Annotated in this window: 106 protein-coding genes, 1 tRNA gene and 2 pseudogenes (2 of these 109 only partly in view); 50 read left to right on the top strand and 59 right to left on the bottom strand. The window is 65.9% G+C overall.

Features of this window, described 5'->3' with window-relative positions:
• From ACG3SL_RS05785 to ACG3SL_RS05755, 7 genes are all read right to left on the bottom strand, one after another.
• Window positions 1–17, bottom strand: partial view of a c-type cytochrome gene (locus ACG3SL_RS05785; protein WP_448664188.1) — the beginning only. Its footprint begins 409 nt before the window's first position; 17 of the gene's 426 nt are visible here — the first part of the coding sequence; its start codon is at window positions 15–17; its stop codon lies off the left edge, out of view.
• Window positions 14–1,342, bottom strand: a complete 1,329-nt coding sequence (locus ACG3SL_RS05780; protein ID WP_448664187.1) for an MFS transporter — start codon at window positions 1,340–1,342, stop codon at window positions 14–16. The genes ACG3SL_RS05785 and ACG3SL_RS05780 overlap by 4 nt, the downstream gene beginning before the upstream one ends.
• Window positions 1,342–2,751 carry an amidohydrolase family protein gene (locus ACG3SL_RS05775; RefSeq protein WP_448664186.1) on the bottom strand — a complete coding sequence of 470 codons (1,410 nt, stop codon included), beginning with the start codon at window positions 2,749–2,751 and terminating at the stop codon, window positions 1,342–1,344. The genes ACG3SL_RS05780 and ACG3SL_RS05775 overlap by 1 nt, the downstream gene beginning before the upstream one ends.
• A 46-nt stretch (window positions 2,752–2,797) precedes the next feature.
• Window positions 2,798–3,916: a hypothetical protein gene (locus tag ACG3SL_RS05770; RefSeq protein WP_448664185.1), complete on the bottom strand. Its 1,119-nt coding sequence runs from the start codon at window positions 3,914–3,916 to the stop codon at window positions 2,798–2,800.
• 66 nt (window positions 3,917–3,982) lie between these two features.
• A complete protein-coding gene (locus tag ACG3SL_RS05765; protein WP_448664184.1) occupies window positions 3,983–7,105 on the bottom strand; it encodes a TonB-dependent receptor domain-containing protein in 3,123 nt (1,040 codons plus the stop codon).
• Window positions 7,106–7,366: 261 nt separating this feature from the next.
• Window positions 7,367–8,347 (bottom strand): cupin domain-containing protein, encoded by a 981-nt coding sequence (locus tag ACG3SL_RS05760; protein WP_448664183.1) that lies wholly within the window; start codon window positions 8,345–8,347, stop codon window positions 7,367–7,369.
• A gap of 67 nt (window positions 8,348–8,414) precedes the next feature.
• Window positions 8,415–9,143, bottom strand: coding sequence for a GntR family transcriptional regulator (locus tag ACG3SL_RS05755; RefSeq protein WP_448665076.1), 729 nt, complete (start codon window positions 9,141–9,143; stop codon window positions 8,415–8,417).
• A 325-nt stretch (window positions 9,144–9,468) separates the two neighbouring features.
• Here ACG3SL_RS05755 and ACG3SL_RS05750 point away from each other — a divergent pair, with 325 nt between their 5' ends.
• Both ACG3SL_RS05750 and ACG3SL_RS05745 read left to right on the top strand, forming a co-directional pair.
• Window positions 9,469–11,151, top strand: a complete 1,683-nt coding sequence (locus ACG3SL_RS05750; RefSeq protein WP_448664182.1) for a carboxylesterase/lipase family protein — start codon at window positions 9,469–9,471, stop codon at window positions 11,149–11,151.
• 111 nt (window positions 11,152–11,262) lie between these two features.
• Window positions 11,263–11,577, top strand: coding sequence for a hypothetical protein (locus ACG3SL_RS05745; protein ID WP_448664181.1), 315 nt, complete (start codon window positions 11,263–11,265; stop codon window positions 11,575–11,577).
• Window positions 11,578–11,617: 40 nt separating this feature from the next.
• On the opposite strand, the gene ACG3SL_RS05740 is transcribed toward ACG3SL_RS05745, so the two are convergent.
• Window positions 11,618–11,956: a VOC family protein gene (locus ACG3SL_RS05740; RefSeq protein ID WP_448664180.1), complete on the bottom strand. Its 339-nt coding sequence runs from the start codon at window positions 11,954–11,956 to the stop codon at window positions 11,618–11,620.
• A 54-nt stretch (window positions 11,957–12,010) separates the two neighbouring features.
• Between ACG3SL_RS05740 and ACG3SL_RS05735 the strand changes: the two genes are divergently transcribed.
• The gene (locus ACG3SL_RS05735; protein ID WP_448664179.1) at window positions 12,011–13,081 is read left to right on the top strand and encodes a PA0069 family radical SAM protein; all 1,071 of its coding nucleotides are present in this window, start codon (window positions 12,011–12,013) and stop codon (window positions 13,079–13,081) included.
• 68 nt (window positions 13,082–13,149) lie between these two features.
• Here ACG3SL_RS05735 and ACG3SL_RS05730 read toward each other — a convergent pair whose 3' ends face one another.
• From ACG3SL_RS05730 to rutB, 5 genes are read right to left on the bottom strand one after another with little or no spacing between them, the layout of a single operon-like run.
• The gene (locus tag ACG3SL_RS05730; protein WP_448664178.1) at window positions 13,150–14,385 is read right to left on the bottom strand and encodes an SGNH/GDSL hydrolase family protein; all 1,236 of its coding nucleotides are present in this window, start codon (window positions 14,383–14,385) and stop codon (window positions 13,150–13,152) included.
• Between the two features lie 56 nt (window positions 14,386–14,441).
• Window positions 14,442–15,503, bottom strand: a complete 1,062-nt coding sequence (gene rutA, locus ACG3SL_RS05725; protein WP_448664177.1) for a pyrimidine utilization protein A — start codon at window positions 15,501–15,503, stop codon at window positions 14,442–14,444.
• A gap of 15 nt (window positions 15,504–15,518) precedes the next feature.
• On the bottom strand, window positions 15,519–16,295 hold the full coding sequence (gene rutD / locus ACG3SL_RS05720) for a pyrimidine utilization protein D (protein ID WP_448664176.1): 777 nt from the start codon (window positions 16,293–16,295) through the stop codon (window positions 15,519–15,521).
• On the bottom strand, window positions 16,295–16,678 hold the full coding sequence (gene rutC, locus ACG3SL_RS05715) for a pyrimidine utilization protein C (RefSeq protein WP_448664175.1): 384 nt from the start codon (window positions 16,676–16,678) through the stop codon (window positions 16,295–16,297). Before rutC ends, rutD begins: the two co-directional genes overlap by 1 nt.
• Before the next feature lie 2 nt (window positions 16,679–16,680).
• On the bottom strand, window positions 16,681–17,409 hold the full coding sequence (gene rutB / locus ACG3SL_RS05710) for a pyrimidine utilization protein B (protein ID WP_448664174.1): 729 nt from the start codon (window positions 17,407–17,409) through the stop codon (window positions 16,681–16,683).
• A 117-nt stretch (window positions 17,410–17,526) separates the two neighbouring features.
• On the opposite strand from rutB, the gene ACG3SL_RS05705 reads away from it, so the two are divergent.
• Both ACG3SL_RS05705 and ACG3SL_RS05700 read left to right on the top strand, forming a co-directional pair.
• Window positions 17,527–18,723 carry a diguanylate cyclase gene (locus ACG3SL_RS05705; protein ID WP_448664173.1) on the top strand — a complete coding sequence of 399 codons (1,197 nt, stop codon included), beginning with the start codon at window positions 17,527–17,529 and terminating at the stop codon, window positions 18,721–18,723.
• 61 nt (window positions 18,724–18,784) lie between these two features.
• The gene (locus ACG3SL_RS05700) at window positions 18,785–21,403 is read left to right on the top strand and encodes a M1 family metallopeptidase (RefSeq protein ID WP_448664172.1); all 2,619 of its coding nucleotides are present in this window, start codon (window positions 18,785–18,787) and stop codon (window positions 21,401–21,403) included.
• 21 nt (window positions 21,404–21,424) lie between these two features.
• Here the strand turns inward: ACG3SL_RS05700 and ACG3SL_RS05695 are convergent, their stop codons facing one another.
• Both ACG3SL_RS05695 and dnaE read right to left on the bottom strand, forming a co-directional pair.
• Entirely contained in the window at window positions 21,425–23,029 is a 1,605-nt protein-coding gene (locus ACG3SL_RS05695; RefSeq protein WP_448664171.1) for a long-chain fatty acid--CoA ligase, read from the bottom strand.
• Window positions 23,030–23,136: 107 nt separating this feature from the next.
• Entirely contained in the window at window positions 23,137–26,616 is a 3,480-nt protein-coding gene (gene dnaE, locus ACG3SL_RS05690) for a DNA polymerase III subunit alpha (RefSeq protein ID WP_448664170.1), read from the bottom strand.
• A gap of 244 nt (window positions 26,617–26,860) precedes the next feature.
• Between dnaE and ACG3SL_RS05685 the strand changes: the two genes are divergently transcribed.
• On the top strand, window positions 26,861–27,349 hold the full coding sequence (locus ACG3SL_RS05685; protein ID WP_448664169.1) for a hypothetical protein: 489 nt from the start codon (window positions 26,861–26,863) through the stop codon (window positions 27,347–27,349).
• A 1-nt stretch (window position 27,350) separates the two neighbouring features.
• A complete protein-coding gene (locus ACG3SL_RS05680) occupies window positions 27,351–27,776 on the top strand; it encodes a hypothetical protein (protein ID WP_448664168.1) in 426 nt (141 codons plus the stop codon).
• Window positions 27,777–27,971: 195 nt separating this feature from the next.
• Here the strand turns inward: ACG3SL_RS05680 and ACG3SL_RS05675 are convergent, their stop codons facing one another.
• The 4 genes from ACG3SL_RS05675 to ACG3SL_RS05660 all read right to left on the bottom strand — a co-directional run bounded on the left by ACG3SL_RS05675 (window position 27,972) and on the right by ACG3SL_RS05660 (window position 33,335).
• The gene (locus ACG3SL_RS05675; RefSeq protein ID WP_448664167.1) at window positions 27,972–28,451 is read right to left on the bottom strand and encodes a glutathione peroxidase; all 480 of its coding nucleotides are present in this window, start codon (window positions 28,449–28,451) and stop codon (window positions 27,972–27,974) included.
• Window positions 28,448–29,131, bottom strand: a complete 684-nt coding sequence (locus tag ACG3SL_RS05670) for an ABC transporter ATP-binding protein (protein ID WP_448664166.1) — start codon at window positions 29,129–29,131, stop codon at window positions 28,448–28,450. Before ACG3SL_RS05670 ends, ACG3SL_RS05675 begins: the two co-directional genes overlap by 4 nt.
• The gene (locus ACG3SL_RS05665) at window positions 29,124–30,374 is read right to left on the bottom strand and encodes a lipoprotein-releasing ABC transporter permease subunit (protein ID WP_448664165.1); all 1,251 of its coding nucleotides are present in this window, start codon (window positions 30,372–30,374) and stop codon (window positions 29,124–29,126) included. Before ACG3SL_RS05665 ends, ACG3SL_RS05670 begins: the two co-directional genes overlap by 8 nt.
• A 510-nt stretch (window positions 30,375–30,884) precedes the next feature.
• Entirely contained in the window at window positions 30,885–33,335 is a 2,451-nt protein-coding gene (locus ACG3SL_RS05660; RefSeq protein ID WP_448664164.1) for a TonB-dependent receptor, read from the bottom strand.
• A 249-nt stretch (window positions 33,336–33,584) separates the two neighbouring features.
• On the opposite strand from ACG3SL_RS05660, the gene ACG3SL_RS05655 reads away from it, so the two are divergent.
• Window positions 33,585–34,052, top strand: a complete 468-nt coding sequence (locus tag ACG3SL_RS05655; RefSeq protein ID WP_448664163.1) for an Hsp20 family protein — start codon at window positions 33,585–33,587, stop codon at window positions 34,050–34,052.
• An 86-nt stretch (window positions 34,053–34,138) separates the two neighbouring features.
• On the opposite strand, the gene ACG3SL_RS05650 is transcribed toward ACG3SL_RS05655, so the two are convergent.
• Complete coding sequence (locus tag ACG3SL_RS05650) at window positions 34,139–35,770, bottom strand: CTP synthase (RefSeq protein WP_448664162.1); 1,632 nt, start codon at window positions 35,768–35,770, stop codon at window positions 34,139–34,141.
• Window positions 35,771–35,861: 91 nt separating this feature from the next.
• On the bottom strand, window positions 35,862–36,242 hold the full coding sequence (gene secG / locus ACG3SL_RS05645) for a preprotein translocase subunit SecG (protein WP_448665075.1): 381 nt from the start codon (window positions 36,240–36,242) through the stop codon (window positions 35,862–35,864).
• Window positions 36,243–36,450: 208 nt separating this feature from the next.
• Between secG and ACG3SL_RS05640 the strand changes: the two genes are divergently transcribed.
• The 8 genes from ACG3SL_RS05640 (at window position 36,451) to eda (ending at window position 44,069) form a co-directional block, all read left to right on the top strand.
• Window positions 36,451–36,804, top strand: a complete 354-nt coding sequence (locus ACG3SL_RS05640) for a MarR family transcriptional regulator (protein ID WP_448665074.1) — start codon at window positions 36,451–36,453, stop codon at window positions 36,802–36,804.
• A complete protein-coding gene (locus ACG3SL_RS05635; protein WP_448664161.1) occupies window positions 36,734–37,114 on the top strand; it encodes an SH3 domain-containing protein in 381 nt (126 codons plus the stop codon). Before ACG3SL_RS05640 ends, ACG3SL_RS05635 begins: the two co-directional genes overlap by 71 nt.
• The gene (gene argC / locus ACG3SL_RS05630) at window positions 37,111–38,052 is read left to right on the top strand and encodes an N-acetyl-gamma-glutamyl-phosphate reductase (protein WP_448664160.1); all 942 of its coding nucleotides are present in this window, start codon (window positions 37,111–37,113) and stop codon (window positions 38,050–38,052) included. Before ACG3SL_RS05635 ends, argC begins: the two co-directional genes overlap by 4 nt.
• A 92-nt stretch (window positions 38,053–38,144) precedes the next feature.
• Window positions 38,145–39,605 (top strand): glucose-6-phosphate dehydrogenase, encoded by a 1,461-nt coding sequence (zwf, locus tag ACG3SL_RS05625; RefSeq protein WP_448664159.1) that lies wholly within the window; start codon window positions 38,145–38,147, stop codon window positions 39,603–39,605.
• 230 nt (window positions 39,606–39,835) lie between these two features.
• Window positions 39,836–40,543, top strand: coding sequence for a 6-phosphogluconolactonase (pgl, locus tag ACG3SL_RS05620; protein ID WP_448664158.1), 708 nt, complete (start codon window positions 39,836–39,838; stop codon window positions 40,541–40,543).
• Window positions 40,543–42,363 (top strand): phosphogluconate dehydratase, encoded by a 1,821-nt coding sequence (gene edd / locus ACG3SL_RS05615; protein WP_448664157.1) that lies wholly within the window; start codon window positions 40,543–40,545, stop codon window positions 42,361–42,363. The genes pgl and edd overlap by 1 nt, the downstream gene beginning before the upstream one ends.
• Window positions 42,364–42,488: 125 nt before the next feature.
• Entirely contained in the window at window positions 42,489–43,463 is a 975-nt protein-coding gene (gene glk / locus ACG3SL_RS05610) for a glucokinase (protein WP_448664156.1), read from the top strand.
• Window positions 43,464–44,069, top strand: a complete 606-nt coding sequence (eda, locus tag ACG3SL_RS05605; RefSeq protein ID WP_448664155.1) for a bifunctional 4-hydroxy-2-oxoglutarate aldolase/2-dehydro-3-deoxy-phosphogluconate aldolase — start codon at window positions 43,464–43,466, stop codon at window positions 44,067–44,069.
• Between the two features lie 150 nt (window positions 44,070–44,219).
• Here the strand turns inward: eda and ACG3SL_RS05600 are convergent, their stop codons facing one another.
• From ACG3SL_RS05600 to fabD, 8 genes are all read right to left on the bottom strand, one after another.
• The gene (locus ACG3SL_RS05600; protein WP_448665073.1) at window positions 44,220–44,507 is read right to left on the bottom strand and encodes a GIY-YIG nuclease family protein; all 288 of its coding nucleotides are present in this window, start codon (window positions 44,505–44,507) and stop codon (window positions 44,220–44,222) included.
• Between the two features lie 143 nt (window positions 44,508–44,650).
• The gene (mltG, locus tag ACG3SL_RS05595; protein ID WP_448664154.1) at window positions 44,651–45,580 is read right to left on the bottom strand and encodes an endolytic transglycosylase MltG; all 930 of its coding nucleotides are present in this window, start codon (window positions 45,578–45,580) and stop codon (window positions 44,651–44,653) included.
• An 82-nt stretch (window positions 45,581–45,662) separates the two neighbouring features.
• A complete protein-coding gene (gene fabF, locus ACG3SL_RS05590) occupies window positions 45,663–46,922 on the bottom strand; it encodes a beta-ketoacyl-ACP synthase II (RefSeq protein ID WP_448664153.1) in 1,260 nt (419 codons plus the stop codon).
• A 135-nt stretch (window positions 46,923–47,057) separates the two neighbouring features.
• On the bottom strand, window positions 47,058–47,294 hold the full coding sequence (locus ACG3SL_RS05585) for an acyl carrier protein (RefSeq protein ID WP_448664152.1): 237 nt from the start codon (window positions 47,292–47,294) through the stop codon (window positions 47,058–47,060).
• A gap of 99 nt (window positions 47,295–47,393) precedes the next feature.
• Entirely contained in the window at window positions 47,394–47,927 is a 534-nt protein-coding gene (locus ACG3SL_RS05580; RefSeq protein ID WP_448664151.1) for a hypothetical protein, read from the bottom strand.
• A 29-nt stretch (window positions 47,928–47,956) separates the two neighbouring features.
• Complete coding sequence (gene fabG, locus ACG3SL_RS05575; protein WP_448664150.1) at window positions 47,957–48,694, bottom strand: 3-oxoacyl-[acyl-carrier-protein] reductase; 738 nt, start codon at window positions 48,692–48,694, stop codon at window positions 47,957–47,959.
• Between the two features lie 25 nt (window positions 48,695–48,719).
• The gene (locus ACG3SL_RS05570) at window positions 48,720–49,136 is read right to left on the bottom strand and encodes a GxxExxY protein (protein WP_448664149.1); all 417 of its coding nucleotides are present in this window, start codon (window positions 49,134–49,136) and stop codon (window positions 48,720–48,722) included.
• Window positions 49,137–49,200: 64 nt separating this feature from the next.
• On the bottom strand, window positions 49,201–50,136 hold the full coding sequence (gene fabD, locus ACG3SL_RS05565) for an ACP S-malonyltransferase (RefSeq protein ID WP_448664148.1): 936 nt from the start codon (window positions 50,134–50,136) through the stop codon (window positions 49,201–49,203).
• A gap of 189 nt (window positions 50,137–50,325) precedes the next feature.
• Here fabD and ACG3SL_RS05560 point away from each other — a divergent pair, with 189 nt between their 5' ends.
• The 5 genes from ACG3SL_RS05560 to ACG3SL_RS05540 all read left to right on the top strand — a co-directional run bounded on the left by ACG3SL_RS05560 (window position 50,326) and on the right by ACG3SL_RS05540 (window position 53,027).
• Window positions 50,326–50,694 (top strand): RcnB family protein, encoded by a 369-nt coding sequence (locus tag ACG3SL_RS05560; protein ID WP_448664147.1) that lies wholly within the window; start codon window positions 50,326–50,328, stop codon window positions 50,692–50,694.
• A 172-nt stretch (window positions 50,695–50,866) separates the two neighbouring features.
• Complete coding sequence (gene rpsF / locus ACG3SL_RS05555) at window positions 50,867–51,244, top strand: 30S ribosomal protein S6 (protein WP_448664146.1); 378 nt, start codon at window positions 50,867–50,869, stop codon at window positions 51,242–51,244.
• 14 nt (window positions 51,245–51,258) lie between these two features.
• A complete protein-coding gene (rpsR, locus tag ACG3SL_RS05550) occupies window positions 51,259–51,483 on the top strand; it encodes a 30S ribosomal protein S18 (RefSeq protein ID WP_010543816.1) in 225 nt (74 codons plus the stop codon).
• Between the two features lie 14 nt (window positions 51,484–51,497).
• Entirely contained in the window at window positions 51,498–52,097 is a 600-nt protein-coding gene (gene rplI, locus ACG3SL_RS05545; RefSeq protein WP_448664145.1) for a 50S ribosomal protein L9, read from the top strand.
• Window positions 52,098–52,382: 285 nt separating this feature from the next.
• Complete coding sequence (locus tag ACG3SL_RS05540) at window positions 52,383–53,027, top strand: CAP domain-containing protein (protein ID WP_448664144.1); 645 nt, start codon at window positions 52,383–52,385, stop codon at window positions 53,025–53,027.
• Here the strand turns inward: ACG3SL_RS05540 and rnk are convergent.
• The gene (gene rnk / locus ACG3SL_RS05535; protein ID WP_448664143.1) at window positions 53,024–53,425 is read right to left on the bottom strand and encodes a nucleoside diphosphate kinase regulator; all 402 of its coding nucleotides are present in this window, start codon (window positions 53,423–53,425) and stop codon (window positions 53,024–53,026) included. The two genes, ACG3SL_RS05540 and rnk, sit on opposite strands and share 4 nt — an antisense overlap.
• A 353-nt stretch (window positions 53,426–53,778) precedes the next feature.
• A complete protein-coding gene (gene mutL, locus ACG3SL_RS05530; RefSeq protein WP_448664142.1) occupies window positions 53,779–55,560 on the bottom strand; it encodes a DNA mismatch repair endonuclease MutL in 1,782 nt (593 codons plus the stop codon).
• Window positions 55,561–55,709: 149 nt separating this feature from the next.
• Here mutL and ACG3SL_RS05525 point away from each other — a divergent pair, with 149 nt between their 5' ends.
• From ACG3SL_RS05525 to ACG3SL_RS05495, 7 genes are all read left to right on the top strand, one after another.
• Entirely contained in the window at window positions 55,710–56,750 is a 1,041-nt protein-coding gene (locus tag ACG3SL_RS05525) for a rod shape-determining protein (protein WP_448664141.1), read from the top strand.
• 19 nt (window positions 56,751–56,769) lie between these two features.
• Complete coding sequence (gene mreC / locus ACG3SL_RS05520; protein WP_448664140.1) at window positions 56,770–57,663, top strand: rod shape-determining protein MreC; 894 nt, start codon at window positions 56,770–56,772, stop codon at window positions 57,661–57,663.
• A gap of 1 nt (window position 57,664) precedes the next feature.
• Window positions 57,665–58,174 carry a rod shape-determining protein MreD gene (mreD, locus tag ACG3SL_RS05515; RefSeq protein WP_448664139.1) on the top strand — a complete coding sequence of 170 codons (510 nt, stop codon included), beginning with the start codon at window positions 57,665–57,667 and terminating at the stop codon, window positions 58,172–58,174.
• Window position 58,175: 1 nt separating this feature from the next.
• Window positions 58,176–60,215, top strand: coding sequence for a penicillin-binding protein 2 (gene mrdA / locus ACG3SL_RS05510; protein ID WP_448664138.1), 2,040 nt, complete (start codon window positions 58,176–58,178; stop codon window positions 60,213–60,215).
• Entirely contained in the window at window positions 60,215–61,333 is a 1,119-nt protein-coding gene (gene rodA, locus ACG3SL_RS05505; protein ID WP_448664137.1) for a rod shape-determining protein RodA, read from the top strand. Before mrdA ends, rodA begins: the two co-directional genes overlap by 1 nt.
• A gap of 104 nt (window positions 61,334–61,437) precedes the next feature.
• A tRNA-Lys gene (locus ACG3SL_RS05500) sits at window positions 61,438–61,513 on the top strand.
• 259 nt (window positions 61,514–61,772) lie between these two features.
• Window positions 61,773–62,858, top strand: coding sequence for a hypothetical protein (locus ACG3SL_RS05495; RefSeq protein WP_448664136.1), 1,086 nt, complete (start codon window positions 61,773–61,775; stop codon window positions 62,856–62,858).
• 520 nt (window positions 62,859–63,378) lie between these two features.
• Here the strand turns inward: ACG3SL_RS05495 and ACG3SL_RS05490 are convergent.
• The 10 genes from ACG3SL_RS05490 to ACG3SL_RS05445 form a co-directional block, all read right to left on the bottom strand.
• On the bottom strand, window positions 63,379–64,269 hold the full coding sequence (locus ACG3SL_RS05490; RefSeq protein WP_448664135.1) for a hypothetical protein: 891 nt from the start codon (window positions 64,267–64,269) through the stop codon (window positions 63,379–63,381).
• Entirely contained in the window at window positions 64,266–65,030 is a 765-nt protein-coding gene (locus ACG3SL_RS05485) for a hypothetical protein (RefSeq protein WP_448664134.1), read from the bottom strand. Before ACG3SL_RS05485 ends, ACG3SL_RS05490 begins: the two co-directional genes overlap by 4 nt.
• 476 nt (window positions 65,031–65,506) lie before the next feature.
• Entirely contained in the window at window positions 65,507–65,974 is a 468-nt protein-coding gene (locus ACG3SL_RS05480) for a TIR domain-containing protein (RefSeq protein ID WP_448664133.1), read from the bottom strand.
• Window positions 65,974–66,567 (bottom strand): 7-cyano-7-deazaguanine synthase, encoded by a 594-nt coding sequence (locus ACG3SL_RS05475; protein WP_448664132.1) that lies wholly within the window; start codon window positions 66,565–66,567, stop codon window positions 65,974–65,976. Before ACG3SL_RS05475 ends, ACG3SL_RS05480 begins: the two co-directional genes overlap by 1 nt.
• Window positions 66,564–67,274 carry an 8-oxoguanine DNA glycosylase gene (locus ACG3SL_RS05470; RefSeq protein ID WP_448664131.1) on the bottom strand — a complete coding sequence of 237 codons (711 nt, stop codon included), beginning with the start codon at window positions 67,272–67,274 and terminating at the stop codon, window positions 66,564–66,566. The genes ACG3SL_RS05475 and ACG3SL_RS05470 overlap by 4 nt, the downstream gene beginning before the upstream one ends.
• On the bottom strand, window positions 67,274–68,680 hold the full coding sequence (locus ACG3SL_RS05465) for a TIR domain-containing protein (RefSeq protein ID WP_448664129.1): 1,407 nt from the start codon (window positions 68,678–68,680) through the stop codon (window positions 67,274–67,276). The genes ACG3SL_RS05470 and ACG3SL_RS05465 overlap by 1 nt, the downstream gene beginning before the upstream one ends.
• Before the next feature lie 24 nt (window positions 68,681–68,704).
• On the bottom strand, window positions 68,705–69,895 hold the full coding sequence (locus ACG3SL_RS05460) for a carbohydrate kinase family protein (protein ID WP_448664128.1): 1,191 nt from the start codon (window positions 69,893–69,895) through the stop codon (window positions 68,705–68,707).
• Between the two features lie 10 nt (window positions 69,896–69,905).
• A complete protein-coding gene (locus tag ACG3SL_RS05455) occupies window positions 69,906–70,778 on the bottom strand; it encodes a DUF4231 domain-containing protein (RefSeq protein WP_448664127.1) in 873 nt (290 codons plus the stop codon).
• Window positions 70,779–70,811: 33 nt separating this feature from the next.
• On the bottom strand, window positions 70,812–72,089 hold the full coding sequence (locus ACG3SL_RS05450) for a tetratricopeptide repeat-containing protein (RefSeq protein ID WP_448664126.1): 1,278 nt from the start codon (window positions 72,087–72,089) through the stop codon (window positions 70,812–70,814).
• A gap of 73 nt (window positions 72,090–72,162) precedes the next feature.
• Window positions 72,163–72,579 (bottom strand): TIR domain-containing protein, encoded by a 417-nt coding sequence (locus ACG3SL_RS05445; protein WP_448664125.1) that lies wholly within the window; start codon window positions 72,577–72,579, stop codon window positions 72,163–72,165.
• Between the two features lie 308 nt (window positions 72,580–72,887).
• Between ACG3SL_RS05445 and ACG3SL_RS05440 the strand changes: the two genes are divergently transcribed.
• Window positions 72,888–74,261, top strand: a complete 1,374-nt coding sequence (locus ACG3SL_RS05440) for an IS1182-like element ISShsp2 family transposase (protein WP_448664124.1) — start codon at window positions 72,888–72,890, stop codon at window positions 74,259–74,261.
• 341 nt (window positions 74,262–74,602) lie between these two features.
• Here the strand turns inward: ACG3SL_RS05440 and ACG3SL_RS05435 are convergent, their stop codons facing one another.
• Together ACG3SL_RS05435 and traA are read right to left on the bottom strand one after the other, a co-directional pair.
• Window positions 74,603–75,316: a DUF6118 family protein gene (locus ACG3SL_RS05435; protein WP_448664123.1), complete on the bottom strand. Its 714-nt coding sequence runs from the start codon at window positions 75,314–75,316 to the stop codon at window positions 74,603–74,605.
• Entirely contained in the window at window positions 75,313–78,333 is a 3,021-nt protein-coding gene (gene traA, locus ACG3SL_RS05430) for a Ti-type conjugative transfer relaxase TraA (protein ID WP_448664122.1), read from the bottom strand. The genes ACG3SL_RS05435 and traA overlap by 4 nt, the downstream gene beginning before the upstream one ends.
• Window positions 78,334–78,504: 171 nt before the next feature.
• Between traA and ACG3SL_RS05425 the strand changes: the two genes are divergently transcribed.
• The 3 genes from ACG3SL_RS05425 (at window position 78,505) to ACG3SL_RS05415 (ending at window position 79,681) form a co-directional block, all read left to right on the top strand.
• On the top strand, window positions 78,505–78,825 hold the full coding sequence (locus tag ACG3SL_RS05425; RefSeq protein WP_448664121.1) for a conjugal transfer protein TraD: 321 nt from the start codon (window positions 78,505–78,507) through the stop codon (window positions 78,823–78,825).
• 19 nt (window positions 78,826–78,844) lie between these two features.
• Window positions 78,845–79,057, top strand: a complete 213-nt coding sequence (locus tag ACG3SL_RS05420) for a conjugal transfer protein TraD (RefSeq protein ID WP_448664120.1) — start codon at window positions 78,845–78,847, stop codon at window positions 79,055–79,057.
• Between the two features lie 111 nt (window positions 79,058–79,168).
• Complete coding sequence (locus tag ACG3SL_RS05415; RefSeq protein ID WP_448664119.1) at window positions 79,169–79,681, top strand: MucR family transcriptional regulator; 513 nt, start codon at window positions 79,169–79,171, stop codon at window positions 79,679–79,681.
• Window positions 79,682–79,721: 40 nt separating this feature from the next.
• Here the strand turns inward: ACG3SL_RS05415 and ACG3SL_RS05410 are convergent, their stop codons facing one another.
• From ACG3SL_RS05410 to ACG3SL_RS05400, 3 genes are all read right to left on the bottom strand, one after another.
• The gene (locus ACG3SL_RS05410; protein ID WP_448664118.1) at window positions 79,722–80,645 is read right to left on the bottom strand and encodes a HEPN domain-containing protein; all 924 of its coding nucleotides are present in this window, start codon (window positions 80,643–80,645) and stop codon (window positions 79,722–79,724) included.
• 68 nt (window positions 80,646–80,713) lie between these two features.
• On the bottom strand, window positions 80,714–80,950 hold the full coding sequence (locus ACG3SL_RS05405) for a sigma-70 region 4 domain-containing protein (protein ID WP_448664117.1): 237 nt from the start codon (window positions 80,948–80,950) through the stop codon (window positions 80,714–80,716).
• A 55-nt stretch (window positions 80,951–81,005) separates the two neighbouring features.
• Window positions 81,006–82,730 carry a ParB/RepB/Spo0J family partition protein gene (locus ACG3SL_RS05400; RefSeq protein WP_448664116.1) on the bottom strand — a complete coding sequence of 575 codons (1,725 nt, stop codon included), beginning with the start codon at window positions 82,728–82,730 and terminating at the stop codon, window positions 81,006–81,008.
• Between the two features lie 753 nt (window positions 82,731–83,483).
• Between ACG3SL_RS05400 and ACG3SL_RS05395 the strand changes: the two genes are divergently transcribed.
• From ACG3SL_RS05395 to ACG3SL_RS05345, 11 genes are all read left to right on the top strand, one after another.
• Window positions 83,484–83,687 carry a helix-turn-helix transcriptional regulator gene (locus ACG3SL_RS05395; protein ID WP_448664115.1) on the top strand — a complete coding sequence of 68 codons (204 nt, stop codon included), beginning with the start codon at window positions 83,484–83,486 and terminating at the stop codon, window positions 83,685–83,687.
• 95 nt (window positions 83,688–83,782) lie between these two features.
• Window positions 83,783–84,256, top strand: a complete 474-nt coding sequence (locus tag ACG3SL_RS05390; RefSeq protein ID WP_448664114.1) for a hypothetical protein — start codon at window positions 83,783–83,785, stop codon at window positions 84,254–84,256.
• A gap of 69 nt (window positions 84,257–84,325) precedes the next feature.
• Window positions 84,326–84,862 carry a DUF2244 domain-containing protein gene (locus tag ACG3SL_RS05385; RefSeq protein WP_448664113.1) on the top strand — a complete coding sequence of 179 codons (537 nt, stop codon included), beginning with the start codon at window positions 84,326–84,328 and terminating at the stop codon, window positions 84,860–84,862.
• Entirely contained in the window at window positions 84,859–85,080 is a 222-nt protein-coding gene (locus ACG3SL_RS05380) for a hypothetical protein (RefSeq protein WP_448664112.1), read from the top strand. The genes ACG3SL_RS05385 and ACG3SL_RS05380 overlap by 4 nt, the downstream gene beginning before the upstream one ends.
• Window positions 85,077–85,544 carry a copper chaperone PCu(A)C gene (locus ACG3SL_RS05375; protein ID WP_448664111.1) on the top strand — a complete coding sequence of 156 codons (468 nt, stop codon included), beginning with the start codon at window positions 85,077–85,079 and terminating at the stop codon, window positions 85,542–85,544. Before ACG3SL_RS05380 ends, ACG3SL_RS05375 begins: the two co-directional genes overlap by 4 nt.
• On the top strand, window positions 85,531–86,169 hold the full coding sequence (locus tag ACG3SL_RS05370; RefSeq protein ID WP_448664110.1) for an SCO family protein: 639 nt from the start codon (window positions 85,531–85,533) through the stop codon (window positions 86,167–86,169). Before ACG3SL_RS05375 ends, ACG3SL_RS05370 begins: the two co-directional genes overlap by 14 nt.
• Window positions 86,170–86,202: 33 nt before the next feature.
• Window positions 86,203–88,236 (top strand): TonB-dependent receptor family protein, encoded by a 2,034-nt coding sequence (locus ACG3SL_RS05365; protein WP_448664109.1) that lies wholly within the window; start codon window positions 86,203–86,205, stop codon window positions 88,234–88,236.
• Complete coding sequence (locus ACG3SL_RS05360; protein WP_448664108.1) at window positions 88,230–89,447, top strand: PepSY-associated TM helix domain-containing protein; 1,218 nt, start codon at window positions 88,230–88,232, stop codon at window positions 89,445–89,447. Before ACG3SL_RS05365 ends, ACG3SL_RS05360 begins: the two co-directional genes overlap by 7 nt.
• A complete protein-coding gene (locus ACG3SL_RS05355) occupies window positions 89,420–89,584 on the top strand; it encodes a hypothetical protein (RefSeq protein ID WP_448664107.1) in 165 nt (54 codons plus the stop codon). Before ACG3SL_RS05360 ends, ACG3SL_RS05355 begins: the two co-directional genes overlap by 28 nt.
• A 62-nt stretch (window positions 89,585–89,646) precedes the next feature.
• On the top strand, window positions 89,647–91,764 hold the full coding sequence (locus tag ACG3SL_RS05350) for a TonB-dependent siderophore receptor (RefSeq protein ID WP_448664106.1): 2,118 nt from the start codon (window positions 89,647–89,649) through the stop codon (window positions 91,762–91,764).
• 10 nt (window positions 91,765–91,774) lie between these two features.
• Window positions 91,775–92,707 carry an alpha/beta hydrolase gene (locus tag ACG3SL_RS05345; RefSeq protein WP_448664105.1) on the top strand — a complete coding sequence of 311 codons (933 nt, stop codon included), beginning with the start codon at window positions 91,775–91,777 and terminating at the stop codon, window positions 92,705–92,707.
• Window positions 92,708–92,742: 35 nt separating this feature from the next.
• Here the strand turns inward: ACG3SL_RS05345 and ACG3SL_RS05340 are convergent, their stop codons facing one another.
• The 3 genes from ACG3SL_RS05340 to ACG3SL_RS05330 form a co-directional block, all read right to left on the bottom strand.
• Window positions 92,743–92,997: a hypothetical protein gene (locus ACG3SL_RS05340; protein WP_448665230.1), complete on the bottom strand. Its 255-nt coding sequence runs from the start codon at window positions 92,995–92,997 to the stop codon at window positions 92,743–92,745.
• Window positions 92,930–93,893 (bottom strand): IS630 family transposase gene (locus ACG3SL_RS05335; protein WP_448664104.1). Its coding sequence is split into 2 segments (ribosomal slippage): window positions 92,930–93,229 and window positions 93,231–93,893, totalling 963 coding nucleotides; the frame shifts between segments, so codons are not numbered across the junction. The genes ACG3SL_RS05340 and ACG3SL_RS05335 overlap by 68 nt, the downstream gene beginning before the upstream one ends.
• Window positions 93,894–93,932: 39 nt before the next feature.
• Window positions 93,933–95,228 (bottom strand): tyrosine-type recombinase/integrase, encoded by a 1,296-nt coding sequence (locus ACG3SL_RS05330; RefSeq protein ID WP_448664103.1) that lies wholly within the window; start codon window positions 95,226–95,228, stop codon window positions 93,933–93,935.
• Here ACG3SL_RS05330 and ACG3SL_RS05325 point away from each other — a divergent pair.
• Window positions 95,171–95,952: pseudogene (locus tag ACG3SL_RS05325) on the top strand (IS5 family transposase). The gene ACG3SL_RS05330 and the pseudogene ACG3SL_RS05325 sit on opposite strands and share 58 nt — an antisense overlap.
• Window positions 95,953–96,374: 422 nt before the next feature.
• Window positions 96,375–96,743 carry a hypothetical protein gene (locus ACG3SL_RS05320; protein ID WP_448664102.1) on the top strand — a complete coding sequence of 123 codons (369 nt, stop codon included), beginning with the start codon at window positions 96,375–96,377 and terminating at the stop codon, window positions 96,741–96,743.
• 80 nt (window positions 96,744–96,823) lie between these two features.
• Here the strand turns inward: ACG3SL_RS05320 and ACG3SL_RS05315 are convergent, their stop codons facing one another.
• The 3 genes from ACG3SL_RS05315 to ACG3SL_RS05305 are packed head-to-tail and all read right to left on the bottom strand — an operon-like array spanning window position 96,824 to window position 97,949.
• Window positions 96,824–97,306, bottom strand: a complete 483-nt coding sequence (locus ACG3SL_RS05315; RefSeq protein WP_448664101.1) for a hypothetical protein — start codon at window positions 97,304–97,306, stop codon at window positions 96,824–96,826.
• Window positions 97,282–97,827, bottom strand: a complete 546-nt coding sequence (locus ACG3SL_RS05310; protein ID WP_448664100.1) for a hypothetical protein — start codon at window positions 97,825–97,827, stop codon at window positions 97,282–97,284. Before ACG3SL_RS05310 ends, ACG3SL_RS05315 begins: the two co-directional genes overlap by 25 nt.
• Window positions 97,824–97,949, bottom strand: a complete 126-nt coding sequence (locus ACG3SL_RS05305) for a hypothetical protein (protein WP_448664099.1) — start codon at window positions 97,947–97,949, stop codon at window positions 97,824–97,826. The genes ACG3SL_RS05310 and ACG3SL_RS05305 overlap by 4 nt, the downstream gene beginning before the upstream one ends.
• A gap of 135 nt (window positions 97,950–98,084) precedes the next feature.
• Between ACG3SL_RS05305 and ACG3SL_RS05300 the strand changes: the two genes are divergently transcribed.
• Complete coding sequence (locus tag ACG3SL_RS05300) at window positions 98,085–99,425, top strand: MFS transporter (RefSeq protein ID WP_448664098.1); 1,341 nt, start codon at window positions 98,085–98,087, stop codon at window positions 99,423–99,425.
• 40 nt (window positions 99,426–99,465) lie between these two features.
• On the opposite strand, the gene ACG3SL_RS05295 is transcribed toward ACG3SL_RS05300, so the two are convergent.
• A complete protein-coding gene (locus ACG3SL_RS05295; protein ID WP_448664097.1) occupies window positions 99,466–101,679 on the bottom strand; it encodes an alpha-galactosidase in 2,214 nt (737 codons plus the stop codon).
• Between the two features lie 187 nt (window positions 101,680–101,866).
• Between ACG3SL_RS05295 and ACG3SL_RS05290 the strand changes: the two genes are divergently transcribed.
• Both ACG3SL_RS05290 and ACG3SL_RS05285 read left to right on the top strand, forming a co-directional pair.
• The gene (locus tag ACG3SL_RS05290) at window positions 101,867–104,620 is read left to right on the top strand and encodes a TonB-dependent receptor (RefSeq protein ID WP_448664096.1); all 2,754 of its coding nucleotides are present in this window, start codon (window positions 101,867–101,869) and stop codon (window positions 104,618–104,620) included.
• Between the two features lie 107 nt (window positions 104,621–104,727).
• On the top strand, window positions 104,728–105,792 hold the full coding sequence (locus ACG3SL_RS05285; RefSeq protein WP_448664095.1) for an aldose epimerase family protein: 1,065 nt from the start codon (window positions 104,728–104,730) through the stop codon (window positions 105,790–105,792).
• Window positions 105,793–105,828: 36 nt separating this feature from the next.
• On the opposite strand, the gene ACG3SL_RS05280 is transcribed toward ACG3SL_RS05285, so the two are convergent.
• Genes ACG3SL_RS05280 through ACG3SL_RS05260 form a run of 5 tightly spaced genes read right to left on the bottom strand, consistent with a single transcriptional unit; the run spans window position 105,829 to window position 111,193 of the window.
• Entirely contained in the window at window positions 105,829–106,539 is a 711-nt protein-coding gene (locus ACG3SL_RS05280) for an SDR family NAD(P)-dependent oxidoreductase (RefSeq protein WP_448664094.1), read from the bottom strand.
• Window positions 106,533–107,678, bottom strand: a complete 1,146-nt coding sequence (gene dgoD / locus ACG3SL_RS05275) for a galactonate dehydratase (RefSeq protein WP_448664093.1) — start codon at window positions 107,676–107,678, stop codon at window positions 106,533–106,535. Before dgoD ends, ACG3SL_RS05280 begins: the two co-directional genes overlap by 7 nt.
• Window positions 107,671–108,672, bottom strand: coding sequence for an L-arabinose ABC transporter permease AraH (araH, locus tag ACG3SL_RS05270; protein WP_448664092.1), 1,002 nt, complete (start codon window positions 108,670–108,672; stop codon window positions 107,671–107,673). The genes dgoD and araH overlap by 8 nt, the downstream gene beginning before the upstream one ends.
• Window positions 108,669–110,201: an L-arabinose ABC transporter ATP-binding protein AraG gene (gene araG / locus ACG3SL_RS05265; protein ID WP_448664091.1), complete on the bottom strand. Its 1,533-nt coding sequence runs from the start codon at window positions 110,199–110,201 to the stop codon at window positions 108,669–108,671. The genes araH and araG overlap by 4 nt, the downstream gene beginning before the upstream one ends.
• Window positions 110,198–111,193 carry a substrate-binding domain-containing protein gene (locus tag ACG3SL_RS05260; RefSeq protein ID WP_448664090.1) on the bottom strand — a complete coding sequence of 332 codons (996 nt, stop codon included), beginning with the start codon at window positions 111,191–111,193 and terminating at the stop codon, window positions 110,198–110,200. The genes araG and ACG3SL_RS05260 overlap by 4 nt, the downstream gene beginning before the upstream one ends.
• Window positions 111,194–111,269: 76 nt before the next feature.
• Here ACG3SL_RS05260 and ACG3SL_RS05255 point away from each other — a divergent pair, with 76 nt between their 5' ends.
• Together ACG3SL_RS05255 and ACG3SL_RS05250 are read left to right on the top strand one after the other, a co-directional pair.
• On the top strand, window positions 111,270–112,136 hold the full coding sequence (locus ACG3SL_RS05255) for an SMP-30/gluconolactonase/LRE family protein (RefSeq protein WP_448664089.1): 867 nt from the start codon (window positions 111,270–111,272) through the stop codon (window positions 112,134–112,136).
• A pseudogene (locus ACG3SL_RS05250) lies at window positions 112,133–112,864 on the top strand (FadR/GntR family transcriptional regulator); the annotation flags it as partial. The gene ACG3SL_RS05255 and the pseudogene ACG3SL_RS05250, both read left to right, overlap by 4 nt.
• On the opposite strand, the gene ACG3SL_RS05245 reads toward ACG3SL_RS05250, so the two are convergent.
• A protein-coding gene (locus ACG3SL_RS05245; RefSeq protein ID WP_448664088.1) for a penicillin acylase family protein crosses the window boundary here: on the bottom strand, window positions 112,849–113,176 show its 3' portion. It continues 2,111 nt past the right edge of the window; the window shows 328 of its 2,439 coding nt (coding positions 2,112–2,439); its start codon lies off the right edge, out of view; the stop codon is at window positions 112,849–112,851. The pseudogene ACG3SL_RS05250 and the gene ACG3SL_RS05245 overlap by 16 nt on opposite strands.

The raw sequence follows: 113,176 nt of genomic DNA, 5'->3' as shown, positions 1-113,176 counted from the left end.
AGATGACGCCGGCTCATGCCTGTGCCTCCCCGCAATAGAGCGGTCGTGAGGCGTCGATCCGCAAGAACAGCATCGCCGCAATGAACGACAGCACCGCCAGCACCGTGAAGGCCGCCATCCACCCGCTCATGCTGACGATATACCCCGTCACTGCCGCCGCGATGGCTGCGCCGATATTGCCCAGCGTATTCATCACTGCCGACACCGACCCGGCATATTCGCCGCCGATGTCGAGCGTCACGGCCCAGGACACGCCGACGGTCAGTTCCAGCCCGAACAGCGCGACGCAGAAGCATCCGATGCTCAGCGCCGGATCGCCCAGTGCCGCCGCCAGCGGGATCATCACTGCCGCGATCAGGAAGCCCACCACCGCGACCACGCGCCGCGCCAGCTTGAGCCCCCATCCCTTTCGCACCAGCCGGTCGGAGAACCAGCCCCCGGCCAGGTCGCCGACCACGCCCGCCATCAGCGGCATGCTCGCGAACAGGCCCATCAGCGCGATCTCATAGCCGCGCGCGTCGTGGAGATATTTGGGGAACCACGTCAGGAAGATGTTGATGCAATAGGCATAGCAGAAATACATCGCCGACAGCAGCCAGAGCTGGGGATTGCCCAGCAGGTGCCGCCACGGCACGCGAGCCTTGGCGCGCCCCTTGCCCAGCGCATCCTCGATCATCGCGCACTCGGCGGCGTTGACGCCGCGGTGCTCGCGCGGATGGTCGCGATAATACCAGAACCACAGCGCCGCCCACGCCATGCCGATCAGCGCGAACAGGAAGAACGGCGCCCGCCAGCCGAAATCGACGATCAGCAGCGCGACGAACACCGGCGTCACTGCGCCGCCGACGCGCGCCCCGGCATGGGTCAGCCCCTGCGCCCAGCCGCGTTCGGACGGCAGCATCCAGCGCGACAGCGATCGGGTGGCGATCGGAAACGCGCCCGCTTCGCCCATGCCGAACAGGAACCGGCACACCATCATCGACCCCGCCGACCAGGTCAGCGCCGTTGCCGCCGTGAAGGTCGACCACCACAGCACTACCCCGGACAGCGCCCGACGCGGCCCGAACCGATCGCCCAGCCAGCCGCCGGGTATCTGGAAGAACGCATAGGCGAACTGGAACGACGCGAAGATCCACCCCATCGTCACCAGCGAGAAGCCGAACTCCTTCTGGATAGAGGGTGCCGCCGTCGAGATGACGACACGGTCCATATACGTCACCAGATAGGCGAGCACGGTCAGCCACAGCACGCCGTGGCGCACGCGGCTGGGCCGCATCGGGCGCGTCGGCGCGCCTTCGTCCGCCACGGGCTTTACCTCGCCGGGCAGGGTCGCTTCGGCCATCAGCGCGGCTCCGCCGGGCATGCGTCGGCCGGGCGCCCGGCACAGCTCTGCCAGATCGTCGGCACGCTGCGCCCGCCGATCAGCACCGACCGGATCGACCGGGTGTTCTGAATGTCGGCAAGCGGATCACGGTCGAGCACCAGCAGGTCGGCGCGATAGCCCGGCACCACGCGGCCCAGATCGGTCGCGCCCAGCCAGCGGGCGTTGGTCAGCGTCGCCGCCGTCAGCGCCGCACGCGGCGTCACGCCCGCGCGCACCATCAGCGCCAGCTCCCAATGCGCGAAATAGCCGGGGAAGCGCGCGCTCGGCCCACTGTCGGTGCCCATGCCATAGGCAATGCCGGCGCGCGCCTGACGCCCGAAATTGGCGAGCGCGTTGTCGAGGATGCCCGGATACTTCGCAAAGCTCGGGCTGGAGCGCAGCCGGTTGCGCCGCGCCTCGCTCTTCAGGTCGGCGACCACCGACGGCGCCACCCCGCGGCTGAAAAAGGGTTCGTCGACAAAGGGCAACAGGTCATAGGTGAACGAGGCTTCGCGGCTGAGCGTGGCCGCGACCTGCATCACATTGTTGGCCTTCATCAGCCGCAGCGTTTCCGCGTCGATCGGCTGGTCGCGCACCGCATGGCCGAACCCGTCGATATGCTCGCGCGCCAGCGTGCGGGCGTTGTCGAGGTAAAAGATATGGGCGACGGCCTTCTTGCCCTTGGCATGTGCCTCGTCGACCACGGCCTTGGCGATCGGATAGGGCATCCGCTCGGCGATGGTGCCCAGTTCGTCGTCCATCCACAGCTTGACGACATCAACGCCCTTGGCGACTTCGCGATCGACCATCGCCTTGGCCTCGGCCGGTGTCGCGACCGACTGTTCGAGCCCCGCGACCCCGCCGTAAGACCCCTTGAACACCACGCCGCGCCCGGCGGTCCACACGCGCGCCATGTCCGGCGTCGTCTGGCGTTCGTTGCGGACGATATCGTGGATGATGTCCTTGTCGGTGCCCAACACCTGCACCGACGTGACGCCATAGGCGGCGTAGGTGCGCAGCTGGCGTTCGACATTCTCGCGGGTGTAGTTCTTCAGATCCTGGCTGATGCCATCGACCAGCCCCAGATGGACATGGTTGTCGATGATGCCGGGCATCACGAACTTGCCTCGCAAGTCCTCGATCCGGGCCCCTGTGGGCACCTTCACCGTAGCGCCGGGGCCTACTGCGCGAATGCGCCCATCCGCGACGATGATCGTCGCATCCCGGATTACGCCCTGCCTGCCCGGATCGAACACCGTGGCATGCGTCAGCGCCAGCACCGCCTCCTGCGCAACGGGCACCATCACCGGCCCCCGCGCGAGCGACCCGCCCGCCGCCGCCGCGAGCAAGCCCGCGCCCAGCAAAATCCCCATCATCCTGATCTTCATCGCAACCCTCTCCCTCGCGCCGTTTTCCGGCATCGTCGCTTCACCGTCAGACGGGCATCCGCCTTTTGGTGAACTCGCGCCCGATCAGCGCCGTTTCTTCATTGGTCTCCATCACCCGCGCACCGTCGCGGATGCTGGAGACGATAGTGCGCGCATTATTGGCGTCCAGAAAGCGCACGCCGTTCTTCTTGCACGCCGCAAGTACGCGCGCGCGGGCTGCGATCAGGTTGGCCGGTTGTTCGCTCGGCCCCGCAAAGCCACCGGGGCGCGGCTGCGGCGGCAGGTCGGGAAAGGCATCCAGGCCGTTGAGCGACATGGTCATGTCGCCCGGCCCCCATTCGGCGAAGGTCACGCCGGGCACCGCCAGCGATTTCTCGCACGTCTCCAGCGCGTATTTGTCCTCGATCTTGAGGCCAAGCATGATTTCGCCCGCCGGGTTCAGCGGCCACAAATCGCCGATGCGGAAATAATGGTTGGGCGACACGCCCCACACGCGGGACGCGAACAACTGGCTCCCCGATCCGCGCAGCCCTTCGCGCGGCAGCTTGGGAACACCCGGATAGGCGAAGGGGAAACGCATCGCCTGCACCGTCGCCTCGACCGCCCTGGGGTCGCGGGCATGGCACAGGTTCACGCCCATCGCCCCGGCAGAAAGCGCCTGGTTGAACATCCATGCCGTCGCCTGGATCGCGGCTTCGCTGAACCCGGTATTGGGCATGGTGACGAAGGTGGCGGGCATACGGTGCCCGCTGCGCGTCGGGCCGCCATCGGCCAGCCCGCGCATGAAATCGCGCAGATTGCTGAAATCGGCCGCGCCCTGCTCGATCTCGATGCAGATGCAATCGGCCCAGGTCTTGGCCATCAGCCGCCCGGCCTGATAGCCGTCGCCCGTCGCGGGCGCATAGGAGACGTAATAGATCGGCTGGTCGTCCTCGAACAGCTCGATCACCTTGTTCAGCCGTCGCGGCTTGTACGCCGGGTCCACGCTCGTCGGCTGACGCCCGGACCATTCATATTGCATCGGCTGCGCGCCCGAAGGGCTCACCGGCCCGCGCGCACCCGGAAATTCCTGTGCCCGCGCAGGGAACAGCGGGATTACGCCACCCGCCAGCAACGCCCCGGCACCCAGCCCGGCCTGCAGCACGTCTCGCTTGCTCATCGTCATATGCGGGCTCCGCCAAGTGGCCAAAAAGCTCCGCCCCGCCCGAAGGCGAGGCGGATGGAGGGGAGTTCAGAAGCGAACGCGAAGGCCAACCGACGCCAGCCGGCCGAGCGGGTTGGAGACAAAGGCGTTGTAGCCAAAGCCCGCGCCGGTGATGCCGCCCACGTTGCCGTTGTAGAAGGGCGGGTCCTTGTCGAACACGTTCTGGATGTCGGCATAGATCTGCCATCCGCTGACGATGCTCTTGCCGCCGATCGTGTACTGGAGATGGAGGTCGAAGATGTTGTTCGGACGCACGCGGTCACCACCACTGGCCGGATTGCCGTTCGCATCGCGCAGGATCGGCGCGACCGACGTGCCCCAGTTGCGATAAGCCCCGGTATAGTTCCAGAACACATCGGCACTGAAGCCCGAATACTCCCACCCGAACCGCGCCCGGTTCTTGAACGCGACCGACGGGAAGGTCGTGTTGAAGCCGGAGGTGTTCAGGATCGAGAAGTCGGGGCTTCCGGTGAAGCTCTGGCGGAACTTGGTGAAGTAAGTGAACGCCGTACCGATCGTGAAGCTGCCGATGCCCGTTTCCGGGGTATTGTAGCTGAACGACCCGTCGATGCCGTCGAGGTTGAGGTCGAGTGCGTTACGCGACGACTGGTCGATCAGATAGGCAGTCACCAGCGGCACCGTTCCGCTGATCGTCGCGCCGTTCGGGATGTTGGCGAAGGTGTTGATCTGGTCCGCCGTGCATCCCGTCGGCTGGGTGCACAGCGTAATCAGGTTGCGCAGGCCGGCCGCGTTGACGATAGCGTCGGGACTGGGCGAGCTGACGCCGCCGATGAACGTATTGTGGAAATAGGTGACCGCCGCGACAAAGCCGGGCAGGAAGCGCGGCGCGAAATCGACGCCGACCGACCAGCTGCGACCCTTTTGCGGCACTTCGTTGGTGAAGCCACCGCCAAGCTGGCGCCGCATTGCGCCCACAGCGTTGCCGTTCGCCGCCTGACCGCTGCCGATCTGGCACCGGGCATTGCTCAAGCCGGCAAGGTTCGCCGTGGTGCAGGCCGTGCTCGACACGTTGCCATTGGCGTCGAGGATGCGTGCACCCGGCACGTTGACGACATCGGGGAAGGCCGAAACCGGCAGATTGATCGATCCCGTCGGCGCGACCGAACCCGACGAGTAGAGATAGCCCTGGCTCGGATCGCCGATCACGCCGATCGGCGGCGCCACGAAGGCCCGCGAATAGTTGCCGCGCAGCTTCAGCCCTTCGACGATTTCCCAGTTCGCGGCGAATTTGGGGTTCGTAGTGTCGCCCACATCGCTGAACTTGTCATACCGCCCGGCGATCGACAGGTCGATGCGGTGGATGAAGGGGATTTCCATGTCGGGCCCGACGACCGGAATATAGACTTCGCCGTACACCGACTTGACGTTGCGGCCATATTCATAGTTGCGGTAGCTCGCGCCCGTCGTCGTCGGGCCGGTGTTGTTGCCGCCGATGAACTTCTGCTGCTGCTGCTGCCAGTAATATTCGCCGCCGACCGCGATTTTCAGGTCGCCGCCCGGAAGCGTGAACAACGCACCCTGGAGGTCCAGCTTGACCTGGTTGAACTGGTTGAGGTTCGTGTTGCCCGAGTCGTTCGAATAGAGCGACCGCATCACCGCCGCCGAGGTGCGGTTGGTGGGGCTGTCGAGCCGCCGCCACACGTCGATCGCGTTCGCCGTCGTCAGCGGAAGGTTGAGCGCGATGACATTCTGCCCCGCGATCGCGGAGGTCAGGATGTTGCCGTTCTGCGTAGTGCCGTTGAGCGCCAGGTTGGCGCAGGCGCCGCAGAAGGTGTTGAGGTTGTCCGTCGCCGACCGGTTCCAGCCGGCGGCATCGCTGAACGTCAGCGACCATTTGTCGCTCAGCTCGTAATTGGCGACGAACGTGCCATAGACCACGTCGGCCTGCGTGCGGTTGTCGCCGTAATTGCCATCGGCGCGCAGGGCGAGGACATTAACGTTCTCGATCGTCGTGGTGGGCGCGCCGGCGGGCGCCACGAAGAACGGGTTGACCTGGTCCGGGAAGCGATTGGTCGCCCCGCCGGTTGCGCCGGCGCCATAGGCGAGCGCGTTGATCGTGCCCGGTGCCCCCGGCGAATGCGTCCGCTGGCGGTTATAGTTCAGCGTGAACTGCATCGACAGCTTGTCGCTGAAGTCGTTGACGACCTTCATGTACACGTTGCCGCGGCCCTGTCCGGGGACCATGACGCTGTACAGCGAGTTGTTGCACGGCGCGTTGGCGCCGACATTGGCGACCGACGTGGTGGCGTTCGGCCCCAGGAACACCTGGTTGGCGATATTGGAATTGGCCGCGCCGCCGCGCTGCTGCACCGTGATGGTCGCATCCGGGCAGGTGAAGCTGAGGTTGTTCGATCCGCCGAGATCGCGATAATCGCCCCGGCTCGTGAACGGACGCGAGCGATTGTACAGGATGTTCTGCTGCGACCACGAACCCGCGACATACACGCCGCCGGTGTCCCAGGTCGTGCCCCAGATCGCATGCGCGGCGGTGTTGCGGTAATCCTTGCCGAACCCCTGCTGGATGTTCATTTCAAAGCCGTTGAAGGTCTTGCGGGTGATGTAGTTCACCACGCCGGCGACGGCGTCCGAGCCGTACGCGGTCGACGCACCGTCCGCGAGCACTTCGACGCGCTGGATCGCGCTGACCGGAATGATGTTGGGATCGGTCTGGTTGAACTGCTGGCCACCGCCCGGCAGGCGAAGGCCGTCGACGATCACCAGCGTCGTGTTCGACGACGAGCCCGCAAGGCTGTGGATCTGCGGCGAGTAATAGGAATAGGCGTTCTCACCCTGCGCGATCGAACCCGCCGTGGAGATCGCAGGAACGGTATTGAGAAGCTGCGACAGGTTGACCGGCGCGGTCTTCTCGATCGTCTCCTGGCCCACTGACACCAGGTTCGATCCGACCGGCGCCACGCCGCGGATTCGCGAACCCGTGACGATGATATTCTCGTCCCCCTGCGTCGTCGGGATCGCCGCAGGCTCGTCCTGCGGCTCGGCGGCGGCATCGCGCTGCCCGGATTGCGTCGTAGTCGATTGTGTCTGCGCATGTGCGCCCGTCGATAGCGAAGCTGCAGCAATCAATGCGATGGCCGAGCCCCCCAGACGGAGATGTGAAGAAATCCTCATCCCTTGCCCCTTTCGGTTATCTCTCTCCCAGCTCAACCTATCTTATATCATATATGATCGAGCCGAGGGATTCGTAGGACGCTTGGCCGACGTCGTCAAGCGCGCCGAACACGGGCAGTGAAATTATCCTATGTCGCTGTTTTTACGTATATTTTCGACGCGCGACCATCCCGGCCCAGACCCGTGCGGGCCGTGGGCTTTCGCCATGTGCGGGGCCAGCGGCGGTCCTCTGCCGCCGGCCCGGATCGCGGTTCGCAGCGCTCAGTGGTCGCGCGGCTGGTAGTTATGCAGGCCCTCGGGCCGAGGATTGATCGCCAGGCGGGTCGCGGTGCCGGTGCCGCCAAAGCTCGCCCGGTGCCAGCGCCCCTGCGGCGCATAGACCACGTCGCCGACTTCGGCGGTGAACAGCTTCTGGCCTTCCAGCAGGTAATCCACCTTGCCTTCCAGCACGACCCAGAACTCGGAATAATCGACGTGGAAATGCCCGAAATCGGTAGCCGGCGGCGGCGGTGCCCCTCGCCCGCGGAGGATGTTGGCAAAGGTCTTGTCGTCGCGCACGAATGGCCCGCCGCGGCCATTGGCGGCCACGACATCGCGCTCGAAATCGACATACGGTTTGTTCACGGCGTCATAGGTGCCTGTGCCCGTATAGCGCACCTTCACATACCGCTTGCCCTTGCGCGGAGTCGGCGTCTCGGTGATCGGGTAGAGCGGCGTTGCCCCCGCCTGCACCACTTCCAGCCGCACGGCGGGCTCGGTGCCGATCGCTTCCATGCTGTACGGCACGCGATAGGGCACCTGGACCAGATAGCCCTTGGTCGCGACGAACGGCGCCTGCCCCTCGATCGTGAAGCGGATCTGCCCGCTTTGGATAACCCAGAAGGCGCGGCTGTCGGCCCAGAGTTGCGGCTTGGTCTTGTCGCCGGGCGCCATCGCGATGAACCGCGCATCGAAATCGCGATCGGCGACGACCGGCTCGACCCAGCGCGGCTGGCCGGCATGCTTGCGCAGGATCTCGGTCAGGCTCCAGTGCGGGCGATTCGGCGCCTGCCATGCCGTCGCGGGCACGGGCTGGGGCGACCATGCCTGAAACTCCTGCATACGGGGCGGGCCGCCCGGTCGCGGCCCCTGACCGGGCCCCGGTCCCTGCCCCGGTCCCGGTCCCTGCGCTTGCGCCCAACTGGGCACCGCAAGCAGCATCAGCGCCACGGCGGCGACACCGCCCGCGAGTTTCGTAGCCATCGGCATTCCTCCCCAATCGGCCGGCATTATTGCCTCGCCGAGACGCCGCGCAGCGCGACGCCGATCCCTAAATCTCCGCCCGGCGCCTCCGGAAACCATCCAGCGTTGCGCCGGATTGCGGTTGCTGCAGCGACGACACTTTCTCCATGCGCGCGCGCGACCGCTCCAGATGGCGCCGCATCGCCGCCTCTGCCCCTGCCGAGTCATGGGCGAGCAGTGCACGCAGCACATCGGCATGTTCCTGCGCGGCTTCCTCGGGCGCGTTGGTGCTGTAGAGAAAACGGAAGATGTGCAGATGCACGTGCAGCCGCTCGATCGTGTCGGCGATGAGCCGATTGCCGCTGCCGTTCGCCACCAGCCGATGCAGCATCGCATCCGCCTCCGCGAAGCGCGCATAGGCGCCGCCGGTGCCAGGCTGGATCTGCGACATCTCCTCTTCCATGCGACTCAGCACGGCCAGCGTCTCATCGTCGATGCGCTCGGCGGCACGCCCAGCGGCATAAGGCTCGATCAGCAGCCGCAGCTCATAGAGGTCGTTGACCTCTTCCCACGTCATCTGGCTGCTCGCGCGATAGCCGACGTTCGGCACCTTGTGGACCAGGCTTTCCGCTTCCAGCCGGCTCAGCGCCTCGCGCACCGGCGTCTGCGAGATACCCAGGCGCCGGGCAACGGCGTCGATCCCGATCCGCGCGCCCGGCGCGATCTCCATCGACACCAGCATCGACAGCAGATGCTCATGCGCCCATTCGACCAGCGTGGGCCCCGGCGTAGCGCGCGGCTGCCGATACCCATCCATCGCACCCAACAGGGGTTCCCGATTATCCAACGCCACACACCTTAAAAATTACGCTGCCTCACTATATGATATCAGATTCAGACCGCAAACACCTCAATTGTCTAAGTAATACTCCGACTACTCCCCGCGCCGACGGGGAGGCGCCAAAGGGCTGCGCGCCTTTCAATCCCTCGATGCCGTAGCGGCATTTCACTCGCCCGCCCGGTCATCCGCCGCCACTTTCCCAACGACGCGACGCACCACCCGGACAAAATCGTTGTAAAGCGATACATATCATATAGGATATTATCAACGGTCAAAATAAGCCGGGATTTGGGAGGGAAAAATGGGCGACTCGAACGAGAGCATCGCGATCAGCCGGAGGATGCTGATCGGCTCCGCAACGCTGGGTGCCGGCATGGCAGCCTCCGCACCTGCGCTCGCCTATCGCGGCATCGGCAGCGCGGCACCGACGCGCACCGGCACCACCCCGCGCTCCGCCATCGCCCGCACGCAATATGGCAAGGTGCGGGGCTTCGTCGCCAGCGACGTTTTCCAGTTCAAGGGCATTCCCTATGGCGCCGACACCGGCGGCGAGAACCGCTGGCTCCCCGCCAAGCCGCCCACGCCCTGGGCCGACGAATATCCGGCGCTGGCCTATGGCGCGAACTGCCCGCAGACGCTGCACAATTTCCGCGCCGTGGAGCACACCTTTCTCCAGCAATGGGACGATGGCTTCCTGGGCGAGGACATGCTCAAGCTCAACGTGTGGACGCCTTCGCTCAGCGGCAGCCGCCCGGTGATGGTCTATTTCCACGGCGGCGGGTTCAGCTTCGGTTCGTCCTACGAACTGGCGTCGCACCACGGCGCCAACATGGCGCGCAACCATGACGTGGTGCAGGTGTCGATCAACCACCGGCTCAATGTGCTGGGATTCCTCGACCTCACCGATGTCGGCGGATCGGCCTATGCGGAGTCGGTCAATGTCAGCATGACCGATTGCATCGCCGCGCTGCGATGGGTGCAGGAGAATATCGCCAATTTCGGCGGCGATCCGAACAAGGTGATGATCTATGGCCAGTCGGGCGGCGGATCGAAGGTCACGACCCTGCTGGGGATGCAGCGCGGCAAGGGGCTGATCCATCGCGCGGCGATCATGTCCGGCGGCGGCGGCAATATCCCGACGATCGAGCAGTCGCGCGAGTTTTCGCGCCGGGTGGTCAAGGCGCTGGGCATCGGCGCCAAGGATATCGGCGCGCTCCAGAAGATGGACTGGAACACGTTGTTCACCACCGGCAGCAAGGTGGCGGCCGAGATCAACGGCCCGATGCGCCCGAACGCGGCGCTTGCCCCCGGCAGCAGCGCGAACCCGACGCCGCGTGTCGGCTGGGCGCCGACGATCGACGGCGCCGTCATCGACATCCGCTCGTACCAGGAAGTCGCGCCCGAAGCCTCACGCGACGTGCCCGTGCTGATCGGCAATGTCAGCGAGGAAGGCACCAGCATGAGCCGCAACCCGACCGAGGCCGAATGGCGCGCGCAGCTGACCGAGTCGCTGGGCGCCGAAAAGGCGAATGCGCTCGTCGATGCGATGAAGAAGGCGCATCCCGAAAAGGCGATCCGCACGCTTTCCTATGGCGTGGGCGGGCTTTCGGGGCGCAACAACGTCCAGCGGATGGTGCGGCTCAAGCACGCACAGGGCGCCGCCCCCGCCTACCAATATCATTTCCAGTGGCAGTCGCCCCAGCTGGATGGCGTGGCGGGCGCCTGGCACACCGCCGAGCTTGCCTTCGTCTTCGACAATGTCGAGCGCTGTGACCAGGGGACCGGCAACACGCCCGAGGCGCGGGCACTGGGCCGCACGGTCTCCACCGCCTGGGCCAATTTCGCGCGGACGGGCAATCCCAGCCAGCCGGGGCTGGCCTGGACGCCGAGCGATCCGACACGCTGCCAGACCATGGTGTTCGACACCCGCTCGCGCATGGTGGACGATCCCGAAGGCGCAGTGCGGCGCATCCTGCTCGCGTAACCGCACGCGCCCGCCAAAGCTGAACCGCGCCCGACAACCCGGTTCAGCAACGCGAACGACGCGGTCCGTTACCTCTTGGTGCAGCGGGATATTGCAAGAGAGGAACGAACCATGAGGATTGCACAATGGATCGCCGTCGCCGGGCTGGCCTTTGCCGGGATCGCCAGCGCGGCCCCCCCGGTAGCGGCGGCGCCGGTCAGCGCGGGCGCGAGCGTACTGGTCGTCGGCGCGCAGAGCTACGGCCATGATTATCAGCGCGGCGACCGCTATGACCGCCGCGATCGCCACCGCCGCTATGATCGCCGCCATCGCGGCTGGGACCGGGGCCGCTATTATGGCGGCGGGCGCAGCCACTATCGCGCGCGCCGGGTGTGCTGGAACGAATGGCGCCGTGGGCACCGCGTCGAGGTTTGCCGCCGCCGCTGAGTGAACGGACGCCGGCCTTCGGGTCGGCGTCCTCTCCGCGCTACGCCGCCTCGTTCACGAACACGCCCAGCAAATTCCCCGCCGGGTCCCGGAAATGAAAGCGCCGCCCGCCGGGATAGGCGAAGATCGGCACCTCGATCGTGCCTCCCGCCGCCTCGACCCGCGCCAGCGCGCCCTCCAGGTCGGTCGTCTCGACCAGCGGCAGCGGCACCGCGATCGGCTGGTCCCCCGTACCGTTCAGCCCCAGATCGACATCGCCCCCGGTCATCGCCGCATACTCCGGCCCGAAATCGGTAAAGGCGAAATCGAACGCCTGCGCATAAAAATCGCGCACCGGCCCCACGGCACCCACCGGCAATTCCACATAGCTGATCCGCACCCGTCGCCTCCCTTTGTTCTTTTAATGTTCTATTTCTTTACCTATGCTTTGGCAATGGAGAAACGCAGGCCCGCACGCGGCGCGACCGAAAACGGCGTGAGCACGCGCTTCAACCTGCCCCAGCGCGAGGCGGACGGCGACTGGCGCGATGCGCAGACGCTGGTCGACGGCACGCCGCCCCCGCCCCGCACGACGGTCACCGTCGAGACTCCCCGCACGATCATCACGCGCAACCAGTCGCCGGACGTCGGCTTCGATCGCTCGATCAACCCGTATCGCGGGTGTGAGCATGGCTGCATCTATTGCTTCGCCCGGCCCAGCCATGCCTATCACGACCTGTCACCGGGGCTGGATTTCGAGACGCGGTTGTTCGCCAAGCCCGATGCGCCGGCGCTGCTGCGCGCCGAACTGGGCAAGCCTGGCTATGCCTGCCGCCCGATCGCGTTCGGGACCAATACCGACCCGTACCAGCCGATCGAGCGCGAATGGCGGATCACGCGGGGCTGCATCGAAGTGCTGGCCGCGTGCGACCATCCGATCACGATCACCACCAAGTCGGATCGCGTGACGCGGGACCTGGACCTGCTGGCGCCGATGGCGGCGAAGGGACTGGCGGCGGTGATGCTGTCGGTCACCACGCTCGACAGCCGGATCGCGATGACGCTGGAGCCGCGCGCGGCGCATCCCGAAAAGCGGCTGGCGGCGATCCGCACGCTCGCCGATGCGGGCGTGCCGGTGTTCGTATCGATCTCGCCCGTAATCCCGGCGATCACCGATCATGAGATGGAGCATATCGTCGAGCGCGCGGCGGCGGCGGGGGCGCGGGCGGCGTTCTTCCTGCCGGTCCGCCTGCCCCACGAAGTCGCGCCGCTGTTCCGCGCCTGGCTCGACACGCACTTCCCCGACCGCGCGGGCAAGGTGATGGCGATCATCCAGTCGCTGCGCGGCGGCAGGGACAACGACCCCGATTTCTTCTCGCGGATGCGCGGGCAAGGCCCCTGGGCCGAGTTGCTGCGGACGCGGTTCCAGATCGCATGCCGGCGCTACGGGCTGGAGGGCGATCGCATCCGCCTGCGCACCGACCTGTTCCGCAGGCCCGCGGGGGCGCAGGGGGAGTTGTTCTAGCCGCCCCGTCACCCAGCAGAAGAAGCGGGGCCCCGGGTCAAGCCCGGGGTGACTAAAAGGGCGTGCCCTTACTGGAACACCGCCAACGGCACCGCAGCCGCCATTGCAGCATACCCCACGATCGACGGGTGCAGCCCGTCATTGTCGAAGTCCGCCCGCAGATAGTTCGGGCGCGCCGGATCGCGCATGGCGGCATCCAGGTCGATCACGGCGTCGAAATTGCGCGACGCGCGGATCCACGCATTCACCGCGGCGCGATCCGCCTCGTTCTGGGCATCGGGATGGTAATAGCCGGAACGCCCGAACGGCAGGATCGTCGCGCCGATCGCCTTGATCCCGTGGGCGCGGGCGCGGGCGACGATCTGGCGATAGGCGCCGATCATCCCCTCGACCAGCGCGGCATGGGCCTCCGCACTGGCGGGCGCCTCGCGCGTCAGCGTGCCCAGGTCGTTGACGCCCTCCAGCACGATCAGGTGCGTCACCCCCGGCGGGCTCAGCACGTCGCGATCAAAGCGGGCGAGCGCGTTCGGCCCCAGCCCGTCGTTGAGCAGCCGCCCGCCGCCGATCCCGGCATTGAGCACCGCCAGCGGCATCTTCGCCGCACGCAGCCGCGCCTGCAGCGCGTCGGTCCAGCGCGCGTTGGTATTGGGCTGGACGCCGTACCCGTCGGTGATCGAATCCCCCAGCACCACCACGGCGGCGGCGCGCGAGTCGACTACTTCGATGCCGCCGAGCTGATACCAGCGGTCGACCTTTGCCGCGTCGGGCAGGTCGGCGGCGGCAGTCTGGTTGCCGCGCACCGTGTACGATGTGGCCCGCGATCCGGGGTGGCTGGTGAGCTGTGCCGGCGGCTGGGGCAAGTGGATCGAGATCGTCAGGTCCGCACCCGCCGGCACCGCCAGCGCCACCGGATCGCTCCAGTAATCGGCGCCTGCCGGGATGACCGCGCCCGGCTTGCCGCCAAAGGTCAGCGTGCGCAGCGTCGCCGGATCGATACGGGGAGAGGCAAGATCGGCCGAGCGCGCGATCGTCGCCGCGCCGATCGCCAGCGGCGCCGTGCCGAAGGCGTTGGAGAAGCGCACCCGCAACTGCTTGCCCGCGATCTGGATGCGCACCACCTGCCGCAGCGTCGCGTCGGTCAGCGTGGCCGGCGGCAGGCTGTTCGCCTCGCTCGGCACCAGTTGCGACGTCGCCCAGGCGGCAACCCAGCGCTCGCGCCCCTGTGCCGACGCCGCCGAGGGCGTACCCGCCAGCGCGAGCAGCCCCAGCAGCGCGATCCCCGCGCGGCGTCCCAATCCAGCCATTACCCTCTCCGTCACTATGATACCGCTACCATAGCTCCGGCCCGGGCAAGCGCAACTCAGCGGTTGCGGCTCTGCATCAAAGGCTGGATGCGCGTGCCGAACGCCTCGACGCCCTCCAGGAAGTCGTCGAAGGTCAGCAGCACCCCGCCGGTGTTCGGCACCTCGGCCATTTCGTCCAGCATCCGCGCGACGCTGGCATAGCTGCCGACCAGCGTGCCCATGTTGATGTTCACCGCCCCCTCCGGCGCCGCGAGCTGTCGGACATTGGTGTCGGCGTTGACCTTGTCCTTCGCCCCCTGTTCGGCGAGCCAGGCGATGGCGTCCATGTCCACGCCGTCATTGTACGAGCGCCACTTGGCCATCGCCTCCTCGTCGGTTTCGCCGGCGATCACCATCACCAGCACGAAGACGGACACCGCGCGCCCGGTCCTGGCGGTGGCTGCCGCGAGGCGTTCGTTGTTGAAGGCAAAGGCAGTGGGCGTGTTGACGCCCTTGCCGAGGCAGAACGCATAGTCCGCCCATTTGGCGGAAAAGGCGAGCCCGTCATCGGACGATCCCGCGCAGATGATCTTCATGTCGCCCTGCGGCTGTGGGCGGACGAGGCAGTCGTCCATCTGGTAATAGTCGCCCTTGAAATCGCTGCGCCCCGTCTCCCACAGTTCGCGCAGGATGTGCGCATATTCGTCCAGCATCTTGTAACGGTTGCGAAAATGCTCGTCGCCGGGCCACAGCCCCATCTGGGTATATTCGGGCGGTTGCCAGCCGGTGATGAGGTTCAGCCCGAAGCGGCCATGGCTGATGCTGTCGATCGTGTTGCACATCCGCGCGGCAAAGGCGGGCGGGATGATGAGCGTTGGGCAGGTCGCATAGATCTTGATCCGCTCGGTCACTGCGGCCAGCCCGGCCATGAGCGTGAAGCTCTCCAGCCCATATTCCCAGAACTGCGTCTTGCCGCCGAAGCCGCGCAGCTTGATCATCGACAGCAGGAAATCGAGGCCATGCTTCTCGGCCCGCAGCGCGATTTCCTTGTTCAGGTCGAAGCTGGGCAGATATTGCGGCGCGTTTTCGCTGATCAGCCAGCCATTGTTGTTGATGGGAACAAAGACGCCGACCTGCATTGCGAAACTTCCTTGTCAGTTATCGAGCCAGCTCAGGAGCATCCGGTCAAAGGTGCCGGGGTTGGTGACATTGCACGCATGTCCGCCCGTCATGCGCGCCAGCACCGCGCCGGGGATACCGGCGGCGAGCCGTTCGGAGCAGGCGGGCGGCACCAGCATGTCGTCGTCGCTTACGACCAGCAGCGTGGGGACGCGGATCTCGCCCAGCCGATCGCGGATGTTGAAATGGCGCACGGCGGCGATCCGGCGCTGGACCATCTCGACGTCGGGGAAATGGGCGAGCAGATGCTCCTCTTCTTCCTCCAGCCGCGCATGGTTCTCCGAAATCCATTGCGGGGGATAGAGGAACAGCGGCTGGGCGTGCAGGAAGGGGCGCGGGCCGTTACGCAACAGCACCAGCCGTGTGTCGAAGCAGCGCGCGGTGTGCGGATCGAGCCGGTCCCAGCCGTTGATGACCACCAGCCGCTCGACTCGCTCGGGCTCAGCCAGCGCGAGCGCGAGGCCCGCCAGCCCGCCTGCCGCATGGCCGATCACCGTCGCGCGCGGCGCCCCCGCTGCGGCCAGCACCAGCCGCATATCGTCGGCCATCCGCTCGACGGTAAGCGTGCCCTCAATCGTGCGGTCCGAACGCCCGGTGCCGCGATGGTCATAGGCGATGACGCGGTGGCGCGCGGAAAGCGCGGCGAGGTTCGGGGCCCAATAGCCTGCCGATCCCCCCAGTCCGGACGACAGCAGCAGCACCGGCGCGCCCGCCGGGCCATGCTCTTCCCAATACAGCCCGCCCGCCTGCATCAGCCGAGATGCGCCACGGAGGCGATCTCGACCAGGCACTCGGGCTTCACCAGATCGGCGCGGATGCAGTAGCGCGCGGGCTTCGCGCCCGGAAAATACTCGGTATAGACGGCGTTGAACGCGGCGTAATCGCCCAGGTCCTTCAGGAAAATGTGGTTCATCGCGACATCGGCCATGGTCGCGCCCGCCGCCTCCAGCGTGGTCTTGATCACCTCCAGCACATGTCGGGTCTGCGCGGCCGCATCGCCGACATGCAGCACCGCCCCGCCCTCACCCAGCGCCAGCACGCCCGAGACATAGACGGTGTTCCCTGCCTTCGCGCCCGCCGAATAGGGGGCGATGGGGGTCGGGAATTGCGGCGGGTTGATGGGCTCGAAAGGCATCGTCACTCCTGTTCCGTCTGGCCGAAGCTGCCGCAGAAATCCGCGCTGGTGGAGACCCAGCCGAAGAATTTCTCGACATTGTACACGCTCGCCTCCTGCAGCATCGACGGCCCCAGATGGTGCGTCGCGTCCTCCAGCATCACCCCGAAATATTCGAGGTGAAAGCCGTCGCGGAGGGTGGATTCGACGCAGACATTGGTGGCGATGCCGACGAACACGATCGTCCGGATGCCGCGCGCGCGCAGCACGCTGTCCAGCTGCGAGTTGAAAAAGGCGGAATAGCGGGTCTTGCCCAGCACGATGTCGCCGTCCTGCGGCGCGAGCCCGTCGACCAGCGCATAGTCCCAGCCGCCGCGAGCCAGCAGCTGCCCCGCGAGTTCGGGACGCGCGCGCATCGTCTTGAGCGCGTTCGATTTGTGCCAGTTGGGCGATCCCGGCCCGCCCGCCTCGACATAGCCGGGGTCCCAGCCATTCTGGAGATAGACGATCTGGACGTCCGCACCGCGCGCCACGTCCAGCACGCGGGCGATCCGCCCGATCGTCCCCGCCGCGCCGGATATGTCGAAACCCGCCAGATCGACATAGCCGCCGGGCGTCGCATAGGCGTTCTGCATGTCGACAACGACCACCGCCGTCTCGCTTGGCACCACCCGGATGGGTTCCGGGCGCGCGGGCAGCGTTACCGCCGCCATGCTCGTCGCCGCGCTTCCAACCGTGACGCCCTGGGTCATGTGCCCTCCCTCGACACTGCGAGGGTGAACCACCCGCCACGCCCCGGCAAGGGTATTCGCGCAACTTCTTTCGCGGCGTTAACGAAGTATCGGCAGCTTTGCGCGCATGAGTACGCGATGGGATCGCACAACGACATTGCCGAGCGAAAGTCCGCGCGCCGTATTCATCTGTGGGGATTCGGCGCGCTCGGCGCGCTAGCCGTGCTGCTTGCCGCTATGACCGTGAACGTGTTCGATGCGGCGGCGGATCGCCGGCAGGCAGAGGCACTGCACCTGCATACGTTGCGCGTCCTCCTGACCGCCGGGAAGACCGGCGACGCGATCAACGACGCGCTGCGGGGCGAAGGCGGCTACCTGCTGACACACGACCCGCTCTTCCTGCGCTCTTACATCGACGGCAGGCGCGAAACGCCGCGCCTGTTTGCCGAATTGCGGGCGCTCACGGCCGAGAATCCCCGCCAGCACGCGAACATGCGGGCGCTCGGTGCGCAACTCGACGGCTATTTCGCGGTTCTCCGCGAAACGCTGACGTTCGAGGAACAAGGCGATCTGCTGGAGGCGGTGGCCACGATCCGCGACGACATGCGCCGCCGTGACATTCAGCAGATCCAGGCGACACTGGGCCGGATCGAAGCGGAGGAGCGCCGCGTGCTTGCCATTCGCGAGCGGGCGAACGAACGTGCGGTGGTCCGGCTAGAGGAAACACAGATAGCGCTGGCGGGGCTGGCGATGTGCTTCCTGCTGGTCAGTGTCGTCACCGGCATCGCCGCCGCACGCGCCCGCGCCGAGACGCTCGCCACCCAGGCGCGGCTGCGCCACGCTGCGGCATCGGACGAACTGACCGGCCTGCCCAATCGACGCGCGTTCCTAGCCGCGCTGGATGCGGAGATCGCCCGAACCCAGGGAAGCGACGCCCCCCTGTCGCTCGCGATGATCGACGTCGATCATTTCAAGGCGATCAACGACAATTTCGGCCATCAGGCCGGCGATGATGTGCTCCGCAGCTTTGCCGCCGCACTGCCCCATACGCTGGGCGCGCACGCGCTACCGGGGCGGCTCGGCGGCGAGGAATTCGGCATCCTGATGCCCGAGACCGATGGCGAAACGGCCGGACAGACGGCGGAACGAATTTGCCAGGCGATCGCCGCACTGCGCCCTAAGGTTTCGTGCGGCGTCGAAGTTCCGCTGACGGTCAGCATCGGGATCGCCCGCTTCCATCCCGGCGAGAGCCGCGACGGGCTGCTCGCGCGTGCCGATGCCGCGCTGTACGAAGCCAAGGGCGAAGGGCGCAACCGCGTCCGCCTGGCCGCGTAACGACCATTGCCACGCAGGCGGCGCTAACTTACGCAAGGGCACCCTCCGCACAGGAACCTTGATGCGCCTTCCAGTCCTCGCGCTCTGCGCCCTCGTCATCCCCGCCACCGCCTATGCCCAGGTCGATCCGCAACCGACCGGCAAGCTGCCGGATACGGTTACGCCGATCGCGTACCGGCTGAACCTGACCATCCTGCCGGATCAGCCGCGTTTCAGCGGGCATACCGAGATCGAAGTCGAGCTGAAAAAGCCAGCCTCCGCCGTCTATATGCACGGGCGCGACCTGCACGTGACCAAGGCCGTGGCGATCATCGCGGGCAAGGAAAAGCCGGTCACCTTCACGCAAAAGACGCCGCTCGGCCTCGCCCTGCTCGATTTCGGCAAGACGGTTGCACCGGGGAAAATGACGCTGCGCTTCGACTATGATGCCGCCTTCACCGATTCCCCGGCGGGCATGTACCATCTGAACATCGACAAGCAGTGGTATAGCTGGACCCAGTTCGAATCGATCGACGCGCGCGCCGCCTTCCCCTCGTTCGACGAGCCGGGGTACAAGACGCCGTTCACCGTATCGCTCACCACGCGCAAGGGGCTGGTCGCGATCAGCAACGCGCCGGAGACCGGCACGGCCCCGGCGGGCGAGATGGTCACCCACAGCTTCGCGCCCACCAAGCCGCTGCCAACCTATCTGATGGCGTTCGTGGTCGGCCCCTATGCGGTCGCCGAAACGGTCGTTCCGCCGACGCCGCAGCGCAAGGACCCGCTGCCGCTGCGCATCGTCGGCACCCAGCCGAACAAGGACAAGCTGCAATTCGCGCTCGAACAGTCCGGCCCGATCGTCGCGCTGCTCGAACGCTATTTCGACCAGCCCTTCCCCTATCCCAAGCTGGACCAGATCGGGTCGCCGGTCATGCCGGGCGCGATGGAGAATGCCGGCGCCGACATCTATGGCGACGGCATCCTGTTCCTCGACGCGGATTCGTCGAAGGCGGACAAGCAGACCTTTGGCATGGTCGTGGCGCATGAGCTGTCGCACCAGTGGTTCGGCGATCTCGTCACGCCTGCATGGTGGGACGATATCTGGCTGAACGAGAGCTTCGCCAACTGGATGGGCTATCGCATCGGCAACGAATGGCGGCCCGACCTGAACATCGGCATCGACGGGCTGGCCGAAGGGTTCGACGCGATGGACCTCGACGCGCTTTCGGCAGGGCGGCCGATCCATGAGCGGATCGCCAACGACGCCGACATCAACGCGGCATTCGACCAGATCACCTATGGCAAGGGCGGCCAGGTCGTGGCGATGATCGCCGACTATCTGGGCGATACCAAGTTCCGCGACGGCGTGCGGCTGCACATGCAGCGCCACATGTATGCCAACGCCAGCACCGACGAATTCTTCACATCGCTGGCCGACAGCGCCAAGGACCCGCGCGTGCTGGCATCGCTGCGCAGCTTCGTCGATCAGCAGGGCGTACCCGTGATCGCGCTGCATCGCCAGGGCAATGCGCTGACCGCGACGCAATCGCGCTACGCCTATTTCGGCAGCAACGCGCCGGCGGAAAAGTGGATCATCCCGCTGTGCATCCGCCGTGGCGCGGACAAGAGCTGCACGCTGCTCGACCAGACGACTCAGCCGGTGGAGGCAAAGGGCACCGGCCCGATCGTCCCCAATGCGGGCGGATGGGGCTATTACCGCTTCGATCTCGATCCCGCCGATTGGGACGCGCTGATCGCTGCCGGGCCGACGCTGCCCGAGGGCGAGGCGCTGGCGCTGAACGACAGCCTGTGGGCATCGTTCTATGCGGGCAAGAACGGCGTTGCCCGGCCGATCGCGCTGGCACGGGCAATGACTGCGCACCCCTCGACCAAGATCATGTTCGAGAATGCCGACGAAGTCCGCGCCCTCGATGCGCACGGGCTGATCACCCCGGACGCAGCGCCCGCTTATCGCGCGCTGATCGGCGCGCTCTATGCGCCTGCGCTGGCGAAGCTGGGCTTCGATCCCGCCGCCAGTGTCTATGCCAAGGAGGACCGCGAGACTCGCAAGCTGCGCGCCGACCTGGTCCAGATCCTGGCCGACACCGGGCATGACGCGGCGCTGCGGACCAAGCTGGCGACGGCGCTCGATGCCTATATCGCGGGCGACGCCAAGGCGCTGGACCCGCGCTTCGCGACGCTGGCGGTGTCCACTACCGTCGGCGATCGCGGCGTGCCCTTTGCAAAGGCAATCGCCGAAAAGGCACTGGCCGGCCCGCCTGCGCTGCGCCAGAGCGCGTTCATGGGCATCGCCGGATCGGGCAATCCCGATGTCGCGCGCTGGTTCCTGAACGAGTTCAAGGACGAACGGCTGAGCGCGACCCAGCGGCTGTTCACCACCGCCACGCTGATGAAGTCGCCTGCAACGCGCGATCTGGCGAGCGATTACATGCTCACCAACTACGACGCCTTTGTGAAGGCTGGCGGCGGCGGCGGCATCTTCTCGGGCAAGGCTGCGCAGATGTTCGGCATCCTGTGCTCGCTGCCCCAGGCCGATGCCGTCGATGCCAAGCTGCGCCCGCAGCTGGGCAATGAGAGCACGCTCAACCTGGACCGCTCGCTCGACGCGATCCGCAACTGCGCCCGCTTCCGCGATGCGAAGGCAGGCGAAGTCAGCGCGGCGATCGTCGCCGGTAAGTAACGTCTAACCCCGGCTGGCCGCTCAGGCAGCGGCCAGCCGGAAATCCTTGTACGCCGCGCGGATCGCGGTCTTGAGCAGCTTGCCGGTCGCCGTGTGCGGCAGCGAATCGACGAAATGGACTTCGTCGGGCAGCCACCATTTGGCGACGTGCTGCGCCAGATACGCCAGCACCTCTTCCGCCGTCACGGCGCTGTCGGGCTTGCGCACCACCAGCAGGATCGGGCGCTCTTCCCAGCGCGGGTGATAGACGCCGATCGCGGCGGCCTCCGCCACACCGGCACAGCCGACAGCGGCGTTCTCCAGCTCGACCGAGCTGATCCACTCGCCGCCGGACTTGATGACGTCCTTCGCCCGGTCGGTGATCTGCATCGTCCCATCCGGGTGCAGCACCGCCACGTCGCCGGTGTCGAACCAGTTGTCGGCATCGACCGCCGGGCTCTCCTCGCCATAATATTGCGCGATGACCCAGGGGCCGCGCACCTGGAGACGGCCCGAACTCTTGCCGTCGCGCGGCTGGACCGTGCCCTCGTCGTCGACGATGCGCAGTTCCACGCCGAACGGCACCTTGCCCTGCATCGCCACCTGATCGACCTGCTGCTCGAAGCTTAGCTCGTCCCAATTGGCCGGCGGCGCGCCCATCGTGCCGATGGGGGAGGTCTCGGTCATGCCCCAGGCATGGTTGACGCGGATTCCCATCTTCATCAGCCGCTCGATCATCGCGCGCGGCGCCGCCGATCCGCCGATCGTCACGATCTTCAGGTGCTGCGGCGTGTCGCCGGTCGCGTCGATATGCTGGAACATCCCGAACCACACCGTAGGCACGCCCGCGCTGTGCGTCACCTTCTCCCGGTTCATCAGCTCGCACAGCACCTTGGGCTCGTTCACGGTCGAGAACACGAATTTCGCGCCCACCGCAGCCCCGGCAAAGGGCAACCCCCAGCCGACCGCATGGAACATCGGCACGATCGGCATCGCCACGGCCTGAGTCGAAAGCTCGAACACCGCCGGCTGCAATTCGGTGATCGCGTGGATCACGGTCGAGCGATGGGTATAGACCACGCCCTTGGGATTGCCGGTCGTGCCGCTGGTATAGCACAGCATGCACGGCTCGCGCTCGCTGCCCTCGACCCAGCGATAATCGCCGTCCTCGCGGGCGATCAGCGCCTCGAACCCATCGGGCCCGTCGCTGTCGAAACAGATATAGTGCTGTATCGTCTTCCATTCGCCCCGCAGTCGCTCGACGATCGGCGCAAAGGCGCGATCGTACAGCAGCACCCGGTCCCCGGCATGGTTAGCGATGAAGGCGAGCTGGTCGTCGAACAGGCGCGGATTGATCGTGTGGATCAGCCCGCCCATCCCGATCGCCCCATACCAAGCGACCAGATGGCGGCTATGGTTCATCGCCATGGTCGCCACGCGATCGCCTTGGGCGATACCCAGCCGCTCCAGCGCCTGTGCCAGCCGCCGCGCGTCGTGCGCGATGCCGGCCCAGTCGGTGCGCGTCTCGCTGCCGTCCGCCCATCGCGTCACGATCTCGCGGCGCCCATGCTCGCGCGCCGCGTGATCGAGCAAGCTCGATACCCTAAGCTCGAAATCCTGCATGCCGCCAAGCATCACGCTCTCCATCGCCATTCTTGTTTGGCGAAGGGTAACGCTCTCGCGAGGGTGGAGTCGAGAGCCGCGCGTATTTCATTATGTGTGCGGAGACGCGCGCCCCCGTACCCGATGCAGGATTATGCCGCAGCGGCCAGCGTTACGTCGGGTCGCCCGAACTCGGCGGCGCGGATGCCGGGCATCGCGCGGATGCGGGCGACCAGTTCCTCCTCGATCAGGAAGTTGCGGCCGAGCACCACCTCCGCCTGCCCCTCAGCGCCATAGGGCACCCAGAGCCGCACCGTGCTGCGCCCGCCGCGCAGGGGGCCGATCACCTCGACCAGCCGCGCGATCGCGGCGGCATCGTCGATATGCAGGTCGAGTAGCAGCCGCGCGCTGTTCGCCAGCGCCTCAAACGGCTGGACGCGCTTCACCGACACGCGCGGCGTATCCTCGCCCGCGCGCTTGTCCAGTTCCACGGTCAGGATCGCGCAGCTTCCCGCCTTTGCCGCCTCTTCCATATCCTTTGCCGCCAGCTCGTCGAAACAGGTCGTCAGGCACTGGCCGCTGGTGTCGGAGATCGTCGCCATCAGATAGCGATTGCCCCGCGCAGAGGTGCGCCAGCGCGCATCCTCGACCAGCGCGGCGATGGTGGAGCCCACCCGCGCGCCATCGGGAATGGGCACTTCGCCCAGCGTCACAATGTCCCGCGCGCCGTGCATCCGGGCGAGCTGGGCATAGCGGTCGAGCGGATGCGCCGAGAAATAATAGCCGAACGCGTCCCGCTCCGCGTTGGTGCGCTCCATCATCGACCAGTGCGCAGAGGCCGGCAACTGCACCGCCCCGCCGCCGGTATCCGAATCGCCGAACAGGCCGCCCTGCCCGCTGGTCCGGCTCTCCTGCGTGCGCTGCGCCACGGCCAGCACCGTCTCGGCCGCCGCGAACAGCCCGGCGCGGTTGGGCTCGATCCCGTCGAACGCCCCGGCGCCCGCCAGCGTCTCCAGCTGCCGCTTGTTGATGAGGCGCGGGTCGATCCGCTTGGCGAAATCGTCCACCGACTGGAAACGGCCATTGGCGTCGCGTTCCTCGACCAGCAGTTCCATCGCCCGCTCGCCCACGCCCTTCAGCGCGCCCAGCGCATAGCGCACGGCATAGCCCTCGCCATGTTTCTCGACATTGAAGTCGGCCAGGCTCGCATTGATGTCGGGCCCGAGGCAATCGATCCCCAGCCGGCGCATGTCATCGGCAAAGATCGCCAGCTTGTCCGTCTGATGGATGTCGTACGCCATGGATGCGGCGAAGAACTCGTGCGGATAATGCGCCTTGAGCCACGCCGTCTGATAGGCCAGCAGCGCATAGGCGGCGGCGTGCGACTTGTTGAAGCCGTATCCGGCAAACTTGTCGATCAAATCGAACAGCTCGTTGGCCTTGGCCTCCTTGATGCCGTTCACTTCGGCGCAGCCCTTGACGAAAATGGCACGCTGGGTGTCCATCTCCGCCTTGATCTTCTTGCCCATCGCGCGGCGGAGCATGTCCGCGCCGCCCAGCGAATAGCCCGCCAGGATCTGCGCGGCCTGCATCACCTGTTCCTGATAGACGAAGATGCCGTAGGTTTCGTTCAGGATCGGCTCGAGCAGGTCGTGCGGATAGACGATCGGCTCGCGTCCCGCCTTGCGGTGGCCGAACATCGGGATGTTATCCATCGGGCCGGGGCGATAGAGCGAGACGAGCGCGATGATGTCGCCGAAATTGGTCGGGCGCACTGCCGTCAGCGTGCGCCGCATCCCTTCGGATTCCAGCTGGAACACGCCCACCGTGTCGCCGCGCTGGAGCAGGTCATAGACTTCGGGGTCATCCCAGCCGAGCGCGTCGAGATCGACCTCGATGCCCCGGTCGGCGATCAGCTCGACGGCCTTTTTGAGCACCGACAGCGTCTTGAGGCCCAGAAAGTCGAACTTCACCAGGCCCGCACCTTCGACATATTTCATGTCGAACTGGGTGACCGGCATGTCCGATCGCGGATCGCGGTACAGCGGCACCAGCTCGGCCAGCGGCCGATCGCCGATCACCACGCCGGCGGCGTGCGTCGAGCTGTGGCGCGGCAGCCCTTCGAGTCGCATCGACAGGTCGATCAGGTGCCGGACGCCGCTGTCGGTCTGGTATTCGTGGTGGAACTCGCTGACGCCGTTCAGCGTACGCTCCAGCGTCCAGGGGTCGGCGGGCAGGTTCGGGATCTGCTTCGCGAGCCGATCGACCTGGCCATAGCTCATCTGGAGCACGCGCCCCACGTCCTTCAGCACCGCGCGCGCCTTCATCGTCCCGAAGGTGATGATCTGCGCCACATGGTCCGCGCCATATTTCTGCTGGACATAGCGGATCACTTCGCCGCGCCGCGTTTCGCAGAAGTCGATGTCGAAGTCGGGCATCGACACACGTTCCGGGTTCAGGAATCGCTCGAACAGCAGGCCCAGCTTGAGCGGATCGAGATCGGTGATCGTCAGCACCCACGCGACCACCGAGCCCGCGCCCGAACCACGCCCCGGCCCCACCGGAATGTCGTGCGCCTTGGCCCATTTGATGAAGTCGGCGACGATCAGGAAATAGCCGGGGAACCCCATCTGGATGATGACGTCCAGCTCGAATTCCAGCCGGTCCATATAGCGTTTGCGCTGCTCCGGGTCTGTGATCCCGGCCTTTTCCAGCCGCATGTCGAGCCCCGCCAGCGATTGCTCGCGCAGCATCCGCGCCTCGCCCTCGCGGTCGCCGGCCAGGCTGGGCAGGATCGGCTTGCGCTTGGGCGCGGCGACGGCGCAGCGCTGGGCGACGACCAGCGTGTTCTCGATCGCCTCGGGCAGGTCGGCGAACAGCGATCGCATCTCGGTCGCCGGCTTCATCCACGCATCGGGCGAGCTGCGTGGGCGATCCTCGCTGGCGATGTACGACGAATTGGCGATGCACAGCATCGCGTCATGCGCCTCGTGGAACGTTTCCTCGGCGAAGCAGCATGGATTGGTGCCCACCAGCGGCAGGTTGCGCGCATAGGCATAGTCGAGCAGCTTGGGTTCGGCCCGCCCTTCGACTTCGTTCAGGCGGCGGACGATCTCGATATAGAGACGGTCGGGGAACAGCGCCTCCAGCCGCGCGGCATAGGCCTCCGCCGCCGCGTCCTGCCCTTCGGCATACAAGCGCGTCAGCCCGCCTTCGGCGCCCGCCGTCAGTGCGATCAGCCCGTCGGTGCGGCCCTTGAGCCCCTCGAACGTGACATGCGCCTCCTCTTCGATCGGACGCCCCAGATGCGCCATCGACACCAGGTCGCACAAATTGGTGTAGCCCTGCTCGTCCTGCGCATAGAGCGCGATCCAGTCGATCGGGGCAGCCACGCCGTCGGGCATGTCGGGACGCTTGACTGCCAGAAAGGTGCCGATGATCGGCTGAACCCCCGCCTTCTTGGCGGCGTCGGAAAACGACATGGCGGCGTAAAGCCCGTTGCGGTCGCTGACGGCGGCAGCGGGAAAGCCCAGCTCGCGCGCACGCTTCGCGATCAGCTTCGGCTCGATCGCGCCTTCCAGCATGGTGTAGGACGAGAAAACCCGGAGCGGTACGAAACCCGAATGCGCCATTCGGCGGACCCTAGTCGCGGGCGGGGCACTTTGCCAACCGCCCACCGTGACAATCCACAGGTTAACGAGTCGTTTACCATACAATACGGCAAATACCCAATGGGGCCTGCCCTTAACGCGGAGTCGCGGAGCGGAGCGCCCCGGAATAGCGACTCGCCCGGACCCCGCTCAAGGTATCGTTAATGAAATCGCCGAAACGGTAACCGTCCTCGCGCGATCGCATTGTGTATCGAAGGGGGTAACCATGTCCGCGCTTTTCCACGGCAGTGCGCTTTGCGATGTCGAACCGGACGGGACCGTGCCGATCCCCGGCTTCGTCCGCGACGCGCTGGCCCCCGGCACCACCGAATTGCTGGTCGGCAAGCACCAGTCCGACGATTGTCTGGTCGGCTATGACCGCCGCCAGCTCCGCCGGATCGCCCACCGGACCGAGCGCCGCCGTCGCGCCGACGAAGCGCGCGGCGACGACGAACGCGGCCATTTCCGCCGGTCGCGCCGGGCGTTTGGCCTGGTCGACCGGATGCCGCGCGGCGAAACGACGCTGCGCATCCCCGCCGCGATGCGCCATCTGGGGCATATCGGCAATCAGGCGCTGTTCGTCGGCACCGGCGAGCGCTTCGAGATCTGGGCCCCCGATCGCGCGCTGGCGAGCGACGACGAACAGTTCCGCGCCCTCGCCGCCTATCGCGTCGAAACCCGCGAAACCCCCGACAGCAAGCAAGGAGTGCATTGAAATGGCGATACTTTGCTCGGTGCTCGGTCATGTCGCGATGGCAGACCGCCATTGCAATCAGGGGCTGGAGTTCGCGCTGTGCCACCATTGCGGCTGCGACCTGATCCGCAGCGAGGGAGAGGCCGACTGGGCCCCGGTGCCCGCCGGCTTCCGCGTCGTCTGGCGCGAGTTCGGCCGGGCGGGCGATGCCGCGTCGGTGGCGCAGCGGATGGCCCGCATGGCCGAGCCCGCCCGCCGCGACCTGCGCAGCCTGCAGGCAGCGCCGCGCCGCGCGCCGCGTAAACGCCCGATCCGGGGCGCCACGGCGATGGTCGGCACGCTGGTGAACCTGCGCCACCTCGTCGCTGCCGATGAGATGGCCGATCGCTCGGGCGTGGAGAGCAGCGGGCAATATGTCATCTGCCTGCCGGCCTCGGGCGTGCACTGAACGGAAGTATGCGGGCGTCGGCGCCCCCCTCCCAAAGCCGGCGTCCGCAGACTTCCCGCGCGGCGGCGGGTGCAATCGACTCCTCCCGCACCCGTCGCCGCGCACCCGCTTGAATGGATGGCGCCTTGTGCCGAGCGGCGCCCGTCATCCGTTCCCCGGTGGCGGGGCGCCCCCGCCTCGCCACCGAGCGATAGGTTAAAGCAGCGCCTCGATCGCGCCGGCGATGTCGCTGGGCTTGGTGGTCGGGGCATAGCGCGACACCGGCGTGCCGGTCCGGTCCACCAGGAATTTGGTGAAGTTCCACTTGATCGACTTCGACCCCAGCACCCCCGGCGCCGCCCGCTCCAGCGCGACGAACAGCGGCGCGGCGTTCGCGCCATTGACGTCGATCTTGCCGAACATCGGGAAGGTCACGTCATAGTTGAGCGAGCAGAAACTGGCGATTTCCGCCGCGTCGCCCGGCTCCTGCGCCCCGAACTGGTTGCAGGGAAAGCCGAGCACCGCGAATCCGCGATCGCGATAGGTGCGGTACAGCGCCTCGAGTTCGGCATATTGCGGGGTAAAGCCGCATTTCGACGCCGTGTTGACGATCAGCAGCACCTGCCCGGCAAAGGCCGACAGGTCGGTCTGGCTGCCATCCGGCGCCGTGACGGGAATATCGGTGATCGCGCTCATGCCTGTTCGACCAGCCTTCCTTCGTGCAGCCGCACGACGCGGTCCATCCGCGCCGCCAGCCGTTCGTTATGCGTGGCGATCAGCGCCGCAGACCCCTGCCCGCGCACCAGGCTGAGGAACTCCTCGAGCACCTTGTCCGCCGTCGCCTCGTCCAGATTGCCGGTCGGCTCGTCCGCCAGCACCAGCGCCGGGCCGTTGGCCAGCGCGCGGGCCACGGCGACGCGCTGCTGCTCGCCGCCCGAAAGCTGGTTGGGCCGGTGCGTCATCCGCGTGCCGAGTCCCAGCGCGGTCAGCAGCTGCGCGGCGCGCGCATCGGCATCCTTGCGCAGCGCACCCTTTATCATCTGGGGCAGGACGACGTTTTCCAGCGCGTTGAAATCGGGCAGCAGGTGGTGGAACTGATAGACGAAGCCCAGCTTGTCGCGCCGCACATCCGCGCGCCCGCCCGCCGGTAGCTGCGCGGCTTCCTTGCCGGCGATCAGGATCGACCCGTCGAACCCGCCTTCCAGCAGGCCCACCGCCTGGAGCAGCGTCGATTTGCCCGAGCCGGAGGGCCCGAGCAGCGCGACGATCTCGCCCGGCATGATGTCGAGGTCGACTCCGCGCAGCACTTCGATCGTGGACTCGCCCTGGACGAAGCTGCGCTTCAGCCCGCGCGTCTGGAGAACCGGCTCATTCATACCGCAATACCTGTACCGGATCGGTGCTCGCCGCTTTCCATGCCGGATACAGCGTCGCGAGGAAGGTGAAGAGCAATGCCATCAGGCAGATGCCGATCGTCTCGATCGGATCGGTGCGCGCCGGCAGCGTGGTGAGGAACCGCATCGACGGGTCCCACACCTGCTGCCCCGTCACCAGCCCGATGAACTGCACCACATTCGCGCGGAAGGTGATGAACAGGAAGCCCAGCACGCCGCCTGCGGCCACGCCCAGCGCGCCGATCGTCACGCCCACGGTCATGAAGATCCGCATCAGGCCGCTGCGCGTCGCGCCCATCGTGCGCAGCACGGCGATGTCGCGCGTCTTGGACCGCACCAGCATGATGAGCGACGACACGATGTTGAACGCCGCCACGATCAGGATGATCGACAGCACCGTGAACGACACGATCCGGTCCACCGCCAGCGCCTCGAACAGCTCGCGGTTCATCATCCGCCAGTCGTTGATCTGCCCGCGATCGCCGACCTTCTCCGCCAGCGGCGCAACGATCTTTTCCACATGGTCGGGATCGTTGGTGTCCACTTCGATCATGCTCACCGCATCGCCGAGCAACAGCAGCGTCTGCGCATCCTCGATCGGCATCACGATGAACACCTTGTCGAAATCATAGACCCCGACTTCGAAGATCGTCGCCACCTTGTACTTCACGATGCGCGGCATCGTCCCGAACACGGTGGCCGAGCCCTGCGGGTTGATGATCGATATTTCGCTGCCGATCGTCGCCCCCAGCGATTCGGCCAGCCGCGATCCGATCGCGATCTCTTCGCCGCCCGGATGGAGGCGCTTGAGCGAGCCCAGCACTTCCTTGCCCTTCAGCGCGGGGTTGGCGCGAATGTCCTCGACGCGCATGCCGCGCACCTGCGCGAACTCGACACGCCCGTTGAAGCTTACGAACAGCGGCTGTTCGATCAGCGGCGTCGCGCTGGTGACGCCCGGAGTCGCGCGCGCTTCGGCGGCGATCTGGCGCCAGTCGCGCAATTGCCCGCCATAGCCCTGGATCACGGCGTGACCGTTCAGCCCGGTGATCTTGTCGAACAGCTCGGCGCGAAAGCCGTTCATCACGCTCATCACGACGATCAGCGCGGCCACGCCGAGCATCACCGCGACAAGGCTGAATCCGGCGACGACGGCGATGAACGCCTCGCTCCTGCCGGGTAGAAGGTAACGGCGGGCGATCATCCGCTCGTAGCGCGAGAGTAACATGCGAACAGGGGCCCTGACGTGAGTGCTCGCCGGTTGCTCTAGGGCAAGCCGCCCGGCGCTGGCAATGGACGGCGGCAATTCCGACCGTGCGCCGGGATGTTGCCGATTCAACACAGGGTGCCGCCAATCTGCGACGCACCCTTGCAAAGCCGGTGACAAATGCCGCGTCAGGCCCTAGCAAAACTCCTGTCGAAACGCAGGCAAAGGCCGTGGTTCGGGGAGGGCTTTCGCCCCGCTTGTAGGCAAGTACAAGCGTGTGGGCAGAAGCCTGACAAAGGGGGCTGACGAGCATTCGTCACGCAGGCGACCGGGCTGGAAACAGTCCGGTCGTTTGTCTTTGGGGCTATTTTGTTTCCCGCGCGTGTCGGCATCGCGTCATCTTGCGCTGAATTGTAAAAAAAGGGAGGCAGCGCGGGCTCCGCCTCCCTTTCTCTATCGGACGGGGCCGGGTTTCCCCTGCCCCATCCGCCAACCTCCCCCGGCCATGGCGAGAGGTCAGTCCGTCGACGATCAGAACGACTTGCCGATCGTCAAACCATAAGTGCGCGGATCGCCGGGCTGGCCGACGATGAGCCCGGTGCTGCCCGACTGAGTCGAGAGCAGCTCGAAATATTTGGTGTCGAAGGCATTGCGGACCCAGGCGAACACGTTGAGGTCGCCCTTGCGATAGCCGGCGCGGAAGTTGGACAGCGAATAGCCGTCGATCCAGGTATATGCCGACGCCGACGGGTTGGACGAGAATTTGGACCGGTAGGTCCCGTCATAGCCGACATACACCTGACCGCCATTGGCCGTCGGCACATTGGCCTCGCCGCCGAACGAGAATGCCCATTTGGAGATACCCGGCAGCACCTGGCCGGAAATGTCGCAAGCCACCGGGCTGCGTCCGCCCGCCGTACCGGGCGCGGAAGGCGTTCCCGTGGTCACCGTGCCGCCCGAAAGCTCGGGCGGGCATGGCGCGTTGACGAAGCGTGTGTACGTCGCGTCCGTATAAGTGCCGTTGACATAGGCGTTGAACCGAGCGCTCGGGCGGAAGCTGCTGTCGAACTCCACGCCACGCGACCGCACCTGACCCGCATTGGCCAGATAGCCGCGAATCACGGTGAGCTGTCCGTTGTTCACAGTTGCCTGGTAATCATTCACCAGCGTCCAATAGCCGGCGAGATTGAAGGTCACGCGCCGATCGAGGAACTGCGTCTTAAGCCCCACTTCGAAATGATCGACCTTTTCGGGCTTCACGGTCTGGGTGCTGAGGTCGACTCCCGTACCAGCAGCGTTCAGCGGCAGACCGGACAGGTTGATGCCCCCAGATTTGAAGCTGCGTGCATAGGTCGCATAGGCGTGGATATCGGACGAAAAATCGTATGACAGCGTGAGGTCGCCCGAGACGTTCCAATCGCTGAAGCGCGGCGCATAGCTTTGCGGGGCCAGCGTCGCCGACTGATCGGCGTTCAGCGTGGTGCTGCCGGTCGCAGTGGTGACGACCGAGGTGTAGGAGCCGCGCTTCTTGTCATAGTTGACTCGCAGGCCCGGCTGGACGTGGAAACGATCGAACACTTCCCAATTCAGCTTGCCGAACACGGCGAAGCTGGTGTTGTCGAAGCTGATTGCGTTGGTCGAAGTCAGCCCGTTCAACACCGCCGGATTGCAGGCATTCGCCGTTGGTGTTGCACATCCGGCGGCCCCCGGCACCACGCTGGCGCCCGGATTGAGCAGCCAGCGGCTGGCCGCAGGCCCCTGCACCTGCGATCCCTGGGTGTTGATCGTCTGGTGGAAGAGGAACGCCCCCACCGTGTATTGCAACCGGCTTGCGCCGTTGGAGGCGAGCCGCAACTCCTGCGACCATTGCTTCTGCTGCGACGGGTTCTGCGAAACCGTGGTAATCGGAAGCCCGGTAAAGTCGCGGTCGTTCTGGGGCTGCCAGTCCCAATAGCGCCATGCGCTTACCGAAGTGATCGTCGCAAAGCCGATATCCCAGTTGGCGACGAGCGAAGCGCCTCCGACTTCCTGCCGCGAATTGATGCTGGCATCCAAATCGGTGACGCGGTCGAATGGGTCGGTGCTGGGCGGCCGATAGCCGAACGCGGCGGCGAGCGCGGCATATTGACGGTTCAGCGGTCGCTGCGTCGCGCCGACGCGCGCATAATATTGTACGCAGCAATCGGGGCTCTGGATATTCAGGTCGCCCGACAGGGTCAGGTCGAGCGACTCCGTCGCCTTCCACAGCGCCTGCCCCCGCACGCCGATATTGCGCTGGCGGTGCAGATATTCGCCGCTCGTGCTGTTGTAGATCGTCCCCTTGCGCGTCGTGCCCGAGGTGGACAAGCGCACCGCCAGCGTGTCGGTCAACGGGCCCGACACCGAGGACTTCGCCTGGACGAACTCGTAATTGCCCGCGCTCAGTTCCACCCGCGCCTCGGGCGTGAAGCTGGGCGCGCGCGTAGTGATGTTCAGCGCGCCCGCCGTCGTGTTCTTGCCATACAGCGTGCCCTGCGGCCCGCGCAGCACCTCGACGCGCTCGACATCGACGAAATCGAAGGTCGATGCGCCGATCCGACCGATATAGACGCCGTCGACATAGAAGCCGACGCCCTGTTCGATCCCGTCATTGGTGAGGCCGAAGGGCGCGCCGAGCCCGCGGATGTTGATCGCCGAGTTGCGCGGATTGCTCGAATAGAATTGCAACGCGGGCTGGAGCTGCTGGAGCCGGTTCACGTTGAACGCGCCGGTATCGGCCAGCTGCTCGCTCGTCAGCACCGACACGGCGATCGGCACGTCCTGAACGCGCTCTTCGCGCCGCCGCGCCGTGACGACGATGTCGTTGCGGTCCTGCACGGCTGCGGCCTCGGGATCGTCCTTTACCGCTGCCTTCGGGGCAGTCGGGTCGTCATGCGCCTGCGCCACGGCCCCCAGCGGAGATACAGTGGCAAGCAGCAGCAATGACAGCGAAGACAGGCGCATCGGATTCCCCTTGTTTTTCCTTGGGCTGAATCTCCATCATTCCAGTATGAATAAGCCAGCAAGCGAATGTTTGCGAGCCCCTAGCTTCGCTTGCCGATCGCGCAGGCGGGGCAATCCGCCGCACTTGAAAGCGGCCTTCTGCTACCAATATCGGGTCGGCGCGATGCCCATCGGGGTCGCGCACAGGGTGTCGCGGCACGCCGGACGCCTGAAAATCGACGTTCAACTTGCTCAACGGAGGATTTGGATATGCGTCAGTTTGATTTTACCCCGTTCCGCCGCTCGACCATCGGATTCGACCGCCTGTTCGACTTGCTCGAAACCAGTGCGCGCCAGGCGAGCAGCGAGAATTACCCCCCCTTCAACCTCGAACGGCTGGCCGAGGATCGCTATCGCATCACGCTGGCGGTGGCCGGGTTCAAGCCCGACGAAATCGATGTGACGGCGCAGCAGAACCTGTTGCTCGTCGCAGGCCGCAAGCGCGAAGAGAACGAGAACAACCAGGGTGCGTTCCTGCATCTCGGCATCGCCACGCGCAGCTTCGAGCGCCGATTCGAACTGGCGGATTTCGTCCGTGTCGAGCGCGCCGACCTGGCCGACGGCCTGCTAGTGATCGAGCTGGTCCGCGAAGTGCCCGAAGCGATGAAGCCAAAGCGGATTGCAGTGAATGCGGGGAATGCGCCCGCAACCCCGATCGAACACCGTACGGCGGCCTGACACCCCGGGCCGCGCTCGCGGCGCTTTCCTCCCTTTGGCGCCGCAGCAGGGGCGCCCGGACCAGGGTCCGGGCGCCCTTTGCGGGTTCAGACCAGGCGGCTGTGCTTCAGCGCGGCTTCGATGAAGCCGGCGAACAGCGGGTGCGGATCGAACGGCTTGGACTTCAGCTCGGGGTGGAACTGGACGCCGACGAACCAGGGGTGATCGGGCCGCTCGACGATCTCGGGCAGCGAGCCATCGGGCGACATGCCCGAAAAGACCAGCCCGTCGCGCTCGAGCATGTCCTTGTAGCGCGTGTTGACTTCATAGCGGTGGCGATGCCGCTCGCTGATCTCGTCGGCGCCGTACAGCGTGGAGACGACGCTGTTGCCCGATAGCCGCGCCGGATAGGCGCCAAGCCGCATCGTGCCGCCCAGGTCGCCGCCTTCCTCGCGCTTCTGGATGCCCTCGGCGGTCATCCATTCGGTGATCATGCCGACGACCGGTTCCTCGGTCGGGCCGAACTCAGTGGTGGAGGCATCCGCTACGCCCTGCGCCCGGACGCCCTCGATGCACGCCATCTGCATACCCAGACAGATGCCGAAGAACGGCACGCGACGCTCGCGGGCAAAGCGCACGCCGGCGATCTTGCCCTCGCTACCGCGCTCGCCGAAGCCGCCGGGGACCAGGATGCCGTGCATCGGCTCCAGCTTGGCGGTGATCTCTTCCTCGCCCTGCTCGAACAGCTCGGCGTCGATCCAGCGGATATTGACCTTCACCCGATTGGCGATGCCGCCATGCACCAGCGCCTCGTGCAGCGACTTATAGGCATCGGGGACGCCCATATATTTGCCGACCACGCCGATCGTCACTTCGCCTTCCGGATTGTCCAGCCGGCGCATGATGTCTTCCCAGCGATCGAGCGCGGGCGGCGCTTCGGGTTCGATCCCGAACGCGCGCAGCACTTCCGAATCGAGTCCCTCGCGGTGGTACTGCATCGGCACCGCATAGATGCTCTTGGCATCCAGCGCCGGGATAACGGCGGCGGGCGGCACGTTGCAGAACTGCGCGATCTTGGCGCGATCGCTGGCGGGCAGCTCGCGTTCCGATCGGCACACCAGCACGTCGGGCTGCACGCCCAGCGCCGCCAGCTCGCGCACGCTGTGCTGCGTCGGCTTGGTCTTCAGCTCGCCGGCCGCCGAGATATAGGGCACCAGCGTGACGTGGATGCTGACCGTCTGGCCACGGCCCAGGTCGTTGCGCAGCTGGCGAATCGCCTCGATGAACGGCAGCGACTCGATGTCGCCCACTGTCCCGCCGATCTCGCACAGCACGAAATCCAGGTCCTCGGTCTCGGCCTGTGCGAACGCCTTGATCGCGTCGGTCACGTGCGGAATCACCTGGACGGTGGCGCCCAGATAGTCGCCGCGCCGCTCGCGTTCGATGATCGTCTTGTAGATGCGGCCCGACGTGACGTTGTCCGACTGACGCGAAGCAACACCGGTAAAGCGTTCATAATGGCCGAGATCCAGATCGGTCTCGGCGCCATCGTCGGTGACGTACACCTCACCATGCTGGTGCGGCGACATCGTGCCGGGATCGACGTTCAGATAGGGATCGAATTTGCGGATGCGGACTCGATAGCCTCGGGCCTGGAGCAGAGCCGCAAGGCTCGCCGCCATCAAACCCTTGCCCAGCGAGGAGACCACGCCGCCGGTGATGAAAATATACCGCGCCATGGGAGAAAACGCCTAGCGTGAGAATGCGCGCGCCGACAAGCGCGCGAATCCAAATTAATTGGTGAACCGCCCGTTGGCCGGGCGGAATCGATTACTGCGCGAGCGGAACCGCGCCGTTACCCGCCTCGGCGGGAACCGCTGCCGGCGCCGTCTGGTTGCCGACCGCGAAGGGTGCGCCCGGCGCCGCCGTGGGCGACGTAACCGGTGCGGCGGGTGCGCGCTGCAGCGACGTGTCGATCGTCGCCGAATGCTGAGTCGCGGCAAGAACCGCCAGCAGGATGCTCATGCCGATGAACATCGCCGCGAGGATCGACGTCAGCCGCGTCATGAAATCCGCGGCGCCGCGCGCCGACATCAGGCCCGACGGGCTGCCACCCGTGGTGAGACCGCCGCCCTCCGAGCGCTGCATAAGGATCACGGCGACCAGGATGGCCGCGATGATAGCGTGGACGACGAGCAGGAAAGTGAACATCAATACCGGACCTGTTGTGAAAGCGGCGACATAAGGGACGCCGGCCTTTGGATCAACCGGCAAGCGCCAACGGCCGCGATAAGGGGCGCAACCAACAAAGCTGTAACATTTCGCACGCGCACTGAAACCGGATCGGCCCGGCTGCGTTTGGTTCTTGAATCGGACCCGTGCCGGAGTCGAAACGGATGAGTAGAGTGCCGTGAACGCCATGCCCGACCAGTCGCTATCGTCCTGGAAGAACACGCTGATCGATTATGTGCGTTCGGGGGAACCCGATCTCACCAATCGTCAGATGGCGCTTCTGATGCTCGTATATCTCGATCCGGGGCCCCATACGGTGCGGGGTCTGGCGCGTGCGCTGAACGTTTCCAAACCCGTAGTAACCCGCGCCTTGAATAGACTGGGCACGCTCGGCTATCTGCGCCGCCAACGCGACGACACCGACAAACGCAACATCTTCGTCGCGCGTACCGCTGAAGGGGCAGAGTTTCTTGCAGAATTCGGGCATTTCCTCGCTGGCGAACATCTCGGCGAGCCCGCTGCCCATCGGGCCAGCGCGTAAGCGATTCGCTCTTACCGGCCGTTCGGTCGCCATCGATCCGCGCCGCGATGCGGTTCGCCGCGACCTGGCCGATGTGCGCCTGGCCGACCGGGTGTTCGCGCCGCATTACGCCGCACCGATGCCGCGCGTGCTGACCGCACCATCGACTCTGCGCGCCGCTCGCGCACCCGAGTCGGAGGTGCTCGCGCCGCTTACGGTGGGGGATGTGTTCGAGGTACTCGAACTGGCGGGCGGCCTTGCCTGGGGGATTGCGCCCGGTCGCGGACTGGTCGGCTATGTCGACGCCGCAGCATTGGGGACGAACGCATGACCGCACGGGTTTTCATCGACGGCGCGGTGGGCACGACCGGCCTGGAGATTCGCGAAAGGCTGGAAGGCCGCGCCGGAATCGAGCCGATCGTCCTGGCCGATGCGGACCGCAAGGACCCGCGCAAGCGCGAGGACGCGCTGAACTCCGCCGATTTCGTCATCCTCTGCCTGCCCGATGACGCCGCCCGCGAAGCCGTGGCGATGATTCGCAACGAGCGGGTGCGCGTGATCGACGCATCGACAGCGCACCGGGTCGCGCCCGACTGGGTCTATGGCTTTGCCGAGTTGGAACCGGGACAGGCGACTGCGATCGCCGAGGCGGCGCGCGTCAGCAACCCCGGCTGCTACCCCACCGGCTTCCTCGCACTCGTCCGCCCGCTGGTCCGTGCGGGGCTGGTGCCGCATGATTTCCCGTTCAGCGTCAACGCGGTGTCGGGCTATTCGGGCGGCGGCAAGGCAATGATCGCCGAGTTCGAGGATAGCCAGTCTCCCGATTTCACCGAGACCGCGTTTCGCGGTTACGGCCTGGGTCTGGCGCACAAGCATGTGCCGGAGATGCAGAAGCACGCGCGGATCGAGCATCCGCCGATCTTCATGCCTGCGGTGGTGCGCACTTATCGCGGCATGGTCGTCGAAGTGCCCCTGCCCCTGCACAGCTTCACCCGGCGCCCGTCGATCGAGGCGTGCGAGAACGCGCTGCGCGAGGCGTATAAGGACAGTCCGCTGGTGCGCGTGCTTCCCGCCGATGTCGCCGCGGTGTCGATCGAGGAGGATGCGGGCACCGATCGCCTAAGCCTGCGCGTGTTCGGCAATGCCGAGCGCGGCCAGGCGCGGCTGGTCGCCACGCTCGACAATCTGGGCAAGGGTGCCGCCGGCGCGGCGGTGCAGAACCTGAACATCATGGCCGGGCTCGACCCCGTCGCCGGGCTGGTTCTGTAACGCGGCGTTTTTAACCGTTGCCGCAGCGTCGGCAGCGCTTGATCTTTGCGCCCCGATGGTGTCGAGCGTTCGCCGAACCATAGGAAAGGCGCATGATGCATCAACCCGTCGGCAAGTTGCTGTTGTTCGGAGCAACGGGCGATCTCGCCCAGCGGATGTTGTTGCCGTCGCTCTATGCCCTGCACGCGGACGGGCTGCTGCCGCCCGGCCTGACGATCACCGGCACCGCCCGCTCGGAGCATGACGATGCCGAGTTCCGCGATTTCGCGGCCAAGGCGCTCGACCAGTTCCTGCCCGCCGGCCGCAAGGACGACAGCGCTGTCCAGGGCTTCCTGCAGCGGCTGCACTATCAGACGCTCGATGCCTCGAAGATCGAAGGCTATGCCGCGCTGAAGGCGAAGCTGGGTGATATTTCCGGCGGCCTCGCCATCTTCCTGTCCACTGCGCCCTGGCTGTTCGGCCCTACCATCAAGGGCCTCGAATCGGCCGGACTGACGGGCGAGAATGTCCGCATCAGCCTGGAAAAGCCGCTGGGCCGCGACCTTGCCTCCAGCCGCGAGATCAACGACATCGTCGCGGCAGCCTTCCCCGAAGAGCGCACCTTCCGCATCGACCATTATCTGGGCAAGGAAACCGTCCAGAACATCCTGGCGCTGCGCTTCGGCAATTCGCTGTTCGAGCCGGTGTGGAATGCCCGCGGCATCGACAGCGTGCAGATCACCGTCTCCGAAACCGTCGGCCTTGAAGGCCGCGCCGGCTTCTATGACGATACCGGCGCGATGCGCGACATGGTGCAGAACCACATGCTCCAGCTCGTCGCGCTGATCGCGATGGAACCCCCGGCCAAGCTCGACGGCACTTCGGTGCGCGACGAGAAGGTCAAGGTGCTGCGCTCGCTGCGCAAGATCCCGATCGCCGATGCACCGAACATGACCGTGGTCGGTCAATATGGCGGTGGCGCGATCAAGGGGCAGATCGTCCGCGACTACAGCACCGATCTCGGCAAGGAATCGCGCACCGAGACGTTCGTCGCGATCAAGGCGCATATCGACAACTGGCGCTGGCAGGGTGTGCCCTTCTACCTGCGCACCGGCAAGCGTCTGGCCGAGCGCCGCTCCGAGATCGTCATCCAGTTCAAGCCGGTGCCGCACTCGATCTTCGCCGAGCGCGGCGGCATGCTCCAGCCCAACGCGCTGGTCATCCGCCTCCAGCCCGAGGAATATGTCCAGCTGCTGGTTATGGCCAAGCAGCCCGGCCTTGACCGCGAAGGCTATCGCCTGCGCGAAGTGCCGCTCAACCTCAGCCTCGATGCCGAGTTCGCCGGCACCACCCGCCGCATCGCCTATGAGCGCCTGCTGCTCGACCTGATCGAAGGCGACCCCACGCTGTTCGTCCGCCGCGACGAAGTGGAAGCGCAGTGGGAATGGATCGACGCGATCCGCGCCGGCTGGGAAGCCAACGACCTCAAGCCCAAGCCCTATGCCTCGGGCAGCTGGGGCCCCTCGCTCTCGATCGCGCTCACCGAGCGCGACGGGGTGCACTGGCACGAATGAGCGGAGCGGCGGCCTTCCTTCTTTTGCTCCCCTCCCGCTTGCGGGAGGGGTCGGGGGAGGGACTGACGTGGCGGCTCCATCTTCGGCGGTGCGGCAATCGCACCGGCCATCCCCTCCCCCAGCCCCTCCCGCAAGCGGGAGGGGAGCATTGGCGGGACGCAATCCCTATATCGGACCCGCACGGCCTCCCCGGCCGTTGACGCGGTCCCACCGAAACCCAAGGAGCTTACATGACGACCGAAATCGAATGGTGGGACTATGACGACGCCACCGAAATGGGTGAGGCGCTTGCCGGCGACGTCCAGTTCATCATCGAAAGCGCGATCGACGCGCGCGGCGGTGCCGTCATCGCGCTTGCCGGCGGTCGTACCCCCGCGCCGATCTATGCCAAGCTGAGCAAGGCCAAGCTCGACTGGAAGCGCGTGACGATCATCCCCACCGACGACCGCATCGTGCCGATGGGCGACGCGCTGTCAAACGTCACGGGGCTGGCCAAGACCTTCCTGCCGCTCGGCGCCCGCGTCATCCCGGTGGTGAGCGAAAAGGCCGAGGATTACCGCGCCGCCGGTCGCGCCGCCGATGCCCGGCTCCAGGATTTCCACTGGCCGCTCGACTTGTGCCTGCTCGGCATGGGCGCCGATGGCCACACCGCGTCGATCTTCCCCGGCCCTGACCTTGCCGAGGCGCTGACCGGCCCCAAGGAGCGCCGCGCGCTGGGCGTGATGCCCGATCCGCTGCCGCCCGAGGCCCCCGTCGCCCGCGTCACCCTGTCGCTGCCCGCCATCGTCTCCGCCCGCGCGCTGATGATCGCCATCACCGGCCAGGAAAAGCGCGACGTGCTGGAACGCGCGATTGCCGAAGGCGCGGGCTCGACGCTGCCGATCGGCCGCGTGCTCGCCGAAACCGAACTGCCTGTCGACATTCACTGGGCCGCATAATGACCATCCACGCCGAAATCGCCGCCGTCACCGATCGCGTCATCGAACGCTCGAAGGAGCGCCGCGCCGCCTATCTCGCGCTGATCCAGCGCGAGCGCGAATCGGGCAATGACCGGCCCAAGCTGGGCTGCGCCAACCTCGCCCATGCCTATGCGGGCACCGACGAGCAGCGTGACCGGTTGAAGGACGGCCGCGCGATGAACATCGGCATCGTCACGGCCTATAACGACCTGCTCTCGGCCCATGCGCCTTACTATCGCTATCCCGAACAGATGAAGGTCTGGGCACTCGAAAAGGGCGCCACTGCGCAGGTGGCTGGCGGCGTGCCGGCGATGTGCGACGGCGTGACCCAGGGCTATCAGGGCATGGAATTGTCGCTGTTCAGCCGCGACACCATCGCGCTGTCCACGGCGGTTTCGCTCAGCCACCGCGTGTTCGAGGGCGCGGCACTGCTCGGCATCTGCGACAAGATCGTGCCGGGCCTGCTGATGGGCGCGCTGCGCTTCGGCCACTTGCCGATGGTGCTGGTCCCCGGCGGCCCGATGCGCTCGGGCCTGCCCAACAAGGAAAAGGCCGCGGTCCGCGAACGCTATGCCGAAGGCAAGGCTACGCGCGAGGAGCTGCTGGAGGCGGAAATCGCCGCCTATCATTCCAAGGGCACCTGCACCTTCTATGGCACCGCCAATTCCAACCAGATGATGATGGAGGCGATGGGCCTTCACGTCCCCGGCGCGGCCTTCGCCAATCCGGGCACCAAGCTGCGCCAGGAACTGACGCGCCGCGCGGTGCATCGCCTGACCGAGATCGGCTGGAACGGCGACGATTATCGCCCGATCGGCCATATCGTCGATGAAAAGGCGATCGTGAACGCGGCCATCGTGCTGCTCGCCACCGGCGGATCGACCAACCACCTGATCCACTTGCCCGCCATCGCACGCAGTGCTGGGATCATCATCGACTGGGAGGATTTCGATCGCCTGTCGCGGGTGGTGCCGCTGCTGACGCGCGTCTATCCCAACGGCTCGGCCGACGTGAACGGGTTCGAGGATGCGGGCGGTCCCAGCTTCGTGATACGCGAACTGCTCGGCGCCGGGCTGATGCACGGCGACACGCTGACCTTCGCCGCAGAGGGCATGGCCGCCTATGCGCGCAAGCCGGGGATCGAGGACGACACGCTCGTCTGGCACGACCACCCGGAGAAGAGCGGCGACGAGACGATCGTGCGCACCGCCGCCGACCCGTTCTCGCCCGAAGGCGGGTTCCGCATGGTCCATGGCAATATGGGCCGCGCCTGTATCAAGGTGAGCGCAGTCGACCGCGATCGCTGGACGATCGAGGCCCCCGCCCGCGTCTTCTCCGACCAGGCCGAGGTGCAGGAAGCGTTCAAGGCCGGCGAGCTGGACCGTGACGTCGTCGTCGTCGTGCGTTTCCAGGGGCCCCGCGCCAACGGGATGCCCGAGCTGCACAAGCTGACGCCGCCGCTGGGCGTGCTCCAGAACAAGGGCTTCCGCGTCGCGCTGGTCACCGACGGGCGCATGTCGGGCGCGTCTGGCAAGGTGCCGGCGGCGATCCACCTCTCGCCCGAGGCGCTGGGCAACGGCCCGCTCGCCAAGCTGCGCGACGGCGACATCGTTCGCCTCGATGCGGAAGCGGGCATCCTGGAGGCACTGGTCGACCCCGCCGAGTGGGACGCGCGCGAGCACGCCGTCGCCCCGCCGCCCGCGATCGGCACCGGCCGCGAGCTGTTCGCGATGCTGCGCAACCATGCCAGCGAGGCCGAAATGGGCGGTTCGGCGATGCTCGCCGAGGCCGGGCTCTGACCCGAAACGGCTGATTTATCCGCCGCGCGGCACGGATGGCTTTACATCCGGGCCGTGCGCGGAGAGAAGGGCCCCGATCCGTCAGCGTTGACATACGCGGCGGCAGGAGAGGAAACGGACAGAGCATGGAAGTCGTCGCGGTCGATATCGGGGGAACCCACGCCCGTTTTGCCATCGCGGAGGTGGCCGGGGGCCGCGTCCTTTCGATGAGCGAACCGATGACCCAAAAGGTCGCCGAGCATCCCAGCCTCCAGCTCGCCTGGCAGGCTTTCGGCGAGGAACTGGGCCGTCCCCTGCCCCATGCGGCCGCGATCGCGGTCGCCTCGCCGATCGGGGGCGAAGTCATCAAGCTGACCAACAACCCCTGGATCATCCGCCCCGCGCTGATCCCCGAGCGGCTGGGCGCCGACATCTGGACCGTCGTCAACGATTTCGAGGCGATCGGCCACGCCGTCGGCCAGTTCGGCGACGATGCCTTCATCCATCTGTGCGGCCCGGACACGCCATTTCCGGCGGCCGGTTCGATCACCGTCTGCGGCCCCGGCACCGGGCTGGGCGTGGCGCAGGTGTTTCGCCACAAGGGCGGGTACAACGTCATCGCGACCGAGGGCGGGCATTCGGACTTCGCCCCCCTCGACCCGATCGAGGACGCGCTCGTGAAGCGGCTGCGCGCCACCTATACCCGCGTGTCCAAGGAGCGCGTGGTTGCGGGCCCGGCGATCGTCAGCCTGTACGAGACGCTGGCCGACCTTGAGGGGCGCGCGATCCAGCGGCTGGACGACAAGCAGATCTGGACGCTGGCGTTCGAGGGGCGCGACAGCCTGGCCGTGGCCGCGCTCGACCGCTTCTGCCTCAGCCTCGGCGCAGTCGCCGGAGACATCGCGCTGACCCATGGTCCCAAGGGCGTGGTGATTGCAGGCGGTCTGGGCTTGCGCTTGAAGGACCATCTGCTGCAATCGGGCTTTGGCGAACGTTTCGTTGCCAAGGGCCGGTTCCGGAACCTGATGGCATCGATTCCCGTCAAGCTCATCACGCATCCGCAGCCCGGCCTCTACGGCGCCGCCGCCGCGTTCGCGCAGGAACATGCCCAGGAGGCCTAAGTGACGACCATCGAAACCATCATGCGCACCAGCCCGGTTATCCCCGTGCTGGTCATCGAAGACGCCGCCACGGCGCGCCCGCTGGCCGAGGCGCTGGTAAAGGGCGGCCTGCGCGTGCTGGAAGTCACGATGCGCACCGGCGCCGCGCTGGAAGCGATGCAGGAAATGAAGAAGGTCCCCGGCGCGATCGTCGGCGCGGGCACCGTCGTCAACGGCAGCCAGTTCAAGCAGGTGATGGACGCGGGCGCGGAGTTCATCGTCTCCCCCGGCCTGACCGAACGGCTGGCCGATCCGATCATCGCCAGCGGCGTCCCTTTCCTCCCCGGCACGGCAACGGCGGGCGACATCATGCGCGGGCTCGATCTGGGGCTCGAATATTTCAAGTTCTTCCCCGCCGAAACCTCGGGCGGGCTCAAGGCGCTCAAGGCCCTCGCCGCGCCCTTCTACCAGGCGAAGTTCTGCCCCACCGGCGGCATCACCCTCGCGAGCGCCCCCGAATGGCTGGCGTTCGGCCCGGTGCTGTGCGTCGGCGGCAGCTGGATCGCGACCGGCACGATGGAAGAGGTCGAGGAAAAGGCCCGCGCGGCTGCTGCGCTGGCGGGGTGAGGTTTAGGCACTTCGCCGCCTGAGATCCCGGCTTTCGCCGGGATGACGGGATATGCGGCCTGAGATCCCGGCCTGCGCCGGGACGACGAAATAGCCGTCATCCCGGCGAAAGCCGGGATCCCAGGCGGCTCCTTCCCCAACCGCGTCGCCCTATTCCCAGACCTCCCCAAACAAATCCCGCCACTCGGGGTTCGCCCGCTCGATCAGCGCGATCTTCCAGTCGCGCCGCCATTCCTTCAGCCGCTTCTCGCGCAAAATCGCATCGTCGATCGTGTCATGCGCCTCGGCGAGCACCAGCCGCGTGAGATTGTACCGCGCGCAAAAGGTCGAGCCCTCGCCCTCCCGGTGCAGCTGCACCCGCGGCCCCAGCGCCGCCGACACGCCGATATACAGCACCCCGCGCGGCTTGTTGGTCATGATATAGGTCCAGCCGGCCATGTTCCGCACCTCGCCCGAGGTCCCGGCCTGCGCCGGGATGACGAGCCATCCCGTCATCCCGGCGAAAGCCGGGACCTCAGGCGGCTCCATCCCACAACCATATCAAAGGAACAAACCAAAAACAAACTGCGCAGCCCGCAGCCCTACATCTCACCCCTGGCGCGCCGCAGCGCATACCATTTCCGCACGTTCGCCTCGTGCTGCTCCAGCGTGTCGGCGAACACATGCCCCCCGCTGCCGTCCGCGACGAAATACAGCGACGTCGATTGCGCAGGGTCGAGCACTGCATCGATGCTCGCGCGCCCCGGATTGGCGATCGGCCCGGCGGGCAGGCCGGTCATCGCATAGGTGTTGTACGCGTTCACCGCCCGCACTTCGGACTGAAGGATGCGGCGGCCCAGCGGCTTGCCCCTGGTCAGCGGATAGATGATCGTCGGATCGGCCTGGAGCGGCATGTTCTGGCGCAGCCGGTTGGAATAGACCGCAGCGACGCGGCGCCGCTCTTCGGCCTTGCCCGTCTCCTTCTCGACGATCGACGCGAGGATCAGCGCCTCCTGCGGCGTGTTCACGGCAATGCCGGGCTTGCGCGCCTCCCATGCCTTGGCGAGATAGTCGGTCATCGCCTTCTGCATCCTGTCGAGCATGCCCTGCCGCGTGTCGCCGCGATTGTAGGCATAGCTGTCGGGCAGCACGCTGCCCTCGGCGGGCACCTCGATCTTGCCGCTCAGCTGCGGCGCCTTCATCAACGTTTCGTAGACGAGGATCGACGGCATCCCCTCGGGGACCATGACGAAGCGCTGGAGCGTGCGCCCGCCCTGAAGCATCTTGAGCAGGTCCGACTGGCTCAGCCGCGCCGGCACGCGATATTCGCCCGCCTTGATCGGATCGCCGCTGCCCAAGATTTTCGCCAGCACGACGAACGTACGGGCCGAACCGATCACGCCCGCCTTTTCGAACTCCGCCGCCGCGCGCGTCAGGCTGGCGCCCTGCGGCACCTCGACCGTGATATTGCTGCGTGCAGGCCCGGCACCGCCCCACAAATGGAGCACGCCCAGGACGAGCGCGATGAGCACCAGCCCGGCGAGAATGATCGCGCAGCCGCCCGTCCGGCGCCGCGACGGGCGCCGGACGGGGATTTCAGGTGCAGGCGTGGTTTCAGACAGCCTTCATCACCAGGCTGGCGTTGGTGCCGCCAAAGCCGAACGAGTTGTTCAGCACGGCCTTGACCTTGCGCTCCTTGGCCTTGTGCGGAACCAGGTCGACGCCCGCGCAATTCTCGCTGGGGTTGTCGAGGTTCAACGTCGGCGGGACGATCTGGTCGCGCAGCGCGAGGATGCAGAAGATGCTCTCCACCGCGCCCGCGCCGCCCAGCAGGTGGCCGATCGCCGATTTGGTCGAGCTCATCGAAATCCCGTCCAGCGCGCTGCCGAACAGGCGCCGCACCGCGCCCAGTTCCAGCTCGTCGCCCATCGGCGTCGAAGTGCCGTGCGCGTTGATATAGTCGATGTCCTCCAGCGCGAGGCCCGACTTGCGCACTGCCATCTGCATCGAGCGGAACGCGCCCGATCCTTCGGGATGCGGCGCCGTGACGTGATAGGCGTCGCCCGACAGGCCATAGCCGATGACTTCGGCATAGATCTTCGCGCCGCGCGCCTTGGCATGCTCATATTCCTCGAGCACCACCACGCCCGCGCCTTCGCCCATGACGAAGCCGTCGCGGTCCTGGTCCCAGGGGCGGCTGCCGCGTGACGGATCGTCGCGGAAGTTGGTGGACAGCGCACGCGCCTGGCCGAAGCCGGCAATGCCGATCGGGCAGATCGCGCCCTCGGCGCCGCCTGCCAGCATGATGTCGGCATCGTCCATCGCGATCATCCGCGCGGCGTCGCCGATCGAATGCGCGCCGGTCGAACATGCGGTGACGACGGCGTGATTCGGCCCCATCAGCCCGTATTTGATCGATACCTGGCCCGAAATCAGGTTGATGAGCCGGCCATGGACGAAGTGCGGCGAAACCCGCTTCGGCCCCTTGGCCGCCAGCACCAGCGATTCGCTCTCGATCCCCGGCAGCCCGCCGATGCCCGCACCGATCGAGCAGCCCGCCCGGAACCGCTGTTCCTCGGTCATGTCGAGCAGCCCGGCATCCTCGATCGCCTGCCCTGCGGCATCGATGCCATAGACGATGAACGGATCGACCTGGCGCTGGACCTTGTGGTCGACGCGCAGATTCGGGTCGAAGCCATATTCATGGCCCGCCGGTTTGACTTCGCACGCGTAATTGCTGTGGAAATCAGTCGCGTCGAAGCGCGTGATCGTGCCCGCGCCGGACTTGGCTGCGATGATATTCTTCCAGGCAGTCTCGACATCGGCACCCAGGGGGGTGACGAGCCCAAGGCCGGTGACCACTACACGGCGCATGGCTTACTCTCCGTCATTCTTCAAAAACAAATCGGCCTTCACAAACAAAACGGCTCCCCGCCCCTTGTCATCAACCCGGGGCGGGGAGCCGTTGATACCTTGCAGGCCCGCCCGGGCGGAAACCGCCGGTGGGTGTTAGCCCTTGTGCTCGGTGATGTAGCTCACCGCATCACCGACCGTTGCGATCTTCTCAGCCGCATCGTCGGGGATTTCCACGCCGAACTCTTCCTCGAACGCCATGACCAGCTCGACGATGTCGAGGCTGTCCGCGCCCAGGTCGTCGATGAAGCTCGCCGTGAGGACAACTTCCTTTTCGTCGACGCCGAGATGGTCGACGACCAGCGACACGACCTTGCTTTCAATCTCTGACATGGTCCCTGTTTTCCTTTGTGACTGGGCTCTGATTTGATCACCGCACCTAGATTGCCCAAGGGGCGGTTGCAAGAGGGTGCCGCATCGTCAAACGCGGCCCTACCCTTGCGAGAAATCGTGCAGGGCATATTGCACGGTGCTGAGGAAGGCGAAAAACTCGTTGAGAAGCTCGGCATTCTCGCGGGTCTGGCGGGCTTCGTCGGTGATCGCGGCCCGCACCAGCCCCTGATTTTCCTCCGCGCTGAGCACGCGATTGCGCGTCTCTTCGGGCAAGGTCTGGAATTCATCCTCCAGCGCCGCCGAGTCGAATCCGCGCTCGCCCAGCACCCGCTGCGCCACGGGCAGGCCGATTTTGGCGAGCGCGTACAGGCCCGCCGCCTTTGCGGCCGCCGGAGTCCATTGATGTTCGGTGCCGCACGCCGTCGCCGCCGCCTTCAATCCGGCGGCGACGCTGGGCGCATAGGTGGGCCGCTTCCCGCTTTCGGCGAGGTTGCGGGCGACATCGGCCTCGATCTGGGTCCGCACCGCGGAATCGATCTTGTCGGTGACGCAGTCGATAGTGGACAGGTCCGCGGCACAGGCTGGGAATGCAGGCACCGCGAGCAACAGCGCGGCGATAGGAAATAGTCGCATGAGTCGAACTCCTGCCCCCAGGATCGTGATTACAGCATCGCCATCCCGCCGTTCACATGCAAGGTCTGTCCGGTGACATATCCCGCTTCCTTGCTGGCGAGATAGACGACCGCCGCGCCGATATCGTCGCCGGTGCCCAGGTCGCCGGCGGGAATGCGCGTCAGCAGCGCGGCCTTCTGCGCCTCGGGCAGCACATCGGTCATCGCCGAGCGGATAAAGCCCGGTGCGACGCAATTGACGGTGACGTTGCGGCTGGCCAGTTCCTGCGCCAGCGCCTTGGACATGCCGACCAGCCCGGCCTTCGACGCCGCGTAGTTGGCCTGGCCGGGGTTGCCGGTGGCGCCGACCACGGAGGTGATCGAGATCATCCGGCCGAACCGCGCCTTCATCATCGGCTTGGCGGCGGCGCGCATCAGGCGGAACGCGGCCTCCAGGTTGACGCGGATCACCGTGTCCCACTCCTCGTCCTTCATCCGCATCGTCAGGTTGTCGCGCGTGACGCCGGCATTGTTGACGAGGATGTCGAGCTTGCCCAGCGCAGCCACTGCCTGGGGCACCAGCGCATCCACGGCCGCGCCGTCGGACAGGTCGCACGGCAGCGCCACCGTGTCCCCGCCCAGCTCGGCGCGAAACGCCTCCAGTTTCTCGGCATTGGACCCGGAAACCGCCAACCGCGCCCCCTGTGCCACCAGCGCCTTGGCAATCGCCGAACCGATGCCACCCGAAGCGCCGGTAACGAGCGCGGTCATGCCTGTAAGATCGAACATCAGTGTCTCCAGAAATAGAAAGAAGTCAGGGGTTCGCGCAGAGGCGCGGAGGCGCAGAGGGAGTGTGGTTATTGACGAGTCGCCGAAGCCCTTCTTTGAGCGTCTCGCCTCCGAAATTGATAAGAAGGCCAACCGGAAGCCCGGTGAGCCGCAAATAGGTCAGCAACTGCTTGGCGTGAACGCCAGTGAGCCGATCAACCGATTTTATCTCGATGACCAGCTGCTCCTCGACCAGCAAATCTATCTTAAAAGCACCTTCGAACCGCAGCCCGTCAAACTCGATATCGATGGGGCGTTGGCGGGAAACGGCATATCCCATCTGACTAAGGCGGCCCGCCAGCACCATCTCGTACACGCTTTCGAGCAATCCGGGACCGAGTTCACGGTGGAGTCGGATCGCCACATCGACAACTTCTCCGCTGATTCGATCGATGTCCGCCAAGCGAACCTCCTCTGCGCCTCCGCGCCTCTGCGCGAACTTCTATCTTCTGCCTTCCAAGCTTCGCCTACAGCACCTTAAGCAACGCCTCGATATCGTCCATGCTCACCACGCTGACCGGTGCCGCATCGGGGGCGATGCGCTTGACCATGCCGCCCAGCACCTTGCCGCCCAGTTCGACGAAGTCGCCCACGCCCGCCGCGTGCATCGCCAGCACCGATTCGCGCCACCGCACCATCCCCGTCACCTGCTCGACCAGCAGCGTGCGGATCGTGTCGGGATCGGCCACCGGCGCGGCGGTGACGTTGGCATAGACCGGCACCAGCGGCGCCTGGATCGCCACGTCGGCCAGCGCCGCCTGCATCGCATCGGCGGCGGGCTGCATCATCGGGCAGTGGAACGGTGCGGAGACCGGCAACAGGATGCCCCGCTTCGCCCCATGATCCTTGGCAATGGCGACCGCGCGCTCGATTGCCGCGCGTGCACCGGAAATCACCACCTGGGTCGGGTCATTGTCGTTGGCGACGGTGCACACCTCGCCCTCGGCCGCTGCGTCCGCAATCGCCTGCGCCTTGACCAGATCGGCGCCGAGCAGCGCGGCCATCGCGCCCTGTCCCACCGGCACCGCCGCCTGCATCGCGTCGCCGCGAATCCGCAACAGCTTGGCCGTGGTCGCAAGATCGATCGCACCCGCCGCGCACAGCGCCGTATATTCGCCCAGGCTGTGCCCCGCGACGAAATCGGCCTTGTCGGCCAGCCGCACGCCGCCTTCCTTCTCCAGCACGCGCAGCACGGCGATGGCGTTGGCCATGATCGCCGGCTGGGCATTGGCGGTCAGCATCAGCTGGTCCTCGGGCCCTTCCGCCATCAGCTTGGACAGGTTCTGGCCCAGTGCCTCGTCGACTTCCTGAAAAACCTCGCGGGCATGGGGGCTGGCGGCGGCCAGCGCACTGCCCATGCCGACGGCCTGGCTGCCCTGACCGGGAAAGATGAACGCGCGCATATGCTCTCCTGTGGGGCGTAACTAATGGGGCCGCGCGTTAGAACCGTTGCGCCCCGCGATGCAAGCCCGCCCAGCCTGCGACACTTTGCGATCGCTTCGTGCCCGACCGGGAAACTTCCGCGACACACCGTGCGTATCCCACTTCCTAACGCCGGCAACGGGGTTCCGTATAAAGAAGGAGTCGCACCCATGAAGAAACTCATCCTCGGCCTGGTCGCCGCCACGATGGTCGCCACCCCGGCGCTGGCCGCCGCGCCCCAGCAGCATGGCCGGGCCGAGACCAAGCGCACCGTCGTCAAGCATCGTCCCAACGGCACCGTCGTGAAGCAGACGACCATGCGCCGCGGCCCGCACCAGGCGCAGTACCGCAACTGGAAGCGCGGCGAGCGATTCGACCGCCGCCATGCCCGCAACTACCGCGAGATCGACTATCGCCAGTATCGCGGGCTGCGGGCCCCGCCGCGCGGCTATCGCTATGTGCGCTCGGGCAACGACGCGGTGCTGGTCGGCGTCACCAGCGGAATCGTGTCGGCGGTGTTCGCCAACATGATCCGGTAAAACCCCCGCTCCGCGCGCGGCGGCTTGCCAAGCCCGCGCCGTATCGCTAAGGGCGCACACTTCGCGAGCGGAAGGCTTCGGCTGACCGCTCGCGTTGCATTGGAAGACGACAGCCGGAGGGGCGACCGCATGGGGCGGCGTCAGCGATCGGCCAAGATTAGGACAAGACCACATGGCTCTGTACGAGCATGTGTTCCTTGCGCGCCAGGATCTGGCACAAGCGCAGGTGGACGCACTGGCGGAAACCGCCACCAAGATTATCGAAGACAACAACGGCAAGGTCGTAAAGACCGAGACCTGGGGTCTTCGCAGCCTCGCCTATCGCATCGCCAAGAACCGCAAGGCGCATTACGTGATGCTCGAAATCGACGCCCCCGCCGGTGTCGTCGCCGAGCTCGAGCGCCAGACGCAGATCAACGAAGACGTGATCCGCTACATGACCGTCAAGGTCGACGAGCTGGAGCAGGGTCCGACCGTGATGATGCGCAAGGGCGATCGTGAGCGCCGTGGCCGTCGCGACCGCGACGACGCCGGTTTCTCGGGCGAATAAGGAGCTATTGAACCATGGCACGTCCCTTTTTCCGCCGTCGCAAGAGCTGCCCCTTCTCCGCGAAGGATGCTCCCCGGATCGACTATAAGGATGTCCGGCTGCTGCAGGGCTTCGTCTCCGAGCGTGGCAAGATCGTCCCCTCGCGCATCACTTCGGTGAGCGCGAAGAAGCAGCGCGAACTGGCCCAGGCCATCAAGCGCGCCCGTCACCTGGGCCTGCTGCCCTACATCGTTAAGTAAGGGAGCGCAGACCCATGGAAATCATTCTGCTTGAGCGCGTCGAAAAGCTCGGCGGCATCGGCGATGTGGTGAAGGTAAAGGACGGCTTTGCCCGTAACTACCTGCTCCCGAACAAGAAGGCGCTTCGTTCGAACGCCGCCAACCGCAAGGTGTTCGAAGCCAACCGCGCCCGCATCGAGGCTGACAATGCGGCACGCCGCAGCGACGCCGAAAAGGATGCCGGCAGCTTCACCGACGCGTCGGTGACGCTGATCCGCCAGGCATCCAGCACCGGCCAGCTCTATGGTTCGGTCGCGGTGCGTGATCTGGTCGAGGCGCTCGTCGCCGCCGGCCACAAGGTCAACAAGGCGCAGATCGTCCTCGACAAGCCGATCAAGGCGATCGGCGTGTACCAGGTGCGCGTCGCACTGCACCCCGAAGTGTCGGTGACCGTCAAGGTCAACGTCGCTCGCTCGCCGGAAGAGGCCGAGATGCAGGCGCAGGGCGTCGACGTGATGTCCGCAATGTTCGAAAAGGACGAAGCGGGCTTCACCGAGGAGTACGATCCCAACGCAGAGCCGGGCGCGACCGCCGAGGTCCAGTCCGCTCCTGCCGAGGACGAAGCGCAGGGCTAAGCCCCGTCGTCGATCCGAATGCAAAAGCGCCGCCGCAGGGAACTGCGGCGGCGCTTTTCGTTTGGGGTTGGCAGCCTTGCGTCAGGGGCAGGCGACGCAGGCACCGATCATGCCGGCCAGCGGGATCAGTGCCAGGACGATCGGGAACAGCTTCATCGATTGCAGACCTTATCCTGTGGTTCGTCAGCTAAACGAGGCAGTTCGGCTTAGGTTGCGCGTGCGCCCGTCCTTCGTTCGGCGCCCGTTAAGCTCCGCCTGCGCAGCCGCGTCGAAGGAGCCCCGCCGATGCCGCACCGCCGCCTGCCCGCCCTTGCAGCGATCCTGACCGCCGCCATCCTGCCGGCAGCGGCCATGGGGCAGGACTCGACCGAACGCGCGGTGCTCGATCGGATCAACTTCGCGCGCACCCACCCGCAGGACTATGCCGAGCAACTGCGCGACTATCGCCGCTATTTCGAGGGGCGGATCGTCTATCTGCCGGGCGACGAGGGCGGCGTGATAACGGTGGAGGGCACTGCGGCCGTGGACGACGCCATCGCCTTTCTGGAGCGCCAGCCCGCCCTGCCCCCGCTCGCCCCCGGCACGATCCTGGCGCTGGCGGCCCAGGACCATGCCGATGCGCAGGCGCGGGACGGCACGCTGGGCCACGCCTCCCGCGCCGGCGCGACACCGGGCGAGCGCGTGCGCAGGCGCGGCGGCGACATCTATGTCGGCGAGGGCATCACCTATGGCTTCGGCGATCCCGACACCGTGGTCCGGCAGTTGATCGTCGATGACGGCGTGCGCACGCGGGGCCACCGCGCGCAGCTGTTCGACCCGCGCTATCGCTTTGCGGGCGTGGGGTGCGGGCGACACCCGAGCTATCGGGCGATGTGCGTGGTGGATTACAGCGCAACGGCGGACGGACGGCCGCCAGCGGTCGGCCGCTAATGCGCCGCTGGGGATTGACGGACGGCGAGCACGGTCAGGCAGCGATCGGGCCAGAGAATGGATTGTCCTGCACGCAGTCCGATCAGCGCCGCGCCGACCGGCGTAAGGATCGAGATACGCCCTTCGGCGATGTCGGCATCACGGGGATAGACGAGCGTGACCGTGCGCCGATCATCGCTGCTGTCGTCGAGGTACTCGACTTGCGACCCCATGGTGATCACGTCCTCCGGAATCCTGGCGGCGCTGTACAACCGCGCGCGCTCCGCTTCGCGCAGGAGCAGCGCACTGACGGCGGGCATCCGCCGCTCGACGCTGAGAGCAAGGTCCGTGATAACATCCGCTTCCGCGTCGATCATCTGAATAGGGGGCCAGCTGACGGCCTTGTGCAGGTTGTTCATGTCATGACTCTCTAGGCAATGCGGCCTTTTCGCCGACGAACCGATTGGCTCGCTTTCGATCCCCGGGCTTCCGGGGACGTGCCTGGAGAAGCCCGGGGCTAGCTGCCCGCCAGGAGTTGCCCCGCATGAACGCGGTATCGCAGAAGAGGTAGGCGATACATCATGCGCAAGAGATGTGCCCTTGCGCCGCGCTTGTCAAACCGACCGGAGTCGAGCCGCAACGCGCGGGTGCGCGATCGATTGCTCACAGCGCTGGAGCGAACGGCGTTTCAGTAACTGCAACTATGCGTTGGCAGCCATGTCAGCCACGCCCGCTTCAGTTACAGCCCGCCCCAACACTCACGGCAAGCCCGTCACTTCCGCCCGAACAGCTTCTCGATATCGCCATGCGCCAGCTTCACCCAGGTCGGGCGGCCATGGTTGCATTGGCCCGAGTGCGGCGTCGCCTCCATTTCGCGGAGCAGGGCGTTCATTTCCGCGACCGACAGCACCCGCCCCGCGCGCACCGATCCGTGGCAGGCCATCGTGCCCATCACGGCGTCGAGCCGCTCCTTCAGGCTCAACGCCTCGTCATAGCTGGCGAGTTCGTCGGCCAGATCGGTGACCAGCCCGTGGACATCGCCCTGCCCCAGCGCGGCGGGCATCGCGCGGACCAGCATCGCCTGCGGGCCGAAGCGTTCCAGCTCCAGCCCGAACTGCGCCAGCTCGGCGATCCGCGCTTCCAGCCGGTCGCACCCCGGTTCGTCCAACTCGACCACTTCGGGCAGCAGCAACGCCTGGCTCGGCACGCCATTGCCCAGCACGCCGCGCCGCATCCGCTCTAGCACCAGCCGCTCATGCGCTGCGTGCTGATCGACCAGCACCAGCCCGTCCTCGGCCTCTGCGACGATATAGGTCTTGGCGACCTGCCCGCGCGCCACGCCCATCGGGAAGCTCATGGTCTCGGGCACGGCGGCGTGCGCAGGCTCGGCGCGGGCCTGGGGCGGTGCGAGGAAGCTCGGGCGGCGGTCGCTCACCCCCGAATAGCGCGTCATCGGCGCGGGCGATTCGCTCGGTGTCATGTCCCACAGCTGCGCAGCCGGCGCAGGTGCGGGCGCTTCCTGCTGCCACATACCCAGCGCCGCCTCGCTCGGCCGCTGGACGCTGCGATGCCCCGCCTCGTCCAGCGCGCGCCGCAGCCCGCTGACGATCAGCCCGCGCGCCAGCGCCGGATCGCGGAAGCGGACTTCGGTCTTGGCCGGGTGCACGTTCACGTCGACCGCATCGACCGGCACGTCCAGGAACAGCGCCACCACCGGATGCCGGTCGCGCGCCAGCATCTCGGCATAGGCGCCGCGCACCGCGCCCGCGAGCAGCCGGTCCTTCACCGGGCGTCCGTTGACGAACAGATATTGATGGTCCGCCACCCCGCGATTGAAGGTCGGCAGCCCGGCGACTCCGCCCAGCACCAGCCCCTCGCGCTCGAAGTCGATCGCCACGCTGTTGTCGCGCAGGTCGCGGTCGGTGAGCCCGGCCACGCGCTCGGGCCGGCTCTCGCCGGGCTGGACCGACAGCACCCGCCGCCCGTCATGCTCGACCGAAAAGCCGATATCGGGCCGCGCCATCGCCAGCCGCTTCACCACATCAAGGCACGCCGCATATTCCGCGCGCGGCGAACGCAGGAACTTGCGCCGCGCGGGCACGCGGGCGAACAGCTGCTCCACCCGCACGCGGGTGCCGGGGGGCAGCGCCGCCGGCCCCTCGGCCACCCGGTCGCCATTGTCCACGGTCAACGCCCAGCCGTCCGCCCCGCCCCGGACGCGGCTCTCCAGCGTCAGCCGCGCGACGCTGGCGATCGAGGGCAACGCCTCGCCCCGGAAACCCAACGTCGTGACTTGCTCGATCGCGTCGTCGGGCAGCTTGGACGTCGCGTGACGCTCCAGCGCCAACGCCATTTCGGGCGGCGCCATCCCGCATCCGTCGTCGATCACTTCGACCAGTTCGGTGCCGCCGGCGGCCAGCCGCACCGAAATCCTCGACGCTCCCGCATCGATCGCGTTTTCAACCAGTTCCTTCAACGCGCTGGCAGGGCGTTCGACCACTTCTCCAGCTGCAATGCGATTGACAAGATGCTCGGGTAGGCGGCGTATTGACATGGCAATCGCTGTAGCCCAAGCGACGGCATCCCGCGACCCGTATCCGCATGGCACCAGGCCGGATTCTCATCCGTCCCGGGAGGGTCCCGGACTAAATCTTTGTGCGAACATCCGGCGGCGGGCGCCCGACCGGCAGGACGGATTATCTGATGGCTTTTTCCCGCTTTTTCAAATTCATGTCCCACGACATGGCGATCGATCTGGGTACGGCGAACACGGTCGTCTATCTGCGCGGACGCGGCGTCGTGCTCAATGAGCCGTCGGTCGTCGCGGTCGAGACGCTGAACGGCGTCAAGCGGGTCAAGGCAGTCGGCGACGACGCCAAGCTGATGATGGGCAAGACACCCGGCAGCATCGAGGCGATTCGCCCCCTGCGCGACGGTGTGATCGCCGACATCGACGTCGCCGAACAGATGATCAAGCACTTCATCCAGAAGGTGCACGGTCAGCGCCGCTTCATGCGCTGGCCCCAGATCGTGATCTGCGTCCCCTCGGGCTCCACCTCGGTCGAACGCCGCGCGATCCGCGACGCCGCGTCGAACGCCGGCGCCAGCCAGGTGTGGCTGATCGAAGAGCCGATGGCCGCCGCGATCGGCGCCGACATGCCGGTGACCGAACCGATCGGCTCGATGGTCGTCGACATCGGCGGCGGCACCACCGAAGTCGCAGTGCTCAGCCTGCGCGGCCTCGCCTATTCCACGTCGGTGCGCGTCGGCGGTGACAAGATGGACGAAGCCATCGTCTCCTATGTCCGCCGCAACCACAACCTTCTGATCGGCGAAGCCACGGCAGAGCGGATCAAGCAGGAAGTCGGCGTCGCCAAGCCCCCGATCGACGGCATCGGCCAGACGATCCACATCAAGGGCCGCGACCTCGTCAACGGCGTGCCCAAGGAAATCCAGATCAACCAGGGCCAGATCGCCGAGGCGCTGTCCGAACCCGTGGGCACGATCGTCGAGGGCGTCCGCATCGCACTGGAAAACACCGCGCCCGAACTGGCGGCGGATATCGTCGACCAGGGCATCGTCCTCACCGGCGGCGGCGCGCTGCTCAAGGGGCTGGACGAAGTGCTCCGCGACGAGACCGGCCTGCCCGTTACCGTCGCGGAGGACCCGCTCACCTGCGTCGCGCTCGGCACCGGGCGTGCGTTGGAAGATCCGGTATTCCGCGGCGTATTGATCCAGGTCTGACGAAAAGGGCGAGGGGGTCATGGCGCCGCCACGAAATCGGCGCCCGGGTTTTTCGCGGCGGGCGCAATATGGGCTCTTCCTTGGCTATGTGGTCGCGATCGGCATTGCGCTGATCGGCGGCTGCCTGTTGCTGCTCTCTGCGTTCAATCCCCCCGCCTTTGCCGCCGTGCGTGGTTTCTTTGCGGAGATAACCACGCCGATCTCGTCGGGCCTCGCCGCCGTGCGTCGCGGCGTGACCGGTATTCCCGAAGGTATCGGCAGCTATATCAACGTGCGGGGCGAGAATGCCCGGCTGAAGCAGCAACTCGCCGATGAAGCGACGCTGGTGGCACAGGCCCGCACGCTCAACGAGGAGAACCGTCGGCTGCGCGGGCTGTTGCAGGTCCGCGATGCGACGGCGGAGAGCGTGGTCGTCGCTCGCCTCGTCAATTCCTCGCTCGGCAGCACGCGGCGCTACGCCACGCTAAACGCCGGGTTCTGGCAGGGCGTGCGCCACGGCCAGCCGGTGCGTGACGGCGAAGGGCTGATCGGACAGGTCACCGACACCAGCCCCAACACGGCGCGCGTGCTGCTGATTGTCGACGCCGAAAGCGTGGTGCCGGTCCGCCGTACCAGCGACGGGCTTCCTGCGATCGCCTCGGGCCGGGGCGATGGCCTGCTCGATATCCGCTCCGCCAGCGTGGCCACGCTGACGTTCAAGCCGGGCGACACCTTCGTCACCTCGGGCACGGGCGGGGTCTTCACGCCCGGCATCCCGGTGGCGCGCATCATCCGCACCGCGCGCGACGTCGCGATCGGCCAGCCGGCGGCCAACCCGGACGCGCTGGAGTTTGCGCTGGTCCAGAAGGCGTTCCTGCCCGAACCGCCGGCGCCCACGCCCAGCCCCACCGCCACTGCGCGTACCGCTCCTTAAGATGCCGACCGAATTCATACCGCTGGGGCGTTCCGACCGGCCGCCGCGCGCGGTGTGGCTTGCGCCGCTCAGCGTGATGCTGGGTTCGATGATGACGTTGCTGCCGATCATCTCGGTGGTGCCGTTCCTGCCGCCCTTCGGGCTGATGATGCTGGTCGGGTGGCGGCTGACGCGCGGCGATTCGATGCGCGTCTGGGCGTCGGGCCTGCTCGGCTTTTTCGACGACATGCTCAGCGGCCAGCCGCTGGGATCGGCGATGCTGCTGTGGACGCTGTGCATCATCGCCATCGACATCCTCGACACGCGGCTGGTGTGGCGCGATTACTGGCAGGACTGGCTGATCGCCGCCGGCGCGGTCGGCTTCTACCTGATCGGCGGCCGCCTTGTCGCGCTGCCCATCGGCGCCCATGTGGATACCGCGCTGCTGATCCAGATCGGCATTTCGGCAGCATTCTACCCCCTGGTCGCGCGCCTCTGCGCGTGGCTGGACCGCGACGTGCGGAAGGACTGACATGGTTCGCGTGACCGAAGCGACGCAGGCATACAGCTTTTCGCGCCGCGCGCTGGTGCTGGGGGCGATGCAGGGCGGCGTCGCGCTGGTGCTGGCAGGGCGCATGACCTGGCTCGCGGTGTTCGAGAACGAACGCTATCAGATGATGGCGGAGAGCAACCGCGTGAACATGACGCTCAGCCCCCCGCGCCGGGGCTGGATCATCGATCGCAACGGCATTCCGCTGGCCAACAACCGCACCGATTTCCGCGTCGACATCATCCCCGATCGCCTCCAGAATCAGGAACATGTGCTGGCCACGCTCCAGCAGCTCCTGTCGCTCACCCCGGAGGACATGGACCGCATCCAGACCGAGCTGAAACGGGCCGGCGGGCGCGGCGCACGCCCGGTGCAGGTCATGGAAAATCTCGACTGGGAGCAGTTCGCCGCCGTCAGCGTGCGCCTGCCCGAACTGCCCGGCGTCGCCCCGACGCGGGGCTTTTCGCGCAACTATCCGCTGGGCGCCGGGATCGGCCATCTGGTCGGCTATGTCGGCACCGCCTCTGCCGAACAGTTCAAGAAGGACAAGGACCCGCTGCTCGTCACCCCCGGCTTCAAGCTGGGCAAGGACGGGCTGGAAAAGACGCTCGAAAGCGAGCTGCGCGGCGTGCCCGGACAAAAGCGAGTCGAAGTCACCGCGCATGGCCGCCTCGTCCGCGAGCTTGCCACCCGCCCCGACGAACCCGGCAAGAACGTCAAGCTGACGATCGACGCGCTGCTCCAGGAATATGTCGCGCGCCGGCTGGGCACCAATTCGGGCTCGGCGACGGTGATCGACTGCACCACCGGCGACATCCTGGCGATGGTGTCGATGCCTGCCTATGACCCCAACAGCTTTTCCGACGGCATCAGCCAGACCGAGTGGAAGATGCTGTCCGAGGACGATCACGTCCCCTTGATGAACAAGGTGCTGCAGGGGCTGTATCCCCCCGGCTCCACGGTCAAGCCGATGAACGGGCTGGCGCTGATGCAGGCGGGCGTCGATCCCCATATGCGGATCAACTGCTCTGGCGCGATGCGCGTCGGCAATGGCGTGTTCCATTGCCACAAGCGGCGCGGGCACGGCCCGCTCGATCTCAAGAACGCGATCATGCAGAGCTGCGACATCTATTTCTACGAAATGGTGCGCCGCGTGGGCTATGATGCGATCGCCCCCGTGGCGCGCGCCGTGGGCCTGGGCGAGAAGTTCGACCTGCCCTTTTCCACCCAGCGCTATGGCACGGTCCCCGACAGCGCGTGGAAGCTGAAGCGGTACAAGGCCAACTGGACCGTCGCCGATTCGCTGAATGCGTCGATCGGCCAGGGCTATGTGCTCGCCAATCCGCTCCAGCTGGCCGTGATGGCCAGCCGGATCGCGTCGGGGCGCGCGCTGGTCCCCCGGCTGCTGATGAATGCCCCCCGGCACGAGGCGCAGCCGCTGGGATCGACGCCCGAACAGCTGGCGATCATCCGCGATGCGATGTTCGGCGTCGTCAACGGCGGCGGCACCGGCGGCGCCAGCCGGATTCAGGTGCCCGGCGTAACGCTCGCCGCCAAGACCGGCACGGCACAGGTACGCCGCATCACCATGGCGGAGCGCCGCTCGGGCGTGCTGGGCAACGCCGCGCTGCCGTTCAAGCTGCGCGACCACGCGCTGTTCGTGTGCTTCGCGCCGGCTGACAATCCCAAATATGCCGCCGGCATCGTGCTCGAACATAACGGCCACACGATCCGCAATCTCGATACGCCGATGATCGGCCGCGACATCATGACCTATCTGTTCGACCGCGACCGCGCGATGAAGGCGCTGCGCGAAGTCGAGCCGACCTGGGGCGGCGATTACAAGACGCGCATGGAGGCGCAGGCAAAGGCGTTCCGCGCCGCGCAGGAGGCCCCGCCCCCGCCGACGCCCGAGGATGCGGAGGCCGCCGCCAGCACCGTCGCCTCCGAGGCGGCAAATGCGACGACCAGCAACACCATAGACAGCCAGGCCGCGACCCGCGGCAGCGTGGAAGGCGATTGATGAGTTCCCTCGGCCCGGGCTTCATTCCGAAACCGCTGACCCAGTTGCCGTGGAAGGTCATCCTGCTGGTGCTGGCGATCGGCATGTTCGGGCTGGTGGTGCTCTATTCGGCCGCCGGCGGCAGCCTCCAGCCCTGGGCCTCGTCGCAGGGGACGCGCTTCTTCCTGTTTCTGGCGGTTGCCATCGCCCTGTCGCGCGTGCCGGAGAGTTTCTGGGCGCTAGGCGCCTTTCCCATGTACGTCGTGATCGTGCTGATGCTGGTCGGCGTCGAGCTGCTGGGCGCAGTGGCGGGCGGCTCGCAGCGATGGCTCGACCTCGGTATTATCCGCCTGCAACCGTCCGAGCTGATGAAGCCGGTCATCGTGCTCGCGCTGGCGCGATTCTATGAGATGCTGCCCGTGGGCGAGATCCGCAAATTCGGTGCGGTCTGGCCGGCGGCAGTGCTGATCGGCATTCCGGCCGGGCTGGTGATGCTCCAGCCGGACCTCGGCACCGCGTTGATGATTACCGGGTGCGGCGTGATGGTCGTGTTCCTCGCGGGCGTGCCGCTGCGCCTGTTCATCGGCGGCGGCCTCGCGCTGGCCGTGTCCGCCCCGCTGGCGGTGAACTATCTGCTCCACGAATATCAGCGCAACCGCGTGCTGATCTTCCTCGATCCCGAAAGCGATCCGCTGGGCACCGGCTATCATATCAGCCAGTCCAAGATCGCGATCGGTTCGGGCGGCATTTTCGGCAAGGGATTCCTCAACGGGACCCAGAGCCACCTCGATTACCTTCCCGAGGGGCACACCGATTTCGCGCTGGCGACGATGATGGAGGAATGGGGCCTGCTGGGTGGCCTGTTCCTGATCATCGCCTTCGCGCTGCTGATCGGATGGGGCATCAGCGTCAGCATACGCGCCAAGAGCCGTTTCGGGCGCCTGATGGCCGCCGGGCTGTCGGGGACGATATTCCTCTACGCATCGATCAACATGGCGATGGTGATGGGTCTGGCGCCCGTGGTGGGCGTCCCCCTGCCCCTGATCAGCTTCGGCGGCACGGCCGTGATGACCGTCATGATCTGCTTCGGCATGCTCATGTCGATCGACCGCCAGAACCGCCAGATCACCCGCTGGTAAAAAAAATTGCATTTTGGGGTTTACAAGACTCAAAACCGGACGCTAAAGGCGCACCTCCAAACGCGGTGGCGCCACTCCAAAGGCGCCGACAAACGCCCCGGAATGGACGCATAGCTCAGTTGGTAGAGCAGCTGACTCTTAATCAGCGGGTCCTTGGTTCGAGCCCAAGTGCGTCCACCACCTTTTCAGTGACTTAGCGCCCATCGTGAGCAGCGGTCAGTCTCCAAGGTAGCATTTTAGGTAGCGGTCGCTCTGCGACGTTGTGAGACGTTTTTGCGCTGGGTCGATGGGCTGGTCGCTCGGTCGCTCCCGTCCTGCTCCATCGTCCGGTATTGGGCCGATTGCCGGCTGTCCGCTTCGGCTTGGAATCCGGTATAGCTACGGTTCGCCGGCCGCCCGAACGGAGTAGCAGCTAACGCCTCGAACACCGGAGAACCTCTTGGAAGAAGACGCTGAATTCCTGTTTCGCTTCGATCCGGATTTTCCAGTCGCCGATGTCAACGAAATCGGTCGACGCCTGACAGAATCGAAGGCTCTCATTCCGGGCTGGATCGTGCCTGAGGTCGGTGCCTTTGATATCCGTGCCGTCGTGGTGGCCGAGCACTTCGACGGCTGGTCGACTGTCCTTCTGCCCGATCGCAATATCATCTCCCGAATGGCTCGCGTTGCCAGGGAAGGCGTGATTGGGACGAAAGATCATCCCACGACCATTGCTGTCCTGCTCATGGCGTTCGCTCAGGCGGTCGACTTCAACATCGAACCCGGCCTTGCGTTTCATGAGCTCGCCCAGCGGGAAAACAACCAATCCGCACTCTACGAGCTCCGGTGGTTTCGAACCGCCGACACCGGCGGACACGCGCGGGAGTGGATCGACCTCGCACTTGGTCGCAAGACAAGCGTAGCCCTCGACGAGGCCCTGGCAGAAGAGACCGTCAACGTCATTGCGCCCATCCGGAGGTGGCGGTGCAACTATGTCGTCGCGATGAAGATCGCGGCACTCGAGCTCGCGCCCGGCAAACCAACCGACAAGCTCATGGCATTGCTCGATTGGATGAAGGAAGATTTCCTGCTCGCCTCTCCAGCGCTGATCTTCGCAGCGCGGTACTGGGCGCCAAATCTTCCTCGAGCTGGCCTGATCAAGCACGTCAAGGCGCCAGACCGCTCGAGAGTGCTCAAGGGAGCGCGGAACGCGGCGTGGGACATCACCTACCTGAGCGAATTCGTTCGCAGGGTTGGCGAAGGCGTCCCCAAGAAAGAGCAACTCGTTCTTGCGACGGGTGACCGCCTCCTCGCAGAGATTGCACCGATCCTGTTACGCGGACGCGAAAGCGAAGAGCGGCATCCAAGTCTTGAAGAGTCGCTGTCACAGTGGTGGCCTGCCAAGTTCACGTCGCGCTTTTGCGATGCCTTTTTTGAGGCCGCCGAGCAGGCTACTGGCCGCAGCCGCTGGGAGAATGAAATTCAAGACCCGGTCGACCGGTTCACCGCACAGTTTGAAAGGGATCTTCTCGCCTCGACGCCTTAATCTGATCCTGTCGCTGTTGGCACGCGAGGCGCAAAGCTGCCTTCCTCGGTCGCGCCGGCCCGATATTCGCGCGAGCCCAACCGAACAGTTCGAAAACGCGGGAGGAATCTTAGACTTTGAGATATATTATTGATTTCACGAATAATTTCCGTGATGCCCTATCGCCTGCCCCACATTCCCCCCAAGCTTGGCGTGAGATTTTTGAGCTGGCGCGACACTGCGCGTCCGCTTTGTGCCCCAACAGCGGTCGTTCAGTCCCGCCGGGGCGATCCTGAAAGCTGTCGTTCGTTCATGGCCGTGTGCAGCGCCATGACCTTGGCCAAGAGCGCCGGGTCGACCACTACTCGGTGCATCGGCTCCAGATACCCCGCCACGCTTTTCCTACTTACCTGCCGAGCCCTGATCGCACCCGCGCTTCCTACAAACCTCCTCGCCATTCCGCGTTCTTGAGCACGCTGCGCGGACAGCGCGCTCGACGGCTGGCGCCTAGGCCCAAAACGGTCGCCGCTCTCGACGCGGCTCACCGGAAGAGGATGTCGTGGTATGGAGACTTGGTCGTCCGCAAGGCCGGCGTGGCAACCTCACGCCGCGTTGTGAGCGTGTCGTATCGGTCCGGGTGCGGATGGCCGTAGCTGTTCCCCGCGCCATAGGAGAAGACGATGTCGCAAGGTCCGCCGGGCGTCACCGGCCAGTCGCGCAGCAGGGACCGTGTGCCGTTCCTCAACGGGTATTTGGAACCGTGATGGTAGGCGACAAGCCCGGTGAGCGTAGTCCCGGCGCTCCGAAGAGTGTCGAAAAGCGGGACCTCGTCGAACGGCGCGTCGCCGGGGAGAAGGATGACCTGGCCAGCCCCGCCCGACCGTCGCAGGAGCGCAACCGCCACGCCTGTCCGGTTGCAGTTCTCGTGGATGGACGGTGACGGCGAGGACTTTGCGATCTTCTGCCAGAGAATGGCGTCACCGTTTTGCGCGCGGTACTCGAAGACCGTCCCGACCAGCGCCTCGGGGATGCACCGCACCTTCGCGAGGTCGGCCGCGAACCGCACCGCGCGCGGAGACGTCACCTGCCGGGGTACCAGCCAGTCCACGGCTTTTGCGGCGTCGCCTTTCGGGCCAGTCGACCAATGGTCCTCGTCCCAGTGGGTTATCATGACGAGCGCGTCGGTCGACACGGGCAACATCCGGTCAACCTCGGCACGGCTTTTGCCTTCGAAGGGGTTGTCCTGCCTGCCGCCATAGTCGAGTTGCAGGATGGTCCGGCGGGTCTCGTTGAGGATCGCGATGGCGTCACCCTGGCCAACATCGTAGATGCGGGCGCCGGTGATCTCCCGCGCCCTGGCGACGGCCGTCGGCGCCTTGATGCTGGCGACATCGGCGCCGCCGATGCGCGCGCGCTCGAGCTTCCCGCTCAACGGCTGATTGTCACATGTTGCTGCTCGCGGCGGTTCGTGGCAGCGCTAACAGAATAGGTCGCCCGAACTCGTTCCAGCTCCGACTGGGCAAGCTGCTCTTCCTGCTCTTCGGATGTGATGATCGCGACGCCGGTCGCATCAGGACCGTCATCGTCGTCCGGAGGCGGCGCGCCCGTGGGGCCCTCAGGCCCCTCATCGAGATCGGCGTCCGGAACGTACGCCAGCGAGAAGATGTCGCGCAACGGTTCTTCCTCCCACTGTGACAAAGCTCTGAGGCTAAGGAGCTGACCGGACTCGAACTCGGGCTCCGCCGGGCGCCCGGCGTCGGGCTCTCCCATGAACACCGGCTCCCGTGCATCTTGGACGCCGCCCGGCGACAGATCGAGTTGGAACCAATGATGGAGGCGCATGGTCCGCTCGCGCCGGCTGCGCGCCGCGGGATCGTCACCCGACCAGAACAGGTCAATAACCGGCACGGGGAAGCGCTTGAAGGCCTCCTGGAGCGCGGCACGGCGCTGCCGGCGCTGGTCGGCCGAGCGGATCCCGTCAGGCGAGAGGCCAACGACCTCCTTCATCTCGTCGAACAAGGACGCGCGGATGCCACTGAAGCGGGCGCGCACGAACTTGCCTGCGAGAAGAGTCGGACGCGGTCGCAGCGCGCCCAGCCCGGGCGCGTCGACCGCGGTGTCCGGGTACATCGTCGCCATCTCCTCGAGATAGGCAAGGTACGTGAGAATTCTTGGTGATCGGACGTCGGGCATAGCGGAACTGATAACAAGGACGGGTAGCCATGCGCCAGCGACGTTACGCGCCGTTCACCACGCACGCCAATCCCGAGCAGCGGGTTCGTGCAGCGGTCCATTTCCCGCCGTTCGGGTTTCGTACGGGTCACCAATAATATCAATGGTTTAGCTGTTACTGCGACCCGCGCGTCAAATATCCATCAAATATCTTTCTGCGGATACGCGTGGCCTCTCGCGGACAAAGTTCGCGTTTCGCGAGGGCAAGGCCCCCTCCCCGCCGGTGTCGATTCGAAAGCGCCAACCAATGACCGGGAATGGGCCGATTGCTGACTGGCAGGTTTCAGGCTGCTGATCGCGAGAAGCGGACATCCGTTCAGCCGTCATACTAAACGAGAAGATCCCTAAGGGGACGTTCGCGGCGTTGCATTACGCTTTGACACATCACGACCGCGCCGTCCACATTTCTGCGCGGGTCATGGACAAGCTACGTGAGATCAGGACAGCTTTCGGGCGAGATCCTTCCAAGCCACCTTCGTGATGTTCGGGCTTTGTAACCAAGATGGCATGTTACGCGGCGGAGCATCGCCCTTGTACATAGCTATCACGCGTTTGCCGAGTTCTAGACTAGTCTTGACCTCCCACTGGACCCAGTTGCTTCTCGCGGTATTCTCCGAAACATAGACCACCGTTGTCGAAGACTGATTGATACGCTCTTTCAGTCGCGAGCGGATATATTCCGCCCGCTCGCTATTGTATGGCTCGCGCACCGAACGATCGTTGAATTCGATGTCGCTGTTTTCGTTCTTGGCGTGCGCGCGAACCAAGTTGACCTCGTCAATGTCCTTCACAGAAAAGCTGATAAACACGTTCTTGCGCCCGCCCTGCAGCGCTTCCTTCGCCTTTTGCTCCAGCCCCTTCACATCTCCCAGCCGACTGTAGCCGCCCCCGCCGCTGCCACCCATCAGCTCTCTCCCTCGAAAACAAACTCACGACAGGCAATGCACGAGCCGCAAGGCTCGGCCTCGCCCAGATGGCACGAATAAGAACCCATAAGGCCCTTCTCTTCGGTCAGCCGCACCACGTCGCGTTTGTGGAACGCGGCAAGCGGCGCGAGGACACGGATGGGTCTAGCGACCGCCATCGCGAGGGTTGACTCCGCCGATTTCAGAAAGGCGCCGGTCTGATCGGGAAAGAGGCTGGTATCCTCATGCAGCAGACCGATGGAGACGGCATCGGCGCCAACCTGCACGGCATAGGCCGCAGCGGTCAGCAGAAACAGGAGGTTCCGACCGGGCGTGTAGGCATCCTCGTATACTCGTTGACTCACATCGGTAAGCCCGGATCGGATGAGTTGACCAAATCCGCTGAGACCCGCCGTGGCCGGCACGGGAAGTCCCAGGCGCCTCATGCCTTGCAGACACGCCGCGTACTCCCGTTCGCGGGCGCGTTGGCCGTAATCGATAAAGAGCGGATACTGCGTCAGCCCCTCCTCTTTGGCCAGACATGCTACGAGGAGGGAGTCGAGACCGCCGGAGACGAGTGTGACGACGCTCATTCGGCCTGTTCCTTCATCCCTTTGCCGTTCGCCACACGCATGACGATCCAAACGGCCCAATCGAGGAACCCAACCGGCAGGCCGAAGCCCGCAGCGTGATCCTTCAGTACGATCTCATCCCGCCTGTAATCTGCCATTTTGCGCATTGGCTTCGGATCCGCGGTCAGCCCCATCATCATCATGTAATGTATGAGATGACGATCAAGAACCGCCAGATCATAGCTCGCCCCGACGTTTCGGAGAAACATGCTCGCCTGCTTCGGTCCAAGACCCTTGGCATTGGTCACGAACCATCCACGGGCCACCTCGATGTCGTCGAAACTCCCAAGTAGGTCAGACAGCCCGCTTGCCTCGCGTCGGACCTCAACGACCGTGGCGGTCAACTGGCGGGCGCGACTGTCGGGAAAGCGGTATCGCCGTGAAGCGCCATCGATGTCGAACGGACATCTCAACAGTTCCGCCAGCGCGACCTCTAGGTCGCGCGGAGCGATTTCCTCCTCAAGGAATAGTCCGCTTGCCTCCAATCGGGCGGCTGCCGCTTGCGCTGTCTCGTAAGGAACCTGGCTGCTGAGCACGCAGCAGGCGAGCTCGGTCCACAGCCGGCCTTCTGTCCACGGCTGCGGAGTGCCCGTACTCAGCTGACGGTCGATCTCGGCACCGACCACGCCAACCGCTTGGCGGATCCGTTCCGGTGACAGGGGGACCATCAGAGCACGTCCGGAAGCGCATTCCGCGCCTGCATTATTGCTCCCTTAGGAAGGAGGTGCGCGAGGAAGGCGACCAAGGCTTTATCGTCGTGCAGCGCACTCCGGAGCTTCTCGAGCCACGTGTGATAGAAGTCGAGATTATGCATCACAGCCTTGGTCGTATAGCTCACGGCAGGATCGAGCGCAGCCGACGCTGCGACGGGCGAGTTAGCAAGCTCCGCCTGATATTTGAAGAGTTCGAACAGTTGAAAGTGGTGCAACTGGGAGTGCTCGGCGTCGAATGCGTATCTACACCACTCGAGACCATCAAAGCTGTCAGCACCCGCGGCGGACAGGAGGGCGAGGCTGATGGGATTTCCCGCCCCCAGGATGTGGACCGGCTGGTAGCGCCCCAGGCCCTTAAGGGCCTTGCGAATGGCGACCATCGTCCGCGCCCGCTCGAACACTCCCGAGCCCAGCTCCCGCTCGGGGATGGCGATCATCACGGGTTCGAGAAACTGCGCCACTAGTCGCATCACCGCGCCGGCCATATCGGTTTCAAAGTCGTCGTCGGGCAACCGTGGCAGATGAACGATAGGTATTATTGGCGCTGGCGTCAGCTTAGCAGTACGGGTCGCGGCTAAGATAGCGGCCTTGGCGACCTTGTCAGCACTTCCGCGAGGATTAAGCTTGTCAAACGCAAATGCGACATCGTGGGGCGTCGTATCCAATGCCGCCTTGAAGGTTTCAAAGGTCCACGCTCCGTCCTGGCGTCTCGCCTTCTCATAATTGCCGGAGTCCAGCAAAATGGTGGCGCCTCGTCGGCGGCGCCGCTCGAGGGTACTGATCAGGCTCTTGGGGGCGTCAGGGCCGGTATCGTACGCGGAGACGAGGATGGTCTCCGCTCCAAACATGTCAAGCGTCCGTAGCGCCGCAGCGGGAGCCAGCCGGGTCTCGTGGGAGGAAACCGAGAAGAAGAAGGTCGGCAATTCAACCGAGCCGTTCATCGTCAGCCGCTGCGGGCGCTGGTCGGGCCGCCGCCTTTCGATCGTAACGCGAATGCGCTCCACGAGTGAGGAGATCTCCGGGCGATCGCGTTCGCCCGCCCAGCCGAGCATTTCGGTCACCTGCAGGCTGCCATAGCCCATAGGCGCCTCCGCCTCGTGGATGCGCACGGGCAGGATGTCGACCCCCGCCTTCCGTGCGATCTCCAGTTCATCATGCATGTGTGCGTTCAAGGTCGCCGCCGCGGACCAGACTGGAACCAAGACCTCGCACGTCCGGATCTGCATCTCGATCCCCGCCCGATAGTCACCCGCGACGAGGTGCCGGTCCCACCAGACCGACCATTCCGGCTCCAGCACGGTCTCCAGCGCCGACGGTATGCCTGATGCGTCGATGCGCGCATAGATGATGCATATGTCCACCAAAGAGGTTCCGTCCCTCGTCCTCTAACCGCGCCGCTCGGCATTTCGTTCGGGTAGCCCCCCGCTCGCGTCTGCCGCCGGATCCGTCGAGCTGATCCAGCAGGCCCAGTATAGCGCCGTGGTGAAATCCCCCGTTCGAAACACGCCCTCCGGTGACGCCGCGTCTGTCTCGCTAATAACGACGACCCGGCCGGCCCCGACTCGCCGCGCCAGCACGTCGAGGGCGGCCGGCTCGATCTGATCGGCAAAGACGAGGAATGCTCCGTCGGCCGGGAGACCGCTCGACAGATCATCCAGTCGGCGGACACGCATGCCTAGCTGCTGGATCCGCCATGTCGCCTCTTCGCACAGCCAGCGGTCGGCGAGGCGCGCCGTGGAGCAGACCAGATGAACCAGCCCGCCGACACGCGCGCCAACCGCCCGACCCCGGGCGGGTTCATCCCAAGCCGGCTGCAGAGGCAGCAGACGACTTGCCGCATATTGAGAGACACTCCGGGAAGCGGCATGGGCGGCCTCGACGGGATCTCGCCCGAGATGCGCCCATGCGTACGTGAACGCGGCGCTGAACACGTCACCGGTGCCTATCTTGAAAATCGAATCCGACCAGAAGGCGGGTACCCAGGCCGCTGATTGGCCGCGCGTGTGTACGAACGCGCCCTGAACCCCGCTTTTGGTGACCACCACCTCCACACCAGACTCAAGTAGGGCCCGGGCCGCAGCGTCCAGATCATCTTGTTGGGAAGCAGCCCGCAATTCATGAGCGTTCAGCACAAGCGCAAGCTCTTGGGCCGATGAACCGTTCCGGTCGAAAGGCTCGAACTCTCCGACACTCTGGGGATCGTAGACTACCCGGCGTCCGCGGACGACCGCCTCGCCCTCCAAGAAGCCGAACCGCAGAACGGCATTGCCCGCGGCCCGGAGCGGAGGGAGGCGCGCGATGTCGGAGCGTAGAGGGGCGAGAACCGGATCTGACAAGGGGTGGAAATAGGCAAAGGCCAATGCGCTCGCGCTGTCGGTCGCTCTGACGTCGATTCCCGCTGCGACGAAGGGATAAAGCTCGGCTTTGCGCGCGTTCGGAAAATACGTGTGAAGGGTGACAGGTCCCCGGCCGATCAGAGCCTGCGCGGCCCGTCCTCCTGAACCGTACAGCGCCCGCCAATGGGGCGCTTCGCAGGTTTCAAAGTAACACCCGCCAGCGATGACGATCGGTTCCACCACCGCTCCTTCAGTTCGGACGGTCGCGCAGGGCCGATCGTCTGGCAAGCCACTGCGTGTGCTCGCGAGAGAACGCCTCCTCAGCATCGTCGATGAAGATCGACAGGGCGATATCGTCCGCGATCTCGGGAGCACGCGACTTCAATATTCCTATCTCGGCGGCCGTTAGCCCGTAGGCGGCTCCCAGCTCGTTGAACCGCTTGATCTGCATCCATCCGAGAACGGAGGCGCCGAGGAGGATCAGCGGGTCGGGATGGGCGTAGATCCACCCAGGCTGGTCCAACCGGATTAAAAGTACGACGAACGCGATCACGTACAAACAGCCGAGTGCGATCGCGAACCTCCGACCCGCGGCCGAGTTTGACTTAGCCTTCCGCAAGTACCAGTCGAGCTGCTCTTCCACGCGGTCCCGCATGTAAATGTCCAGCCGTTCCGAGCGCGGCAGCATCCGGAACGTCTCCATCTCGACCGTGATCTGGTCGCCTCCGGCGCTACTCCCATTGAACTGCGAGCCCAGGCTGCGGTTAGCGTCGAGCAACTCCTGTAACATCTGACGCAGACGGCGCCGATCCTCCGCGTCGTGCTCGAAAGGCCTGGCAACCATGGCGAACTTCCAAGCGGTGGTCTTCACCGATTCCGCCAAAGCGCGTGCTTGATACCAACGCCGTTCCGGCTTCAGGACTGATCGGACGACAAGCGTAGCGAGCGCCACCCCCAGCAGCACACCGTACACGATGATGTAACGCGGGTCTGGGATCATGTTGACGCCGAGGGCGGAAACCATCAGGAGCGCCGCGTATTCCGTCACTACCAGTCCGAAGTACAGCGACTGCTGATGGTCGGAGGCGCGATCCGCAACCGCGTGAAGAGCGGGGAACTTCATGCCAGCGGCCTGCGGGCTTCAATCACCATGGGACTACAGCTCGCCCGGCGACGGGATGTCGGCCACCGGCACTTCCGATGGGAACGCGCCCAGGACGTGGGCTTTTGACTCCTGGTAGGTCTCGATTTCCCAGAGCGCCGGCTGCTCCGCCATGAACCTGCTTTCGAACTGATTGCCCTCATGCTGCTTGCCCAGGGCGTATGCGCAACTCGCAAGCGTCGCCAACACCCAGCGCCGGTCGGATCGCTCATCGAAGGACGGCGTTTCGATCAGGAGCGATAGGGTTTCGAACAGCACCGTCCGAACCTTCCGCGCGCTCAGACGATCATATAGGGCTTCGTCCGGATCCGCCTGCAACGCCTGCCTGAAGTCGTAGCACAAGGCTAAATTTTCGCCATTGTAGTAGTCCCGCCGGACCTCGAAGCCGCGTCCATAGTAGCGGATGGCAGCATCGAGCTGAGCCCGATCATTCGTCAGATGCCAGAGGCGCTTGCGTATCGCACCGGTGATCCCGAGAGTCTCCGGATCGTTAGACGCATCGGGGCTCAGCTGATCCATGATCCGCAGACCCGCTATCAACGCCTCCAAGGGCGAAGGCTTCTTCGTCTTGTATGTCGCCAGACCCAGCTGCTGGATGATGAACGGGTCCGGACCCTTCAGATGGGCGGCCGCCTGAAACGCTTCCACCGCGGCCTCGGGATCGCTGGCCTTCATCGCCGCCTCACCCCTTTGCATCAGCTCCGAAAGCTTCTCCTGAGCGGCCTCAGTCTCGTCGACCAGATCGGAGAACTCCTCTTCGCTGAGCCTGGGCTGCATGAGCCGCGGAAGATAGGTGTAGACGGGGCTGTCCGTCCTGCCCGACGCCATGACCTCTTCGATCAGCATCCCTAGGTCGCGGGTGGCGCGCTGAGCTTCACGTGCCCCGATGTCTTCACCGAGATGATCGTACTCGAATGTGTTGACGTGGTTCAGGTCGAAATAGAGCCTGCCCTCGCGCTCCTTCATGATGATGGTGCAATTTGGCCGCAGAGCATGCCGCACCCCCAGCTCGTACACTGCGTTGACGTTACCCGTCGAGATGTCGGCGATGACGAGGTCGGACCGAAGCAGCATCTCGTACATGGGCGTGTCAATGATGCCGGAATGCGTGATCTCATCGGCCCTAATGCACCGCAAATTATGCCTCGTTGCGGCTGGTTCAATGATCGCCTCGTAGGTTGCGTCCAAGTCAATCGTCCGCCCGGATTCAAAGTCGGTCTTCTTACCGAAGCCCATCACAACGAAACATATGGCACGACTATCTTCGGTCATAAGATCAACACCCGATATCCCAGATGATGGTGGCCGCGCCGGTTCGACCCGGCGGGCGCCAACTATCCGCGGATCAGTATCCGACTTTCGCGTCGTTTAGAGCATCGACGATCCGGTCCCGTTCAAAGCTGGTCGCCCAGGAGGTGCCGACGTTCAACAGCCCCGCAGGGGTGACGTTGGCCTTGCTCAGCTTCACCGCAGCAAGCTTGAGCTTGATATCGGACTGTTTCGCACGCTCGATCTCCCAAGCCATCCAGTCGCTGGTGCTACTCTTTTCACCAACAATGACCAACAGATGAGTGGCAGATTTCATTAACTTCGTCAGAGATGTCTTGATAACCCCAGCATCTTCACTGTTTATTGGGACATTCGGTCCACGACTGTCGAACTCAAAGTCGAAATTTGCATTGGCGTCCCAAGCCTGAAGGAGGCGCTTGTACAGGGCATCCTCCGAATGATCGTAGCTGACGAAAACCTTCGTTTTTGCCATCCTGCCCCCCTGTCTCTCTCAGATCTTAGATTTTCCTCGGTTCGCGACGACCATACTGACGCGGAGATATGTGGCAACGTCTAGTTATGGGACGCTGCTAGTTTAACTATGCTGACTCGCGCGATCTTCCCGCAGCGATCGCGTACTCGCCGGTGGAGTATCGGACGGGCGGACCAGTCGGGTAAGGCGCCCCAGCCATCCGACGTCCAAGAACCGAGGCGGCTTTCGCATGATGCCGTTGAAAAAGTCGGTCTTGCAGTCGGGGTGACGGTCTGATTCAGCATCAACATGCTGAAGGACGCCAAGCGATGATGGGCGAGCGCCGAGTGGCGCAGGAGGCCCTGTTCTACGAGTTCAGCCTGGATCGACACGTTCCGGTCGATCATCTGCTGCGGGCAATCGACCGGTTCGTGGACCTGTCGGGCATGCGCGAGCACCTGCGCGGCTTTTACAGCGCGATCGGTCGCCCTTCGATCGACCCTGAGCTGATGCTGCGGATGCTGATCGTGGGGTACTGCTTCGGCATCAGGTCGGAGCGCCGCCTGTGCGAGGAGGTGCACCTCAACCTGGCTTACCGCTGGTTCTGCCGTCTGGGGCTCGACGGCGACGTGCCGGATCACTCGACCTTTTCGAAGAACCGGCATGGGCGCTTCCGTGAGAGTGATCTGTTCCGCCAGTTGTTCGAAGCCACTGTGCGGCGTTGCATTGAGGAAGGACTGGTCGGCGGCGACGGCTTCGCTGTCGATGCCAGCCTGATCCGCGCCGAGGCCAACCGGCAGACCTATGTCGAAGGAACGCAGGGTCTTGGCGCTGTTCCGGCAGGGCGTGCCGTCGAGGAGTACCTGGCCGTGCTCGACGATGCAGCTTTCGGCGGCGCAACGCCGGTTAAGCCCAAGCGCGTTTCGCCGGTCGATCCTGCGGCCCGCTATACCCAGGCGCACGGCAACCGCGCCGACTTCTGCTACGCCACCAACTACCTGATCGACGTCGACAATGCGGTGATCGTGGATGTCGAGGCAAGCACGGCAGTGCGCCAGGCCGAGGTGACCGCGGCCAAGCGGATGATCGAGCGGGCAGCCGACCGCCATGGCCTATGGCCCCGCAAGCTGATCGGCGACACCGGCTATGGCTCTGCCGGCATGCTCGCCTGGCTCGTGCACGAGCGCGGCATCGAGCCGCACGTGCCCGTCTTCGACAAGTCCGCCAGGAGTGATGGTGCGTTCGAGCGCAGCGACTTCACCTTCGATCACGAGGATGACAGCTATATCTGCCCGGCTGGCAAGCGTCTGCGGCCGCGTAACCGCAACTTCACCTCGCCGCGACCGGAGGCCGACCAGGACGGCTTCATCCGCTACCGAGCGCGGCAGCAGGACTGTAGCAACTGCGCTCTCAAGCCACAATGCACACCCATCTTGCCGGCTCGCAAGGTGACCCGCTCCATCCACGAAGGCGCTCGCGATCTCGCTCGCGCCCTGTCGCAGGAAGATGAATGGATCGCCTCACGCCGCGAGCGCAAGAAGGTCGAGATGCTGTTTGCCCACCTGAAGCGCATCATGCGGCTCGACCGGCTACGACTACGCGGACCCAATGGTGCCCGGGATGAGTTCCACCTCGCCGCAGCCGCCCAGAACCTGCGCAAGCTCGCCAAGATCAGCATCACCAGGCAGATGGCGATGGCATGAGGTCAGGCGATTCTGCTCAGCCGTTTCGATCCGCACCCTCCGCTTCGCGGGGAAGGCGACTTTTTCAACGGCATCGCATGATCCTGGTCGTTCGGTCGAGGTTTGGGATGGCGACCACCCGAACCCGGCAGGATGATGCCAGCACCGGTCAGAGCTGCTGACCTTCAAAATCAACTAAGTTGCTACAGATGGGAAAAGCGCGTGATCGCTGTTTAATCGCTCCAGAGCGGTCGTTCCGTCTTCCATCAACTTGGCGGTCGCTGGTGCATGAACGGCAGCTTTGGGATCGAGTGCCGAGCCTGCGAATGACCGGGATTAGGGCGCAATCCAGACGAGCGGCTTCAGCGAGCCTTCGGCGTTCCTACCTCGATTCGGCACATAATCGCGTCACTGGATCGCGCGGCGCGTTTGCGACATTCGGCCAGCGCCTTCGCATTGTCCTGCACAAGCCGCGCAGCGTCGTCCAAAGCGCGCAGCCGCGCCGGGTCAGCCACCCGGAGCAGGTGTACGCCTGCATCCCATTCGGGGCGCTCGAGCATTCGCGCAGCGGCGCGCTCCGGCCAGCGCCAGCTCTCAGGCACCGACCGTGCGACCGCCATCGGAAGGATCGCCCCCAGCGCGAGCCCCAGAACCGATGCCCCGACCGCGATACCGATCATCCAACGCTTCTGGTTCTCGGCGGTCGCGGCAGACTCGACCATGCCCTGTAATGACCGGATCGCGACGCCCAGCTCCCGGTTGGCCTGGTCCCATGCCTGATGGTCGACGGACCTTACCTGCGCGCCGGCTTCGGCAATCTGTTGGCCGATCGTCTCGGGGGTAAGCGCAACCCCCGGCTTGTCGGCGAGGAAGTAGAACGCCTCGACGACCTTGTTCCACCGCTCGTGGACCTTGGCGAGGTCCGGCCCGTAGTCACGCGCATGCAGTTCCTGCTGTCTCGCCGCGAACCCTTCCACAGCGGCGGTCAGCCCTGCCAGCTTGCGGCTCATGGTTGCGAACGCGACCTCCGGATCGTCGATGTCGCCTGCTGTCTGGGCGGTGGTCTCGTCTGTCATAGTCCGATCCCAAGATTGCGCCCGCGATCGATCGAGAGCGTCAGTTGCTGGGCGATCGACCGCGTCCGCGCCTGCTCTGCGAGCGCAGAACCGATGCCGCCGTCATGGCTGCCGGGCGCCCATTCCAGCGACCATTGCCGCCCGATCAGCTCGCCGCCGCGGCGGCTGAGCGCGGCGCCGAGCGCCGGGTCGGCCTCGAGCCCCTTGGCTAGGGCGCGCATATGGCCTTCGACTGCACCGCAGGCATCGCGATCCTGCCATCCCGCGAGCTTATCGCGCTGCGTGCGCAGTTGCTGCCAGCTTTGGACGAACCGGTCAGCACGAAGCTCGGGGTTGGTGCGCACCTCCGCCTCGAGCTGCATCTGCCGGATGGCGCTGGCGGTGCGGCCATTGGCTGCCTCGCCGACCAGACCGGGCTCGCGCGCGAACGCGGCGTCGAGGTCGCGCGTGCCGTTGGCATGGGCAGCGTCGAGCGTCTGCGCAGCCTGGAGCTTGGCAGCCTTCTGATATTCGAGTGCAGGGAGGCCCTGCCCGGTCATGCGATCGACGTCCTGCACGGCGCGGGCATAGCGCTGGACTGCCGAACCGAGTGCGGAGTGCCGGTCGCTCGGGGCCTGCTCCGGAGATGTCGATAGCCTGAGACCGTCGAACCGGCTGCGCGGTCGTGCCGGCTCGGCGTCATGCACCCGCAGCCGCAACCCGTCGAACCTGCCACGCTTCGGCGGTTCGGGTGCCGTATGGCTACGATCGACCAGCGGCGCGTGGGCCATTGCGTCGAGGATGCGCGAACGATCGAACCCGCGCTGCTCGGCAAAGCGGGTCGCACTCTGTTCGTAATCGAGCGCGCTGTCCTTTGCCCGGTCGCGCGACAGCGTGCGGGCGAGCCGTTCGATGCCGTCGAAGTCGTCTCGGCCATAATGGAGATGCACCGCGTCGCGGTGCCGCGACAGCGCAACATAGGCAGCGTGCCGATCCAGACCAGGCGTCGCCAGCACATGCACGCGATCGACCGTGAGCCCCTGCGCCTTGTGGATCGTGGCGGCATAGCCGTGGGTGATGTCGGAATAGTCCTTGAAGTCGAACGCGACCCGCCGACCATCATCGAGCCGCACCGCCATGCGGGCGCGATCAACCTGTTCGATGGTGCCAAGGGAGCCATTCTTCACGCCCAGTTCGCGTTCGTTGCGCAGGAACATGATGCGGTCTTGGGCGCCAAACAAGCGCTCGCCGCGCGTGGTTTTCACAGTAACTTCAGTGACTAACGTCCCGTCACGCTTCATCCGGTCCCGGGCCAGCGCATTCAGTTCATCGCATTCTTCGTTGGTATGCGACAGAATGATCGAAGAGTGCGCCGGGTCGGCAACCCGGTCGCCATCCCAGCGGTCGATCAGCGCCTCGCGCGCCTCCGCGCGGGTCTCCGACTCGACGAGCATCCCGGCTCGGGCATAGGCGTCCAGCGCCTCTCCGGTCCGCCCGGTGGCGAGATGGCGTGTCGCATCGCGCTGCCAGTCTTCGCGCTGGCGGCGAACCTCGGTGATCTCGATGCCGCCGTGCCGCTCGGCGGTGGCGCGGAACGCCGCCCCTGCTTCGATCGCCTGGAGCTGTTCGGGATCGCCGACCAGCACGACCTTGGCGCCGCGCTTCTCGGCTTCGCCGATGACGCGCTCCATCTGCCGCGAGCCGATCATGCCTGCTTCGTCGATGACGAGCACCGAGCGCTCGGTCAGGACCTCCCTGCCCTGCCCCCATTGATGCTCGATGCTGGCGATGGTCCGCGATGCGATGCCCGAGCCGCTCTCGAGATTCTCGGCAGCGATGCCGGACAGCGCGAGCCCCTGGACCTGATAGCCGGCACGCTCCCATGCCTCGCGCGCAACGCCGAGCATCGCGGACTTGCCCGTGCCGGCATAGCCGATGACGACGCCGAGGTCCTTGCCGTCGGTAACATGCTCGAACGCCGCGCGTTGCTCGCCCGACAATAGCATCCCGCGCTGCTCGGCAGCTTCAAGCGCGCGCTCGCGGTTCCGCGCTCCGACGCGATGCCGTTCGCGTTCCGCCAGCGCCTGCGTCTCTCGCGCGAGCCGCTGCTCGGTCTCGATCATCTCCCGGCTGGTGAACCGCTCTTCGCCGCGCCCGTCACTGCCAAGCGCGACCAGCTCGGGCGATCCGCGCACCGCCGCCATCACAGAATCGAACTGCTCCTTGCCGTCGCTATGCCGGTGCGCAAACCGGGCAAGGTCGCGGGTGGTGAAGGTCGCCTGGGTGTGCGTGATCGCATCGAGCGCCAGACCCGGCCGCGCGATGATCTTCTCGCCGTTCGATCGCGCGATCTCGAGATGCTCGGCGGCACGCTCGGACTCCAGCCCCTGCACTGCCATGCGCGACGCTGCCGGACCGATCTTGTGCTGCGGCTCGAGCTCGATCCCCTGCGCTTCCAACGAACGGTGATCGATCCGCGCATCGATATCCAACTGCGCCAGCCGCTCATTGACATGGCCGCTCCAACGCTCGCGCCATTTCTCGAGCAGGTCGGTGCGGTTCCAGTCGCGGTTCTTCTTCCCGAACCCGTCGGAGTCCACCTCGCGCATTGTCAGCATCACATGCGCGTGCGGCTTGGGCTCGCCATCGGCGCCAATATCCCAATGGACATTGAGGTCGGCGATCATGCCGCGGTCCACAAACTCGTCGCGGACGAAGTCGCGCGCCAGCGCGATGCCCTGTTCCTTGGTCATCTCCTTCGGAATCGCGAACTCGATCTCGCGTGCCAGTTGCGCGTCGATCCGCTTCTCGGTCGCTTCGACCTCATTCCACAGCCGCTCGCGGTCCGACAGATGCTCCGGCGCGCCTTCCGGCAGCAGCACTTCGGAGTGGACGACGCCCGCCTTGTTGGAGAAGTCATGGCTCCGGTCGAGCCGCTCGTCGCGCAGCCGGGAGGCAGACCGATAGGCCGCCGACGCCAGCGCTGAAGAGCCGGAAGCGCGCGAGATGACTTTAGCCGAGAAGTGATAGATCGCCATGGCGGCAATCCATCTACACTACACAAGCGACGTCGGCACGACGTATAAGCGCGCCCTCGAAATAATTCATTTTTCTCGGGAAATACTTGTCCCAAGAAGTTTCACGACATTTGCGCTGATCGACGCAGTACCTAACTGACACCTTCCACAATGACAATTGAGGATGGTGCCATGCGTAAACCTCGCGACTATGATTCGGAGCTCAAGGCGCTCAGCGATAAGGCGAGGCAGCTCAAGGAACGCAAGGTGCAGCAGCTCGGCGAGCTGGTCGCCGCCACCGGCGCCGATGCGCTGCCGATCGAGCAGCTCGCCGGCGTATTGCTGAGCGCGGTCGACAGCAAAGACACCGCCGCGACGGAGGGCTGGCGCAAGCGCGGCGCGGTGTTCTTTCAAGGCTCGCATCGGACTGGCGTCGGCGCCCGCCAGGACGCGAGCGGCGCTCAGGCGAGTGACGGCGGCGCGTCACCGGCTGAGCGCCAGGATCGCGCGTGACGACAAGCGGGATTGGGTCGTGAAGCGCCGCGAACGGACCCGCAGACTGATCGAGCTTGGCGGGCTTGTTGCCAAGGCCGGGCTGCCCGAACTGACCGACGACGATCGCGCGGTAATCTTCGGCCTGATGGTCGAAGGTGCCGCTACCTTGCGCGGCGAACATCGCCAGCAAGCACTAACCTTATGGCGGCGTCGCGGCCGGCGAGCATTTGAACACTCTTCCGACGATTAAGCATCTCGGCAGTTGAATTTGAAACGCGCGTTCGACATGGAGCAATGCAACCGGGGGAGACGGTTCGCGAGGGCGCCAATCTGGTCGCCACACAATTAAATCGGAACCCTGATGTCCGATGAAAACTCTTTGAACGCAGTCGAGCTCGCGACCGAACTCACGATCGCCTGGCTCGGTAATCAGAACAACCGCGTCTCCGCCGAAGACGTTCCGGCCTTTTTGCGTACTATGCACGCGACGGTCACGGAATTGGCCAGTGGTCCGGTAACTTCCGACTGCGATGCGCAAGACGTCGCTCCCGAGCAGGAATTTACGCCGGCGGTGACGGTGCGGAAATCGCTGGCGTCAAAGGATCACATCATCTCGCTGATCGACGGCAAGCCGTACAAGACGCTGCGCCGACATCTCTCCACGCATGGCCTGACGCCGGAAGAGTACCGCGCCCGCTACAACCTGAAGTCCGACTATCCGATGGTCGCGCCGAGCTACTCCGAAGCGCGCCGTGCGATGGCGCACAAGATCGGCCTCGGCGCCAAGGGCCGTGCCCCAAAATCCGGCGCTGCCGAGACTCCACCGCCGCCACCGGCGCGCAAGCCGCGCGCCAAGGCGCCGGCGAAAGCCTGATATCCGATCCGCGCCGGGCGCCTTGCGCCCGGCGCGCCGATCAGGCGGCTGCGCTTTGCTCCAATGCCGCGATGCGCTCTTCGCAAATTACCTGCACCGCTTGGCCTAGCGCTTCCACGCGCTCGCTGAGCCACGCCAATTCCTCTTCGCTGATCTTATAATGCTTCGAGTAGCGGGCCTTCACATAGGCTTCCTTGAGCTTCTCGAAGCGCGACCGGTCGATGCGATTGTCGCGCGGCCAGGCGTCGACTAGCCGAGGGTCGATGCGCTCGGCCTGCGTGCGCAGGAAGCCGAGATTGTGAACATGCGGCGTGTAGAAGGTGCAGACCAGCAAGACACAGTGGTAGAGTCGCTCCGCCGTCTGATGAATGTCGAACGCTGCGTCCTTCAGGTTACCCAGTCCCAGATGAAATTTGGCGCCATCGAAGCGTTTGCTGGCGCTCGGATACCACTCTTCGAAATACTCCCGCGCCATCGCCAACGCCTGCTCTGGCGTCTTCGGCTTGGGCTGATGAAATTCGGTGTCCTCGCTTTGATAAAGGGCGATCCCGTCCCGCGCGATGTCCATGAAGAAGTAGCGACCGTGCGCTAGCCCATCGTTCACCTCATGCATCGTGTGCACGATGAAGTTTACCGGTGTGCGCAGCGTCTTGGTGATCGCCAATTCGCGGTTGAGCCGATCCTCGGCCGTCGCCCAGAACTCGATGCGGTCGGTCAGCTTGTCGTTGTTGACGATGACCAACAGGTCGAAATCCGACTGATAGCCCTTGGCGGTGTGCGGCTCATCGACCCAGCCGCCGCGCGCATAGCTGCCGTAGAGAACGATCTTGAGGATGCGCCCCTGCTTCTTCCAGTCCGAGGTCGCGATCGCTTTGGCGTCGCCGAACTCCTCGAACAGGATCTGGACGACGCGCTCCAGCTCGCGCTGCTTTGCCGGGGGAAGATGATCGAGGTCGGTACGCATGTGCGGCGATCCTATCCGAGCATTGCAGAAAAGAACAACCGCGCGGGCCAAGCCCGCGCGGCTGCACGTCACCAGAAGCGCCACCAAGGGCGCGGCGGCGCGTCGGCCATGCGGACGGAGTTGTACATCGCCTTGCCAAACAGCGCCTCGACTTCGGCGACGGTGATGCCGAACCGCTCGGCCACCTCGTAATAGTCGAGGTCGTCGAACCGGATGGCACAGAACACGTCGCGCTGGTCGCGAGGAAGCTTGCGGATTGCGCGCCGCAGCCGACGCGCCAGACGGGGATCGAGTTGATCGGTCATGGAAAGTCTCCCGACGCGAAGGGAAGCTGGCGGCGCGAAGCCGCCAGCATGAGGCTCAGGCCACCCGACGCAGCGGTTCCGAGGTGGCGGAAAGGCCAGCGACCTGCACGGCACGATTGACGGTCGGCACCCCTCCGCGCTCGGTGTAGGCAGCGGGCGGGAACGCTATCCATTTGGGCACCCAGCCCTCGACCTTGGCACGGCCATTGCCGGTCAGGCAGTCGCGCACGATCCGGCGCATGACCTTGCCGGTCGCCCCCTCATTGGCTTTTGCCACCGTTTCGCCCGCCACCTCGCGCAGCACCGTGCCCAGCACCTCGCGGTCCCGGATCATGTCGAGCAGCGTGTCGTCGCCGGTCCAGACCTGCGCCATGTCGGTGCCGAGCAACGGCCCCAGCACTTCGATCAGCGCACTGCCTGCCTGCAGCGTCTCGCCCATCACCACCGCCGCTACGTCGAGCGCCGCAGGATCGTTAAGCTCGAGCAGGCGCACGAACAGTCCAGCGACGCCGTATTCGCCGTCATAGCCGCCGCTGACGGTCGGAGCGTCCGCGTCGAACCCGAGCAGCGCCAACACCGCACACCGCTTTTCGGCAAACGCCGCTTCGGACGGACATGCCCTGACGCTCTCGGCGATTTCCGGACTGGCCGCGTGCTGGTCCTCGACCCGGACATGCCAAAGCGGCGAACCGACAATGGCATGGGCCACCATCAACCGCAGCGCGACCGAGGGATGCCCGACAAGATCGGCGCGCACCGCCGCCTGCCGGTGCAGATCGACATAGTTGCGGATCGCAGAACTCGTCTCGGGCCGGACCGGCTTGTCCAGCACTTCGGCCATCTCCTGCTTCCTGGCCTCCTTGCGCGAAACATAGCCTTCATGCGCCGTCACCTCGCCGCGCGATCCGACCGCGAGGAACACTTTGCCGCCCTTGCGCTTCGGGCAGCGCTCATGCTCCCAGCTCTGGAACGCCTCGCCGGTCGGCAGCACGACCACCTCGCGCCAACCGGCCTCGCGATAGCTCTCGGCCTTGGCTTCAATGGCAGGCATCTGCGCCACCCAGAAGCTGGTCGTGTCGCCGAAATAGCGCTCGTCACCGAACAGGTCGGAGACGATCTCGCCCGCATAGTCGGCCATGTCGAACAGCGCGGAGCTGACCGGGATCGAAGCACCGCCGAACAGCCACGCCTTCAACTGGTGCCCGGTCGGGGTGTACGCCGCCGGATCATCGAGCAGCGTCAGCCAATCGCGCTGCCGCGCCTTCGACGCGAGGGTCAGGCACCGCACGGTCGCAGCGTCGATGTCACCCTTGCGGTAGAGCCCCCGGATGCGAGGCAGGAGATTGCCCAGCGACAGCGTCCGCTTCACCTGCAATTCGGTCAGCCCGAAGGTGAGCGCAATGTCCTCGGGCGAGCGTCCTTCGCGCACCAGCCGGGTGAAGCCTTCCCAGCGCGTCACCTCGTCGGGGTCCAGCCGCGCGACATTCTCGATCAGCGACGCTTCGAGCGCCGCCGCATCGTCGCCCGCTGCCATGATCGCGCAGGGCAAAGTCTCCCCCTCCCCGCTCTCCTCGGCGACCGCGAGCGCCGCATGATAGCGCCGCTTGCCTGCCACGACCTCGAACCGGTCCTCGACTTCCGCTGGCCGCACGATCAGCGGCACGATGATCCCCCGCGCCCGCACCGACGGCAGGATGGCCGAAATGTCCGGCTTGCCCTTGGCGCGCATGTTCGCAGCCGAGACGCAGAGATTGGCGATAGCGATGTGCCTGAGTTCCATCTTCCTTACTCCTCAACCACCGCAACCGGCGCCGGAATGGCGGGGTGGGCGGCAGGAGCGAACCGGCAGTCCCGCTTGAGCGGCGGGCCGCACCCGCAGGGCCGCAACAAAGTGGAGGACCTGGGCGCAGCCCAGGTTGCAGCCCGCCGCGGCGGGACTAGAGGGTAGCGACGCCCACCCCGCCAGTTCGAGTGCCGGAGGCCAACGCCACCGCGCATCGCGCGGTGTCCGCAGCATCAGCGCGAAGCGCCCGGCGCCGCAGGCGCCACAAACACGCACCCTCGAAGCCGGACGGCCGGCGCGGCGGCGTGCGCGCGGGCCTGTGGGCCAGCCGCCGCCGTGCCCTCCGACCGGATCGAGTGTGCCACGCGGAGAACAAAGGTTGCTGCGGTCCCTGGCGGCTTCGCAGAAGTCCGCCAGCGCACGCTCCTTCGAAAGCGCGTTCCTTTGGCCGGCGCATGCCGGCAGGATTGCTCCCCCGGAGCAATCGAACGTCAGCGATCATCACCCGAATGGGCCGAGACGCAACGCGACTCGGCGCCGCAATTCGCGGCGTAGAGCGCGGTCACGCGGAGCGTGAGACGCCCTGAGACATCATCCCTAAACTACTGAATCTACGCTGCTGTACGTTTGTGCACGCTTGGCGCGCATTGGCGCCTACTGACACCTCCGCGCCTCTTGCGCAGGCGTCAGCCCACGCGCAGCCTTTCCGAGGGAGCGCCACGACGCCGCACAATGCCCAAGGTGACAGCCATGCCAACCGAAACCCAGGAACGCATTCTTCGGATCAACACTGTCCTCGACCGCACCGGCCTCAGCCGGGCGACTCTATATCGCAAGATGCAGACAGGCAGCTTCCCCCCAAGCATCAAGATCAGCACCCGTTGCGCGGGCTGGTACGAGTCCGCGATCAACGCCTGGCTGCGAAATCCTCGCTTCTATTCGGTCGACGACTGAATTCCGGAACAACAGCCGGCACCTTAAGATCGCTCGCCCGACGACAGGAGCGCTTTTGCCCACTGCGCCCCTTCGAGCCCGCATGAACTGCGAAATTGATAAAGTTTGACCGCGCGCACGCCATCTACCGGGTGACAAAGCGGCGCGGCCGGGTTAGTTGCGCGCAAGTGACCGCCCTGCGCCGCCATCTCTTGCGCCATCGCACCCTGGCCGGCTGGGTCTTTGCGGCAGCGCTGTTGATGAAGGTGCTGGTCCCCGCCGGTTTCATGCCTACGGTCTCGAACGGAACGATGATCGTCCAGATCTGCAATGGCTATGGCCCGCAGACCATGGTCATGGAAATCCCCGGCAAGGCGGATCACGACCAGCAGGATCAGCACGGCAAGACCGAGATGCCCTGCGCCTTCTCGGGCCTGTCCGCCCCCTCGCTCGCCGCTGCCGATCCGGTGCTGCTCGCGCTCGCCATCCTGTTTGTCATGGCGATGGGACTGCGCACCGTCCCGCCACTCGCGCTTTCTTCCACAAGCCATCTGCGCCCGCCGCTGCGCGGCCCTCCTGCACACGCCTGATCCTTCGCCACCGATGTGAATGCGCGCGCAGGGGCATGACGCCCGTGCGCCCGATCAGGACAGCATTTCATGGCATATCAGCTTGCCGGTCTTGGCGACCGGGAGGCTGCGCAGGGCTATCGCGGGGCGGCTGATCCAGCCGCAGTCACGCAGCGCAGCTTCAGACTCGACATGGTCTCCAACCGTTCGTTCATGCCCGAGCGGACCAACCTCATCCTACTCGGCCTCGGTGCGCTGCTCGCGCTGATGTCGCTAAGGTTCGCGCTGCTCGGCGCCTGGCCGGTGGCGCTGTTCTCGCTCATCGACCTCGCACTGCTGGGCGGTGCGCTCTACGCATTCCGGCGCAGCCAGGTACCGCGCGAAACGCTCACCATCGCAGATGGCCGGATCGTCCATGTCGCAACCGATGCGCAGGGACATCGCCATCAGGCGGAGGTCCCCGCCTATTGGGCGCGGCTCGAATCGATCGAGCGCACCCCGCTCGACCTCAGCCTGTGGCTGCGCTTCCGCGACCAGCGCCACCCGATCGGCCTCTGCCTGGGGCTGGACGAGCGGCGCGAGGTCGCCAGGATACTCGACCGGGCAATTCGGGAATGCCGCGCATGAGCGCGCTGCTCCAGCCGCCGCCACACATCCGATGGCTGCGCCGGCAGCGCCGGCTCGCCTGGCAGGCGATCCTGGCTTGCGCCCTTATCCGGATCGGCGGGGCAGCGCTGATGCCAGATGCGGCGCCTGCGGAGGCAGCCACCCAGCCCCGAGCCGAGCAGCTGTGCGCATCGCAGGGCGACGCGCCTCAACCCATCGCCACGGGAAACCCGCAATGAAACATCTTCTTCTCGTACCGCTGGCCCTGCTGCTGGCAGCCGCGCCGGCGCAGGAACAAGCCGGCAGCATCACCATCCGCCAGCCCTGGACGCGCCAGACCGCACCCGGACAGAGCGTGGGCGGCGGGTTCATGACCATCGCCAATACCGCCAAGCGCCCCGACCAGTTGCTCGGCGGCAGCTCGCCCGTCGCTCAGCGGGTGGAGATCCACACCATGTCGCTCGAGGGCGGCGTGATGCGGATGCGCGCGCTCCCGGACGGGCTGGCGATACCGCCTCATGGATCGGTGTCGCTCGCGCCGGGCGGCTATCACATCATGCTGATCGGGCTGAAGCGCCCGCTCGCGCTGCGCGGCCGCGTGCCGCTGACGCTGCGCTTCCGCCATGCGGGCAACGTCAAGGTCACGCTCGTCGTCCGGTCGGTCGCCTATCAGGGATCGGAGGCGCGCCATGACGGACACTGAGGCGGCCGCCAATCGGCGGGGCAAGGCCCACAAGGCACTCTGGTTCGGGTTGGCGATTGCCGCCTTGGCGCTGGTCGTCGGCTTCCTCGTGACGCTGCCGCGAAAGACGCCCGCCACCCAGGCCGCCAGCGACTATGCCAGTGCTTTTGGCGGCCAGTTCACCATGACCGACCAGAAGGGCCGCACCGTCAGCGACCGGACGCTGCGCGGCAAGCCCTATGCGATCTTCTTCGGCTTTACGCGCTGCCCGGACGTCTGTCCGACGACGCTCAGCCGTATGGCGGCGCTGCGCAAGATGCTCGGCACAAACGGCGACAAGTTCAACATCGTCTTCGTCTCGGTCGATCCGGGCCATGACAGCGCCAGGGACATCGACAACTATCTGACGCTGTTCGATGCGCCGGTTATCGGCCTGACCGGCACCGACGCCCAGCTAGCCAGGATCGTCGACGCCTTCCACGTCTATTACCGCAAGGTGCCCGTACAGGGCGGCGATTACACGATCGACCATACCGCCAGCGTGTTCCTGATGGACGCGCGGGGCCGCTTCGTCACCACCATCGACCATGCCGAAAGCCAGGACGTCGCGCTCGACAAGCTCAAGCGGCTGATCGCGGGCGCCTGACCGCATGACATCGACATCAAAAGGGGATTTTTCGTGACCAATCGCAGCCTCGCGCTCCTCGCCACGTCCATGCTGGCGATGTCCGCGACCGTATCCGTGCCTGCATTCGCGCAGGACCGGGATTCCGACCGTGAGCCCGCGTCCGACATCATCGTCATCGGCACGCTCGACACCGCCCAGGCCAAGGCCGAGATCGAGCGCACTCCAGGCGGAGTAGCGGTGGTACCGGACACCCAGTTCAAGGACACGCCGGTCCAGAACATCAAGGACATCCTGGCCTATGTGCCGGGCGTGATTACCCAGCCGCGCATGGGCGATGACGCCCGCGTCTCGATCCGCGGCTCGGGACTGTCGCGCGCCTATGGCATCCGCGGCATCACCGGGCTGATGGACGGCATCCCGATGAACACGTCGGACGGGCTGATGGACTTCTTCGAGATCGATCCCAGCGCCTATCGCTATGTCGAGGTCTTCAAGGGCGGCAACGCGCTGCGCTACGGCGCCAACAGCCTCGGCGGCGCCATCAACCTCGTCACCCCGACCGGGCGCGACGCATCGCCGCTCGACGCGCGGATCGATGGCGGGAGCTTCGGTTATGTAAAGGGCCAGGCCAGCACCGGCGGCGCATCGGGTGCGTTCGACTGGTTCGTCACCGCCTCGGCGCAGACGATCGACGGCTATCGCGACCATAGTGGCGGCGATGCGTTTCGTGGCAATTTCAACATCGGCTATCGCATCTCGCCGAACGTCGAGACGCGCTTCTACGTCACCGGCGCCTCGACCGACCAGCGCATCCCCGGCGAGGTGACCAAGGCACAGGCGCTGAACAGCCCGCGCTCGGCGAACGCGGCCTGGGTGGCGCAGGACCAGCAGCGCAACGTGGATTCGGTCCGTATCTCCAACAAGACCAGTATCCGCTTCGGGGATACCGCGCTGGAGATCGGCGCCTTCTATAATTGGCGGCATGTCGACCACCCGATCTACCAGTATCTCGACTTTACGGTCGATGACTACGGTGGGTTCGTGCGGCTGGTCGACGACCGTGCGCTAGGGGGTATGCGAAACCGCCTGACGCTCGGCGCCAATCTTCACAACGGCACCATCGACACCCGCCAATATGTAAACGTCGCGGCTACCAAGGGCGCGTTGACCGCATCGATGGTGGATACGCCGAAGAACCTGTCCTTCTACGGCGAGGACGCGCTCACCGTCGTCCCGAGCCTCACCCTGGTCACCGGCATTCAGTATCTCGACTCCAGCCGCGACCGGCGCGACCGCTTCCTCGACGACGGCGACCAGTCGGGGAAGAAAGACTTCCAGTTGTGGAGCCCGAAGTTCGGCGTGCTTTGGGAAGCGCAGCCCGGCGTACAGGTCTTCGCCAATGTCTCGCGCAGCGCAGAGGTGCCGAGCTACGACGCCAATGTCGTCACGGCGACCAACCTGAAGCCGCAGCGCGCGACCACCTATGAGGTCGGCACGCGCGGAAAGGCCGGCGCCATCGGCTGGGACTTCTCGCTCTATCGCTCCGAGATCCGCGACGAGCTGCAGTGCCTGACCACCGCGCCCTGGGCGCCCTGCTCGATCATCAATGCCGGCAGGACCGTGCATCAGGGGATCGAGGCCGGGCTCGACGCGGACATCCCGCTCCCCGCATCGGGCGACGCGGTCGCGTTGACGGCGGCCTATACCTATAGCGACTTCAACTTCGACGGCGACGCCACCTATGGCGACAACGAACTGCCCGGCATCCCGAAGCATTACCTGCGCGCCGAGCTGCTCTACAAGCATCGCAGCGGCTTCTATGCCGGGCCGAACGTCGAATGGGCGCCGGGGCATTATTTTGCCGACAATGCCAATACGCTGCGCGTCGATCCCTATGCGCTGCTGAACCTCCGGGCGGGGTTCGACACGGGCAAGCACTGGTCGGTCTATGTCGAGGGCCGCAACCTGACCGACAAGCATTACATCTCGACCGTCGCGATCGCCGGCGTCGCCAATGCGGCGTCCGAGATCTTCAACCCCGGCACCGGCCGCGCCGTCTATGGCGGCATCCGGTTCAAATGGTGAGGCCGACAGCGGCGGGCATCAATGCCGGCGCCCTCTACCGCACGATCTGGCGCTGGCATTTCTATGCCGGGCTGTTCGTGCTGCCCTTCATCCTGATCCTTTCGGTCACCGGCTCGATCTATCTGTTCAAGCCGCAGATCGACCGCTGGCAGGAGCGCGCCTATCGGGGCTTGGGTACGCAGGGCGCGGTATCGCCCGACCGGCAGCTCGCCTCCGTGATGAAGAGCTTCCCCACCGCGCGCTTCAACCACTACCGGCTGCCCGAGCATCCCGGCGACGCTGCGATGGTGCAGCTCGGCTTCGCAGACGGGCGGAAGCTCGACATCTATGTCTCGCCGCAGGGCAAGGTGCTGGGCGGGATCGATCCCGAGACGCGCATCTCCGATACCGTCTCGCGCATTCATGGCTCGCTGCTGCTCGGTACCGTGGGCGACCGGCTGGTCGAGTTGGCTGCGAGCTGGACGATCGTGATGATCCTGACCGGCCTCTACCTCTGGTGGCCGCGGCCCTTCCGCGCGGGCGGCACGCTCTACCCGCGGCTCTCGCTCAAGGGACGCCCGCTGCTCAAGGATATCCACCGCGTCACCGGCTTCTGGATCGCCGGGCTGGTGCTGGTGATGCTCGCCAGCGGACTGCCCTGGGCCGGCGCCTGGGGCGGTGCGTTCAAATGGGCGCGGACCGAGCTCGGTCTGGTCAAGGGACCGCAGGACTGGAAGATCGGTGCCGATGGCGGCCATGCCGGGCATCACGGCGCAATGCCCATGGCCATGCCGGACCTGGCTGGGCCGAAGGGCCTGCCGCTCTCGGCGTTCGTCGCCAGGGCCGAGGGCGAGCATATGGCGTTCCCGGTACTGGTGCTCCCGCCGCACGCGCCGCAGCGCTTCGGTCCGCCCCTCGGCGACGAATGGATGGCGAAGTCCGAGGCGCAGAACCGCTGGCTGGATCGGCAAGTGACCTACGACCCGGCTACCGGACGCGAGACCGGGCGCCGAGGCTTCGCGGAGCAGCATATCGTCGACCGGATCGTCAACACCGGCGTCGCCTTGCACGAAGGGCAGCTGTTCGGGCTCGCCAACCAGCTGATCGGCGTGCTGACTGCGGTGTCGCTGATTGCGATTAGCATCCTCGGCGTGGCGATGTGGCTCAAGCGCCGCCCGCAAGGCAGCTTGGTGCGCCTCCGGCCATGGCCGGGGCCCGCAAGGGCTGGCTGATCGCGACGCTGGTCGTCCTGGCGCTGCTGCTGCCGCTGTTCGGCGCGTCACTAATCGCCCTGCTGATCGTCGACACCGTGCTGCGCGGGTTGGCCGGGAGGTTCAAAACTTCCGGGACGAAAGGCGGGCTTTCCTGATGCGCGCGCCGTCCCATTCCGGCGCCGCCAGCGACGCCGTCACAATCTCGAAAAGGATCATCATGCATCGCAATCGCCTGACAGGCGCGGCGCCGCTTGCGCTCTTTGCCGCTATCGGCTTCTCCTCCGCCGCCCATGCCCAAACGGCGGACGCCGGCACCACGCCAAGCTGGACCAGCGACATCGTCGTGATCGGCCAACGGGAGCGCTATGCCGCGCCGGATTCCGCAGCAGCGACCCGCACCGACACGCCCATCATCAACGTCCCGCAATCGGTGCAGGTAGTCACCCGAGCCCTGATCGACGAGCAGGACCGGAGAACGCTTGGCGAGGCGCTGGTCAACGTGTCGGGCGTCACGCCCACACGTATCGACGAAGTGCTGTTCATCCCGCCGATCGTTCGCGGCTTTCCGGCCGAAGTCTATCTCGATGGCCTGCCGATCTTCGCGGGCAACCAGCAGGGGTACGACCCCAATGGCCTCGTCGGTGTCGAGCGGATCGACGTCATCAAGGGGCCGACTGCCACGCTCTACGGCGGCGGCCTGGGCACGCCGCTCGGCGGCATCATCAATCTCGAAACCGGGCGACCGGGAGACAAGGCCGGCGGATATGTCGCGATGCGCGCCGGCAGCTTCTCGACCTGGAACCCTTCCGCCGACATCAACGTGCCGCTGACGTCCGGGATTTTCGCGAGGGTTGCCGGCGAATATCAGAGCAACCGGAGCTGGATCGACAAGGTCAAGGGCGAGCGCTGGTCGATCCAGCCGAGCCTCGCGTTCCAGATCGACCCGGATACCGACCTGCTGCTCCAGGGGCAGTTCAATCATCGCAGCAACCTCGAATATTCGGGCCTGCCCGCCGATGCAGCGCTGGCCGGCACGCTCGATCGCAACGCCTTTCCCGGCTCGCCGATCGGCCAGCCGCAAACCGAAAACGACAACCGCATGGGGCAGGCCACGATCCACCACGCCTTTTCGGATCGGCTGAAGCTTACCGTCAGCGGCCGCTATTACACCGGCGACGTCGATGAGCGCGGAAGCTTCGTGTATCCGGGCCTGGCGCCGACCGGCACCGCCTCGCCGCTCTATGACGTGTTCCCGATCACCATGATCACGCGCACCAGGGAAGCGACCGTCGATGCCAATCTGGCCGCCAAGGTCGATATGCTCGGCGGAGATCACACGCTGCTCGTCGGGGCCAATTACGACTGGACCAGCTTCTACAGCGGGATGGGCCTGTTCGTCAGCGACAGCCCCTCGGGTACGATCGACCTCTCCGATCCGGACTATGATCTCCGGTACACGCCGCAAACCCCGGTCAATTCCTGGACCGACGACCGTTTCGAGACGTTCGCCGTCTATCTCCAGGATCAGGCGAGCTATGGCCGGCTGCACCTGACCGGCGGCCTGCGCCTCACTTCGCTCAAATTCATCGAGAACAGCAATTTCGGCGTCGCCAACGACAAGACCTATACCCATGTCTCGCCCCGCTTCGGTGCGACCTTCGACGTGGTGCCGGGGCTTGCGCTCTTCGCCGGCTATGCGACCGCGTTCCGCGCCCCCTTCGGTTTCATCGGCCTGGCTGCGCCCGAACCGGAGACCTCCAGCAATATCGAGGGCGGCGTGAAGCTCGCGCTGCCCAAGACCGGACTTTCGGGCACGGTCGCGCTGTTCCGCCAGACGCACGACAATGTCGCCGTCTCCGACCCCGCCAATGTCGGCTTCTACATCCAGAGCGGCCGGCAACGCGCGCGCGGCGTCGAAGTCGATCTCGTATGGGAGCCGAGCCCGGCCTTCTCGCTGCTCGCCAACTATGCCTATACCGACACGCGCGACGATGGCGCAGCGCCGGGCGACCGGCTCGCCCGCGTGCCCGAGAGCAGCGGGCGCCTCGCGGCGCGCTATCGGCTGCTGCACGGTCCGGCGAAGGGGCTCTCGTTCGGGGCGGGCGTGACCGCGTTCACGTCGCGCCAGCTGACACTCCCCAACACCATCGCGGTGCCCGGCTATGCCGCGATCGACGCGCAGGCTTCCTATGACATCGGCCGGTTCACGCTCGGCGTCTCGGCGGTCAATCTCGGCGGGCGGCGCGCATGGGATCCCTATTCTTACATGGGCTATCCGGTCGTGGCGCCGAACCAGCCGCGCTCGGCCTATGTCACGCTCAAGGTCAGGATCTGAGGAAGCGGAGATGATCAAGCATCTGACCAGGATTGCGGGCTTCGGGCTCGCCGCCGCCCTCTTCGCGGCGACGGCGGGCGCGCAGACATCGCCTGACAGCGGGACGATCATCCCGCTCTATCCCAGGGGCGCGGTCGCTGTACTCGGCGTGCCCGAGATACGCGAGCAGCGTGCCGATGCCGGCGGGCTGATGATCCGCAATGTCAGCGAGCCGACGCTGGAACTGTTCCGTCCCGCGCCCGGCCATGCGAACGGCACCGCCGTCATCGTCGCACCCGGCGGCGGCTTTGTCGGGCTGGGCTATGAAGCCGGAGGTACAGCGGTGGCGCGCCGACTGGCGGAGCGCGGCGTCACTGCTTTCGTGCTCAAATATCGCACGATCCGAAGCCCCGCCGATCCGAACGTAATGCCTGAAGTCCATATGAAGGAGATGGAAGGCATCATGGCACGGGCGAAGAGCGGCGTGCCCGTCGAGGTGCCGGCCTTTGCCGGGGAGAAACATGCGGTCGAAGACGGCGCGCGCGCCGTGTCGATCGTCCGTCAGCGTGCAACCGAATGGGGGGTGGATCCCCACCGGGTCGGCGTCCTCGGCTTCTCCGCAGGCGGCTTCCTCGCCGCTGACCTTGCGATCGGTAACAGGGGGTCGCGCCCCGATTTTGTCGGCCTGATCTATGGCGGGTTGCGCACTCCGGTGCCCGCCGAGGCCTCGCCGGCTTTCATCGCCGGGGCGGCGGACGATGAGTTCACTCCGAACGACCCGGTCCAGCTCTATGCCGCATGGCGGCAGGCCGGCGTCCCCGCCGAACTTCATATCTATGAGCGCGGCGGGCATGGCTTCGACCTGAGACCCAAAGGCGCGACGAGCGACCACTGGTTCGAGGCATTCTGCTGGTGGATGGAATCTCGGGGTTTGATCGGCCCGGCCGCAAACGATCCGCGCTAGCGACGCGGACGCTGGAGCAATAGCCAGCGTCCGCTCTACGCGCCCTTTCGGCTGTTCGCCGCCTTCTTGGCCGCGCGGGTCAATCGAGAAACTTCCTTCGCCCAAGCCTTCAAGGCGACGCCCTTCTCGTCAAGATAATTATGCCGCTGATACACACCGACGATGCCTGCCCGCGACCCCGACAGATGATTCAGCACTGCCTCGGTGACCTCTAGAGCAATTTCACATTGACCGTTGATATCCAGCGGCCTGGAAGAAGTTGGCACATTCGCAGGGCGGGAAGCGATCAAGGAGTTCGCCGATGCGCTCGACAAGAGCATCGACGGTTCGGGCTGGCTGCTGGCGCAGGAGTGCCTTGAGCTTGGCGAAGGCCATCTCGATCGGGTTCATGTCGGGGCTGTAGGGAGGCAGGTAGAAGAGCTGGGCGCGCCGGGCGGTGATCGCCTCGCGGATGCCGGCCACCTTGTGGGCGGGCAGATTGTCGAGCACCACGACATCGCCGCGCCGGAGCGTGGGGGCCAGGGACGTCGCGGACATAGACCCGGAAGGCATCGCCATCCATCGGCCCATCGAGCACCCAGGGCGCGGTCATGCCGGTCAGGCGCAGGCCGGCGATGAACGTCATCGTCTTCCAGTGTCCGAACGGCACGTGATCGCGGCAGCGCTCGCCGACCGGCGCCCAGCCATAGAGCCGCGCCATCTTGGTGTTCACCCCTGTCTCGTCGAGGAAGACGAGGCTTTCAGGGTCGATGAACGGCTGGGCTGCCCGCCACAGCTTGCGACGTGCCGCCACGTCCGGCCGCTCCTGCTCGGCTGCGTGCAGGGCTTTTTTAAACGACAGGCCGAGCCGCCGAACCGCGTTCCACATCGCGCCGGTGCTGAGCCCGATCCCATGTTCGGCCAGCAGCCACGCCTGCGCCTGCGCCAGCGTGATCCCAGGCCGCGAGCGGATGTGCGCCGCCAGCACCAGTTCCTGTGCCGGGGAGAGTTTGCGCGGAGGACGGCCGCGGTTCGGGTTGATCCCGGCATCACCGGTCAGCCGCCGTCGAATCCGCGCCTTGTAGATATAGGCAATACTGACCTTGAAGATTACTGCTGCCGCGCGGACCGGCATCCCGCTGTCCACCGCCGCCAGCACCCGATCACGCAAATCCTGCGAGTAACTCTGCCCAGGTCGCCAACCCATCGCCGCCTCCTTCGTGACGGCTGCCTATGAATCACACGATCAGCGAAAAGGGAATCCCCCGTGATTCCACCCGTCGTGAACCCGCTCTAGCCGAACGCCCAGGCGTTGCATCCCGGTCGCAAGGGTTCGCCGGAGATCGTGCAGCGTCCAATGCGGCACAGGCCCCGCGATCTTGGTTTCGAGCGCCGCGCGGATACGCTTCATGGCTTTACTGAAACCGCTCGGTCCGGCGTCCCAATTTCCGCGCGCGGGAATGAGCTTGTCGCTCTTGTGGCTGGCGAGCAGGCTTTTCACGATCGCGAGCGCGGGCGGCGACAGCGGTACCAAGTGGGCGGCGCCGTTCTTCGCGCGATCACCGGGGATCGTCCAGACGGCGCGCTCAAGATCGAACTCGCCGCGATTTGCTTCGAACACCTCGTTTCGCCGCTGGCCGGTAAGCAACAGGAGCTGGATGGCTGGTCCGAACGGTTGCGGCTCCTGATCGAGGACCTGATAGAGCATACCGATCTCCTTCTCGGACAGCACGCGCTCGCGCGACTTTGGCTTTGGAGGCCTGCCGGCATCCCGGCACGGGTTCCCTGGGAGCCGATCCAACCGAGGCAGTGCCCACGTGTAGAAGGCCGAGAAATAGGCGAGGATGTTCCGCGCCATGACCGGGGTGCGCTGGGCGATCTCGTCGATGAAGCGGGTAATCTCGCTGCGGGTGATGCCGTCCGCCGCCCGGTCGCCGAACTCGGGCAGGATGTGGCGCTCGAACACACGTTCGATTTCCGCGACCTTGCGAAGGTGCGATTTCGACGACCGGTAGCCCGGCCAGAGCGCCCTGACCGTGTGACCAGAGACAGTGATCCGCCGCGGCTTCGGCAGCGCCTTTACGGGGTCCGCCTTCATCTCGACATCGGAGAGGATTTGGCGCGCCTTCTTGCGGGCGTCGTTGAGCGTCATGCGCTCGGAGTATCGGCCTAGAGTGATGTTGCGGCTTTTGCCGGCCACGCGCTTGCGCAGCATGAACGTCTTCACGCCCGACACGCCAACGCGCAACCGCAAGCCGGGAACAACGGAATCCGGAAACTCGACCTGGCCAGCGGCAGGCGGTTTCAGTGCCAGTATCTTGGCATCCGTCAGCGCGCCATTACCTGCTTTGTTACCCTCTGATCGCCGCTGAGCGATTTGATCAGCGGCTCGCGGTACCTTCACGTTACCTAGGCGGTGTTGACAAAGTTGATTCCCAAGCGGGCTGATCTCTGATTCAAGGCTGCTCTTTGCGAGGAGCGGCAATGGCGCGTGGCGATCTGACGGACGAGGAATGGGCGGTGCTCGAAGGTCTACTGCCATCCGAGCGCGGCCGAAAGGCGCGCCCCGCCCATGACAACCGGCGATTTCTGAACGGCATGCTGCATGTGCTGCGGGTCGGTTGCCCCTGGCGGGACATGCACGAGCGCTACGGCAAGTGGAACTCGGTCTATGTGCGGTTCCGGCGTTGGGCGGAACAAGGCGTCTGGGATGCGATGCTGGCCACGCTGGTCGAGTTCGGGCTGACCGACGACTGGCAGCACATGATCGACAGCACCACGGTTCGCGGCCATATTTCGGCAGCGGGCGCTAAAGGGGGACTCATAAGGAGGCTTTTGGTCGATCACGCGGCGGCTTTACGTGCAAAGTCCACGCCCGCTGTGACAATCAGGGTCGCCCTCTCGGCTTCGTCCTGACCGGCGGCGAAGCGTCGGATTACGGCACTGTCGATGACCTCATGGCGCTGCCGGTCAACAAGCCCAAGGCGCTGCTGGCCGACAAAGGCTATGACGGCGATGCGGTCCGGGCGAACCTATTGATCCGCGGTATCCTGCCGATCATCCCGCCAAAGGCCAACCGGCGCGAACCCATCGCCTGCGACTTCCGTCGATACCGAGACCGGAACCGCATCGAGCGCATGTTCGGGCACCTCAAGCATCAACGCCGTATTGCCACCCGGTACGACAAGACCGCACTGTCGTTCGCCAGTTTCCTCAATCTCGCCGCCATCCGCCGGTGGCTGCCTAACTTTGTCAACAGGACCTAGTGCAACACTTCGTGCCATAACCCTCTGAACTCCACTCAAAAGGCGTAATCGGCCGTTACCTTAGGTAGCGTTTGACCGAAATGCCGTGCGATTGAGTGAAACATCATGACATGTAAGCTATTGAAAACAAGACATCCTCAGATGCCTTGAAACCTATTTGGTTCGCTCTTAATCAGCGGGTCCTTGGTTCGAGCCCAAGTGCGTCCACCATTTCTTCTACAATGGAATACCCTTCGCTTTCGCCGCTTCCGCGATTGCGGGGTATGTTGGGCACGGCAGGTGCTCGATGCGGACAGCGCAGTCTCTTCGCGCTATCTTGGCCGAATGAGGATTCCTTCTCGACGAACGGCCGCGATCGCCTGCTGCTCGGCGTCGCAGGGGTCGCGGGGTGCAGCGTGATGAATCGGCATCACGTAGCCACGATGCTGAACATCGCGAGGCTGCCCGGCTCCGTATCCAACATCGACTGCGAAAGCTTCGGGTTCACGGATGTGCTGGAACGATGCGCGTTCACGGTCTCGCCCTCCGACTTCCACGTCCTGCTCGGTGGCTATCGATTCGTGGAGGCCGTCGCCTGTCCAGCCGCCGGCCCTGCTGGCCGTCCCTGCCTGGGCGCGAGGGCGCACACGCAAACGAGCCATACCTATTGCTGCGGCCCCAAAGTCGGGCCTGACTTCGTCGTCGCGCACACCTTCATCGCCAGCCCGAAAGCGTTCGAAAATGGTGGCACCGTCACCATACTGACGGATAGCGCCCGCACGAACGCGATGGTCGACCTCTATATCGAGTGAAGGCCCGGGCCACGCCCAGGGGCATTCAAACGAATCTCGGACGATCGCTTTGCGTCGCCTGAGCCTGCCTCAGCGGTCGCTCACACCGTCACCTTGGTGGTGAAGCGCGGCGTGCCGATCCCGTTCGGAATGCACCGCCGCGCCACGGCGATGTTGAGATGCTGAAGCGTCAGCAGCGCACTCACCGCCGCCGCCAGCCCCCTGTTCACGGGCAGCGGCACCGTCAATGCGCCCGGCACCGGCGCATCGCCGGCATCGATCAGCACGACCCGGCATCCCGCCGCGATGGCCGCCTCGGCAGGCTGGCGCACCAGCCCGCGATCCGGCCCTGCGCTTTGGAGCAGCAGGATCGCCAGCCCGGGCCGGAGGCATTCGAGCGGCCCGTGGCGGAACTGCCCGCCTTCAAACCCGATCGTCACTACCCGCGCCAGCTCCATCATGGACAGCGCCGCGCTCTCCGCCGCGCCCTGCATGACATGCCAGCCGGCGAAGACGAAGGCGTCACACTCGGCGATGGCCGCATCCACTGCGGCGATGTCTACCGGCGCGTCTGCCCCCAGCACGGCCCGTAGTGCCGTCTGCGGTGCGCCGAGCGCCTCCAGCACCGCGCCATGCATCGCCAGCGTGAGCGTGATGCTGCGGCTCGCGGCAAAGGCGTGCTCGGTGCCCCCTCGGCCACGATCACGGCGCGTGCTGCGCGAGCGAGCGTGCTGCCCGGTTCCAGCGTCAGTCCGAAGCGTTCCTCCGCGCCCGCAGGCGTCGCCAGCAGCGCGCGAATCTCCCCCGATCTGCCCGATTGCGACGCGATCAGCGCGGTCCGCCGGCTGTCCGGCAGCGGCGCCATCAGCGCTTCGGAGGCAATCATCGAGCGGCAATCGACACCCAGCTCGCGGTATAGCGGCTCGACGATGCGGTTCACATGCTGCGACCCGCCCATTGCGTAGAGGATCAGCCGTCCCGTCGCGCGGATGCTCGCCGCGATTTCCGCTGCCACCGCACCGCTCGCATCCAGCGTCGCCAGCGCGTCGCGGCACTGGCGCGCCATTTCCGCCCGCAACAGGGCAAGCCCCGGATTCACGCTCATGCCGCCGTCCCTGCCCGCCTGTCGCGATCACCGCGCACTATCCGCGCCGCCGCACCGTCCTCGATCCAATAGATGCAGCGATTGGTGCTGCCCCAATCGCTTGCCAGAAACGCGCCCGCCATGTGGGTTTCCCGTGTTTTTGCGCCTTTCGCCTGCCGCAATCCTGCGGCATCGGCGAACCGGCTATCCGAGCGCTAAATTATATGATTTATTTTCCCTGTCCAGCGCCCTGCGCCGCTTCAGCCTGAAAGGAAACCATGCCTGGCACATCGCGTTCCACGCCGTTGGCGTTCGCCGCCGTCACCCTGCTATTCCTAGTGTTCGGCTTTATCACCTCGCTCGTCGATCCGCTGGTCGCGGCGGTCAAGGGCATCTTCACGCTCAGCGACGCGGAGGCACAGCTTTCCGCCAGCGCGTTCTTCATTGCCTATGGTGTCGTCTCCTTTCCGGCCGCCGCGCTGATCGCCCGCTTCCGCGCGGTGCCTTCGATCCTCGGCGCCTTGGTGACGATGGTGGCAGGCTGCGTGCTCATGCTGGTCGCGGCCAATCTGGCGGTCTATCCGCTCGTGTTGCTGGGGCTGTTCGTGCTGGCGAGCGGGATCACCGTGCTCCAGGTCGCGGCCAATCCGCTCGCGGCGGCGCTGGGCGATCCGAAGGGCAGCCATTTCCGGCTGACACTCAGCCAGACCTTCAACTCGGTCGGGACGTTCCTCGGTCCTCTGATCGGCGCCACCCTGTTCCTGCGCGGCGTGGAAGTGAAGCCGGGCACCGCCATCAGCGAAGCGGTACGGGCACAGGCGCTGGCGGGGATCGACACCGCCTATCTGTGGCTCTCGGCGCTGATCCTCGCGCTGACGGCCTTCTTCTTCCTCAGCCGCAAACTGGTTAGCGCCGCCGCACCCGCGACTACGCTGACTGATGGCGGGGTGCTGGCGATGCTGCGCGATGCACTGTCTTCGCGCTGGGCGCTGCTCGGCGGCGCGGCGATCTTCCTCTATGTCGGCGCCGAAGTGTCGATCGGGACCCAGATGGCGCTGTTCCTCAACAGCGACGGCGTATGGGGCCGCTCGGATGCGGCGTTCGGCGTGCCGTTGCTCGGCTTTGCGATGGGCGCAGACAACGTTGCCGGCGTGTCGCTGCAAGAAGCTGGCAAGGCCGTCGCCTTTTACTGGGGCGGCGCGATGATCGGGCGGATGATCGGCACCGTGCTGCTCGCGCGCGTGCCCGCCACACGGCTGCTCACGCTGTTCACGGCGGTGGCGACGGCGATGTGCGCCTATGTCGCGCTGGTCGGCGGGGTATCGGGCGGGTTCGTCGCGCTGGCGATCGGACTGTTCAACTCGATCATGTTCCCGGTGATCTTCACCCTCACCCTCGAACGCTCCTCGGCGAGTTCCGAGGCGACGTCGGGCTTTCTGTGCACCTGCATCCTCGGCGGGGCGGTGCTGCCGCCGCTGACCGGGCTGGTCGCCGGAGCGGCGGGCTATCTGGCGGCATTTCTGGTGCCGGCGGCCTGCTACGCGCTCCTGTGCCTGTTCGCCGTGGCTGCAGCGCGCGCGCCGCTGCGCCAGCAGGCGGAAGGTGCGTCGCTGCACTGAGCGGAGAGAGGCGCCGGGCCGCGTGCCCGGCGCCTCTCCCTCACTTCACCCGCGTGAAAATATAGCCTGCGCCGACAAAATCACCGCGCAGTTCCACGTCGAGCCCGCGCCCCATCCAATAGGCGCCGCTCGCCACTTCGGGCACGTCCTTGCCCACCAGCGGCAGCCCGTCCATCCGCTCGATGCGATAGCGCGCGGTCGGGTCCAGCCCCTTGAGCTGGATTGCCGCAATGGGGTCGAGCAGATTGCTGCCCTGGATCATCGCGAAAAGCGCCGCCTGCGCGCCATCCTGCGAGACGTAGAGCGTAGTCGAACGCAGATCGCCCTTGGTCGGGCGGTGCAGGCGATACAGCGCGCCCTGCTGCACGGTGGCGCGAATGCGCTTGTATGCCGTGACATAATGCGCCGCGAGCGCGAAGTCCCCCGCATTCCATGCGTTCAAATTGGTGCCGATCCCCAACCCGCCCTGCATCGCCGACAGGAACCGATACTCGAGCGAGGTCGCCCGCTTGTTCACCCAATTGGGCGAGTCCGTCACCCACGCCATCATCGTGCCGGGGGAATAGGCATCGGTGTAGCCGTCCTGAATCAGCATGCGGTCGACCGGATCAGTGTTATCCGAAGGCCAGAGCTGATCGGTCAGCGCCATCATCCCCAGGTCGATCCGCCCGCCGCCGCCTGAACAGCCCTCGATCTCCACCTTGGGGTGGCGCCGCCGCAGCTCGGCGAGGATGAAATACAGGTTGCGGACATATTCCACATACACGCGCTGCTGGTCCGCAGGCTCGACTTCGGGCCAGCCGGGTTCGGACCAGTTGCGGTTATAGTCCCATTTCAGAAACGCGATGTCGTTCTCGCGCAGCAGCGTGTCGAGCGAGTTCAGCACATGATCGCGCACCTCGGGCCGGGCCAGATTGAGCACGAGCTGGTTGCGCCCCTCGCTGCGCGGGCGCCCGGCGAAATTCAGTACCCAATCGGGATGCGCGCGATACAGGTCGCTGTCGCGGTTGATCATCTCGGGCTCGACCCACAGCCCGAATTCCATGCCCAGCGATTTCACTTTGGCGATCAGCGGGGTCAGGCCATTCGGGAATTTGGCGGGGTTCACCGTCCAGTCGCCCAGCCCGGCCACGTCGTTGTTGCGCGCCCCGAACCAGCCATCGTCCATGACGAAGCGCTCGACGCCGAGCATCGCCGCCTTTTCGGCCAGCGCGATCTGCCCCTCTTCGCTCACGTTGAAATAGGTCGCTTCCCAGCTGTTATACAGCACCTTGCGCAGCGGCGGCGCGCCGTCCGGGCCATGGCGCAGGATCTTCTCCCGCTCGAAACGGTGCAGCAGCCGCGATGCCTCGCCCATGCCGCGCTGCGCGTGGCCGGCGTAGAACACCGGCGTTTCCAGTGCCTGGCCGGGGCGCAGGCGATAGGCAAAGTCGAACGGGTTGAATCCGCCCACGATATGCGTGCGCCCCGCCGTGTCCTGGTTCGCGCTGATCCGCCACGATCCGCTCCATGCCAGCGCGCCGAACCATACCGGCCCGGCCTCTTCGGTCGTCCGCCCGTCCATGCTGACCGCGAACCAGGGATTGTTTTCGCTGCCCGTCGATCCGCGCCGGCTCTCAAGCACCGTCGCGCCCTGGGTCAGCGGGCGATCCTGCCGCTGCCATTCGGCGGCCCAGCGCCCGGTGAGATAGTGGAGCCGGTAGCCCTGTTCCACGGGCAGCGTATAGCTCGCAGCCGCCGCCTGATCGATCCGCACATCGCCGGTGCCGTCGTTTCGGATCACCGCCGATCGACCGATAATGCCGGTGCCGCGATCGATCGTGTAGCGCAGCGTCACCGTGAGCGGGCGCGAAATATCGCGCAACGTCACTTCGATCGCATCGGTCGACAGCTTGTGGGCGGCATAGTGCAGCACCAGGTCGCGGTTGCCATCGGGCCAGGCCACTTTCAGCGCCGGCTCGTTGAACAGCCCGCCACCCTGGCCGGCATATTCCTGCGGCGTCACGTTGCGTGCGCCGTCGAATCCGCTCAGCGCCTTCAGGTCGGGCGCATCGATCGGGTCGCCTGCCGCCAGCCGCGTGCCCCAATAGACCGACTGGAGCAGCCCCTCCTCATTAACGCGAAACGCATAGGTCACCTGCCCGCCATCGAGCCGGAAGACGCGAGTCCTCGAATCGAAGCTCGATTCGGCCTGCGCCGTTAGCGGTATCATCGCGGTGGTAGAGATCAGCGCGATCCCGGTCGCTCGGATCACCCTGGCCCTTTTCTTAGTTATCATACAATTCGACCCCTCTCGCATATTGGCCATCCGTTGGACGTTGCGGGCAGCTACCACGTATTTTCAACGATGGCGGGCAAAAACCGTCTCGACAAGTCTCTCATTAAATCATATTTAATCTCACGAGTTGGAATCCTACCAGCCATTGAGGGAGGGGAATGTAATGCGACATAATACACGTTCCATCGTAGCGCTTCTGGGCGGCGTCAGCCTTGCTGCGTTCGCGCCGCTGGCGGCGCAGGCACAAACCCAGTCCGCCCCCACAGCGACCGAAGGCGCCGCCACGGGCGACGACGAGATTATCGTGACGGGCACCCGCGCCAGCCTTGCCCGCGCGCTCGAAATCAAGCGCGAGACCATTGGCGTGGTCGACGCAATCTCGGCGGAAGACATCGGCAAGTTCCCCGACCAGAACATCGCCGAATCGCTCCAGCGCATCACCGGCGTGTCGATCGATCGCACCAACGGCGAAGGCGGCAGCATCACCGTCCGCGGCCTGGGGCCGGAGTTCAACACGGTACTGCTCAACGATCGCCTGCTCTCCACCAGCGCCGGCGGCCGTTCCTTCTCGTTCGACATCCTCTCGTCCGAGCTGATCTCGGGCGCCGAGGTCTACAAGTCGTCCGAGGCGCGGCTTCAGGAAGGCGGCATCGGCTCGACCGTGATCCTGCGCACCGCTCGCCCGACCGATCGCGCGGGGCTGCGCATCGCCGGCAGCATCGCCGGGCGGCACGACAACACCGCCGACAAGATCACGCCCTATTTCTCGGGTGTCATCAGCAAGTCGAACGAGGATCGCACCTTCGGCGTGCTCGCCAGCGTGATCTATGACAAGCGCATCTCGAACCTGACGAACATCAGCACTGACGGCTGGATCATCAACCAGCGGATCGACACCAATGGCGACGGGATCAAGGACCGCAGCGGCGTCGCCCTGCCGCGCACGCTGAACTTCACCTCGACGCGCAACGATCGCGAGCGCATCGGCGGCACCTTCGCGCTCGATTACGAGCTGTCGCCCGCGCTGAAATTCACGATGGATGCGCTCTACACCCAGCAGAAGACGGCGAGCCGCACCAACCAGCTCGGCTTCTATACCGATCCGGACCGCATCACGACCGCGACGGTGAACGACAACGGCACCGCGACGCAGTTCGCCGTGCTCCCCGCCACCGCCACCTCGGGCGTCGCGGCGGACAACATCCTCGCCACCAATCCCCAGGATGCCCGCACCTATCAGATCGGCGCCCGCCTGCAGTGGAAGGCGAGCGACACGCTGACGCTGGTGTTCGACGGCGCGCATTCGAACTCGCGCAGCGCGTCCGACCAGCTGTTCTACGTCGTTGGCACGCGCCAGGTGGGCGTCACCCCCACCTTCACGCTTTCCGGCCCGGACGGGCTGCCGACGATGACCAACATCCTGCCGACCGACGACAAGTCGGCGCCGCGCCTGCATTGCTGCTCCGAACGCGGCAACCGCGTCGGCGACACCGTGAACCAGGCGACGATCGACGGCACGCTCGACATCGACTGGGGCGCGCTGTCCAAGATCCAGGCGGGCGTGCTGTTCACCAATCGCAAGAAGACCACCGTCTCGCGCGAATCGCCGGAACCGCTGGGCTGCTTCTATTGCGGTTATCAGGCACTGGCGCCGTCGTCGCTGTTCACCACGTTCAACGCCAACGTGCTGGGCCGTCCGCTGAAGTGGCTCGACTATGATCGCGACGCGCTGGTCGCCTATTATGGCAGCCAGGCGGCGGTATCGCAGGTCGGCGGCAGCAGCGCGGCGGGTGAGGCGGCGCGGCAGCGCTTCCTCGCGGTCTATTCGGGCAACAACAACAGCCTCAATCCGATCGATCGCGAACGCGGCTCGGGCACGGTGCGCGAGAACACCTTTGCGGGTTATGTCCAGGCCAGCTTCGAAGGCGATATGGGGTCGAAGCGCTGGACGGCGATGGCGGGCGCCCGCCTGATCCGTACCGATCTTCACGCCACCGGCTATTCGGTGACGCTGCTCAACATCATCCAGAACCCGGCGGACCCGACCGCGGCGGTGCCGGTGTACAGCCCCACCGTGCCAGTGACGGCGGATAACGATTACACCTACCTTCTGCCGACGCTGAACTTCCGCCTCGACCTCACCGACGCGCTGACTTTCCGCCTTGCCGGGTCGCGCACGCTTACCCGGCCTACGCTGGGGCGGCTGGGGCTGTCGCAGGATTTCGTGTTCCGCCCGCCCAATTCGAACACCGTCAGCGGCGGCAATCCATATCTGAAGCCGTTCCTGGCATGGAACGCCGACGCCTCGCTCGATTATTACTTCAACCGCACCAGCTATGTGAGCCTGGCCGGCTTCTACAAGAAGCTCCAGAACTTCATCATCTCCGGCCAGCAGCCCGAGCAGTATTTCGGCCTGACCTTCATCGCCAATCGCCCGTACAACGCCCAGAACGGCGAAGTGTACGGCTTTGAGGCTGCGGTGCAGACGACGTTCGACTTCCTGCCGGCGCCGTTCGATCACCTCGGCGGTTCGGCCAACTACACCAAGGTCGAAAGCTCGATCCGCTTCGATCCGTCGCTCAGCAACCAGACGTTCAACGTCGAAGGGCTGTCGGACTCGGCCAATCTGGTGCTGTTCTACGAAGACGACATCTTCCAGTTGCGCGGCGCGTATAACTGGCGGGCGCCGTTCCTGCGCCAGACCTTCGGCCCCCAGAGCCAGCCGGAGAACATCACCGGCTATACCCAGATCGATCTCAGCGCGTCGGTACGGCTGACCAAGAACTTCACCGTCTTCGGCGAAGTCCTCAACCTCACCGACGAACAGTTCAGCAGCTATTCGCGGTTTGAAGAGCGGCTGATCACCCAGTCCGATCAGGGCCGCCGCGTGACGCTGGGCGTGCGCGCCAATTTCTAGGGCGATGTAGAGCCTCGGAAAAAAGGGGGGCGGCCGCGACGCAAGTCGCGGCCGTTGCCCTGTCTGGAAAACGGCATATCTGCGCCATGCACCACAAGGCAAACGCCATGATCCACGTCCACCAGCGCCCCGCCCCCCTGCCCGACGGTCGCGCCGCCACTGTCTATCGCCTGCACGCCGAGGGCGGCATCGCGGTGGAGATCGCCAGCCTGGGCGCGACGCTGCTGACGATCGCGGCGCCCGATCGTGCCGGCGTGCCCGCGCCGGTGCTGCTAGGCGCCGGCGATCCGGCGCACTATCCGGCGGCAGGGGCAGCGGGGCCCGACGCCTATCTGGGCGCGACCTGCGGGCGCTTTGCCAACCGCATTGCCGGCGCGCGCTTCACACTGGACGGCGTGGAGCATATCCTCGCCGCGAACGAGGCGCCGAACCAGCTCCATGGCGGCCCGATCGGCTTTCACCGCGCGCTATGGGATTCCGAACCACTGCCCGATGGCGTCCGCTTGCGCCACCGCAGCCCGCACGACGATCAGGGCTTTCCCGGCACGCTGGATGCGGTCGCCGAGTTTCGCCTGATCGATCCGCACACGCTGGCGATCCGCTATAGCGCGACGAGCGATCGGCCCACCCATGTCAATCTGGTCAGCCACGGCTATTTCAACCTGTCGAGCGATGCCGCCACGCTGATCCTCGATCACCGGCTGGAAATCGCCGCCGACGCCTATCTGCCGATCGACGCGCAGGCACTGCCGCTGGGCGGCCCCAGTCCCGTCGCCGGCACCCCGTTCGATTTCCGCTCCCTCCGCCGCATCGGCGACGCGATCGATGCCGACGACGCCCAACTCCGCATGGGGGACGGCTACAACCATAATTTCGTGCTGCGCAGGCCCGGCCTCGGCGCGCCCGCGGCGCGGCTCCACGATCCGGCGAGCGGACGCACGCTGGCGCTCCACACCGACCAGCCGGGGCTGCAACTCTATTCGGGCAACGCACTCGACGGCAGCTTCAGCCCGGCACCGGGCGCGCCCGGCTATGGGCGCCGCACCGGCCTTTGCCTGGAGGCCCAGCATTGGCCGGACAGCCCCAACCGCCCGGAGTTTCCCTCCACGCGCCTCGATCCGGGCGAGACCTATGTCTCGGAAACATGGCTGCGCTTCGGGAGCGAAGGCTGAGGCCTTGCCGCCGCCCCCCTTTCACAATTCCGCGACCTAAAGCTTCCCCATCCGCCCGCCATCGGCGACCACATCCTCGCCGGTGATGAAGCGCGCCTCGTCCGATGCGAGGAACAGCGTCACCGCCGCAATATCCTCGGGGCTACCGATATCGGCGGGGTCGATCACTTCCTCGCCCGAGCGGATATTGGGGCTTTCGCGCAGCATCGCGGTATCGATCGCGCCAGGCAGCACCGCGTTGCAGCGGATACCCAGCGCGCGCCCCTCGATCGCGGTCGATCGCGTCAGGCTCACCAGCGCCGCCTTGGACGCGGCATAGGAGGATACCAGGCTGGAGGTCCGCCGGGCATGGACCGATGCGATGTTCACGATCGCCCCGCCGGCCCCCATGTGCCGCAGCGCTTGCCCGGTGAACAGCGCCGGCGCGACCAGGTTGACCGCCAGCAGCCGCTGCCAGTCCGCCGCATCATGCTCGGCGATCGGCTTGTAGAGCATCATGCCCGCGACATTGACCAGCACGTCGATCCGCCCGAAGCGCGCCAGCAGCGCCGCCATCGCCGTCTCCACCGCGCCCGGATCGCCCACGTCACAGCGCCATGCGGCGCCGCCCGGCGGATCGGGCATCTCGCCGCGATCGACGCGGAACAGGGTGGCCCCCTCCGCCGCAAACGCCTGCGCGACTGCGCCGCCGATGCCGCCAGCCGCACCGGTGACGAGCACCACCTTGCCTGCAAACCGGCTTACCATTCGCGCAGCGATCCATCGCGGCCGCGCCATGCCGGGTTGCGCCAGCGGTGCGGCGTCCGCGCCGCCTCCCGCACCGCCGCCTCGTCGATCTCGACACCCAGCCCAGGCCCTTCGAGCACGCCGACCGTGCCGCCATCGACTGCCAGCACCTCGGGGTTGCTGAGGAACGTGGTCAGGTCGGCATCGACGCGGTTGTAGTGAATGCCCAGCGACATTTCCTGCAGCACGAAGTTCAGCGTCACCGCCGCCACCTGCAGGCACGACGCCAGCGCCAGCGGGCCCAAGGGACAGTGCGGCGCCAGCGCAACGTCATAGGCCTCGGCCATCGTCGCGATCCGCCGCCCCTCGGAAATGCCCCCGGCATGGCTCAGATCGGGCTGGGCAATGTCGATGGCCGCCGCTTCGAAAAAGCGCTTGAAGTCCCAGCGCGAATAGAGCCGCTCGCCCAGCGCCAGCGGCACGCTGGTCTGTGCGGCGATCTGGGCGATCGCCTCGGGATGTTCGCTCAGCAGCACTTCCTCGATGAACAGCGGGCGCAGCGGCTCCATCGCGCGGACGAGCTGGCGCGCCATCGGCTTGTGGACGCGCCCGTGGAAGTCGATGCCGACATCCACGCCGGTCTCGCGCACCAGCCCCAGCCGCTCGACCGCCGCATCGATCGCGGCGGGGCCGTCGAGCCAGCCCAGTTCCTCGGTGCCGTTCATCTTCACCGCGTGAAAGCCCTGCTCGCGCCGCGCCTTTGCCGCGGCCGCCACGTCCGCCGGACGATCGCCGCCGATCCAGGCATAGACGCCGATCCGGTCGCGCACCCGCCCGCCGAGCAGGTCGGACACCGGCACGCCGAGCACGCGGCCCTTCATGTCCCACAGCGCCTGGTCGATGCCCGAAATCGCCGACATCAGCACCGGGCCGCCGCGATAGAAGCCCAGCCGGTAGAGCATCTGCCAGATGTCCTCGATCCGCCCGGCATCGCACCCGATCACGCGGTCGCGCGCAGCATCCAGGGCGCCGGCCACGGCCTCGCAATGCCCCTCCAGGCTGGCCTCGCCCCAGCCGACGGCGCCCTGGTCACTTTCGATCCGCACGAACAGCCAGCGCGGTGGGACGAGGAAGGTTTCGAGTTTGACGATCTTATGCATGCGTAGTTGCGCCTTCTGCGGGCGTGGTGGCGCGGCTGGCTGGCCAGAAGCGCAAGGAAGACAGGCTGCCGGTCTGGCGCATCCGGTCGGCGATTACCGCCAGCAGGAGGATGCCGCCGCGCACGACATATTGATAGAAAGTCGGCACATTGAGGAGGTTGAGCGCGTTCTGCGCCGCGCCCATGATGAGGACGCCGATAATCACCCCGGCGATCGTCCCGACCCCGCCCGACAGCGACACGCCGCCCAGCACGCAGGCCGAGATCACCGCCAGCTCCAGCCCCACGCTGGTATTGGGCTGGCCGCTCGTGATGCGCGCCGCCAGGATGATCCCGGCCAGCCCGGCCACCAGACCTTGCAACGTGAACACCAGTATCCGCACGCGCAGCACCGGCACGCCGGACAGCCGCGCCGCTTCGGGATTGCCGCCGATCGCCAGCACGTTGCGGCCGAACACGGTGCGGTTGAGCAGGAAGCCGAACAGCGCGAACGAGGCGAGCATCGCCCAGATCGGCACGCTCACGCCCAGCAGGTTGCCCGATCCGAGCGCGTAGAATGCCTGCACCGGGATCGCCACCGATTGCCCGCCGGAAACCAGGAACGCCAATCCGCGAACAATCTCCATCGTCGCCAGCGTGACGATCAGCGAATTGACCTTCAGCCAGCCGACCACCGCGCCGTTGAACAGCCCCACCAGCGCGCCCCCGGCAAGCCCGGCGAGCACGCCCAGCCCGACGCTGCCGGTCGAGGAAATCACGGTCGCCGTCATCACGCCGGAAAGCGCCACCACCGATCCGACCGACAAGTCGACTTCGCGCATCGCCAGCACCAGCATCATCGTCGCGGCGATCGTGCCGACCAGCGTCACCGACAGCAGCAGCCCGTTCAGGTTGCGCAGCCCCAGGAAATCAGGGACGAGCGCCGATAGCAGCGCGAACAGCAGCAACAGCACCAGAAGCGGGCCGGATCGGCGTATCAGCCGTTGGAACATCATGCTCTCTCATTGTCCTTCCTGGGGGCTTTCTGGTCGGCCGCGCCGCCCTCTGACAGGGCCAGCCGCAGCAGCAATTCGGGCGTGGCGTCGGCGCGGTCGACGATGCCGGCGACATGGCCCGCGCTCATCACCACGATGCGATCGGCCACGCCCATGACTTCGGGCAGGTCGCTGGAGGCGAACAGCACCGTGCCGCCCGCCTCGGCAAAACGATAGATATGGCCATAGATTTCGCTGCGCGCGCCGACATCGATCCCGCGCGTCGGCTCGTCGAGCAAAAGGATGCGCGCCCCCGCCAGCAGCCAGCGCGACAGGATCGCCTTTTGCTGGTTGCCGCCCGACAGGGTGTGCATCGCGGCTTCGGCACCGGCGGTCTTCACGCGCATACGATCGATCAGCGCCCGCGCTTCGCGTGCTTCGGTGCGCCCGCGAAGCAGGAAGCGCGCGCTCCGCAGATTGCGCCAGGCGAGCGCGATGTTCTCGCGCACCGACGCGGCGGGTATGATCGCCTGGTCCTTGCGGTCCTCGGGGCACAGCCCCAGCCCGGCGGCGATTGCCGCGCGCGGAGCGCCGGGGGGCACGGCGCGGCCCTCCACGGCGATCCCGCCGCTCGCCGGCGGCACCGCGCCGAACATCAGCCGAAACAGCTCGGATCGCCCGGCGCCGACCAGCCCGAAAAAGCCGAGGATCTCGCCCCGCGCCACCGCCAGCGTCACCGGCGCGCGCACGCCGGGGCCGGAGAGAGCATCGACACGCAGCGCCGTGCCGCGATGGCTGCGCGGGCGCCAGGCATAGATGTCGGCAATCTCGCGCCCGGCCATCGCCGCCACCAGCCGGTCATGGTCCGCAGGCCCCACCGGCGCGGTGTCGAGGACATGGTGCCCGTCGCGCAGCACGGTGGCGCTATCAGCCAGCGCGAACACTTCCTCCATGCGGTGACTGACGTACAAAATCGCACGCCCCTCCGCGCGCAGGTCGCCGACAATCGCCATCAGCCGTTCGGTCTCGCGCGCACTCAGCGAACTGGTGGGCTCGTCAAACGCAATGATCCGCGCATCGCGGAGCAGCGCGCGGCCGATCTCCACCATTTGCCGCCGCCCGATCGACAGGTCGCCCAGCCGCGTATCGGGATCGATGTCCTCGCCCAGCCGCGCCATCACCGCTTTGCAGCGGTCGCGCAGCGCGCGCCGGTCGAGCATCCCGCGACGCGCGGGCAGCGTGCCCATCATCAGATTCTCGGCGACGCTCAGATCGGGGGCGAGCTGCAGCTCCTGGTGGATAATCGCGATGCCCGCGTCAGCGCTGTCGCGGGGCGAGGCGAACGCGCGCTCGCGCCCGTCGACCACCACTGCCCCCTGGTCCGGGCGGTATTGCCCGCCCAGGATCTTGAGCAGCGTCGATTTGCCCGCACCATTCTCACCGATCAGCGCGCGCACCTCGCCCGCGCCGACGGTGAAACTCACGCCTTCCAGCGCGGTCACGCCGGGAAAGACCTTGCCCACGTCGCGATAGGCCAACAGCGCGCTCATGCCGCCGCCTCCGCAGCAAGCAGCCCGCGGAAATTGGCGCGGGTCATCAGCGTGCCGCTGGTCAGCGTCACTGGCTGCGGCGCCATCCCTTGCGTGATCCAGCGATACATCGCCGCGGCGGTGTCATAGCCATGCGCGCGGGGGCTCAGGAGCACGGAGGCATAGAATCCGGTCGGTCGCGGCTTGGCCAGATCGGCCACCGCTGCCGCCGAACCGCCTATACCCACGCCGATGATGTCCGCCGGCGGCAGCGACAGCCCCTCGGCGGCACGGACGCCGCCGATCACAGTCTCGTCATTGAGGCCCAATATGATCCAGCGCTCGATCTTCGCCTGTTGGGTCAGCACCGGCGCGGCGGCGGTGAAGGCACCTTCGGTGTCCGACGTGCGCTGCGGCGCATTGTACACCCGCGCGAACCCCGCCTGCTTCAATGCCCCGACCGCGCCAAAGGTGCGCTCGCGACCCGTCTCCAGACTGTCGAACGCAATCCGCAGGATGCCCGTATCGCCGGGCGACCAGCCGCGCCGCCGCGCCTCTTCCGCCGCCGATCGCCCCGCAAGCTGCCCGATTTTCGTTGCCGAGATTCCGACATGCGGCACGCCCGCGATCGGCTGCCCATCGGCGCCGGTCAGCCGGTCGTCCACCGACATCGCCTTCATCCCCGTGCGCGCGGCAAAGCCCGCAATCGCCGGGCCCAGGCGCGGATCGGGCGAGCAGATGATGAAACCCTGTGCGTAGCGCGCATAGAGCGTCTGGAGCGCCGCGAGCACATGATCGCCGTCCTCCGCGCCGATTTCGATCAGCCCAAAACCGCAATCGCGCGCGGCAGCGGCGGCGAAGCGCCATTCGTCCTGAAACCACTGTTCTTGCGGCTGCTTGACCAGAAAGCCGATACGAACCCCATTGTCGCCGCGCGCACAGCCGGCCAGCGCCGCTGCGACGCCGCCCGCCGCAGCGCTGCGCATCCAGTCTCGGCGTGTGATCGCCCCCAACGCTTTCCCCTCCCCGCAACCGGCTTGCTGAATCTATGCCACCCTATATATATCATATTTATTAAAAGGAAAGGGTATGATTGTGTCGGACTTTCGCATCATCGCGCGCGATCGGCAGGACGTGCTTGGCGAGGGACCGCTCTGGAGCGCGCGCACCGGGCAACTCCTGTGGGTGGACATCGTCGGCCAACGGCTCTGGGCGCTGACGCTCGCAAGCGGCGCGATCCGCCACTGGGACTTTGCCGAGCCGATCGGCTGGGTGGTCGAACGCGCCGGGCGCGACGATCTGCTCGCGGGGCTCAAAAGCGGGATCGCGGTCATCACGCTCGATCCGTTCACCGTCACGCCGCTGGTCGATCCCGAACCCGATCGCCCGTATAATCGGCTGAACGATGCCAAGGTCGATCCGGCGGGCCGGCTGTGGCTGGGCAGCAAGGACGATTCGGACGAGCGGCCAAGCGGGGCGCTCTATCGCTACGATCCCGCAGGCACGCCGTTGCGCATCGACGATGGCTACCGCGTCACCAACGGCCCCACTTTCAGCCCCGATGGCCGCACGCTGTATCACACCGACAGCGGCCTCGGCCGCGTCTATCGTTTCGCGCTGGACAAGGACGGCAATGCCACCGATCGTTCGCTGTGGCTGCAATTCCCGGAGGAATGGGGCGCGCCCGACGGGATGACCACCGACGCGGACGGGCATGTGTGGATCGCGCATTGGGGCGGCGCGCGAGTCAGCCGCTTCGATCCCGATGCGCGGCTGGTGCGCAGCGTCGCCCTGCCCGCCAGCAATATCACCAGTTGCGCCTTTGCCGGGCCGGCGCTCGACCGGATGTTCGTCACCTCCGCATCGCTTGCCAGCGATGGCTCCCCGGCGCAGGGCGCGCTGTTTGAAATCGATCCCGGCGTCGCCGGGCTGGCGCCCACCGCCTTTGCCGGATGATCGCGCCCGATAGTTGCGGTGGCGAAATACGCCGCGCTGCTCTAGAGTTGGCGACCGTGCGAACCCATGAGCCCGAAATGTCGAAAGAAATAATGGCGACCCCGTCCGCCGCGAACGCCAAGATCCCGCACGAAGAGGGCCGCAACCTCACCGCGAGCATCGTCGACGATCTGGGCCGGGCGATCGTGAAGGAAAGCTTCACGCCCGCCACCCCCTTCCCGACCGAGGCGGAGCTGTGCCTGCGCTACGACGCCAGCCGCCCGGTGCTGCGCGAGGCGGTGAAGATGCTCACGGCGAAGGGGCTGCTGCTCGCCCGCAAGCGCGCGGGCACGGTGGTGCAGCCCGAAGCGAACTGGAACCTGCTCGATCCCGATGTGCTGTCGTGGATGCTGGAGCGCGATTTCTCGATCGACCTGCTGATCGACTTTACCGAAATCCGCATTGCGATCGAGCCGCGCGCGGCGACGCTGGCGGCGCATTCGGCCACGGGTCCGCAACGCCGCGCGATCATGGGCGCGATCGATCGGATGTTCGCCGCCGATCGGGGCGAAGGCGATGCGCTGGCCGCCGATATCGGCTTCCACATCGCCGTGCTGGAGGCCAGCAACAACCGCTTCATGCGCCAGTTCACCGGCCTCACCGAAACCACGCTGCGTTTCTCGATCCGCCGCACCAACGATTACAAGGGCGTCCCCCGCGCCAGCGCGAAGGATCACAAGAAGGTCGCCGACGCGATCATCGAGGGCCAGGCCGAGCTGGCGGGCAAGCGGATGCTGGAACTGATCCAGGGCGCGCTCGACCTCCTTCTCGCCCGTGGCAAGCACCCCGCGCGGCCCTGAAGGGCTCCGCCGGGCGCCTCCCCCTCCTCGGGCGGCAGATTTGCTACAAGCCCGCTCCCCCACCGTTCGCCACACCGGCTCGCCCCCGGCACCGGCTGGCGCGGGGTCGGGGCCGGGCGCGGGTCACCGGGACGGTAGGCGCTCGCGGCATAGGGCTTGAGCGCCTCCGGCGTCAGCGGGATCGGGCGCAGGTCGCCGGTC

The organism is Sphingomonas degradans (assembly GCF_053502645.1).
The sequence above is the reverse complement of the archived record's forward strand: the minus strand, read 5'-3'. Positions and strand labels throughout refer to the sequence as shown.

Coding starts and splice junctions, on each gene's coding strand:
- ACG3SL_RS05780 (WP_448664187.1), bottom strand. CDS start 1,342: ATGGCCGAAGCGACCCTGCCCGGCGAGGTAAAGCCCGTGGCGGACGAA.
- ACG3SL_RS05775 (WP_448664186.1), bottom strand. CDS start 2,751: ATGAAGATCAGGATGATGGGGATTTTGCTGGGCGCGGGCTTGCTCGCG.
- ACG3SL_RS05770 (WP_448664185.1), bottom strand. CDS start 3,916: ATGACGATGAGCAAGCGAGACGTGCTGCAGGCCGGGCTGGGTGCCGGG.
- ACG3SL_RS05765 (WP_448664184.1), bottom strand. CDS start 7,105: ATGAGGATTTCTTCACATCTCCGTCTGGGGGGCTCGGCCATCGCATTG.
- ACG3SL_RS05760 (WP_448664183.1), bottom strand. CDS start 8,347: ATGGCTACGAAACTCGCGGGCGGTGTCGCCGCCGTGGCGCTGATGCTG.
- ACG3SL_RS05755 (WP_448665076.1), bottom strand. CDS start 9,143: ATGGATGGGTATCGGCAGCCGCGCGCTACGCCGGGGCCCACGCTGGTC.
- ACG3SL_RS05750 (WP_448664182.1), top strand. CDS start 9,469: ATGGGCGACTCGAACGAGAGCATCGCGATCAGCCGGAGGATGCTGATC.
- ACG3SL_RS05745 (WP_448664181.1), top strand. CDS start 11,263: ATGAGGATTGCACAATGGATCGCCGTCGCCGGGCTGGCCTTTGCCGGG.
- ACG3SL_RS05735 (WP_448664179.1), top strand. CDS start 12,011: ATGGAGAAACGCAGGCCCGCACGCGGCGCGACCGAAAACGGCGTGAGC.
- ACG3SL_RS05730 (WP_448664178.1), bottom strand. CDS start 14,385: ATGGCTGGATTGGGACGCCGCGCGGGGATCGCGCTGCTGGGGCTGCTC.
- rutA (WP_448664177.1), bottom strand. CDS start 15,503: ATGCAGGTCGGCGTCTTTGTTCCCATCAACAACAATGGCTGGCTGATC.
- rutD (WP_448664176.1), bottom strand. CDS start 16,295: ATGCAGGCGGGCGGGCTGTATTGGGAAGAGCATGGCCCGGCGGGCGCG.
- rutC (WP_448664175.1), bottom strand. CDS start 16,678: ATGCCTTTCGAGCCCATCAACCCGCCGCAATTCCCGACCCCCATCGCC.
- rutB (WP_448664174.1), bottom strand. CDS start 17,409: ATGACCCAGGGCGTCACGGTTGGAAGCGCGGCGACGAGCATGGCGGCG.
- ACG3SL_RS05705 (WP_448664173.1), top strand. CDS start 17,527: ATGGGATCGCACAACGACATTGCCGAGCGAAAGTCCGCGCGCCGTATT.
- ACG3SL_RS05700 (WP_448664172.1), top strand. CDS start 18,785: ATGCGCCTTCCAGTCCTCGCGCTCTGCGCCCTCGTCATCCCCGCCACC.
- ACG3SL_RS05695 (WP_448664171.1), bottom strand. CDS start 23,029: ATGGAGAGCGTGATGCTTGGCGGCATGCAGGATTTCGAGCTTAGGGTA.
- dnaE (WP_448664170.1), bottom strand. CDS start 26,616: ATGGCGCATTCGGGTTTCGTACCGCTCCGGGTTTTCTCGTCCTACACC.
- ACG3SL_RS05685 (WP_448664169.1), top strand. CDS start 26,861: ATGTCCGCGCTTTTCCACGGCAGTGCGCTTTGCGATGTCGAACCGGAC.
- ACG3SL_RS05680 (WP_448664168.1), top strand. CDS start 27,351: ATGGCGATACTTTGCTCGGTGCTCGGTCATGTCGCGATGGCAGACCGC.
- ACG3SL_RS05675 (WP_448664167.1), bottom strand. CDS start 28,451: ATGAGCGCGATCACCGATATTCCCGTCACGGCGCCGGATGGCAGCCAG.
- ACG3SL_RS05670 (WP_448664166.1), bottom strand. CDS start 29,131: ATGAATGAGCCGGTTCTCCAGACGCGCGGGCTGAAGCGCAGCTTCGTC.
- ACG3SL_RS05665 (WP_448664165.1), bottom strand. CDS start 30,374: ATGTTACTCTCGCGCTACGAGCGGATGATCGCCCGCCGTTACCTTCTA.
- ACG3SL_RS05660 (WP_448664164.1), bottom strand. CDS start 33,335: ATGCGCCTGTCTTCGCTGTCATTGCTGCTGCTTGCCACTGTATCTCCG.
- ACG3SL_RS05655 (WP_448664163.1), top strand. CDS start 33,585: ATGCGTCAGTTTGATTTTACCCCGTTCCGCCGCTCGACCATCGGATTC.
- ACG3SL_RS05650 (WP_448664162.1), bottom strand. CDS start 35,770: ATGGCGCGGTATATTTTCATCACCGGCGGCGTGGTCTCCTCGCTGGGC.
- secG (WP_448665075.1), bottom strand. CDS start 36,242: ATGTTCACTTTCCTGCTCGTCGTCCACGCTATCATCGCGGCCATCCTG.
- ACG3SL_RS05640 (WP_448665074.1), top strand. CDS start 36,451: ATGCCCGACCAGTCGCTATCGTCCTGGAAGAACACGCTGATCGATTAT.
- argC (WP_448664160.1), top strand. CDS start 37,111: ATGACCGCACGGGTTTTCATCGACGGCGCGGTGGGCACGACCGGCCTG.
- zwf (WP_448664159.1), top strand. CDS start 38,145: ATGATGCATCAACCCGTCGGCAAGTTGCTGTTGTTCGGAGCAACGGGC.
- pgl (WP_448664158.1), top strand. CDS start 39,836: ATGACGACCGAAATCGAATGGTGGGACTATGACGACGCCACCGAAATG.
- edd (WP_448664157.1), top strand. CDS start 40,543: ATGACCATCCACGCCGAAATCGCCGCCGTCACCGATCGCGTCATCGAA.
- glk (WP_448664156.1), top strand. CDS start 42,489: ATGGAAGTCGTCGCGGTCGATATCGGGGGAACCCACGCCCGTTTTGCC.
- ACG3SL_RS05600 (WP_448665073.1), bottom strand. CDS start 44,507: ATGGCCGGCTGGACCTATATCATGACCAACAAGCCGCGCGGGGTGCTG.
- fabF (WP_448664153.1), bottom strand. CDS start 46,922: ATGCGCCGTGTAGTGGTCACCGGCCTTGGGCTCGTCACCCCCCTGGGT.
- ACG3SL_RS05585 (WP_448664152.1), bottom strand. CDS start 47,294: ATGTCAGAGATTGAAAGCAAGGTCGTGTCGCTGGTCGTCGACCATCTC.
- ACG3SL_RS05580 (WP_448664151.1), bottom strand. CDS start 47,927: ATGCGACTATTTCCTATCGCCGCGCTGTTGCTCGCGGTGCCTGCATTC.
- fabG (WP_448664150.1), bottom strand. CDS start 48,694: ATGTTCGATCTTACAGGCATGACCGCGCTCGTTACCGGCGCTTCGGGT.
- fabD (WP_448664148.1), bottom strand. CDS start 50,136: ATGCGCGCGTTCATCTTTCCCGGTCAGGGCAGCCAGGCCGTCGGCATG.
- ACG3SL_RS05560 (WP_448664147.1), top strand. CDS start 50,326: ATGAAGAAACTCATCCTCGGCCTGGTCGCCGCCACGATGGTCGCCACC.
- rpsF (WP_448664146.1), top strand. CDS start 50,867: ATGGCTCTGTACGAGCATGTGTTCCTTGCGCGCCAGGATCTGGCACAA.
- rpsR (WP_010543816.1), top strand. CDS start 51,259: ATGGCACGTCCCTTTTTCCGCCGTCGCAAGAGCTGCCCCTTCTCCGCG.
- rplI (WP_448664145.1), top strand. CDS start 51,498: ATGGAAATCATTCTGCTTGAGCGCGTCGAAAAGCTCGGCGGCATCGGC.
- ACG3SL_RS05540 (WP_448664144.1), top strand. CDS start 52,383: ATGCCGCACCGCCGCCTGCCCGCCCTTGCAGCGATCCTGACCGCCGCC.
- rnk (WP_448664143.1), bottom strand. CDS start 53,425: ATGAACAACCTGCACAAGGCCGTCAGCTGGCCCCCTATTCAGATGATC.
- mutL (WP_448664142.1), bottom strand. CDS start 55,560: ATGTCAATACGCCGCCTACCCGAGCATCTTGTCAATCGCATTGCAGCT.
- ACG3SL_RS05525 (WP_448664141.1), top strand. CDS start 55,710: ATGGCTTTTTCCCGCTTTTTCAAATTCATGTCCCACGACATGGCGATC.
- mreC (WP_448664140.1), top strand. CDS start 56,770: ATGGCGCCGCCACGAAATCGGCGCCCGGGTTTTTCGCGGCGGGCGCAA.
- mreD (WP_448664139.1), top strand. CDS start 57,665: ATGCCGACCGAATTCATACCGCTGGGGCGTTCCGACCGGCCGCCGCGC.
- mrdA (WP_448664138.1), top strand. CDS start 58,176: ATGGTTCGCGTGACCGAAGCGACGCAGGCATACAGCTTTTCGCGCCGC.
- rodA (WP_448664137.1), top strand. CDS start 60,215: ATGAGTTCCCTCGGCCCGGGCTTCATTCCGAAACCGCTGACCCAGTTG.
- ACG3SL_RS05485 (WP_448664134.1), bottom strand. CDS start 65,030: ATGCCCGACGTCCGATCACCAAGAATTCTCACGTACCTTGCCTATCTC.
- ACG3SL_RS05480 (WP_448664133.1), bottom strand. CDS start 65,974: ATGGGTGGCAGCGGCGGGGGCGGCTACAGTCGGCTGGGAGATGTGAAG.
- ACG3SL_RS05475 (WP_448664132.1), bottom strand. CDS start 66,567: ATGAGCGTCGTCACACTCGTCTCCGGCGGTCTCGACTCCCTCCTCGTA.
- ACG3SL_RS05470 (WP_448664131.1), bottom strand. CDS start 67,274: ATGGTCCCCCTGTCACCGGAACGGATCCGCCAAGCGGTTGGCGTGGTC.
- ACG3SL_RS05455 (WP_448664127.1), bottom strand. CDS start 70,778: ATGAAGTTCCCCGCTCTTCACGCGGTTGCGGATCGCGCCTCCGACCAT.
- ACG3SL_RS05450 (WP_448664126.1), bottom strand. CDS start 72,089: ATGACCGAAGATAGTCGTGCCATATGTTTCGTTGTGATGGGCTTCGGT.
- ACG3SL_RS05445 (WP_448664125.1), bottom strand. CDS start 72,579: ATGGCAAAAACGAAGGTTTTCGTCAGCTACGATCATTCGGAGGATGCC.
- ACG3SL_RS05440 (WP_448664124.1), top strand. CDS start 72,888: ATGATGGGCGAGCGCCGAGTGGCGCAGGAGGCCCTGTTCTACGAGTTC.
- ACG3SL_RS05435 (WP_448664123.1), bottom strand. CDS start 75,316: ATGACAGACGAGACCACCGCCCAGACAGCAGGCGACATCGACGATCCG.
- traA (WP_448664122.1), bottom strand. CDS start 78,333: ATGGCGATCTATCACTTCTCGGCTAAAGTCATCTCGCGCGCTTCCGGC.
- ACG3SL_RS05425 (WP_448664121.1), top strand. CDS start 78,505: ATGCGTAAACCTCGCGACTATGATTCGGAGCTCAAGGCGCTCAGCGAT.
- ACG3SL_RS05415 (WP_448664119.1), top strand. CDS start 79,169: ATGTCCGATGAAAACTCTTTGAACGCAGTCGAGCTCGCGACCGAACTC.
- ACG3SL_RS05410 (WP_448664118.1), bottom strand. CDS start 80,645: ATGCGTACCGACCTCGATCATCTTCCCCCGGCAAAGCAGCGCGAGCTG.
- ACG3SL_RS05405 (WP_448664117.1), bottom strand. CDS start 80,950: ATGACCGATCAACTCGATCCCCGTCTGGCGCGTCGGCTGCGGCGCGCA.
- ACG3SL_RS05400 (WP_448664116.1), bottom strand. CDS start 82,730: ATGGAACTCAGGCACATCGCTATCGCCAATCTCTGCGTCTCGGCTGCG.
- ACG3SL_RS05395 (WP_448664115.1), top strand. CDS start 83,484: ATGCCAACCGAAACCCAGGAACGCATTCTTCGGATCAACACTGTCCTC.
- ACG3SL_RS05385 (WP_448664113.1), top strand. CDS start 84,326: ATGGCATATCAGCTTGCCGGTCTTGGCGACCGGGAGGCTGCGCAGGGC.
- ACG3SL_RS05380 (WP_448664112.1), top strand. CDS start 84,859: ATGAGCGCGCTGCTCCAGCCGCCGCCACACATCCGATGGCTGCGCCGG.
- ACG3SL_RS05375 (WP_448664111.1), top strand. CDS start 85,077: ATGAAACATCTTCTTCTCGTACCGCTGGCCCTGCTGCTGGCAGCCGCG.
- ACG3SL_RS05370 (WP_448664110.1), top strand. CDS start 85,531: ATGACGGACACTGAGGCGGCCGCCAATCGGCGGGGCAAGGCCCACAAG.
- ACG3SL_RS05360 (WP_448664108.1), top strand. CDS start 88,230: ATGGTGAGGCCGACAGCGGCGGGCATCAATGCCGGCGCCCTCTACCGC.
- ACG3SL_RS05355 (WP_448664107.1), top strand. CDS start 89,420: ATGGCCGGGGCCCGCAAGGGCTGGCTGATCGCGACGCTGGTCGTCCTG.
- ACG3SL_RS05350 (WP_448664106.1), top strand. CDS start 89,647: ATGCATCGCAATCGCCTGACAGGCGCGGCGCCGCTTGCGCTCTTTGCC.
- ACG3SL_RS05345 (WP_448664105.1), top strand. CDS start 91,775: ATGATCAAGCATCTGACCAGGATTGCGGGCTTCGGGCTCGCCGCCGCC.
- ACG3SL_RS05330 (WP_448664103.1), bottom strand. CDS start 95,228: ATGGCAGTAGACCTTCGAGCACCGCCCATTCCTCGTCCGTCAGATCGC.
- ACG3SL_RS05320 (WP_448664102.1), top strand. CDS start 96,375: ATGCTGAACATCGCGAGGCTGCCCGGCTCCGTATCCAACATCGACTGC.
- ACG3SL_RS05310 (WP_448664100.1), bottom strand. CDS start 97,827: ATGAGCGTGAATCCGGGGCTTGCCCTGTTGCGGGCGGAAATGGCGCGC.
- ACG3SL_RS05305 (WP_448664099.1), bottom strand. CDS start 97,949: ATGGCGGGCGCGTTTCTGGCAAGCGATTGGGGCAGCACCAATCGCTGC.
- ACG3SL_RS05300 (WP_448664098.1), top strand. CDS start 98,085: ATGCCTGGCACATCGCGTTCCACGCCGTTGGCGTTCGCCGCCGTCACC.
- ACG3SL_RS05290 (WP_448664096.1), top strand. CDS start 101,867: ATGCGACATAATACACGTTCCATCGTAGCGCTTCTGGGCGGCGTCAGC.
- ACG3SL_RS05285 (WP_448664095.1), top strand. CDS start 104,728: ATGATCCACGTCCACCAGCGCCCCGCCCCCCTGCCCGACGGTCGCGCC.
- ACG3SL_RS05280 (WP_448664094.1), bottom strand. CDS start 106,539: ATGGTAAGCCGGTTTGCAGGCAAGGTGGTGCTCGTCACCGGTGCGGCT.
- dgoD (WP_448664093.1), bottom strand. CDS start 107,678: ATGCATAAGATCGTCAAACTCGAAACCTTCCTCGTCCCACCGCGCTGG.
- araH (WP_448664092.1), bottom strand. CDS start 108,672: ATGATGTTCCAACGGCTGATACGCCGATCCGGCCCGCTTCTGGTGCTG.
- araG (WP_448664091.1), bottom strand. CDS start 110,201: ATGAGCGCGCTGTTGGCCTATCGCGACGTGGGCAAGGTCTTTCCCGGC.
- ACG3SL_RS05255 (WP_448664089.1), top strand. CDS start 111,270: ATGATTGTGTCGGACTTTCGCATCATCGCGCGCGATCGGCAGGACGTG.